This is a genomic window from Variovorax sp. Root434, assembly GCF_001426595.1.
Lineage (GTDB): Bacteria > Pseudomonadota > Gammaproteobacteria > Burkholderiales > Burkholderiaceae_C > Variovorax.
The window spans coordinates 1-110,453 of the sequence record NZ_LMEK01000024.1 but is presented as its reverse complement, the minus strand read 5'-3'; the positions used below and the strand labels follow the sequence as shown (position 1 = coordinate 110,453).

114 protein-coding genes, 1 tRNA gene, 1 pseudogene and 1 riboswitch (1 of these 117 running past the window's edge) are annotated in these 110,453 nt (G+C 64.2%); of the genes and pseudogenes, 48 read left to right on the top strand and 68 right to left on the bottom strand.

Annotation, left to right across the window (positions count from 1 at the left end; all coding sequences use genetic code 11):
* Nucleotides 1–439 carry the final stretch of a xanthine dehydrogenase family protein molybdopterin-binding subunit gene (locus ASD05_RS20190; RefSeq protein ID WP_056596561.1) on the top strand. Its footprint begins 1,808 nt before the window's first position, so only the last 439 of its 2,247 coding nucleotides appear in the window; the start codon falls outside the window, past its left edge; the stop codon is at nt 437–439.
* Nucleotides 440–486: 47 nt separating this feature from the next.
* Here the strand turns inward: ASD05_RS20190 and ASD05_RS20185 are convergent, their stop codons facing one another.
* The gene (locus ASD05_RS20185) at nt 487–1,437 is read right to left on the bottom strand and encodes an alpha/beta hydrolase (protein ID WP_414930057.1); all 951 of its coding nucleotides are present in this window, start codon (nt 1,435–1,437) and stop codon (nt 487–489) included.
* A 190-nt stretch (nt 1,438–1,627) separates the two neighbouring features.
* On the bottom strand, nt 1,628–3,523 hold the full coding sequence (gene mutL / locus ASD05_RS20180; RefSeq protein WP_056596191.1) for a DNA mismatch repair endonuclease MutL: 1,896 nt from the start codon (nt 3,521–3,523) through the stop codon (nt 1,628–1,630).
* A gap of 117 nt (nt 3,524–3,640) precedes the next feature.
* Here mutL and ASD05_RS20175 point away from each other — a divergent pair, with 117 nt between their 5' ends.
* On the top strand, nt 3,641–4,300 hold the full coding sequence (locus ASD05_RS20175; RefSeq protein ID WP_056596189.1) for a DedA family protein: 660 nt from the start codon (nt 3,641–3,643) through the stop codon (nt 4,298–4,300).
* Between the two features lie 61 nt (nt 4,301–4,361).
* Here ASD05_RS20175 and ASD05_RS20170 read toward each other — a convergent pair whose 3' ends face one another.
* The 3 genes from ASD05_RS20170 to tsaE all read right to left on the bottom strand — a co-directional run bounded on the left by ASD05_RS20170 (nt 4,362) and on the right by tsaE (nt 6,791).
* A complete protein-coding gene (locus ASD05_RS20170; RefSeq protein ID WP_082572206.1) occupies nt 4,362–4,649 on the bottom strand; it encodes a glycine zipper domain-containing protein in 288 nt (95 codons plus the stop codon).
* Nucleotides 4,650–4,800: 151 nt separating this feature from the next.
* Nucleotides 4,801–6,288, bottom strand: a complete 1,488-nt coding sequence (locus tag ASD05_RS20165; protein ID WP_056596182.1) for an N-acetylmuramoyl-L-alanine amidase — start codon at nt 6,286–6,288, stop codon at nt 4,801–4,803.
* The gene (tsaE, locus tag ASD05_RS20160) at nt 6,285–6,791 is read right to left on the bottom strand and encodes a tRNA (adenosine(37)-N6)-threonylcarbamoyltransferase complex ATPase subunit type 1 TsaE (RefSeq protein ID WP_007836569.1); all 507 of its coding nucleotides are present in this window, start codon (nt 6,789–6,791) and stop codon (nt 6,285–6,287) included. The genes ASD05_RS20165 and tsaE overlap by 4 nt, the downstream gene beginning before the upstream one ends.
* Here tsaE and queG point away from each other — a divergent pair.
* Entirely contained in the window at nt 6,777–7,850 is a 1,074-nt protein-coding gene (gene queG / locus ASD05_RS20155) for a tRNA epoxyqueuosine(34) reductase QueG (RefSeq protein ID WP_056596560.1), read from the top strand. The two genes, tsaE and queG, sit on opposite strands and share 15 nt — an antisense overlap.
* Before the next feature lie 4 nt (nt 7,851–7,854).
* Here the strand turns inward: queG and arsC are convergent, their stop codons facing one another.
* The 13 genes from arsC to ASD05_RS20090 all read right to left on the bottom strand — a co-directional run bounded on the left by arsC (nt 7,855) and on the right by ASD05_RS20090 (nt 20,498).
* A complete protein-coding gene (gene arsC, locus ASD05_RS20150; RefSeq protein ID WP_056511244.1) occupies nt 7,855–8,235 on the bottom strand; it encodes an arsenate reductase (glutaredoxin) in 381 nt (126 codons plus the stop codon).
* The gene (locus tag ASD05_RS20145) at nt 8,232–8,915 is read right to left on the bottom strand and encodes a glutathione S-transferase family protein (protein WP_056596179.1); all 684 of its coding nucleotides are present in this window, start codon (nt 8,913–8,915) and stop codon (nt 8,232–8,234) included. Before ASD05_RS20145 ends, arsC begins: the two co-directional genes overlap by 4 nt.
* Before the next feature lie 32 nt (nt 8,916–8,947).
* Nucleotides 8,948–9,460, bottom strand: coding sequence for a 6,7-dimethyl-8-ribityllumazine synthase (locus ASD05_RS20140; protein WP_056596176.1), 513 nt, complete (start codon nt 9,458–9,460; stop codon nt 8,948–8,950).
* 95 nt (nt 9,461–9,555) lie between these two features.
* Nucleotides 9,556–9,720, bottom strand: a riboswitch (FMN riboswitch).
* A gap of 104 nt (nt 9,721–9,824) precedes the next feature.
* Nucleotides 9,825–10,916 carry a DNA glycosylase AlkZ-like family protein gene (locus ASD05_RS20135; RefSeq protein ID WP_056596173.1) on the bottom strand — a complete coding sequence of 364 codons (1,092 nt, stop codon included), beginning with the start codon at nt 10,914–10,916 and terminating at the stop codon, nt 9,825–9,827.
* Nucleotides 10,917–11,248: 332 nt separating this feature from the next.
* Nucleotides 11,249–12,127 (bottom strand): sugar phosphate isomerase/epimerase family protein, encoded by an 879-nt coding sequence (locus ASD05_RS20130; RefSeq protein WP_056596558.1) that lies wholly within the window; start codon nt 12,125–12,127, stop codon nt 11,249–11,251.
* 8 nt (nt 12,128–12,135) lie between these two features.
* Nucleotides 12,136–13,323 carry a dihydrodipicolinate synthase family protein gene (locus tag ASD05_RS20125; RefSeq protein ID WP_056596171.1) on the bottom strand — a complete coding sequence of 396 codons (1,188 nt, stop codon included), beginning with the start codon at nt 13,321–13,323 and terminating at the stop codon, nt 12,136–12,138.
* 7 nt (nt 13,324–13,330) lie between these two features.
* A complete protein-coding gene (locus ASD05_RS20120) occupies nt 13,331–14,494 on the bottom strand; it encodes a Gfo/Idh/MocA family protein (RefSeq protein WP_056596169.1) in 1,164 nt (387 codons plus the stop codon).
* Nucleotides 14,495–14,539: 45 nt separating this feature from the next.
* A complete protein-coding gene (locus ASD05_RS20115) occupies nt 14,540–15,970 on the bottom strand; it encodes an enolase C-terminal domain-like protein (RefSeq protein WP_056596167.1) in 1,431 nt (476 codons plus the stop codon).
* Nucleotides 15,971–15,981: 11 nt separating this feature from the next.
* Nucleotides 15,982–16,761: an ABC transporter ATP-binding protein gene (locus ASD05_RS20110; RefSeq protein WP_056596165.1), complete on the bottom strand. Its 780-nt coding sequence runs from the start codon at nt 16,759–16,761 to the stop codon at nt 15,982–15,984.
* A gap of 117 nt (nt 16,762–16,878) precedes the next feature.
* Nucleotides 16,879–17,880, bottom strand: coding sequence for an ABC transporter substrate-binding protein (locus ASD05_RS20105; protein ID WP_056596163.1), 1,002 nt, complete (start codon nt 17,878–17,880; stop codon nt 16,879–16,881).
* Between the two features lie 38 nt (nt 17,881–17,918).
* The gene (locus tag ASD05_RS20100; RefSeq protein WP_056596160.1) at nt 17,919–18,692 is read right to left on the bottom strand and encodes an ABC transporter permease; all 774 of its coding nucleotides are present in this window, start codon (nt 18,690–18,692) and stop codon (nt 17,919–17,921) included.
* 31 nt (nt 18,693–18,723) lie between these two features.
* On the bottom strand, nt 18,724–19,689 hold the full coding sequence (locus ASD05_RS20095; protein WP_056596157.1) for a tripartite tricarboxylate transporter substrate binding protein: 966 nt from the start codon (nt 19,687–19,689) through the stop codon (nt 18,724–18,726).
* A gap of 143 nt (nt 19,690–19,832) precedes the next feature.
* Entirely contained in the window at nt 19,833–20,498 is a 666-nt protein-coding gene (locus ASD05_RS20090; protein WP_056596154.1) for a TetR/AcrR family transcriptional regulator, read from the bottom strand.
* Nucleotides 20,499–20,591: 93 nt separating this feature from the next.
* Between ASD05_RS20090 and ASD05_RS20085 the strand changes: the two genes are divergently transcribed.
* Nucleotides 20,592–22,316: a thiamine pyrophosphate-binding protein gene (locus ASD05_RS20085; protein WP_056596151.1), complete on the top strand. Its 1,725-nt coding sequence runs from the start codon at nt 20,592–20,594 to the stop codon at nt 22,314–22,316.
* Nucleotides 22,317–22,388: 72 nt separating this feature from the next.
* On the opposite strand, the gene ASD05_RS20080 is transcribed toward ASD05_RS20085, so the two are convergent.
* Both ASD05_RS20080 and ASD05_RS20075 read right to left on the bottom strand, forming a co-directional pair.
* Nucleotides 22,389–22,832, bottom strand: coding sequence for an SWIB/MDM2 domain-containing protein (locus ASD05_RS20080; RefSeq protein ID WP_007832487.1), 444 nt, complete (start codon nt 22,830–22,832; stop codon nt 22,389–22,391).
* 155 nt (nt 22,833–22,987) lie between these two features.
* Nucleotides 22,988–23,911, bottom strand: a complete 924-nt coding sequence (locus ASD05_RS20075; protein WP_056596149.1) for a DMT family transporter — start codon at nt 23,909–23,911, stop codon at nt 22,988–22,990.
* A gap of 38 nt (nt 23,912–23,949) precedes the next feature.
* On the opposite strand from ASD05_RS20075, the gene ASD05_RS20070 reads away from it, so the two are divergent.
* From ASD05_RS20070 to ASD05_RS20020, 11 genes are all read left to right on the top strand, one after another.
* Entirely contained in the window at nt 23,950–24,363 is a 414-nt protein-coding gene (locus ASD05_RS20070) for a gamma-glutamylcyclotransferase (RefSeq protein WP_056596146.1), read from the top strand.
* 205 nt (nt 24,364–24,568) lie between these two features.
* Nucleotides 24,569–25,900, top strand: coding sequence for an isocitrate lyase (aceA, locus tag ASD05_RS20065; protein WP_056596143.1), 1,332 nt, complete (start codon nt 24,569–24,571; stop codon nt 25,898–25,900).
* 326 nt (nt 25,901–26,226) lie between these two features.
* Nucleotides 26,227–28,134: a threonine--tRNA ligase gene (gene thrS / locus ASD05_RS20060; protein WP_056596140.1), complete on the top strand. Its 1,908-nt coding sequence runs from the start codon at nt 26,227–26,229 to the stop codon at nt 28,132–28,134.
* A gap of 101 nt (nt 28,135–28,235) precedes the next feature.
* The gene (gene infC, locus ASD05_RS20055) at nt 28,236–28,859 is read left to right on the top strand and encodes a translation initiation factor IF-3 (RefSeq protein WP_082519464.1); all 624 of its coding nucleotides are present in this window, start codon (nt 28,236–28,238) and stop codon (nt 28,857–28,859) included.
* 154 nt (nt 28,860–29,013) lie between these two features.
* Nucleotides 29,014–29,217: a 50S ribosomal protein L35 gene (gene rpmI / locus ASD05_RS20050; protein WP_007832497.1), complete on the top strand. Its 204-nt coding sequence runs from the start codon at nt 29,014–29,016 to the stop codon at nt 29,215–29,217.
* A gap of 24 nt (nt 29,218–29,241) precedes the next feature.
* Nucleotides 29,242–29,601: a 50S ribosomal protein L20 gene (gene rplT, locus ASD05_RS20045; protein WP_007832499.1), complete on the top strand. Its 360-nt coding sequence runs from the start codon at nt 29,242–29,244 to the stop codon at nt 29,599–29,601.
* Between the two features lie 112 nt (nt 29,602–29,713).
* On the top strand, nt 29,714–30,790 hold the full coding sequence (gene pheS, locus ASD05_RS20040) for a phenylalanine--tRNA ligase subunit alpha (protein WP_056596138.1): 1,077 nt from the start codon (nt 29,714–29,716) through the stop codon (nt 30,788–30,790).
* A gap of 40 nt (nt 30,791–30,830) precedes the next feature.
* A complete protein-coding gene (gene pheT / locus ASD05_RS20035; protein WP_056596136.1) occupies nt 30,831–33,272 on the top strand; it encodes a phenylalanine--tRNA ligase subunit beta in 2,442 nt (813 codons plus the stop codon).
* Between the two features lie 5 nt (nt 33,273–33,277).
* Nucleotides 33,278–33,649, top strand: a complete 372-nt coding sequence (locus tag ASD05_RS20030) for an integration host factor subunit alpha (RefSeq protein WP_042673257.1) — start codon at nt 33,278–33,280, stop codon at nt 33,647–33,649.
* 64 nt (nt 33,650–33,713) lie between these two features.
* Entirely contained in the window at nt 33,714–34,172 is a 459-nt protein-coding gene (locus ASD05_RS20025) for a MerR family transcriptional regulator (RefSeq protein WP_007832504.1), read from the top strand.
* Between the two features lie 26 nt (nt 34,173–34,198).
* Nucleotides 34,199–34,275, top strand: a tRNA-Pro gene (locus ASD05_RS20020).
* A 282-nt stretch (nt 34,276–34,557) separates the two neighbouring features.
* Here ASD05_RS20020 and arsH read toward each other — a convergent pair.
* From arsH to ASD05_RS19995, 6 genes are all read right to left on the bottom strand, one after another.
* Nucleotides 34,558–35,271, bottom strand: a complete 714-nt coding sequence (gene arsH / locus ASD05_RS20015) for an arsenical resistance protein ArsH (protein WP_056596133.1) — start codon at nt 35,269–35,271, stop codon at nt 34,558–34,560.
* Nucleotides 35,261–36,319 carry an ACR3 family arsenite efflux transporter gene (gene arsB / locus ASD05_RS20010; RefSeq protein ID WP_056596131.1) on the bottom strand — a complete coding sequence of 353 codons (1,059 nt, stop codon included), beginning with the start codon at nt 36,317–36,319 and terminating at the stop codon, nt 35,261–35,263. Before arsB ends, arsH begins: the two co-directional genes overlap by 11 nt.
* Nucleotides 36,320–36,323: 4 nt before the next feature.
* The gene (locus tag ASD05_RS20005) at nt 36,324–36,812 is read right to left on the bottom strand and encodes an arsenate reductase ArsC (protein WP_056596129.1); all 489 of its coding nucleotides are present in this window, start codon (nt 36,810–36,812) and stop codon (nt 36,324–36,326) included.
* On the bottom strand, nt 36,809–36,943 hold the full coding sequence (locus ASD05_RS30945; RefSeq protein ID WP_268810553.1) for a VOC family protein: 135 nt from the start codon (nt 36,941–36,943) through the stop codon (nt 36,809–36,811). The genes ASD05_RS20005 and ASD05_RS30945 overlap by 4 nt, the downstream gene beginning before the upstream one ends.
* 10 nt (nt 36,944–36,953) lie before the next feature.
* Complete coding sequence (locus tag ASD05_RS20000; protein ID WP_056596126.1) at nt 36,954–37,277, bottom strand: ArsR/SmtB family transcription factor; 324 nt, start codon at nt 37,275–37,277, stop codon at nt 36,954–36,956.
* Between the two features lie 137 nt (nt 37,278–37,414).
* A complete protein-coding gene (locus ASD05_RS19995) occupies nt 37,415–38,383 on the bottom strand; it encodes a tripartite tricarboxylate transporter substrate binding protein (RefSeq protein ID WP_056596123.1) in 969 nt (322 codons plus the stop codon).
* A gap of 106 nt (nt 38,384–38,489) precedes the next feature.
* Here ASD05_RS19995 and ASD05_RS19990 point away from each other — a divergent pair, with 106 nt between their 5' ends.
* Nucleotides 38,490–39,248 (top strand): IclR family transcriptional regulator, encoded by a 759-nt coding sequence (locus ASD05_RS19990; RefSeq protein ID WP_056596120.1) that lies wholly within the window; start codon nt 38,490–38,492, stop codon nt 39,246–39,248.
* On the opposite strand, the gene ASD05_RS19985 is transcribed toward ASD05_RS19990, so the two are convergent.
* The 8 genes from ASD05_RS19985 to ASD05_RS19950 form a co-directional block, all read right to left on the bottom strand.
* Nucleotides 39,245–40,159: an SMP-30/gluconolactonase/LRE family protein gene (locus ASD05_RS19985; protein WP_056596117.1), complete on the bottom strand. Its 915-nt coding sequence runs from the start codon at nt 40,157–40,159 to the stop codon at nt 39,245–39,247. The genes ASD05_RS19990 and ASD05_RS19985 overlap by 4 nt on opposite strands.
* Before the next feature lie 15 nt (nt 40,160–40,174).
* On the bottom strand, nt 40,175–41,065 hold the full coding sequence (locus ASD05_RS19980; protein ID WP_056596114.1) for an amidohydrolase family protein: 891 nt from the start codon (nt 41,063–41,065) through the stop codon (nt 40,175–40,177).
* Between the two features lie 7 nt (nt 41,066–41,072).
* Nucleotides 41,073–42,050 (bottom strand): tripartite tricarboxylate transporter substrate binding protein, encoded by a 978-nt coding sequence (locus ASD05_RS19975; RefSeq protein WP_056596111.1) that lies wholly within the window; start codon nt 42,048–42,050, stop codon nt 41,073–41,075.
* Nucleotides 42,051–42,129: 79 nt separating this feature from the next.
* Nucleotides 42,130–42,537, bottom strand: coding sequence for a tripartite tricarboxylate transporter substrate-binding protein (locus tag ASD05_RS19970; protein WP_235508042.1), 408 nt, complete (start codon nt 42,535–42,537; stop codon nt 42,130–42,132).
* Nucleotides 42,538–42,583: 46 nt separating this feature from the next.
* Nucleotides 42,584–43,498: a hydroxyacid dehydrogenase gene (locus tag ASD05_RS19965; RefSeq protein WP_056596104.1), complete on the bottom strand. Its 915-nt coding sequence runs from the start codon at nt 43,496–43,498 to the stop codon at nt 42,584–42,586.
* A complete protein-coding gene (locus ASD05_RS19960; RefSeq protein WP_056596102.1) occupies nt 43,495–44,181 on the bottom strand; it encodes an RraA family protein in 687 nt (228 codons plus the stop codon). Before ASD05_RS19960 ends, ASD05_RS19965 begins: the two co-directional genes overlap by 4 nt.
* 57 nt (nt 44,182–44,238) lie before the next feature.
* Nucleotides 44,239–45,240 carry a Bug family tripartite tricarboxylate transporter substrate binding protein gene (locus tag ASD05_RS19955; RefSeq protein WP_056596099.1) on the bottom strand — a complete coding sequence of 334 codons (1,002 nt, stop codon included), beginning with the start codon at nt 45,238–45,240 and terminating at the stop codon, nt 44,239–44,241.
* 16 nt (nt 45,241–45,256) lie between these two features.
* On the bottom strand, nt 45,257–46,171 hold the full coding sequence (locus ASD05_RS19950; protein ID WP_082572194.1) for an amidohydrolase family protein: 915 nt from the start codon (nt 46,169–46,171) through the stop codon (nt 45,257–45,259).
* Between the two features lie 4 nt (nt 46,172–46,175).
* On the opposite strand from ASD05_RS19950, the gene ASD05_RS19945 reads away from it, so the two are divergent.
* From ASD05_RS19945 to ASD05_RS19930, 4 genes are all read left to right on the top strand, one after another.
* On the top strand, nt 46,176–47,264 hold the full coding sequence (locus ASD05_RS19945) for a LysR substrate-binding domain-containing protein (protein ID WP_235508040.1): 1,089 nt from the start codon (nt 46,176–46,178) through the stop codon (nt 47,262–47,264).
* A gap of 80 nt (nt 47,265–47,344) precedes the next feature.
* Nucleotides 47,345–49,339 (top strand): aconitase family protein, encoded by a 1,995-nt coding sequence (locus tag ASD05_RS19940; RefSeq protein WP_056596090.1) that lies wholly within the window; start codon nt 47,345–47,347, stop codon nt 49,337–49,339.
* 94 nt (nt 49,340–49,433) lie between these two features.
* Nucleotides 49,434–50,351: a tripartite tricarboxylate transporter substrate binding protein gene (locus tag ASD05_RS19935; protein WP_200955463.1), complete on the top strand. Its 918-nt coding sequence runs from the start codon at nt 49,434–49,436 to the stop codon at nt 50,349–50,351.
* Nucleotides 50,352–50,561: 210 nt separating this feature from the next.
* On the top strand, nt 50,562–51,233 hold the full coding sequence (locus ASD05_RS19930; RefSeq protein ID WP_056596085.1) for a glutathione S-transferase family protein: 672 nt from the start codon (nt 50,562–50,564) through the stop codon (nt 51,231–51,233).
* A 57-nt stretch (nt 51,234–51,290) separates the two neighbouring features.
* On the opposite strand, the gene ASD05_RS19925 is transcribed toward ASD05_RS19930, so the two are convergent.
* The 3 genes from ASD05_RS19925 to ASD05_RS19915 form a co-directional block, all read right to left on the bottom strand.
* The gene (locus tag ASD05_RS19925; RefSeq protein WP_056596083.1) at nt 51,291–51,659 is read right to left on the bottom strand and encodes a winged helix-turn-helix transcriptional regulator; all 369 of its coding nucleotides are present in this window, start codon (nt 51,657–51,659) and stop codon (nt 51,291–51,293) included.
* Nucleotides 51,660–51,899: 240 nt separating this feature from the next.
* Nucleotides 51,900–53,576 (bottom strand): AMP-binding protein, encoded by a 1,677-nt coding sequence (locus ASD05_RS19920; RefSeq protein WP_056596081.1) that lies wholly within the window; start codon nt 53,574–53,576, stop codon nt 51,900–51,902.
* A 29-nt stretch (nt 53,577–53,605) separates the two neighbouring features.
* The gene (locus ASD05_RS19915; RefSeq protein WP_056596078.1) at nt 53,606–54,196 is read right to left on the bottom strand and encodes a 2-hydroxychromene-2-carboxylate isomerase; all 591 of its coding nucleotides are present in this window, start codon (nt 54,194–54,196) and stop codon (nt 53,606–53,608) included.
* Between the two features lie 159 nt (nt 54,197–54,355).
* Between ASD05_RS19915 and ASD05_RS19910 the strand changes: the two genes are divergently transcribed.
* Both ASD05_RS19910 and ASD05_RS19905 read left to right on the top strand, forming a co-directional pair.
* The gene (locus ASD05_RS19910; RefSeq protein ID WP_056596075.1) at nt 54,356–55,096 is read left to right on the top strand and encodes an SDR family oxidoreductase; all 741 of its coding nucleotides are present in this window, start codon (nt 54,356–54,358) and stop codon (nt 55,094–55,096) included.
* A 7-nt stretch (nt 55,097–55,103) separates the two neighbouring features.
* Nucleotides 55,104–56,090, top strand: coding sequence for an NAD(P)H-dependent flavin oxidoreductase (locus ASD05_RS19905; RefSeq protein WP_056519411.1), 987 nt, complete (start codon nt 55,104–55,106; stop codon nt 56,088–56,090).
* Here the strand turns inward: ASD05_RS19905 and ASD05_RS31070 are convergent.
* From ASD05_RS31070 to ASD05_RS19895, 3 genes are read right to left on the bottom strand one after another with little or no spacing between them, the layout of a single operon-like run.
* Nucleotides 56,068–56,391, bottom strand: a complete 324-nt coding sequence (locus ASD05_RS31070; RefSeq protein WP_414930056.1) for an AMP-binding enzyme — start codon at nt 56,389–56,391, stop codon at nt 56,068–56,070. The genes ASD05_RS19905 and ASD05_RS31070 overlap by 23 nt on opposite strands.
* Nucleotides 56,392–56,414: 23 nt before the next feature.
* Nucleotides 56,415–58,193, bottom strand: a complete 1,779-nt coding sequence (locus tag ASD05_RS19900) for an acyl-CoA dehydrogenase C-terminal domain-containing protein (protein WP_056596072.1) — start codon at nt 58,191–58,193, stop codon at nt 56,415–56,417.
* A gap of 16 nt (nt 58,194–58,209) precedes the next feature.
* Nucleotides 58,210–59,394 (bottom strand): acetyl-CoA C-acyltransferase, encoded by a 1,185-nt coding sequence (locus ASD05_RS19895; RefSeq protein WP_056596069.1) that lies wholly within the window; start codon nt 59,392–59,394, stop codon nt 58,210–58,212.
* 357 nt (nt 59,395–59,751) lie between these two features.
* Here ASD05_RS19895 and ASD05_RS19890 point away from each other — a divergent pair, with 357 nt between their 5' ends.
* Both ASD05_RS19890 and ASD05_RS19885 read left to right on the top strand, forming a co-directional pair.
* Nucleotides 59,752–60,342 carry a TetR/AcrR family transcriptional regulator gene (locus ASD05_RS19890; protein ID WP_056596066.1) on the top strand — a complete coding sequence of 197 codons (591 nt, stop codon included), beginning with the start codon at nt 59,752–59,754 and terminating at the stop codon, nt 60,340–60,342.
* A gap of 48 nt (nt 60,343–60,390) precedes the next feature.
* Nucleotides 60,391–60,864: a MarR family winged helix-turn-helix transcriptional regulator gene (locus tag ASD05_RS19885; protein WP_056596063.1), complete on the top strand. Its 474-nt coding sequence runs from the start codon at nt 60,391–60,393 to the stop codon at nt 60,862–60,864.
* Between the two features lie 81 nt (nt 60,865–60,945).
* On the opposite strand, the gene ASD05_RS19880 is transcribed toward ASD05_RS19885, so the two are convergent.
* Entirely contained in the window at nt 60,946–62,061 is a 1,116-nt protein-coding gene (locus tag ASD05_RS19880) for an NADH:flavin oxidoreductase (protein ID WP_056596060.1), read from the bottom strand.
* Nucleotides 62,062–62,300: 239 nt separating this feature from the next.
* Between ASD05_RS19880 and ASD05_RS19875 the strand changes: the two genes are divergently transcribed.
* The 7 genes from ASD05_RS19875 (at nt 62,301) to ASD05_RS19845 (ending at nt 70,348) form a co-directional block, all read left to right on the top strand.
* Complete coding sequence (locus ASD05_RS19875; protein WP_056596057.1) at nt 62,301–63,338, top strand: AraC family transcriptional regulator; 1,038 nt, start codon at nt 62,301–62,303, stop codon at nt 63,336–63,338.
* 119 nt (nt 63,339–63,457) lie between these two features.
* Nucleotides 63,458–64,798: an MFS transporter gene (locus tag ASD05_RS19870; protein WP_056596054.1), complete on the top strand. Its 1,341-nt coding sequence runs from the start codon at nt 63,458–63,460 to the stop codon at nt 64,796–64,798.
* A gap of 159 nt (nt 64,799–64,957) precedes the next feature.
* Nucleotides 64,958–65,725: an SDR family NAD(P)-dependent oxidoreductase gene (locus ASD05_RS19865; protein WP_056596052.1), complete on the top strand. Its 768-nt coding sequence runs from the start codon at nt 64,958–64,960 to the stop codon at nt 65,723–65,725.
* A 64-nt stretch (nt 65,726–65,789) separates the two neighbouring features.
* Nucleotides 65,790–66,530 carry a nitroreductase gene (locus ASD05_RS19860; RefSeq protein ID WP_056596049.1) on the top strand — a complete coding sequence of 247 codons (741 nt, stop codon included), beginning with the start codon at nt 65,790–65,792 and terminating at the stop codon, nt 66,528–66,530.
* The gene (locus ASD05_RS19855; protein ID WP_056596046.1) at nt 66,527–68,179 is read left to right on the top strand and encodes an AMP-binding protein; all 1,653 of its coding nucleotides are present in this window, start codon (nt 66,527–66,529) and stop codon (nt 68,177–68,179) included. Before ASD05_RS19860 ends, ASD05_RS19855 begins: the two co-directional genes overlap by 4 nt.
* Nucleotides 68,172–68,621, top strand: a complete 450-nt coding sequence (locus ASD05_RS19850) for a MaoC family dehydratase (protein ID WP_056596044.1) — start codon at nt 68,172–68,174, stop codon at nt 68,619–68,621. The genes ASD05_RS19855 and ASD05_RS19850 overlap by 8 nt, the downstream gene beginning before the upstream one ends.
* A 305-nt stretch (nt 68,622–68,926) precedes the next feature.
* The gene (locus ASD05_RS19845) at nt 68,927–70,348 is read left to right on the top strand and encodes a tannase/feruloyl esterase family alpha/beta hydrolase (protein ID WP_235508045.1); all 1,422 of its coding nucleotides are present in this window, start codon (nt 68,927–68,929) and stop codon (nt 70,346–70,348) included.
* A 47-nt stretch (nt 70,349–70,395) separates the two neighbouring features.
* Here the strand turns inward: ASD05_RS19845 and ASD05_RS30790 are convergent.
* Nucleotides 70,396–70,611: pseudogene (locus ASD05_RS30790) on the bottom strand (MarR family transcriptional regulator); the annotation flags it as partial.
* Between the two features lie 210 nt (nt 70,612–70,821).
* Between ASD05_RS30790 and ASD05_RS19840 the strand changes: the two are divergent.
* The 5 genes from ASD05_RS19840 to ASD05_RS19820 are packed head-to-tail and all read left to right on the top strand — an operon-like array spanning nt 70,822 to nt 75,460.
* Complete coding sequence (locus tag ASD05_RS19840) at nt 70,822–71,529, top strand: flavin reductase family protein (protein WP_056596038.1); 708 nt, start codon at nt 70,822–70,824, stop codon at nt 71,527–71,529.
* Nucleotides 71,530–71,556: 27 nt separating this feature from the next.
* Entirely contained in the window at nt 71,557–72,744 is a 1,188-nt protein-coding gene (locus tag ASD05_RS29580) for an alpha/beta fold hydrolase (protein ID WP_082572192.1), read from the top strand.
* Nucleotides 72,745–72,772: 28 nt separating this feature from the next.
* Nucleotides 72,773–73,663, top strand: a complete 891-nt coding sequence (locus ASD05_RS19830) for an alpha/beta hydrolase (RefSeq protein ID WP_056596035.1) — start codon at nt 72,773–72,775, stop codon at nt 73,661–73,663.
* Between the two features lie 37 nt (nt 73,664–73,700).
* Nucleotides 73,701–74,489 (top strand): enoyl-CoA hydratase/isomerase family protein, encoded by a 789-nt coding sequence (locus ASD05_RS19825; RefSeq protein WP_056596032.1) that lies wholly within the window; start codon nt 73,701–73,703, stop codon nt 74,487–74,489.
* Between the two features lie 59 nt (nt 74,490–74,548).
* Complete coding sequence (locus ASD05_RS19820; protein WP_056596029.1) at nt 74,549–75,460, top strand: LysR family transcriptional regulator; 912 nt, start codon at nt 74,549–74,551, stop codon at nt 75,458–75,460.
* Between the two features lie 45 nt (nt 75,461–75,505).
* Here ASD05_RS19820 and ASD05_RS19815 read toward each other — a convergent pair whose 3' ends face one another.
* From ASD05_RS19815 to ASD05_RS19785, 6 genes are all read right to left on the bottom strand, one after another.
* On the bottom strand, nt 75,506–75,934 hold the full coding sequence (locus tag ASD05_RS19815; RefSeq protein WP_056596026.1) for a cupin domain-containing protein: 429 nt from the start codon (nt 75,932–75,934) through the stop codon (nt 75,506–75,508).
* Nucleotides 75,935–76,014: 80 nt separating this feature from the next.
* A complete protein-coding gene (locus ASD05_RS19810) occupies nt 76,015–77,034 on the bottom strand; it encodes a Gfo/Idh/MocA family protein (RefSeq protein WP_056596023.1) in 1,020 nt (339 codons plus the stop codon).
* A gap of 77 nt (nt 77,035–77,111) precedes the next feature.
* On the bottom strand, nt 77,112–77,969 hold the full coding sequence (locus ASD05_RS29575) for a shikimate dehydrogenase family protein (RefSeq protein ID WP_082572190.1): 858 nt from the start codon (nt 77,967–77,969) through the stop codon (nt 77,112–77,114).
* Nucleotides 77,966–79,288: an extracellular solute-binding protein gene (locus ASD05_RS19795; protein ID WP_082572188.1), complete on the bottom strand. Its 1,323-nt coding sequence runs from the start codon at nt 79,286–79,288 to the stop codon at nt 77,966–77,968. Before ASD05_RS19795 ends, ASD05_RS29575 begins: the two co-directional genes overlap by 4 nt.
* 33 nt (nt 79,289–79,321) lie before the next feature.
* Nucleotides 79,322–80,155, bottom strand: a complete 834-nt coding sequence (locus ASD05_RS19790) for a carbohydrate ABC transporter permease (RefSeq protein ID WP_082572186.1) — start codon at nt 80,153–80,155, stop codon at nt 79,322–79,324.
* 5 nt (nt 80,156–80,160) lie between these two features.
* Nucleotides 80,161–81,072 (bottom strand): carbohydrate ABC transporter permease, encoded by a 912-nt coding sequence (locus tag ASD05_RS19785; RefSeq protein ID WP_056596008.1) that lies wholly within the window; start codon nt 81,070–81,072, stop codon nt 80,161–80,163.
* A 132-nt stretch (nt 81,073–81,204) separates the two neighbouring features.
* On the opposite strand from ASD05_RS19785, the gene ASD05_RS19780 reads away from it, so the two are divergent.
* The 4 genes from ASD05_RS19780 (at nt 81,205) to ASD05_RS19765 (ending at nt 84,888) form a co-directional block, all read left to right on the top strand.
* Nucleotides 81,205–82,026, top strand: coding sequence for an IclR family transcriptional regulator (locus tag ASD05_RS19780; RefSeq protein WP_200955462.1), 822 nt, complete (start codon nt 81,205–81,207; stop codon nt 82,024–82,026).
* Nucleotides 82,027–82,214: 188 nt separating this feature from the next.
* Nucleotides 82,215–82,892 carry a hypothetical protein gene (locus ASD05_RS19775; RefSeq protein WP_056596006.1) on the top strand — a complete coding sequence of 226 codons (678 nt, stop codon included), beginning with the start codon at nt 82,215–82,217 and terminating at the stop codon, nt 82,890–82,892.
* Nucleotides 82,889–83,809 (top strand): alpha/beta hydrolase, encoded by a 921-nt coding sequence (locus ASD05_RS19770; RefSeq protein ID WP_082572185.1) that lies wholly within the window; start codon nt 82,889–82,891, stop codon nt 83,807–83,809. The genes ASD05_RS19775 and ASD05_RS19770 overlap by 4 nt, the downstream gene beginning before the upstream one ends.
* A 17-nt stretch (nt 83,810–83,826) precedes the next feature.
* A complete protein-coding gene (locus ASD05_RS19765; RefSeq protein ID WP_056596001.1) occupies nt 83,827–84,888 on the top strand; it encodes an ABC transporter ATP-binding protein in 1,062 nt (353 codons plus the stop codon).
* A 381-nt stretch (nt 84,889–85,269) separates the two neighbouring features.
* Here ASD05_RS19765 and ASD05_RS19755 read toward each other — a convergent pair whose 3' ends face one another.
* The 10 genes from ASD05_RS19755 to ASD05_RS19715 form a co-directional block, all read right to left on the bottom strand.
* The gene (locus ASD05_RS19755) at nt 85,270–86,646 is read right to left on the bottom strand and encodes an MFS transporter (RefSeq protein WP_056595995.1); all 1,377 of its coding nucleotides are present in this window, start codon (nt 86,644–86,646) and stop codon (nt 85,270–85,272) included.
* Nucleotides 86,647–86,703: 57 nt separating this feature from the next.
* Complete coding sequence (locus ASD05_RS19750) at nt 86,704–87,471, bottom strand: SDR family NAD(P)-dependent oxidoreductase (protein WP_056595992.1); 768 nt, start codon at nt 87,469–87,471, stop codon at nt 86,704–86,706.
* A 136-nt stretch (nt 87,472–87,607) separates the two neighbouring features.
* On the bottom strand, nt 87,608–88,372 hold the full coding sequence (locus tag ASD05_RS29570; protein ID WP_082572183.1) for an SDR family NAD(P)-dependent oxidoreductase: 765 nt from the start codon (nt 88,370–88,372) through the stop codon (nt 87,608–87,610).
* Nucleotides 88,373–88,539: 167 nt separating this feature from the next.
* A complete protein-coding gene (locus tag ASD05_RS19745; protein WP_056595989.1) occupies nt 88,540–89,328 on the bottom strand; it encodes an enoyl-CoA hydratase/isomerase family protein in 789 nt (262 codons plus the stop codon).
* 30 nt (nt 89,329–89,358) lie between these two features.
* A complete protein-coding gene (locus ASD05_RS19740) occupies nt 89,359–90,255 on the bottom strand; it encodes an alpha/beta hydrolase (protein ID WP_056595986.1) in 897 nt (298 codons plus the stop codon).
* A 157-nt stretch (nt 90,256–90,412) separates the two neighbouring features.
* Nucleotides 90,413–91,033: a flavin reductase family protein gene (locus ASD05_RS19735; RefSeq protein ID WP_056595982.1), complete on the bottom strand. Its 621-nt coding sequence runs from the start codon at nt 91,031–91,033 to the stop codon at nt 90,413–90,415.
* A gap of 231 nt (nt 91,034–91,264) precedes the next feature.
* Entirely contained in the window at nt 91,265–91,678 is a 414-nt protein-coding gene (locus ASD05_RS19730; RefSeq protein ID WP_056595979.1) for a tautomerase family protein, read from the bottom strand.
* A 63-nt stretch (nt 91,679–91,741) separates the two neighbouring features.
* Entirely contained in the window at nt 91,742–92,152 is a 411-nt protein-coding gene (locus tag ASD05_RS19725; RefSeq protein WP_056595977.1) for a hypothetical protein, read from the bottom strand.
* A 61-nt stretch (nt 92,153–92,213) separates the two neighbouring features.
* A complete protein-coding gene (locus ASD05_RS19720) occupies nt 92,214–93,107 on the bottom strand; it encodes an alpha/beta hydrolase (protein WP_056595974.1) in 894 nt (297 codons plus the stop codon).
* An 8-nt stretch (nt 93,108–93,115) separates the two neighbouring features.
* Nucleotides 93,116–94,099 (bottom strand): MBL fold metallo-hydrolase, encoded by a 984-nt coding sequence (locus ASD05_RS19715; RefSeq protein WP_056595972.1) that lies wholly within the window; start codon nt 94,097–94,099, stop codon nt 93,116–93,118.
* Nucleotides 94,100–94,216: 117 nt separating this feature from the next.
* Here ASD05_RS19715 and ASD05_RS29565 point away from each other — a divergent pair, with 117 nt between their 5' ends.
* Nucleotides 94,217–94,792 (top strand): winged helix-turn-helix transcriptional regulator, encoded by a 576-nt coding sequence (locus ASD05_RS29565; RefSeq protein WP_082572181.1) that lies wholly within the window; start codon nt 94,217–94,219, stop codon nt 94,790–94,792.
* A 542-nt stretch (nt 94,793–95,334) separates the two neighbouring features.
* Here ASD05_RS29565 and ASD05_RS19710 read toward each other — a convergent pair.
* Together ASD05_RS19710 and ASD05_RS19705 are read right to left on the bottom strand one after the other, a co-directional pair.
* Entirely contained in the window at nt 95,335–96,885 is a 1,551-nt protein-coding gene (locus ASD05_RS19710) for a UxaA family hydrolase (RefSeq protein ID WP_413747488.1), read from the bottom strand.
* Nucleotides 96,886–96,912: 27 nt separating this feature from the next.
* Entirely contained in the window at nt 96,913–98,085 is a 1,173-nt protein-coding gene (locus ASD05_RS19705; protein WP_056595966.1) for a fumarylacetoacetate hydrolase family protein, read from the bottom strand.
* Between the two features lie 228 nt (nt 98,086–98,313).
* Here ASD05_RS19705 and ASD05_RS19700 point away from each other — a divergent pair, with 228 nt between their 5' ends.
* The 4 genes from ASD05_RS19700 to ASD05_RS19690 all read left to right on the top strand — a co-directional run bounded on the left by ASD05_RS19700 (nt 98,314) and on the right by ASD05_RS19690 (nt 101,034).
* Complete coding sequence (locus tag ASD05_RS19700; protein ID WP_056595963.1) at nt 98,314–99,099, top strand: IclR family transcriptional regulator; 786 nt, start codon at nt 98,314–98,316, stop codon at nt 99,097–99,099.
* A 75-nt stretch (nt 99,100–99,174) separates the two neighbouring features.
* Nucleotides 99,175–99,315, top strand: a complete 141-nt coding sequence (locus tag ASD05_RS30180; protein WP_157610183.1) for a hypothetical protein — start codon at nt 99,175–99,177, stop codon at nt 99,313–99,315.
* Nucleotides 99,312–100,091, top strand: a complete 780-nt coding sequence (locus tag ASD05_RS19695; RefSeq protein WP_056595961.1) for a hypothetical protein — start codon at nt 99,312–99,314, stop codon at nt 100,089–100,091. Before ASD05_RS30180 ends, ASD05_RS19695 begins: the two co-directional genes overlap by 4 nt.
* Nucleotides 100,092–100,143: 52 nt before the next feature.
* Complete coding sequence (locus tag ASD05_RS19690) at nt 100,144–101,034, top strand: fumarylacetoacetate hydrolase family protein (protein WP_056595957.1); 891 nt, start codon at nt 100,144–100,146, stop codon at nt 101,032–101,034.
* A gap of 21 nt (nt 101,035–101,055) precedes the next feature.
* Here ASD05_RS19690 and ASD05_RS19685 read toward each other — a convergent pair whose 3' ends face one another.
* Nucleotides 101,056–101,640, bottom strand: coding sequence for a TetR/AcrR family transcriptional regulator (locus ASD05_RS19685; protein ID WP_056595954.1), 585 nt, complete (start codon nt 101,638–101,640; stop codon nt 101,056–101,058).
* 83 nt (nt 101,641–101,723) lie between these two features.
* Between ASD05_RS19685 and ASD05_RS19680 the strand changes: the two genes are divergently transcribed.
* Complete coding sequence (locus ASD05_RS19680; protein ID WP_056596549.1) at nt 101,724–102,608, top strand: SDR family oxidoreductase; 885 nt, start codon at nt 101,724–101,726, stop codon at nt 102,606–102,608.
* 115 nt (nt 102,609–102,723) lie between these two features.
* Here ASD05_RS19680 and ASD05_RS19675 read toward each other — a convergent pair whose 3' ends face one another.
* From ASD05_RS19675 to ASD05_RS19660, 5 genes are all read right to left on the bottom strand, one after another.
* The gene (locus tag ASD05_RS19675) at nt 102,724–103,593 is read right to left on the bottom strand and encodes an AraC family transcriptional regulator (RefSeq protein ID WP_056596546.1); all 870 of its coding nucleotides are present in this window, start codon (nt 103,591–103,593) and stop codon (nt 102,724–102,726) included.
* 258 nt (nt 103,594–103,851) lie between these two features.
* Entirely contained in the window at nt 103,852–104,775 is a 924-nt protein-coding gene (locus ASD05_RS19670; RefSeq protein WP_056595951.1) for a 3-keto-5-aminohexanoate cleavage protein, read from the bottom strand.
* Between the two features lie 55 nt (nt 104,776–104,830).
* On the bottom strand, nt 104,831–105,583 hold the full coding sequence (locus tag ASD05_RS19665; protein ID WP_056596544.1) for an SDR family oxidoreductase: 753 nt from the start codon (nt 105,581–105,583) through the stop codon (nt 104,831–104,833).
* Between the two features lie 88 nt (nt 105,584–105,671).
* Nucleotides 105,672–105,995 (bottom strand): hypothetical protein, encoded by a 324-nt coding sequence (locus ASD05_RS29560; RefSeq protein WP_082572180.1) that lies wholly within the window; start codon nt 105,993–105,995, stop codon nt 105,672–105,674.
* Nucleotides 105,958–106,329 carry a tautomerase family protein gene (locus ASD05_RS19660; protein ID WP_056595949.1) on the bottom strand — a complete coding sequence of 124 codons (372 nt, stop codon included), beginning with the start codon at nt 106,327–106,329 and terminating at the stop codon, nt 105,958–105,960. The genes ASD05_RS29560 and ASD05_RS19660 overlap by 38 nt, the downstream gene beginning before the upstream one ends.
* 413 nt (nt 106,330–106,742) lie before the next feature.
* Between ASD05_RS19660 and ASD05_RS19655 the strand changes: the two genes are divergently transcribed.
* Entirely contained in the window at nt 106,743–107,735 is a 993-nt protein-coding gene (locus ASD05_RS19655) for a tripartite tricarboxylate transporter substrate binding protein (RefSeq protein ID WP_056595946.1), read from the top strand.
* Between the two features lie 25 nt (nt 107,736–107,760).
* Nucleotides 107,761–108,417 carry a flavin reductase family protein gene (locus ASD05_RS19650; RefSeq protein ID WP_056595943.1) on the top strand — a complete coding sequence of 219 codons (657 nt, stop codon included), beginning with the start codon at nt 107,761–107,763 and terminating at the stop codon, nt 108,415–108,417.
* 85 nt (nt 108,418–108,502) lie between these two features.
* Here ASD05_RS19650 and ASD05_RS30175 read toward each other — a convergent pair whose 3' ends face one another.
* Nucleotides 108,503–108,688: a hypothetical protein gene (locus ASD05_RS30175; protein WP_157610181.1), complete on the bottom strand. Its 186-nt coding sequence runs from the start codon at nt 108,686–108,688 to the stop codon at nt 108,503–108,505.
* A gap of 209 nt (nt 108,689–108,897) precedes the next feature.
* A complete protein-coding gene (locus ASD05_RS19645; RefSeq protein WP_056595941.1) occupies nt 108,898–110,247 on the bottom strand; it encodes an MFS transporter in 1,350 nt (449 codons plus the stop codon).
* Nucleotides 110,248–110,453: the final 206 nt, after the last annotated feature.

The following is a 110,453-nucleotide window of genomic DNA, read 5'->3' as shown; positions in this document are numbered from 1 at the left end:
GCTGCCCGAAGGCCGCGCCTGGGGCGTGGCGGTGCACGAGTCCTTCGAATCGGTGGTGGCCTACGTGGTGGAAGCCTCGGTCAAGGACGGCCAGCCGGTGCTGCACCGCGTGACCAGCGGCGTGCACTGCAACCTCGCCGTCAACCCGCGCAGCGTGGAGGCGCAGGTGCAGGGCGCGGCGGTGATGGGGCTGTCGACCTGCCTGCAAGGCAGCGCGATCACGCTGAAGGACGGTGTCGTGCAGCAGGGCAACTTCGGCGACTTCACCGTGGCCCGCATCACGCAGGTGCCGGAGTTCGACATCCACATCGTGCCCAGCGCCGATGCGCCCAAGGGGATGGGCGAGCCCGGCCTGCCGCCGCTGGCGCCCGCGTTCGCCAATGCCGTCGCGCAGCTGACGGGCAAGCCTTTGCGGCAACTGCCTTTCAACCTGGCTTGATACGGGATTGCGTTCGAAGGGGTTTGTCCTTTCGAACGCAGCCCGGGCTAGATCGCCGCGGGCACGCTGCTCGCGCGCGCCTCACCGTGCACGTCCTGCGGAGCCAGCGAGGGCGGCGACAGCTTCGGCTGGTTGCGCGCCACCATGCCTTCGGGCTTCATGCGGAACAGCTGTGTCAGCGCCGCGCGGTACTGCGCCTCGCCGACCGAGTTGGTGTTGTGGTGCGAGCCGCCTTCGACCAGCACGAACAGCTTGGGCACGGTGGCCGCGTCGTAGAGCTTGCGGCCCAGCGTGGGGTTGATCAGGCTGTCGGCCGTGCCATGCACCACCAGCAGTGGCGCGCCGATGTCCTTGACGGTGTTGATGGCCTCGAAGCGCTGCGTGATGAGGGGGCCGAAGGGCAGCCAGCCCCACTTGAAGCCGCTGACCACGTCGGCGATGGAAGTGAAAGTGCTTTCGACGATGGTGCCGCTCTCGTCGTTCACATGCGCCGCCAGGTCGATGCCGATGGCGCCGCCCAGCGAGTGGCCGAAGATGTAGCGGTGCTGCCTGGGATGGCGCGCGGCCAGCCAGGTCCAGGCGGCGCGGGCGTCCTCGCGGGCCGACTCTTCCGAGGGCAGGCCCTTGGAGCTCTTGCCGAAGCCGCGGTAGTCGATGGCCAGCACCGAGAAGCCCAGCTCGTGCATGCGCTGGATGCGCGGCGCCGAGCCGGCCACGTTGTAGCGGGCGCCGTGCAGGTACAGCAGCACGGGCGTGTCGGTGGTCTCGGGCGCGCCGCCCAGCCACAGGCCGTGCAGGCGGGCAGGCTCGCCGGTGGTGGAGGACTGGAAATCGATCCACACGTCTTCCATGCCCTTGGCCATGGTGGCGGTGTTGCCCCAGCTGCTATCGCTGGGCTGGAAGATCCATTCGCGCTGCCGCTCGTCGAGCGTCGAGCAGCCGGCGGCCAGCAGGGCACACAGCGAGAGGACAGACGCGAGGAGGGTCCAGCGTTTCATCATGGGGTTGAAGGACAGCAGAGCCGGCTGAAAAGTTCATCTGCTTTCACCGAGGTGCGCCGACACTGCACTTTGGTAACCCCCCGAAACAACGCTCGCTGGCGCCTTGACGAACCTATGCAACGTACGTGCCCACAATTCCGATGACGGTGGAAAACCCTAGAAGAAAGGCCTAAAAGCGCCGATCTGCCTATCGGCCGCGCATGAACAGCGAATCGAGCTCGCGGATCGACAGCTGACGCCAGGTCGGCCGGCCGTGGTTGCACTGGTCCGAACGTTCTGTTGCTTCCATCTGGCGTAACAGTGCGTTCATCTCGTCGATGGTGAGCTTTCGGTTGGCCCGCACCGCCCCGTGGCAGGCCATGGTGGACAGCAGTTCGTTCTGGGCGCGTTGCACCACGGTGCTCGCGTCGTGCTGGCCCAGCTCGGCCAGCACGCTGCGCGCCAGCTCCACCGGATCGCCGTCGGCCAGCGTTCCGGGCACGGCACGCACCGCAAGGGTGCGTGCCGAGAAGGGGGTGATTTCCAGGCCCAGCGTCGGCAGTACCTCGGCGCAGGCCTCGGCCGTGGCCACTTCCTGCGGCGTGGCGGCGAAGGTGGCCGGGATCAGCAGCGGCTGGCTGGCGATGGCGGCGCCGTCGAGCTGCGTCTTGAGCCGCTCGTAGACGATGCGCTCGTGCGCCGCGTGCATGTCGACGATCACGAGGCCCTGGCTGTTCTCGGCCAGGATGTAGATGCCCTGCAGCTGGGCCAGCGCGCGGCCCAGCGGCCAGGCTTCCTCGTTGGTGGCGAGAGGGGTGGTGTCGGCGCGGTCGTCCACGGGCAGCCCTGCGGATGGCGGGAACGTCGTCGGCGCCGCACTGACGGAAGGCCAAAGGAGCGAGGCGGTGGGCTCGGCCGTATGCGCCAGCTGCTCGCTGCGCCTGGGCCACATGGCCTCGAAGTCGCCGGCGCCGCGTTCGCGTGCCGTGAAATTGATGGCGGGCTGCGCCCAGCTGGCGTTCGACGGCAGCGGGGCCTGCTTGAAGAACGGCTGCGGCGCGCCCGGGGCCACCACGGCGTCGCCCGCGCGTGGAGCCGCCAACGCGTCCTCGATGGCGTGGCGCACCGCCTGGTGCACCTCGCGCCCGTCGCGAAAGCGCACCTCGATCTTGGTCGGATGCACGTTCACGTCGACGCGCGCCGGATCGATTTCGAGGTACAGCGCATAGATCGGCTGGCGTTGGCCGTGCAGCACGTCTTCGTACGCGCTGCGCACCGCGTGCGACAGCACCTTGTCGCGCACGAAGCGGCCGTTGACGTAGAAGAACTGCTGGTCGCCGCGCGAACGCGCCGCATCGGGAATGCCGGCGCGGCCGATCACGCGCACCGGGCCGCCTTCGCGCTCGACGGCCACGCTCTGCGCCACGAAATCGTCGCTCAGTGCGTCGGCCAGCCGCTGCTCGCGCGTGGTGGCGGCGCGCCACTGCTCGACCAGCTTGCCGTCATGCCAGACCGAAAAGCCCACCTCGGGCCGTGCCAGTGCGTGGCGGCGCACCGCCTCGATGCAATGGGCCAGTTCGGTGGCGTCGGTCTTCAGGAACTTGCGGCGCGCGGGCGTTGCGAAGAACAGCTCGCGCACCTCGACCGTGGTGCCGGTGGAGCGGGCCACGGGCCGCAACTCGCCGGTGCGGCCGTCGAGCGCGAACGCGCCCTCGGAACCGGCGAAGCGCGAAAGGATGCTGAGTTCGGCGATCGCATTGATGGCGGCCAGCGCTTCGCCCCGGAATCCCATGGTGCCGACCGTTTCGAGGTCGTTGAGGCTCGCGATCTTGCTGGTCGCGTGGCGGCGCAGGGCCACCGTGAGTTCCTCGCGCGGGATGCCCAGGCCGTCGTCCTCGACCGAGATCAGCCGCACGCCGCCCGAGGCCAGCCGCACCGTGATCTGGCCGGCGCCCGCATCGAGCGCGTTGTCCAGCAGCTCGCGCACCACCGAGGCGGGGCGCTCGACGACTTCGCCGGCGGCGATCTGGCTGATCAGCTCGTCGGGGAGTTCGCGGATGGGGCGGCGTTCGGCGGGGGAGATGGAAGTGGGGAGGGCGCTCACCGGGGCATTCTAAAAGCGGCGCTCGTTCCAGGCGCTGGCCCGCATCAATGGCGGCGCGCATCTGCAGCATGGGGTGATTGGCAGGGCGCTCAGTGGCAGCAAGGATAATCCGCCCCCATGGAAATCATCAGCTTTCTCGTCGACTTCATCCTTCATGTCGACAAGCACCTCGAAGCCTTCGTCATTGCCTACGGGCCCTGGGTCTATGCGCTGCTGTTCCTCATCGTCTTCGTCGAGACCGGCGCGGTGGTGATGCCGTTCCTGCCCGGGGACTCGCTGCTCTTCATCGTGGGCGCGCTGTGCGGCGTGGGGCTCATGAGCTTTCCGCTGGCCTGCGGGATCCTCATTGCAGCGGCCATCCTGGGCGACCAGTGCAACTATTCGATCGGCCGCTACTTCGGGCCGAAGGTGTTCCAGTGGGAGAACTCGCGCTTCTTCAACCGCAAAGCCTTCGACCAGGCCCACGGCTTCTACGAGCGCTACGGCGGCATCACGATCATCCTTGCGCGCTTCATGCCCTTCATTCGCACCTTCGCGCCGTTCGTGGCCGGCGTGGCCGAGATGAGCCGCGCGAAGTTCACCATGTACAACGTGGTCGGCGGACTCCTCTGGGTGCTGGGCATCGCAACCGCGGGTTACTTCTTCGGCAACCTGCCCTTCGTGCGCCAGCACCTGGACAAAATCATCTGGGCGCTGATCTTCGTGCCCGGCCTGCTCGCGATCTTCGGCGCGTGGCGTGCATCGAAGGCGGAGAAGGAGCGCGCGGCGCGGGCCTGACGACTTGCTCCATCAACGACAAAGCGCGCCAATCGGCGCGCTTTGTCGTTCAGGCTGCGTATCAGTAGTTCGGCCCGTTGCCCGGGTAGTAGCCGCTGCCCCGCGGATAGCGCTGCTGGTTGTAGTAGTTGCGCTCGTCGGCACTGCGGCCGATCTGGTTGCCGATGACGCCGCCGATGGCCGCGCCACCCACCGTGCTTGCGGTGTTGCCGCCGATGGCATTGCCCACCAGCGCGCCGCCTACGGCGCCTACCCCGGTCCCGAGATTCTGGTTAGGGCCGCTCGCGCAACCCGCAATCGCCATGACCGAAGTGGCTGCGGCTGCAGCGATCCAGAGACGTGTGTTCATGATGTCCACCTTTCGAGAAGTGATGATTCATCATGGCCGCAAGGCGGGGCCCCGGTGTAGGAGCCTGCCGCACCTGCCTGTGCGGTGTAGCGGGCCGCGCGGCGTGGGACGGAAGGGCGTGCTTTGGCTTTACAAAAGCCGCAGCGCCAAATCAGAGTTGCCGGCTGCGCGCCAGAGGCGGGTTCTGGGCGAAATAGCGCTGGATGCCGCGCATCAGCGCATCGGCCAGGTTCTCCTGGTAGTCGACACGGCGAAGGTTGGCTTCTTCTTCCGGGTTGCTGATGAAGGCCGTCTCCACCAGCACGCTCGGGATGTCCGGCGCCTTCAGCACCGCGAAGCCGGCCTGTTCGACCTGCCCCTTGTGCAGCCGCGCGCCGATGCCCTTGATCTCGCCGAGCATTGCGCCGCCGAGCTTCAGGCTGTCGTTGATCTGCGCGGTCGTGCTCATGTCGAGCAGCGCGCGCTGTACCTGTGCCTCGTGATTGCCGACGTTCACGCCGCCGACCTTGTCGGCGTCGTTTTCCTTGTTGGCGAGCCAGCGCGCCGCGCTGCTCGACGCGCCGCTCTGGCTCAGCGCGAACACACTGGCGCCGCGCGCGGCGGGCGTGGTGAAGGCATCGGCATGGATGCTCACGAACAGGTCGGCCTGCACGCGCCGCGCCTTCTGCACGCGCACGCCCAGCGGCACGAAGAAGTCGGCGTCGCGCGTGAGAAACGCGCGCATCGGGCTGCCGTTCACGCTGCTCGCGTTGATGCGCTCGCGCAGGCGGTGGGCCACCTGCAGCACGATGTCTTTCTCGCGCGTGCCGTTGGGGCCGATGGCGCCGGGGTCTTCGCCGCCGTGGCCGGGGTCGAGCGCCACGATGATGATGCGGTCGGTGCGGCTCSCCGTGGCGTCGCCGCGTCCGGCGGCTACCGGCGGCGCGACGGGCCTGGCGGGTGCCGCGGCCACCGCAGGCGGCGGGGGAGTCAGGGGCACGGGCAGTCCCGTCGGGCGCTCGCTGCCGGCCGCCACGGGCGGGGGCGGCGCGGGTGGGCCGGGACGCACCGCCTGCTGTGCCATCAGGTCGCCCAGCGGATCGACGGCCGGCGGGGCGGGGCGCGCCGGTGCCGGCGGTGCGCCGGCCACGGCTGCGGAGCTGTTGTTGCTGTTGCCGCCGCGGGGCGCATCGCGCAGGCGCTCCGCGATCAGCGCTTCCATCGGATCGACCGCCTGCTCGGGATACAGGTCGAGCACCAGCCGGTGCTTGTACGCAGCCACGGGCGCGAGCGAGAACACCTGCGGCACCACGGCCTGCTTCAGGTCGAAAACGATGCGCACCACCTTCGGCGCGTTCTGGCCGACGCGCAGGCCGTTGATGTACGGGTCACCCGGCTTGATCTTGCCGACCAGCTCGCGCAGCTCGGGGCTGAGCTCGATGCCTTCGATGTCGACGGCCAGGCGCGGCGGGCTGCCGACCACGAGCTGCTGCGAACTGAGCCGCGCATCGGATTCGATGGTCACGCGCGTGTAGTCGGCGGCCGGCCAGACGCGCACCGCGAGGATGGTGGCGCCGCGCGCGATCTGGTGCACGCCGAGCATCAGCGCGATGCTGCCGCCCTGCAGCAGCACGCGCCGTTTCAGGCCGCGCGCCTTCATGCGGCGGTGCGCGCCAGCAGATCGCTGCCGCGAGGGGTGTTCGCGAGGAGGGTCACGCTGCGTGTGTCGTCGGTCATTGCTTCTATTTTAATAGCGAGGTCGGCAACTGGTGTGCGGCCTGCGGCGTTCTCCGGCCATTCGGCCAGCTTGAGGCCCGGTCCCGCGAAGATGTCGCGGAAGCCGGCGTCGTCCCATTCGCGTGGATCGGCGAAGCGGTAGAAGTCGAAATGGAAGATCTGCAGGCCGTCGGGCGCCTCGTGGGGCTCGACCACCGCGTAAGTGGGGCTCTTGATGCGGCCCGCGATGCCGAGTGCGCGCAGCAGGTGGCGTACGAAAGTGGTCTTGCCGGCGCCGAGGTCGCCTTGCAGCGCGATGAAGGCGTCGCGCAACGCGGGCGAAGCGGCCAGCGATCGCGCGAAGGCGTCGGTGTCGGCTTCGCTACACCAGCGCAGGATGCGGGTGTTCTTGTGCGTTTCTACAATCGGCAAGTGATCGTCAGCCATCCACTCGTTGTTCGTATTCAGGCTTTGGCCCGGGAACTCGGATTCTCCCAAATCGGAATCGCGGGCGTCGATCTATCGAGCGCCGAGGACGGTCTGATGCAATGGCTGGCCCAAGGGTTCCATGGCGAAATGCAATACATGGCAACACACGGCACGCGCCGCGCCCGTCCGGCCGAACTGGTGCCGGGCACGGTGAGCGTGATCACCGCGCGCATGGACTACCTGCCGCGCAGCACCGAGCCCGAGTGGCAGGCCATCGAGTTCGACCGGCTCAAGCGGCCCGGCGAAGCCATCGTCTCGGTCTATGCGCGCGGCCGCGACTACCACAAGGTGCTGCGCAACCGCCTCGCAAAACTGGCCGAGCGCATCGCGGAAGAGGTGGGGCCTTTCGGCCACCGCGCCTTCACCGACTCGGCCCCCGTGCTCGAAGCCGAGCTGGCCTCGCGCAGCGGGCAGGGCTGGCGTGGCAAGCACACGCTGATACTGGACCGCAACGCGGGCTCGATGTTCTTCCTGGGCGAGATCTACGTCGACATGGAACTGCCGCCGAGCGAGCCCGTCACGGCGCACTGCGGCAGCTGCAGCGCCTGCATCGACATCTGCCCCACGCGAGCCATCGTCGCGCCGCAGCGGCTGGATGCGCGGCGCTGCATCTCGTACCTCACCATCGAGCACGGCGGGCCGATTCCGCTGGAGCTGCGGCCGCTGATGGGCAACCGCATCTACGGTTGCGATGACTGCCAGCTGATCTGCCCCTGGAACAAGTTCGCGAAGAAGAGCGAGCTGCCCGACTTCGATGCGCGCGAAGGGCTCACGGGGCGCACGCTGGCCGAGCTTTTTGCGTGGACGGAAGAAGATTTCTTGCGCCGCACCGAGGGCAGTCCCATTCGCCGCATCGGGCATGAGCGCTGGCTGCGCAACATCGCCGTGGCACTGGGCAATGCGGCGAGAGCGGGCGAGGCCGGTGCGCAGGAGGCGCTGGCGACACGTGCCGGGCACCCGAGCGAGCTCGTGCGCGAGCATGTCGCGTGGGGCCTGGCGCAGCAGGCCGCGGGCTGACGCTTCAGGCCGGTAGGATCTCGCGCACGCGCTCCCACGGCCGGCACATCAACGTGCCGCGCGGCGACACCACGATGGGCCGCTGCAGCAGGATCGGATGCTCGACGATGGCGTCGAACAGCTGGTCGTCGGTCCACTTCGGATCGGCCAGCTTCAGTTCTTCGTACGGCGCTTCCTTGGCGCGCAGCAGATCGCGCGCACCCATGTTCATCGCCTTCGCCAGTTCGCGCAGCTTCTTCTTCGATGGCGGCGTCTCCAGGTACAGCACGATCTCGGGCTCCACCCCGCTTTCGCGGATCAGCGACAGCACGTTGCGCGAGGTGCTGCAGTTGGGCTTGTGATAGATCGTCATCGGATAGGCGGTGGTCGGTGTGCGTGCGGTCATGGGGTCGAAGGGGTCGTGGTGAAGGGAAAGCGAGCCGCCCAGAAGTCTGCCAGCCGCGGGTCGGCATCCACGAGGCGAACCACCCGGGCCATGCGCGGCGCCACGCGGTAGAAGCGCGTGCGCCGCGGCGTCCAGCGCGACATCACGGTCACGTACAGGTCGAGCATGCTCGGCTTCTCGCCGAGCAGGTAGGGCGCGGGCTCGTCGATCTGCGTGTCCATCAGGTGCCAGCAGTGCGCGATGCGCTCGGCGGTGCGTTCGAGCATCACGGCCTGCGCGGCCGGGTCGGGCGTGAGGCGCGTGGGTTCGTCGCGCACCCAGAACAGCGAATAGATGGACGCCGAGAGGTAGACCATCCAGCGCAGGTAGCGCGCGCGCAGCGGATCGCCGTGCGCGGGACAAAGCTCGGCCTGCGGATAGCGGTCGCCGAGCCAGATCAGGATGGCCGCGCTCTCGGTCATCAACTCGCCCGAAGGCAGCACGAGGGCGGGCACCTGCCGCATCGGATTGATGCTCGACATGCGTTCGCGCTCGGCCTCGCTTTCCCAAGGGGAGATTTCGACGGTTTCGACCTGCGCGCCGATCAGCGTCAGCGCGGCGTGTATGGGGGTGGCGCCCGAACCGGGCGCGCCGTAGAGGGTGTAGCGGTCTTCTCTGGGGGATGGTGATGAAGAACTCATCCGCCCAGATTACTGCAGGCTTGCGCCTGTTGTCACGCAGCCAGCAGCGCGTCGATCTTCTTCAGCCCTTCGAGCGTCTTGAAGCAGGCCTCGGCCACTTCCGTGCCCTTGACCGCGAAGTGGCGGTGGAAGTACTTGCGGTGCTCCACGTGCTCGTGGAAATGATGCGGCGTGAGCACGGCCGAGAAGATCGGCACGTCGGTCTCCAGCTGCAGCGACATCAGCGTGCTGACCACCGTGTTCGCCACGAACTCGTGGCGGTAGATGCCACCGTCGACCACCAGCGCGCAGCCGATGATGGCCGCGTACTTGCCCGAGTTGGCGAGCCGCTTGGCGTGCAGCGGGATCTCGAAGGCGCCTGGTACGTCGAAGATGTCGATGCGTTCGCGGGCCACGCCAAGGCGCGCCATTTCTTCGAGGAAGGCGTCGCGTGCCTGGTGGACGATGTCCGAATGCCATTGCGCTTCGACGAAGGCGATGCGCTCGCCGCGCGATGCATTCGACGCGGTGATGGCGGAGAGGGGAAGGTCGTTGATCTGACTCATGGTGTGCCTCTGAAAGCAGGTTTCCTGAATCAGGGCGCACGAAACCGCAGGGCAGGCCGCGCGCTCACGGCAGAACGCGCGGGCTCGCCCGCATTTCGCGCTCTCTTTCATCCGGACTGTGACCGTCGGCTTCGGAATCGCACCGAAATCTGCTGACCCCTTGGCCTGCATGCGCAGGACTCGGGCGCTCGCGGGCTTGTGCGGCTTTTTACGCCGCCATCACCGCCGGTGGGGAATTGCACCCCGCCCTGAGAACGCTTGCCGTCCGGCGAACCGGACAACGGCGCGATTCTAGAAGCCCGTTGTCGCGCGGGGTTGTCGCCCGCGCGCCAGACCTTCGGGCGCAAGGGGATTTTGTCCGGGCTCAGCGCCCGGCCAGGAACTGCGTCATGCGGTGCAGTTCGTCGTCGAGCGCCGCGCGGAAGGTCGCGTCGCGTGGCTTCTTGCCGGCGTAGCCGAAAGCCGGCTGCAGCCGGCCCTCGGGCGCCGTCACGTTGGCCCAGCCGATCACTCGGTCGTGATGCAGCATCGGCAGCGCGTAGTAGCCGAACTGGCGCTTGGGCGCCGGCGTGTAGGCCTCGAACTTGTACGTCCAGTCCCAGAGCAGCTCGAAGCGGCGACGGTCCCACACGACGGGATCGAACGGCGCCAGCAGGCGCACCTCGTCGTCGGGGGCGTGCCGGCGCGAGACGGGGTTCTCGTCGGCGGGCCAGTACCACGTGGTGCCGTCGATGCGGCAGCTCGCGAGTTCTTCGCGGGCGATGCGCAGGGCCGCCTGCGTCTGCTGCGACAGGTGCGGCGCGCCATAGCCAAGCAGCCGCACGAGGTACGTCAGGCTCGCGGCCGGCAGCGGCGCGTACTTGCGCACCACCAGTTCGATCAGCGCGGCGGCGCGTTGGGCGCGGCCGGCGGGGCTGTCGTCGGCGGGCTGGTGCGTCACGGCTTCGTAGACGCGCGTGCCGCTGTCGCGCCGTACCACGCGCAGCATGCCGCGGTAGTGCATCTCGTCGAGCAGGTGCGTGGTCGCGTTGCTGGAACCGCCCCAGTAGTTCTTGATGCGGCCGTGTGCAAAGTGCTGTTCCACCTGGCGCGGGTGCACGGGGCCGTGTTCCCGCACGTAGGCGAGCACATCGGCTGCCTTGCGCCGCGTGTCGGCGTCCCATGCGCGCTTGGCTTCGCGCGGATGCATCAGTGCCAGGTGCTCGCGCGGCAGGAAGCCGTAGTTGACGAGGCAGTCTTCCTCGATGGCGAGGCGCGTGTAGCGGTTCTCGAGATCGCCTGCGCGGTAGTCCTTCACGCGGTGGCGCAGCGTGAGGTCCTGCGCGCGCGCCGGGGCGCGGATAGGGTCAGCCTGCACGAAGCCGAGCTGGCGGATCGCGGCGGGCAGCGTCGTGGGCTTGAACAGGGTGCGCGCTATTGCGTATCGGCGCAGGTCATCGAGGGTCGGGGCAGCCATGGGTGAATTGCAGCACAGGTGGCTGCTGTTCGCGAGATGTGCAGGGCACTGTTCAGGGCTCGCTCACGCCGACGGGGTACCTTGCTCCGCGAATGTCCCCCGGCCTGCGGCCTCCTCCTTTATTTCGCTGCGCAAGGCACCCCATCGGCGTGAGCGTTCAGCAGAGCGGTTGAACCGCCGGCACAAGAAGAGCGTCTACTGTGCGCGGGGCATCGGGTGCTCCCCGCAGCGAAATAAAGGAGGAGGCCGAAGGCCGGGGGACATTCGCGGAGGGGAGTACCCGGTGGCCTGTGCACCCCCCGAAGCAATCGACCGCCCCAGAACCCGAACGCCTAAACGGCCCACTTGTGCCGCTCGATGCAAACATCCAGCGTCTCTTCGCCGGCCCGTTGCCACCAGTCGAGGTTCGAAAAGATCTCGACCTCGCTGAACCCCGCGAAGCCCGCGTCCTCGACCCAGCCGCGGATCTTCTTCAGCTCGACGACGCCGTCGCCCATCATCCCGCGGTCGGAGAGCAGGTCGCGCGTGGGCGTGAGCCAGTCGCAGACGTGGTACGCCAGCAGCCGTTCACGGCCCGCGCGGGCGATCTGCTGCTGCAGCTTCGGGTCCCACCAGACGTGATAGATGTCGAGCGCCACGCCGAGCATGCCGGTCTTGCCCGCGTCGAGTTCATCGCAGAGGTCGAGCGCGTGTTCCAGCGTGTTGATGCACGCGCGGTCGGCCGCCTGCATCGGGTGCAGGGGCTCGATGGCCAGCGGCATACCGACCTCGCGGGCATATTCGAGCGAGGCTGCGATGCCGTCGTGAACCTCGCCGCGCGCGCGGGCGATGTCCTTGTAGGCGGCCTTGCCTTCGAGCGCGCCCGGCAGCGCTCCGACCACCAGTACGAGGCAGGGTGCGTCCAGCGCCTTGGCCTCGTCGATGGCGCGGCGGTTGTCGTCGAGCGCGGCCTTCAGGCCCGCAGCGTCGGTTGCGGGAAAGAAGCCGCCCCTGCAGTAGCCCGACAGGCCGATGCCGTGCGCCTTCAGTTGCTTGGCTACCTTGTCGAGCCCGACTGCCGCCACCTGGTCGCGCCAGGGGCTGATGGCGCGGATGCCGCGTTCGGCGCACTGATCAAGGATGCGGTCGAGCAGCACCTCGGCGCCTGACTGCTTGCGGATGGTGGCGGTGTTGATCGACAGCCAGTCGTGGTTCTGCGAGAAATCGCGCATGGCCTTGCTCAACCTTCCACACCGTGCAGTGCCAGCAGCGTCTTCATGCGCCGAACGGCCAGCTCGGGCTGCTCCAGCAGATTGGCCGTATCGGCCAGCCTGAACAGCTCGGCAAAGTGCTGCAGCGAGCGCGTGCTCTGCTGGCCGCCCACCATCGTGAAGTGTTTCTGGTGGCCGTTGAGCCAGGCCATGAACACCACGCCGGTCTTGTAGAAGCGCGTGGGCGCCGCGAAGATGTGGCGCGACAGCGGCACCGTGGGGCCGAGGATGGCGTGGAACTTCTCGGTGTAGCCCTGGGCCAGTGCCCCGAGCGCCGCACTGGCGGCCGGCGCGATGGCGTCGAAGATGCCGAGTAGCGCATCGCTCTTGCCGTGCGTGGGTTCATCGCCGAAGCCGTCGCCCGCAATCAGCTCGGCGTAGTTGAAGTCGTCACCCGTATACATCCGAACGCCTGAAGGCAGGCGCCGGCGCATCGCGATTTCCTTGTCCTTGTCGAGCAGCGAGATCTTGATGCCGTCGACCTTGTCCGGATGCGCCGCGATGATGCCCACGGCGGTGTCCATCGCCGCATCGATATCCTTCGTGCCCCAATAGCCGGCCAGCGCCGGGTCGAACATGTCGCCCAGCCAGTGCAGCACCACCGGCTGCTTCGCCTGGCTCAGGATGCGGTCGTACACGCGCTCGTAGTCGGCCGGGCTCTTCGCCACACGGGCCAGCGCGCGGCTGGCCATCACGATCAGCTTGCCGCCGAGCGCCTCGATGGCGGCCATCTGCTCTTCGTAGCCGCGGATGACGTCGTCGACGCTCTTCACGTCGTCGATGTTCAGGTGGTCGGTGCCGCAGCCTGAGGCGACCAGCGCGCCCGGCACGTCCTTCGCCGCATCGAGCGAGCGTCGGATCAGCTCCAGCGAGGTCGGCCAGTCCAGGCCCATGCCGCGCTGCGCGGTGTCCATGGCCTCGGCCACGCCCAGGCCCAGCGAGAACAGGTGGCGGCGGTAGGCGATGGTGGTGTCCCAGTCGACCGCGCACTGCAGCCATGGGTCGATGGCCGCGAGCGGGTCGGCCACGACGTGTGCGGCCGAGTAGGCGATGCGGTTGAACTTGACGCCCGCATCGGGCTTGATCGGCGCGATGCCGCGCAGCGCGTAGGGCGCGAGCGTGCCGTCGGCGGTGGGGAGGGTGAGCGAAAGCGCCATGGCTGCCTCAGACTTTCAGCGCTGGCACATCGACCCAGCGGCGGTCCTGCCACGACTCGAGCGCGGCCTCGACCAGTTGCACGCCCTTGGCGCCTTCGGGCAGCGTCCACTTGTAGGGCTCGTTCTCGACCACGTGGCGAATGAAGTGTTCCCACTGGATCTTGAAGCCGTTGTCGTAGACCTGCGAGTCCGGAATCTCCTGCCACTGGTCGAAGAAATTCATGGTCTGCTTCTCGTCGGGGTTCCATACCGGGCGCGGCGTGGCGACGCGGCTCTGCGCGCGGCAACTCGACAGGCCCGCGACGGCGGAGCCATCGGTGCCGTCGACATGGAAGGTCACGAGGTCGTCGCGGCGCACGCGCGTGGCCCAGCTCATGTTGATCTGCGCGATCACCGGCTCGCCGTTGTGGCCCGTGAGTTCGCAGGTGGCATAGGCGGCATCGTCGGCGGTGGCTTCATACGGCTTGCCGGCTTCGTCCCAGCGCTTGGGGATGTGCGTCGCCCCGATGCACGACACAGCCTTCACTTCGCCGAACAAGTTGTCCAGCACGTAGCGCCAGTGGCACATCATGTCCAGGATCATCCCGCCGCCGTCTTCCTTGCGGTAGTTCCAGCTCGGGCGCTGGATGGGCTGCAGGTCGCCCTCGAACACCCAGTAGCCGAACTCCAGGCGCACGCTGAGCATGCGGCCGAAGAAGCCGGCGCGACGCAGCATATCGAGCTTGCGCAGGCCGGGCAGGAAGAGCTTGTCCTGCACCGCGCCGTGCTTCAGGCCGGAGCCTTCGGCCAGGCGCGCGATCTCGACGGCCTCGTTGAGGTTGGTGGCGATCGGCTTCTCACAGTACACGTGCTTGCCGGCGCGGATGGCCTTGGCCAGCAGCATCGGGCGCATCTGCGTGGTGCCGGCGTCGAAGAAGATGGTGTCGTCCTTGTTCTCCAGCGCCTTGTCGAGGTCGGTGCCCCAGCGCGCGATGTTGTGGGCCTTGGCGAGTGCTTCCATCTTCTCTGCGTTGCGGCCGATGAGGATCGGGTCGGGCATGACCTTGTCGCCGTTCGACAGCGTGACGCCGCCTTGGGCGCGGATGGCGCAGATGGAGCGGATCAGGTGCTGGTTCATGCCCATGCGGCCGGTGACGCCGTGCATGATGATTCCGAGACGTTGGGTGGCCATCGTTTTGCTCCTTGAGATGCGAGATAGGCAGAGAGAAGCGTTGCTTCAGTAGACGGAACGCATGGCGTCCCAAGAGATGCCGGCACCGGGTCTGCCGGTGGCAAAGCCGGACGCGGTGGTAAGCGAGGACAGGTCGAGCTGGCCCTCGCGGATGGCGAGGCGCACGGCGCCGTCGCTCAGTTCGTAGAGACCCGGGTGGGCGCGCAGCAGGACCTGCTGTTCGGCCTCAGGCGCTGCGGCCAGGCCGTTGACATAGTGGTGGCCGTTGCGCTCGACGTGCGACAGCCCAAGCCATGCGACCAGTGCCAGGTCTTGCTGCACACCGACGCCGGCCTGCATGGTGAGGTCTTCGCCGGAGAGAAAGTAGCGTGCCGTGTCGCCGGCCGCGTTCCACTGCGCGCAGCGTGCCGCGTTGACGACCGACTTGTAGATGCCCTTGCAGCTCTTGCTCGACACGCCGGTGTAGCCGAGCGCGCGGGCCTGCACGAAGGCATCGAGCGTGGCGTCCGATTCGTCGATGAGCAATGGAATGCGCTTGCCGAGCGCGGACACGTCGCGCTGCAGCGCCGCGTCACGGCGGATCGGCTGTTCGACGAAGACCGTCTTCTGCGCGAGCTTCCAAAGCACGGGCGTGGAAAGCATGCGGTCGAGGAAGACGGCGAACTCATCGGCATCGGCGTACTGCTCGTTGCCGTCGAGCGTCACGAGTTGGGCATGGCCTTCGATGACGCGGGCGATGCGTTCGAGGCGTGCGATGTCCAGCGCGGTGTTGCCGCACAGCTTGAGCTTGAAGTGCGTGAGGCCGTAGCGGCGAACGGCGGCTTCGAGAGTCGTCGGAAGGCCGTCGGCGGGGGCGTCGGGCAGGGCGTCGTAGTCGTCGATGGCATCGGCCAGGCCCACCGTGTGGCGCGCCGCGATGCGAGTGCGCGGCGATTGCTTCGCCAGGAAGGCTGGCATGTCGAAGCCCGCGAGGTCATCGACCAGGCCGCTGCCTGTGATGTCGATGCCGCAGAGGTTGCCGCTCATGGCCATCGCGAAGCTCACGCCACTGTGCAGGCACAGCGCGTCGAGCAGGGCGCGGTCGACCAGCGCCGGGCCGTAGCTCGCCACCAGCGGTTGCAGGCCCTTGGCCTTGGCGCGTGACTGCAGCGCGGCGTAGTTGGATGCGAAGTGCGTCCAGGCGGTTTGCGCGTCGGGCTCGGCGATATAGGCCTCGCGCGCATCGCGCAGCACGAAACGCAGTTGCTCGAAGTTCTGTTCGTTGGTGAGCGCGGGGTTCTTGTCGAACCACTTGGGCACCATCATCTCGGCGGCGCAGCCCTCGGCCGTGCGGCCGTTTGAAAAGCGGATGCGGGCTTTCACATAAACCTGCGGGCAGGCCGTGACGGTCGCCGCACCGAAGCGGAACGGCAGCCGCAGCGCCACGTCGCGCTCGGCGAAGCGGATCTCCTCGACGTGAAAACGGATTGCATCCATGGCCGGTGCCTTCAGTGGTCCAGGATGCCTTGCGAGAAGAAATGCGCGCGCACCAGCTTCGTGTACGCGCCGAACTCGGCTGAGCCCATCATGTCGAGCGTGCGCGGGCGCGGCAGGTCGATGTCGTACACAGCGGCAATCGAACCCGGCCGCTCGCTCATCACGATCACGCGGTCCGACAGGAAGATCGCCTCGGGAATGCTGTGGGTGATCAGCATCACCGTCTTCTTCGACGCCATCCAGATGCGCTGCAGCTCGAGGTTCATCTTCTCGCGCGTCATCGCGTCGAGCGCGCCGAAGGGCTCGTCCATCAGCAGCACCGACGGGTCGTGCAGCAGTGCGCGGCAGATCGAGGCGCGCTGCTGCATGCCGCCCGAGAGCTGCCAGGGGTACTTGCCCTCGAAGCCCTTGAGGCCGGCCATTTCCATCAGCTCGCGTGCGCGGGCCTGCGAGGCCGCCTTGGGCAGGTGGCGCATCTCGGCCTGCAGCAGGATGTTGTCTTCCACGCTGCGCCAGGGCAGCAGCACCGCGCTCTGGAACACGATGCCCACGTCCTTCTGCGGCCCCTTGATCGGCTTGCCCGCCAGCGTGAGTTCGCCGCCGCTGATGGGCAGCAGGCCCGCCACCATCTTCAGCAGCGTGCTCTTGCCGCAGCCCGAGGGGCCGACGACCGAGACGAACTCGCCTTCCTTGATGGCGAAGGCTAGAGGCCTGAGCGACTCGACCGGGCCGTCCTTGCTTTGGTAGGTCTTCGAGACGCCGCGCGCTTCGATCAGGACATCAGTGGGCATGGAGCTTTGCATTTTCGGGGAACACCGCGGAACCGGCTTTGCCGGGCCGCAGGTGTTGCCCCCGGGTAGGGGGAAGGCACAGCGACACGAAGTGCGCGCAGCCTGGGGGCGAGTCAATCAGGGCAGGAAATCGAGAGTCACGTAGTCTTCAGGCTTGCCGCGCGTCGACGGGTCCATGCCGCCGTACTGCACCAGCAGGTCGAGCGAGTCGTTCACGTTCTTCATCGCCACGCGGAACGGTCGCTGGTTGGCCGTTTCCTTCGTGTGATAGAGCGCCGCGCTCTGCTTCATGCCCACGATCAGCGTGTCGCGCACGCCGGCTTTAGGGTTGGCCTTGAGCATCGCATCGACCGCGGCCTCGGGGCTCTTCTCGGCGGCTTCGGCGGCCTTGGTCGAGGCGCGCATGAAGCGCTTCACGAGGTCGGGGTTCTCCGTCAGCAGGTTCTTGTTGGTGATGATCCCCGAGCTGATCTGGTTCACGCCGGAGTCGGCGAAGCGGATCGGCGTCACGGGCTTGCCGGTAGCGTCCTGCAGCTTGATCGCCTGGTCCATCACATAGCCCAGCAGCAGGTCGGCCTGACCGTTGGTCACTGCATTGAGCTTGGTCTGGGCGTCCCCCGAGACGATCTTCACCTGATCCGGCGAGATGTTGTTGACCTTGAGGAACAGCGGCCACATCTGAGACATCGAATCGCCGGGCGTGACGGCCACCGTTTTGCCGACGATGTCCTTCGGCGCCCTGATGTTCTTCTCGGTGAAGCCCATGACCGACATCGGGCTCACCTGGAACAGCACGCCGGTCGACTTCAGCGGCGCGCCCTTGGCGGCGGCCTTGATCATGGTCGTGACGTCGATATAGCCGAAGGTGGCCGACTTGGCGGCCACCGCCTGCGCGGTAACGGCGGAGCCGCGGCCTTCCTGGATCTCGAGGTCGATCCCTTCGTCGGCATAGAAGCCCTTTTCCCTGCCGAGGAAGAAGGGCGCGTGCTCGCTGTAGAGGTACCAGTTGAGCATCAGCGTGACCTTGTCCTTGGGCTTGTCGGTCTGCGCGTGGGCAGGAGCGATGGCGAAGGTGACGAGCGCTGCGGCGGCGAGCAGCGAGGGAAGCAGCTTCTTCATGGTCTTGTCTCCGGGAGTTGTTGGCTAGGCGAAGGAACTCACTGGGCGTGGCGCTGCGAGGCGTGCCACGGAATCATCACGCGCTCGATGAGGTCGACCGCGACGAAAAGAATCACGCCGATGCTCGACAGCACGACCAGCGCGGCGAACATCAGCGGCAGGTCGAAGTTGCCGTTGGCCACCTGCAGCACGTAGCCGATGCCCGAGTTGGAGCCGACGAACTCGCCGACCACCGCACCTACGACGGCCAGCGTGACCGACACCTTCAGGCCGCTGAAGATCGCGGGCATGGCTTGCGGCAGGCTGATCTTGAAGAAGGTCTGCAGGCGGCTCGCGCCCATCGATCGGGCCAGGTCGAGCATGTCGGGCTCGACCGACTTGAAGCCCATCACCGTGGACACCACCACAGGGAAGAAGCCCAGCAGGAACGCGCTGATCACCTTCGGGAAGATGCCGAAGCCGAACCACACCACGAACAGCGGCGCGATCGCCACCTTGGGAATGCTCTGGGAGAACACCAGCAGCGGGTACACGTACGACTCGACCACGCGTGAATAGGCGATGACCATCGCGATCGGAATGCCGATCAGGATCGTCAGGCCGAAGCCACCCAGCGTGGCGAGCGTGGTCTTCCAGCTCTCGGCGAGCAGCCGCGGCCATTCGGCGACGAGCTGCTTCACGACCTCCCAAGGCGGCGGGATCAGGTAGGCCGGAATCCTGAAGAGGCGGATCGCCAGGTCCCACAGCACCAGCAGCAACAGGATCAGGATGAACGGACGCAGGGCCGGGGAGAGCAGGAGCTTGCGGAACATGGCTAGGGCCGAGGCTTTCTTGCGTGCCTGATTACTGCTGGACCGACAGGCCGGCGGCCTTCACGAGCTGCGCGTTGCTCGCGATTTCTTCCTTGATGTAGGCGTCGAACTGCTCGGGCTTGAGCGTCCAGGCATCGGCGCCGAGCTTGGCGAAGCGCTCCTTCACATCGGGCGTGGCCAGCGCCTTCGCCACTTCGGCGTTCAGCCGATCGACGATGTCGCGCGGGGTCTTGGCGGGCGCCATCATTCCGATCCAGAAGTTGAACTCCGAGCCGGGCACGCCAGCCTCGGTGGTCGTGGGCACGTCGGGCAGGGCGGCGGCGCGCTTGGGCGAACCGACGGCCAGCGCCAGCAGCTGGCCTTCCTTGATCTGGCCGATGACCGGTGCGATGGGCGAGAAGTAATAGTCGACGCGGCCCGAGAGCACCTCGGTGACGGCCTCGCCCGATCCCTTGAAGGGGATGTTGGTGGCGTCTATCTTCGCGGCCATCTTGAATTTCTCGGCGTTCAGGTGCGTGGCGCTGCCCTGGCCGGCCGATGCGAAGTTCATGCTGCCGGGCTTGGCGCGCGCGGCGGCAAGCAGCTGTGGCAGCGTCTTGATGTTCTTCGTGGGCGAGATGACCAGCGCGTTGGGCAGCGATGAGATGGGCGTGACGCCCGCGAAGTCGTGCAGCGTGTCGAAGGGCAGCTTGGCGAAAGTCGAGGGGCTCACCGTGTGCGACGAGGAATGGATCATCACCGTGTAGCCGTCCGGCGCCGCCGTGGCCACCGCCTGCTGGCCAATGGTGCCGCTCGCGCCGCCGCGGTTGTCGATGACCAGCGTCTGGCCCATGCTGAGACTCATCTTGTCGGCGATGGCACGCGCAATGATGTCGGTGGTGCTGCCGGCCGCGAAGGGCACGACCACACGGATCGGCTTGCTGGGGTAGGCGCCCTGCGCGGAAGCCACGCACGGCAGCAGGGCAAGGACGCAGGTCAGCGAGGCAAGGAACTTCATGGAATGTCTCCGCGCGGTCGGGCCGTCTTCTCGAATCGATCAATTCACCATTGAGTGAATTATTCATTGTAGAAACGGCTGCGCCGCAGCGTCAACGGCCGCTGCCTAGTGAATACCCGGGGTGTGCGAAGGCGCGCTGAGGCTCAGTGCAGGACGTAGCCCAGCACGAGGTCGGTCATGTGCGAGAGGCGTTGCGCCATCGCCTTGGGGGCGCGCAGGTCGCGCCCGAAGATGGCCGACAGCGTGTGGTTGTTCGAGAGATAGAAGTAGCAGAGCGATGCGATGGAGATGTACAGCTGCACCGGGTCGACGCCGGCGCGGAACAGCTTGTCGCGGCGGCCGCGCTCGAGTACGGTGTCGAGCAGCTGCACCAGTGGGGAGTTCATTTCCTGGATGCGTTCGGAGCGCTTCAGGTGCGCCGCACAGTGCAGGTTCTCGCTGTTGAGCAGCGTGATGAACTCGGGGTGCTCGAGGTAGTAGTGCCAGGTGAACGAGACCAACTGGCGAATGGCCTCGACCGGCTCGATCTCGTCGAGGTGCAGGCGCTGCTCGGCCGCGCGGATGTCGGCGTAGACGCGCTCCAGCACCGCGAGGAACAGGTCGTCCTTGCTGCCGAAGTAGTAGTAGATGAGGCGCTTGTTCAGGCCTGCGCGCTCGGCGATGCTGTCCATGCGCGCGCCGGCGAGGCCGCGCTCCGCGAACTCGTCGCGCGCGGACGCGAGGATGGCGAGCTGCGAACGGTCTGCGTCGCGCGAGCGGGGCTCGAGCGCTTCGGGTGCGTCGGGCGTGGGTTCCTTGGAGGCCTTCATGGCGCGAATTTAACCAATTGGTGAATTAACGCAAGGCGTCTGAAGTGGGCGCAGATAATTGCCGAAGACATTGCAGCTGAGGTTCTACTTCTCATGAGTACATCACAACCCGCGGGCCACCTGATCGTCGAGTGCCTGGTCGAGCAAGGCATGGAGATCGCGTTCGGCGTGCCGGGCGAAAGCTTCCTCGCGGTGCTCGACGGCTTCCACACATACCGTGAGCGCGCGCGTTTCATCGTCAACCGGCAGGAGGGCGGCGCGGCCTTCATGGCCGAGGCGCACGGCAAACTCACGGGGCGGCCGGGCGTGTGCTTCGTCACCCGCGGGCCGGGCGCGACCAACGCATCGATCGGCGTGCACAACGCCTTTCAGGACTCGACGCCGATGGTTCTGTTCGTGGGCGACGTCGGCAGCGACTTCCGCGACCGCGAGGCCTTCCAGGAAGTGGACTACGGCAGCTTCTTCGGGCCGAGCACCAAGGGTTTCGCCAAGCGCGTGGAGCGCATCGACGACGCGAACCGCATTCCCGAATACATCGCACGCGCTTTCGCCACCGCGATGAACGGACGGCCGGGGCCGGTGGTGCTCGTGCTGCCGGAAGACATGCTGCGCAGCGAGACGGCGGCACGCCCGCTCAAGCGTGTCGAGGCCGTCGAGCCGTGGAGCGATCCGGGCGCGCTGCGCACCTTGCGCGAGCTGCTGCTGAAGTCGCAGCGCCCGCTGGTGATTGCGGGCGGCGGCGGCTGGACGACGCAGGCCGCGCAGGCGCTGCAGCGCTTCGCCGAGAACTGGCGGCTGCCGGTGACGAATGCCTTCCGCTTCCAGGACACCTTCGACAACCACCATCCGCTGTACGCGGGCGATGTCGGCATCGCCATCAACCCGAGGCTCGCGCAACGCGTGAAGGACGCCGACCTGATCCTGGCCATCGGCCCGCGCCTGGGCGAGATGACCACCGGTGGCTATACGCTGCTCGAAGCGCCGAAGGCAAAGCAGACGCTGGTGCACATCCATGCGAGCGCAGAGGAGCTCAACCGCGTCTACCAGGCCGACCTGGCCATCAACGCCGGCATGAGCGCCGCCGCGCGCAGCCTGGAGGTGCTGAGTGCGCCGCCGACGCTGCCGTGGGAAGAGTGGACGCAGCAGGCCCATGCCGACTACGAGGCCAACCTCGTGCCGCAGGCGCTCGCCGGCATGCCCGCCGAAACGCCGCGCGGTCCGGTCGACATGGCCGAGGTCGTCGCGCTGCTGCAGAAGCACCTGCCGGCGGATGCGGCCATCACCAACGGCGCGGGCAACTTCGCGAGTTGGGTGCACCGCTACTTCCGCTATCACGGGCTCGCGAAAGGCGCCAAGACGCAACTGGCGCCGACCAGCGGTGCGATGGGCTACGGCGTGCCGGCCGGCATTGCGGCCAACCTGGCAACGGGCCGCGTGGCTTTCACGATCGCGGGCGACGGCGATTTCCTGATGACGGGACAGGAACTGGCGACGGCTGCGCAGCACGGCGGCAAGAGCATCGTCGTGCTGCTCAATAACGGCATGTTCGGCACCATCCGCATGCACCAGGAGCGCGAATACCCCGGACGCGCCAGCGGCACTGCGCTGCGCAACCCCGACTTCTGCGGCCTTGCGCGTGCCTACGGCTACGCGGCCGAGCGCGTGACGGAAACGGCGCAGTTCGAGGCCGCGCTGCTGCGCGCGCTGGCGGCCGACACCGGCACGCTGATCGAGATCCCGCTCGACCCCGAGGTGATCACCACGCGCGGCACGCTGGCGTCGATCACGCGCTCGGCGAAGCAGCAGTCGCAGGGCTGAGCGCGGCGCTGCAGGCGAAAAAAAAGCCCGCAGAGCGGGCCTTTTGATTCAGGAGCGCGAGCCCCCGAGCGCTTACTTGACGTGCTTGCCGATCAGCGCGGCCAGCTCGAACATCGACACTTGCGGCTTGCCGAAGATTTCCTTCAGCTTGGCGTCGGCGTTGATGTTGCGCTTGTTGGCCTTGTCTTGCAGGTTGTTCTTCTTGATGTAGTCCCACAGCTTGCTCACCACAGCGGTGCGCGGCAGAGGCGTCGAACCGACCACAGCGGCGAGGGCCGGGCTGGGGGTCAGGGCCTTCATGAACGCAGCGTTGGGGGTGCGCTTCTTGGCGGGAGCGGCCTTCTTTGCAGGAGCCTTCTTCGCCGGAGCAGCCTTCTTTGCAGGAGCAGCCTTCTTGGCGGGTGCCGCTGCCTTCTTGGCGGGAGCGGCCTTCTTTGCAGGAGCCGCAGCCTTCTTCGCGGGAGCGGCCTTCTTTGCCGGAGCTTTCTTGGCCGGAGCCTTCTTTGCAGTTGCCATGGTTGATTTCCTTTTTTGGTTGAACGTTCACCAATGAAAAACTTGCGTCTCCAGTGGCAATGCGGATGCTAAATGAGAAAAAACGCGTTTCCAAGGGAAAAAGCGCTTTTTTCATTGGGAGCTGTTGTTTTTTCAGAGGGGAGAAGCGCGCTTTTTCACGTTCGGCGACCGGGCCACGTCGCAAGCACCACGCCCACGAGCGCGATCACGAAGGCAACCAGCTGTGGTGAAGAGAGGCTTTCACCCAGTACGAGCACGCCCACGAGGGCCGCGCTCAGGGGCAGCATCACGGCGAAAACACCCGCCTGTGCGGCTGGTACGTGGCGAAGTCCGGTCATCCAGAGCCACACCGTCCAGATGCTCGCGGCAAGCGCGTAGGCCACGAGCAGCGCCCAGGTGCCGAAGCGCACCGAGGTGAAGTCGAACTGCAGCGCGAACCAGATGCCGAAGGGCATCGAGAGCACGAAGCCCCAGAGATTGATGAGCGAGGCGATGCGCTTGGGCCCCATGCGTCCCGTGAGCGACTTGCCGATCACCGCATACGCCGTCTCGCAGAGCACCGCGCAGAACACCAGCAGGTTGCCGAGCCAGGGCATGGACGATTGCGTGGAGGCGGGCGATGCCGGCGTGTGCGCTGGCGACAACGCGAGCAGGCCGATGCCGAGCGCGGCGCAGCCGATGGCCAAGCCGATGCGCACGGTGATGCGCTCGCGCAGGAAGAGCCAGCTCGCGATGGCCACGCATGCGGGGATCGACGCCATGATCACGCCCGCGGACACCGCACTCGTCAGGCTCACGCCGAACAGCATGCAGATCGAGAACATGAAGTTGCCGAGGAAGGACTCGAGGAACACCAGCCAGCGCGTGCGCGCCGCCATCGGCGGCTCGTCGGTCGCGCGCTTGAGCCAATGCGGCATGGCCAGCGCGGCGATGCCGAAGCGCAGCCACGCGAGCAGCAGCACCGGAAAGGCCGCAACAAGAGGTTTGGAAAGGGCGACGTAGCCGCCGACGAGCGACATGCTCAAGGCCAGGCAGCCGTAGGCCACGAGACGGCCTGATGCAGGGGGAGCGGAGTTCAATAGACTGAAGCCATGTAGTTGCGGAGAAAGCGATTTCGATGATGCCCCACGTTTTTGTCTACGGCACGCTGCGCCGCGGCGGGCGCAACGACATTGCGCGCTACCGGCCTGCGCCGGTGTGGATCGGCGAGGCGAGCATCGCCGGCACGCTGTACGACCTGGGTGCCTATCCGGGCGTCGTGCTGGGTGGGACGCGGCGTGTGAGGGGCGAGGTCTACGTCGTCGAGCCCGCTGTCGAGGCGGCGCTCGATGTGCTCGAGGAAGTGGCCGCCGACGGCTCGGGTGAGTACATCAAACGACAGGTGCGGGTGGAGGTTGGCGGACAGGGGCTCGATTGTCTGGTCTACGAGATCCATCCAGCGCGTATCGCGGGCCGTCGTGTCATCGAAAGCGGCGACTGGATCGCGCATGCGGCGCGCGGCGATGCCTGGTTTTCACAACCGAAAGACTGATTGCGCATGGCGAAATCCACCGCTGCTGCGCCGCAATATTTTTTCTCAATATGAGAAAAATAATTTTGTATTGAGAAATATCTCCATAAGTTGTTGATTTTGTTTGAGGAAAAATATGTCTTATATAAGACATAAGAGTCCGTGATTCGATTAAAGTAACTCCACGGCCCCAGCGCCAAACTTCAATCAACCTCACGGAGTGACCATGCCCCAGACCCTCACAGAACAACTGAGCCGCGAACAGCAGATCGCCGCCCTCGAAAAAGAATGGGCCACCGACCCCCGCTGGAAGGGTGTCAAGCGCGGCTACAGCGCGGCAGACGTCGTGCGCCTGCGCGGTTCGTTCCCCATCGAGCACACGCTGGCCAAGCGCGGTGCCGAGAAGCTCTGGGACAAGATCAACGGCGGTGCCAAGAAGGGCTACGTGAACGCGTTCGGCGCAATCTCCGCCGGCCAGGCGATGCAGCAGGCCAAGGCCGGCCTGGAAGCCGTGTACCTGTCGGGCTGGCAGGTCGCCGCCGACGGCAACACGTCGGAGACGATGTACCCCGACCAGTCGCTCTATGCGTACGACTCGGTGCCGACGATGGTCCGTCGCATCAACAACACCTTCCGCCGCGCGGACGAAATCCAGTGGGGCCGCGGCATCAACCCCGGCGACAAGGAATTCATCGACTATTTCCTGCCCATCGTTGCCGACGCGGAAGCCGGTTTCGGTGGCGTGCTCAACGCCTTCGAGCTCATGAAGAACATGATTGCCTCGGGCGCGGCCGGCGTGCACTTCGAAGACCAGCTGGCCGCCGTGAAGAAGTGCGGCCACATGGGCGGCAAGGTGCTCGTGCCGACGCAGGAAGCCTGCGAGAAGCTGATCTCGGCACGCTTTGCCGCCGACGTCATGGGCGTGTCCACCATCGTGCTGGCCCGCACCGACGCGGAAGCCGCGAACCTGATCACCTCCGACCACGACGCCAACGACAAGCCCTTCCTGACGGGCGAGCGCACACAGGAAGGCTTCTACCGCGTGAAGAACGGCCTGGAGCAGGCCATCAGCCGCGGCGTGGCCTACGCGCCCTACGCCGACCTGGTGTGGTGCGAAACCGGCGTGCCGGACATCGGCTTCGCCCGCGAATTCGCACAGGCCGTGCACGCTGCCTGCCCCGGCAAGCTGCTGTCGTACAACTGCTCGCCTTCCTTCAACTGGAAGAAGAACCTCGACGACAAGCAGATCGCCTCGTTCCAGGAAGACCTGTCGGAGCTGGGCTACAAGTACCAGTTCATCACGCTGGCCGGCATCCACGTCAACTGGTTCAACACCTTCCAGTTCGCCCACGCCTACGCCCGCGGCGAAGGCATGAAGCACTACGTCAACATGGTGCAGGAACCCGAGTTCGCTGCGCGCGACAAGGGCTACACCTTCGTGTCGCACCAGCAGGAAGTGGGCGCGGGTTACTTCGACGACGTAACCACCGTGATCCAGGGCGGCTCGTCCAGCGTGAAGGCGCTGTCGGGTTCGACCGAGGAAGAGCAGTTCCACTGATCCGCGGACGCGGTTTTCGCTGTCACTCTCGAGCCCGGCCGCGTGCCGGGCTTTTTTGTGGGCAACCCGACGAGGCGCCGGGGCTCCACGACGCCGCGGCCGCGGCTTGAACGGGCAGAAGTTAGAATCGCCGCCTCTGCACTCAACAAGAGCGAGAAAGGCACCTTGGTTATGACACCGCGAACTACTCCGCAAGGATTCAGCGGCTTTTTCTTCTTCGAAGGAAAAGGCCGGTAGCCCCGCGCTCGCTGGTTTCTGCCAGCTCTTCAACCAGGCAAAGCGCGGCATCCACCGCGCTTTTTTTGTTTTTCTCCCGAGGTTTCCACATGATCCAGATCACGCTTCCCGACAACTCGCGCCGCGAGTTCCCCGGCCCGGTTTCGGTGGCCGAAGTCGCCCAGTCCATCGGCCCCGGGCTCGCCAAGATGACGGTGGCCGGCAAGATCGACGGCCGGCTCGTCGATGCCAGCGACGTCATCGACCACGACGCCAGGCTGCAGATCATCACGCCCAAGGACGACGAGGGCCTGGAAATCATCCGCCACTCGACGGCCCACCTGGTCGGCCATGCGGTGAAGCAGCTCTACCCGACGGCCAAGATGGTGATCGGGCCCGTGATCGACGAAGGCTTCTACTACGACATCTCCTACGAGCGCCCCTTCACGCCCGAGGACATGGCCGCCATCGAGGCGCGCATGCGCGAGCTGATCGCGCAGGACTACGACGTGGTCAAGAAGATGACGCCGCGCGCCGAAGTCATCGAGGTCTTCAAGTCGCGCGGCGAGGACTACAAGCTGCGCCTCGTCGAGGACATGCCCGACGAGCAGGCCATGGGCCTGTATTACCACCAGGAATACGTCGACATGTGCCGCGGCCCGCACGTGCCGAACACGCGCTTCCTGAAGGTCTTCAAGCTCACGAAGCTGGCCGGCGCCTACTGGCGCGGCGATGCCAAGAACGAGCAGCTGCAGCGCATCTACGGCACGGCCTGGGCCGACAAGAAGCAGCTCGACCAGTACATCCAGCGCATCGAGGAAGCCGAGAAGCGCGACCACCGCAAGCTCGGCAAGGAACTCGACCTATTCCACATCGACGAAGTGGCGCCGGGCGTGGTGTTCTGGCACCCCAAGGGCTGGGCCGTGTGGCAGCAGGTCGAGCAGTACATGCGCAGCATATACCGCGACACGGGCTACTGGGAAGTGAAGGGCCCGCAGATCCTCGACAAGAGCCTGTGGGAGAAAACGGGTCACTGGCAGAACTACCGCGACAACATGTTCACGACGGAATCGGAGAAGCGCGAATACGCGTTGAAGCCGATGAACTGCCCGGGCCACGTGCTGATCTTCAAGAGCGACCTGCGCAGCTACCGCGACCTGCCGCTGCGCTACGGCGAGTTCGGCCAGTGCCACCGCAACGAACCCAGCGGCGCGCTGCACGGCATCATGCGCGTGCGCGGCTTCACGCAGGACGACGGGCACATCTTCTGCACGGAAGACCAGATCCTCGACGAGTGCATCGCGTACACGGAGCAACTGCAGAAGGTCTATGCCGACTTCGGCTTCACGGACATTCTCTACAAGGTCGCCACGCGGCCCGACAACCGCGTGGGCTCCGACGAGCTGTGGGACAAGGCCGAGCATGCGGTGATGGAGGCGCTGCGCCGTTCGGGCGTCGACTTCATCATTTCTCCGGGCGATGGTGCCTTCTACGGCCCGAAGATCGAATACACGCTGAAGGACGCGCTGGGCCGCCAGTGGCAGTGCGGCACGATGCAGGTGGACTTCAATACGGCCGAGCGTCTGGGCGGCGAGTACGTGACGGAATCGAGCGGCCGCGCACACCCCGTGATGCTGCATCGCGCCATCGTCGGCAGCCTCGAGCGCTTCATCGGCATGCTGATCGAACACCATGCCGGCGCACTGCCCGCATGGCTCGCTCCGGTGCAGGTGGCGGTGCTCAACATCAGCGAAGGGCAGGCCGACTACGCGGCTTCAGTGGCGAAAACGCTGCAGAATCAAGGGCTTAGGGTCCAGCTGGATCTGCACAACGAGAAGATTACGTATAAAATACGGAAGCATTCGTTGCAAAAGCTCCCTTACATCCTCGTCGTGGGTGACAAGGAAAAGGAAGCAGGTGCCGTCGCAGTGCGCGCCCGGGGCAATCAAGACCTCGGAGCAATGTCCCTCGAATCGTTCGTGCAACGGCTCGTCCAGGATGTTGCCGACAAGCGTTGATTTGCCTCTGAAACACCCCATATGTTTCCCAGCCAAATCGTGCCGCTTGTCCGCGAGGACTGACCGGCGTTCGCTACAGATTTTGTAGCAATTTTTGAAGGATCCTGACCATCGCTACTGCATTTCGCGACCGCCGCCACCGCGAGGAACGCCAACACCGCCTGAACCGGGAAATCATGGCCCCGGAAGTCCGCCTTGTAGGCCCGGAAAACGAGCCATTGGGTGTTATGAGTCTCTCGGAGGCCTTGCGCCTTGCTGGCGAGGCCGATGTGGATCTGGTGGAGGTCGTCGCGGCGGCCAACCCGCCGGTATGTCGCCTGATCGAGTACGGCAAGTTCAAGTACCACGAGCAGAAGAAGGCGGCCGAGGCGAAGTCGAAGCAGAAGGTCATCGAGGTCAAGGAAATCAAGTTCCGGCCCGGTACCGACGATGGCGACTACAACATCAAGATGCGCAACATCAAGCGCTTTCTTGAGGACGGCGACAAATGCAAGATCACGCTGCGCTTCCGTGGCCGCGAGATCACGCACCAGGAGCTGGGTCTGGCATTGCTGCAGCGCATTCGCGACGAACTGGGCGACCTGATCATGGTCGAGCAGTTCCCGAAGCTCGAAGGCCGCCAGATGATCATGATGATCGCGCCGGGCCGCAAGAAGGCTGGCGGCGGGGCTCCCAAGCCGGCAGCAGACGCTGCGCCGGCAACGGCGCCGGCTGCAACCGCCTGAGGCGTTTGCAGCAGTCAGGGTTTTGAAGGGATTTCGCCGTTGCCGGCACTTTGAAAGAAGAGCGGGCAGGGGCGAGATAAAGAAGTGTCTCGGGGCCAACAAGTCCGTGGAGCATCCATGGCGCCTCACGAGCACAAACTAAAGGAGCATTCACATGCCCAAAATGAAGACCAAGAGCAGCGCGAAAAAACGTTTCCGCGTTCGTCCCGGTGGCACCGTCAAGCGCGGTCAAGCCTTCAAGCGTCACATCTTGACGAAGAAGACCACCAAGAACAAGCGTCACCTCCGTGGTGCAGTCGCAGTGCATGAGACCAACATGGTTTCTGTCGCCGCCATGCTGCCCGGCCGTGGCATTTAACTCAGACGAACAAGGAGTACACACATGCCTCGCGTCAAACGTGGTGTAACGGCTCGCGCCCGCCACAAGAAAGTTCTCGCACTCGCCAAGGGTTTCCGCGGTCGCCGCGGCAATGTCTTCCGCGTCGCCAAACAGGCGGTGATGAAGGCAGGCCAATACGCCTACCGTGACCGCCGTACCAAGAAGCGCGTGTTCCGTCAGCTGTGGATCGCGCGTATCAACGCCGCCTCGCGTGAACTGGGCCTGACCTACAGCCAGTTCGCCAACGGCATCCGCAAGGCCGGTATCGAGATCGACCGCAAGATGCTTGCGGACATCGCCGTGCACGACAAGGCCGCTTTTGCCGGCATCGTGGAGCAGGTCAAGGCCAAGCTGGCTGCTTGATTTTGCACAGCAGGTTGCCGTCTCCGGACGGCTTCTTGCGCCCACGGCTCAAGGGCTGGCGCTTGAAAAGGCTCCAGCTCTTTTTTATTTCCCCTCGAAGATTTTTGTTGCTATGAACGAGTTGGACTCCCTGGTCGACACCGCCCGCGCCGCTTTTGCCGAAGCGAAGACGCCCGCCGAGCTCGAAAACGCCAAGGCCCAGTTCCTCGGCAAGTCGGGCCGCATCACCGAGCTGATGAAGGGCATGGCCGCGCTGAGTGTCGAAGAGAAGAAGTCCCGCGGCGCCGCGATCAACGTGGGCAAGCAGTCCATCGAGGCCGCGCTGACCGACCGCCGCCAGCAACTGGCCGACGAAGAACTCTCGCTGCAACTGCGCGCCGAAGCGCTCGACGTGAGCCTGCCCGGCCGTCGCCGCATTCCCGGCGGACTGCATCCCGTGAGCCGCACCTTGGAGCGCATCGAGGAGATTTTCTCGAGCATGGGCTTCGACGTGGCCGACGGCCCCGAAATCGAGAGCGACTGGCACAGCTTCACCTCGCTCAACAACCCACCGAATCATCCTGCACGTTCGATGCAGGACACCTTCTACGTCGACCTGAACGGCGACGACGGCATTCCCTACAACCTGCGTCCGCACACCAGCCCGATGCAGGTTCGCTACGCGCATCAGCACACCAAGAAGTACGCGGCCGAATTCGCCGCTGCTGCAGCCGACACCACGGGTACAGTGAAGGCGCCCGAGATCCGCGTGATCGCGCCGGGCCGCACCTATCGCGTCGATAGCGACGCCACCCACTCGCCCATGTTCCACCAGTGCGAAGGCCTGTGGCTCGGCGAGAACGTGAGTTTCAAGGACCTGAAGGTCGTCTTCACCGACTTCTGCCGCACCTTCTTCGAGCGCGACGACCTCGTGCTGCGCTTCCGACCGAGCTTCTTCCCGTTCACCGAGCCCAGCGCCGAAATCGACATCCAGTTCGCGAGCGGCCCGCTGGCCGGCCGCTGGCTCGAGGTGGCGGGCTCGGGCCAGGTGCATCCGAACGTGGTGCGCAACATGGGGCTCGACCCCGAGCGATACATCGGCTTCGCCTTCGGCATGGGCCCTGACCGGCTCACCATGCTGCGCTACGGCGTGAACGACCTGCGCCTCTTCTTCGACGGCGACCTGCGTTTTCTTTCGCAGTTCCAGTGAGCCCCCTCCATAGATAAAAAACCAGATCGAGATCGAAGAGATGCAATTCCCGGAATCCTGGCTGCGCGAGTTCTGCAACCCGCCCCTCGACAGCGCCGCACTGGCCGAAACGCTCACCATGGGCGGCTTCGAGGTCGAGGAGCGCCGACCGGTGGCGCCGCCTTTCACGCGCATCGTGGTCGGCGAGATCAAGGAAGCGGTGCAGCACCCTAACGCCGATCGCCTGCGCGTGTGCCAGGTCGACGCGGGGCAGGGCGCCTTGCTCAACATCGTGTGCGGCGCGCCGAATGCGCGCGTCGGCATCAAGGTGCCGTGCGCGCTGGTCGGTGCCGAACTGCCGCCTGGTGAAGACGGCAAGCCCTTCCTTATCAAACTCGGCAAACTGCGCGGCGTCGAGAGCCAGGGCATGCTGTGCTCGGCGCGCGAATTGAAGCTGAGCGAAGACCACGGCGGCCTGCTCGAACTCGCTACCGATGCGCCCATCGGCGCCGACGTGCGCGATGTACTCAAGCTTGACGACGCGCTGCTCACGCTCAAGCTCACGCCCAATCTGGCGCACGGCCTGAGCGTTTACGGCGTTGCGCGCGAACTTGCAGCGCTCACCGGTGCACCGCTCAAGACCCCGGCTATCGCGCCAGTGGCCACGTCGTTCGCCGATGTGCTGCCAGTCAAGGTCGAGGCGCCTGACCTGTGCGGTCGTTTTTCCGGCCGCATCGTGCGCGGCGTGAATACCAAGGTCGCCACGCCGGCGTGGATGGTCGAGCGCCTCGCGCGCTGCGGCCAACGCAGCGTGACGCCGCTGGTCGACATCTCGAACTACGTGATGTTCGAGTACGGCCAGCCCAGCCACATCTTCGACCTCGACAAGATCCACGGCGGCCTCACGGTGCGCTGGGGCAAGGCGGGCGAACAGCTCAAGCTGCTCAATGGCAACACCATCACCGTCGACGACAAGGTCGGCGTGATCGCCGATGACCGCGAAGTCGAATCGCTCGCCGGCATCATGGGCGGCGACGCCACATCGGTTTCCGACGACACGCGCAACATCTACGTCGAGGCTGCGTTCTGGTGGCCCGAGGCCGTGCAGGGCCGTTCGCGCCGCTTCAACTTCTCGACCGACGCAGGCCATCGCTATGAGCGCGGTGTCGATCCGAGCCGCACGGTGCAGATCATCGAGCGCATTACGCAGCTGATCATTGAAATCTGCGGCGGCGAGGCTGGCAGGATGGACGACCAGACGCTGCGCGTGCCCGAGGCCGTGCCCGTCACGCTGCGCGTGGCGCGCGCCTCGCGCGTGATCGGCATGCCGCTGACGCAGGCGCAATGCACCGATGCGCTGAACCGCCTCGGCTTCGCGATCACCGAAGGCGAAGGCACGCTGACCGTGACCCCGCCGCCGCACCGCTTCGACCTGCTGATCGAAGAAGACCTGATCGAAGAGGTCGCGCGCCTGATCGGCTTCAACAACCTGCCGACCATCGCGCCGCTCGCACCCATCACCGCCCGCGTGCGGCCCGAGGCGCAGCGCAGCCGCTTCGCGGTGCGCCGCAGCGTGGCCGCATTGGGCTACCAGGAAACGATCAACTTCAGCTTCGTCGAGGCGCACTGGGAGCAGGACCTTGCTGGCAATGCCAATCCGGTCAAGCTGCTGAACCCCATTGCCAGCCAGATGAGCGTGATGCGCTCGTCGCTGCTCGGCTCGCTGCTGCAGGTGCTCAAGTTCAACCTCGACCGCAAGGCGCCGCGCGTGCGTGTGTTCGAGTTGGGCCGCGTGTTCATGCGCGACGACAGCGTCGTCACCACCGACAGCACCGTGCGCGGCGTGAATCAGCCGATGCGCGTGGCGGGCCTCGCCTGGGGTGATGCCGACGAGGCGCGCTGGGACGGCAAGCCGAACCGCGTCGACTTCTACGACGTCAAGGGCGACGTCGAGGCACTGCTTGCACCGCTCGTGCCGGTCTTCGAAGTGGCAGAGCATCCTGCGCTGCACCCGGGCCGTTCGGCGCGAGTGCTGGTCGATGGCAAGGCCATCGGCTTCGTCGGTGAACTGCATCCGCGCTGGCGCCAGAAGTGGGACTTCGCCCAGGCGCCGGTGCTGTTCGAACTCGACCTCGACGCGGTCACTGCACGCCCCGTGCCGGTTGCGCAGCCCGTGCCGAAGCACCAGGCCGTGGAGCGCGACCTCGCCGTCGTCGTGGCCGAAGCCGTCACGCACGATGCGCTGGTGCAGGCCATTCGCACGGCAACGGCCGCACAGGGTCTGCTGCGCGACGTGACGCTGTTCGACATCTATCGTCCGCAGCCATTGCGCGATGGTGCCGTGGCCGCGCCCGGAGCACTGGCGCAAGGCGAGAAGAGCATGGCGGTTCGCCTGACCTTCCAGAACGACGGCGCCACCTTGACGGACGAGCAGGTCGAACCCGCGGTCCGCGCAATCGTCGAACAATTGGGCGCCGCGCTCGGCGGCCGCTTGAGGGGATGACGGGAATGAACGCTGCCGAATTCACGCTCGAGGCTCTCGAAACGCCCGCGCTCACCAAGGCGCATCTGGCCGACCTGCTGTTCGAGCAAATCGGCCTGAACAAGCGTGAGTCCAAGGACATGGTCGAGGCGTTCTTCGAACTCGTGGCCAACAGCCTCATCGAGGGCACGGACGTGAAGATCTCGGGCTTCGGCAACTTCCAGATTCGTGTGAAGGCGCCCCGGCCCGGCCGCAATCCGCGTACCGGCGAGGCGATTCCGATCGGGGAGCGCCGCGTGGCCACGTTCCATGCGAGCGCCAAGCTCAAGGAACAGATTCACGGAAGCATCGACCAGAACGGCGCAGCCGAAGTCGAGTGGAGCTTGGGCGCGGAATAGTGCTTGGTGCTGTGCGCCTGGGTGGAGTAATCTCTAAGGTTTCCCGCGCACAGTCTTGATTTCAATGGAGAAAACGCTCCCACCGATTCCCGTCAAACGCTACTTCACCATCGGTGAGGTCGGCGAATTGTGCGGCGTCAAGCCGCACGTGCTTCGCTATTGGGAGCAGGAGTTCACGCAGCTGCGGCCCATGAAGCGGCGCGGCAACCGCCGCTACTACCAGCACCACGAGGTGCTCATGATCCGCCGCATCCGCGATCTGCTCTACGACCAGGGCTTCACGATCAGCGGTGCGCGCAACAAGCTGCAGGAACTGGTGCAGGGCGAGCGCGACCGCCGCAAGGCAGGAGAGGTGCCGCTTGAAGGCGTGGAGGCGATCGAGATCGATCAGGAAGAATTCGACGCTGCGGTGGTGCAGGAGTCCGCTGCACCCGCTGCTGCGCAGACGGTCGATCTGTCGCAGTTGTTGCACCTGCGGCGCGAACTCTTTGAAATTCGTGAGCTGTTGACCATCGGACGCTGAATTTCAACCGCTATAATCGAGAGCTTCGGTGTGTGGCGCAGCCTGGTAGCGCACTTGCATGGGGTGCAAGGGGTCGAAGGTTCGAATCCTTTCACACCGACCAAAATTGACAGGGGTTAGCAGCGTAGTAGTTGCTAACCCCTTTGTCATTTTCGGTGCCCGTGCCCTACATATGCCCTAAATTGCACGGGTTCACTGTTCTCCAAGGGCGCACAGATGCCGCATTGGGCTCAGTTGCCTGCTGGCAATTCCCCGTGGTCTGACCCTCGAAAACATGCGCAACGAGTGTTTTCACGCGAAAGGTAGTACGACGAGGCGCATACCAAGGTCTGGGCAACGCCCAGCATGACGGTCGTTGTTGTCCTGCTCTGCACGCTCGCTTGGCTCAGATGCTGCGCAAGTTGACCCGCTTCGAGAGCGCCTCGGCGCTCTCGCGCCGTTCGCTGTAGCGGTCGACCAGGTAGCTCGCGCAGTCGCGCGTGAGCAGCGTGAACTTCACCAGCTCTTCCATCACGTCGACCACGCGCTCGTAGTACGGCGAGGGCTTCATGCGTCCCGCCTCGTCGAACTCCAGAAAGGCCTTGGCCACCGACGACTGGTTGGGGATCGTGATCATGCGCATCCAACGGCCCAGCACGCGCAGCTGGTTCACGGCATTGAACGATTGCGAGCCGCCCGACACCTCCATCACCGCAAGCGTCTTGCCCTGCGTCGGACGCACCGAACCGACCGACAGCGGTATCCAGTCGATCTGCGCCTTCATGATGCCGGTCATCGCCCCGTGGCGCTCGGGCGACGTCCAGACCATGCCTTCGGCCCATTGGGCAAGCTCGCGCAGTTCCACCACCTTGGGGTGGTCGTCCGGCTCCGAGTCCGGCAGCGGCAGGCCACGGGGGTCGAAGATCCGCGTTTCCGCGCCCAACGCTCGCAGCAGGCGGGCGGCTTCTTCCGTCAGCAGGCGACTGTAGGAGCGCTCGCGCACCGAGCCATACAGCAGCAGGATGCGCGGCGCGTGCGTGGAGCGTTGCGCCGGCAGCAGCAGATCCGGGTCGGCCTTTGCGAACAAGGCCGGATCGATGTTCGGCAGCTCACGACTCATACCAGCCTCGCGACGAGTTCACGACCTTGACCACGGCCAGCATGATTGGCACCTCGATCAGCACGCCGACCACGGTGGCCAGCGCCGCGCCCGAGTGGAAGCCGAACAGGCTGATGGCTGCGGCCACCGCCAGCTCGAAGAAGTTGGACGCGCCGATCAGCGCCGATGGGCACGCGATGTTGTGCTTCTCGCCGAGCTTCCGATTGAGCCAGTAGGCAAGGCCCGAATTCAGTACCACCTGAATCAGGATCGGCACTGCGAGCATCGCGATCACCAGCGGCTGCTTGATGATGGCCTCGCCCTGAAACGCGAACAGCAGCACGAGGGTCAGCAGGAGCGCCGCGATCGACCACGGGCCGATGCGGTGCATCGCCTGTTCGAAGGCCGCGGGCCCCGCCTTCAGCAGCCGCTTGCGCAGCAGCTGCGCGAAGATCACAGGCAGCACGATGTAGAGGCCCACGGAGGTGATGAGCGTGTCCCAAGGCACGGTGATGGCCGACAGGCCCAGCAGCAGGCCGACGATCGGCGCGAAGGCGAACACCATGATGGCGTCGTTCAGTGCGACCTGCGAGAGCGTGAACGTCGGGTCACCGCCGGTCAGCCGGCTCCAGACGAAAACCATCGCCGTGCAGGGCGCTGCCGCCAGCAGAATCAGGCCGGCCACATAGCTGTCGAGCTGCTCGGCCGGCAGAAAGCTTGCGAAGACCTGGCGTACGAAAAGCCATGCCAGGAAGGCCATCGAGAACGGCTTCACCGCCCAGTTGATGAACAGCGTCACGCCGATGCCGCGCCAATGGTTCTTCACCTGCGCGAGGGCCGCGAAATCGACCCGCAAGAGCATCGGGATGATCATCACCCAGATCAACACGCCTACCGGAATGTTGACCTTCGCGACCTCCAGACGGCCTACCGCCTGGAACGCCGCCGGGAAGAGCTGCCCCAGCGCGATGCCGGCGACGATGCAGAGGAACACCCAAACCGTGAGGTAGCGCTCGAACACGCTCATGGGGGCTACCGCGCTGCGCGGGCTTTCAATCACTGCACTCATGGGGTCAGCTCGCAGAGATGCGGCGCAGTCGCTCTTGCAGCTCGGCGTCGCTCATCGCTTCGGGATTGTCCAGCGCCAGCAGCTGGAGCATGCGGTAAGAGATCGCCTGGCGCGTCAGCTCGAAGGCCTGGCGCTTTGCCTCGTCGCCGCCCTCGGTGTTGGACGGGTCCGGATAGCCCCAGTGGATCTTCACGCGCGTGCCGGGCCAGTACGGGCAAGCCTCCTGCGCAGCGCTGTCGCAGACCGTGATGACGACCTGCATGACGGGCGTGGTGAACTCGTCCCAACTCTTGCTGCGAAAGCCCTCGGTGTTCACGCCGGCGGCCTGCAGCACGTCGATGGCGAACGGGTTGATCTTTCCGCTGGGCGCGCTGCCGGCGCTGAACGCCTTCACGTCCTTGCCGAGCTTCTGGGCCCAGTGGTTGAGCATGCCCTCGGCCAGCACGCTGCGAGCCGAGTTGTGGGTGCAGAGGATGAGAACGTTGAGCGTCATTGCGCAGCCTTTTGAATCTTGCCGATGTCGAGCTCGGACTCGTTTTCGGCCTGAATGCCCAGGTCGTCCGAGTAGAAGGCGATGCTCTTCGCCAGGTCATCGACGTGCAGATGGACATGAAAGCGCTTCATGGGTTCTCCTTCAGCATTCGCAGGCTGTGACGCTGGCAGGCAGGCACGCCTCGCCCTGGCAGCAGTTCTCCGTGAGATAGCCGAGCAGCGCATTCATCTGCTCGAACACCGCGCGGTAGATGAGGTTGCGACCGTCCCGCGTCTGGCTGACCAAGTTGGCGTGTGTCAGCTCTTTGAGGTGGAACGACAGGCTCGTCGAAGGCACCCCGAGCTGATCCGCGAGCACACCGGGCGTCAGGCCGTCAGGTCCGGCGACGACCAGTGCTCGAAAGACCTGCAGGCGTACCGGTTGGGCCAGCGCGGCCAAGGCTTGGATGACGTGTTTTTCTTCCATTATCCAATAATAGTTGAATTATTGGATAGATTCAATGAGCTTGCTCGGCTCCAACCCGCAGGTTCCTACGCTTCGATCCGCCCATGCCGCGCGCTTCTCTGGCGCATGGTCGACCTCCCAACCCAGCTTTGCTGCGGTCAATCGATTTTTGCGCCGGAGTCCTTCACCAGCTTGCCCCATCGAACAATGTCGTCTCGGATCAGCTTCGAAAACTGCTCCGCGCTGCCTCCGCTCACATCGGCGCCCTGAGCGATCAGTTTTTGGCGCAAGTCGGGCTCTTTGAGCGCCTTGTTGATGTCGGCATTGAGCTTGGCGACGACTTCCTTCGGCAGGTTCGCCGGGCCCAGGATGCCGAACCACGTGACGGACTCGAAGCCGCTGAAGCCCGATTCGGCCACGGTGGGCACTTGGGCCAGGTCCTGCACGCGCTGCAGCGAAGTCACGGCGAGCGGGCGCATCTTTCCGCTCTTGATGTGGCCCATCAGCGTCGGGACTGTCGAGATGTAGAGCTGCACCTGACCGCCGATGACGTCCGTGGCGCCCTGGCTCGCGCCCTTGTACGGAATGTGCGTGAGCTTGATGCCCGCCGTTTTCTGGAAAGACTCGCCCGCGAGATGGGACACGGTGCCGTTGCCCGACGATGCGTAGTTGATGAAGCCAGGCTTTTCCTTCGCAGCCTTCACCACGTCGCCGAGCGTCTTGTAGGGAGTGCTCGATCCCGCGACGATGACCAACGGCGAACTCGCCACCAGGCTCACCGGCGTGAGGTCCTTGACCGGGTCGTAGGGCAGCTTGGGGTACAGCGTCGGATTGATTGCGAGGTTACTGGTCTGGCCGAGCACCAGCGTGTAGCCGTCAGGTGCCGCCTTGGCGGCTGCATCGACACCCAGGTTGCCGCCAGATCCGGGCTTGTTGTCGATCACGAAGTTGTAGCCCGAGCTGGTCAGCTTGTTTGCCAGTTCGCGCGCAATGATGTCGGTGCCGCCACCAGCGGGGAACGGCACGATCAGGCGGATCGGCTTCGTGGGCCAGGCTTCAGCGTGTACGGCCGTGACCAGAAGGGATGCTGCGGCCAATGCCAGCACAGCGCGGCGTGAGGGATGCATGAACTTGTCTCCGATAGGCAGCGCCTGAGGGTGGCGCTTTCGGAGGACTTTATTTGCGAGTTGCAATACGTACAATGCCGTTGCATACAGCGAACCAAGGTCCAATATGCGCAACGCCAGCAAGAGTGAGCCTGCCACCGAACGCGCCAGCGGGGTGATCGCCGTCACACGGGCACTGTCCCTGATGGAAGCCTTCGAGGTGGGAGAGTCGAGTCTCCCGCTCGCGGAACTGAGCCGTCGCTGCGGCATGCACAAGACCACTGTGCTGCGCCTTGCCCGCACGCTCGCGCAATCCAACTACATGGTGCAGACCGACGACGGCCAATGGCGGCTCGGACCGGCGGCCGGCTGGCTCGGGGCGCGCTATCAGGCCGGGTTCGACGTCAATAACGTCGTCGAGCCCGCCCTGTACGAACTGGTCAAGCTCACTGGCGAGAGCGCGTCCTTCTATGTGCGCGAAGGCGACATCCGGTCTTGCGTCGCCCGCGTCGAAGGGCCGCAGTCGGTGCGGCACAGCGTCCGCATCGGAGAGCGGCTGCCGCTGAATCTCGGCGCACCGGGGCGGGTGATCCTCGCGTTCAGCGGTGCCAAGGGGGAACCCTACGAGTCCATTCGTTCGCGCGGCTTCCACATCTCGATGGGCGAACGCGAGACCGAGGTATCGAGCGTTGCAGCCCCCGTGTTTCGCACCAACTGGAACCTGCTCGGCTCGATGTGCATCTCGGGGCCCAGTTCACGACTCACGAAGACGAAGCTCGAGAAGTACGCGAAGAGCGTCGTGCAGGCCGCCAACAAGCTCTCCTACGCATTGGCGGGCCAACGCTCAGCTGCGACGCCGCCGGTTGTTTCGAAGTGGCATCCCTAGCGCCTTGCCAAGGGTAATCCACCCGCATCCATGTCGGCCATCAGGATGTGGCCGTGCGTCGAATCGGTGACGTACAACGTGCGACCTTCGTGTCCGCCGAAGACGAGATTGGTGGTTGACGCGCCGCTCGGCCCTCGCAGCACTTCCACAGGCTCTGCACGACTGTTGAGTACCCACACGTAACCCAGTCCGGGGTTGGCGACCAGCAGCCGCCCTTGCGCATCGACCGCAAGGCCGTCCGGTCCACTGGGCCCGTACGACGTGAAGAACTGGCCGACCTTTGACACGCTGCCGTCGGGCAGAAGGGGCACGCGCCAGACGCAATTGCCGCGCGTCACCGCGAGATACAGGACCCTGCCGTCCGGTGACAGCGCGACGCCGTTCGGGCTCGGGATGTTGTCCAGCAGCAGATCGAGCCTGCCGTCGCGCCCGAGGCGGTAGAGCCTCCCAGTCGGATCGTGAAGGCCCGTCTGGCCCTGGTCGGTGAAGTACAAATTGCCGGCACCGTCGAACACCAGGTCGTTGACGCCCTTGAAGCGTTCGCTGTTGCGACGTTCGAGGAAAGGTGTGACGCGACCGCTCGCAACCTCGACTTGCATCAACCCGTTCTTGTAGTCGGTGATGAGCAGGGTTCGCGCATCGAGGAACTTCATTCCGTTGGGCTCTCCGTCGTACTCGGCGACGAGCGACCACTGTCCTTGCGGATCGATGCGGAAGATGCGACCCCAGGGAATGTCGGTGACAAAGAGGTTTCCGGCGTCGTCGAAGACGGGCCCTTCGAGGAACGAATCGGTCGGCGTGCCGCCGCGATTCGCGTCTGCCCATGCGCTGCGTTCGGGGCGACGAAATTGATCGGGCATCGCACTGAAGAGCTTCAGTTCGCGCACCTGGGGTGGTTGGATGAGGAACATGGTCTGTAATGCTGCTCAGGTCGCAAAGCCATAGAGCTTTGCGGGGTTGTCGACGAGGATGCGGTCCATCAGCGAGGCGTCGTCGCCGCACCATGCCTGGAGGAGATCGACCAGCGCGGCATCGTTCACGGTGCCGGCGGCTTCGGTCGTATGGGGCCAATCGCTTCCCCAGAGGATGCGATGTGGCGCGGCTCGCACGAGGGCCTGGCCGAGCGGCACGGTGTCCGCGTAGGAAGGTCCGCCGACCGATGAGCGCATGTAGGCACCCGAGAGCTTGATCCAGGTGCTCCCGGCCTCCAGCAGTGGCATCAGGAGCCGGAAGGCTTGCGCCGATGATCCTTCAGTTGGGTCGATGCGTCCGAGGTGATCGACCACCAGCGGTGCTGGAAGCTTCTCAAGCACGGGTGCAAGCTCGACCAACTGGTCCGGATGCAGCAGGAGCTGGATGTGCCATCCGAGGCGGCTCGCCTTGGAGGCCAGCGTGATCAGCAGGTCCGGCGTTGTGACGCCCCACGATTGCGGAGTGACGAAGTTGAGGCGCAGGCCTCGAATGCCGCGCGACGCGAGTTCGTCAAGCTCCGCTTCTGAGACATAGGGGTCCACCACTGCGACGCCTCGCGCGTCAGGGCCAAGCTGCGCGAGTGCATCGAGCGTGCATCGGTTGTCGGTGCCGTAGGTCGATGGCGTCACCACAATGGCCCGCGTGGTTCCGAGGCGCTCCTGCAGACGCCTGTAGGCGGCCACCGGCGCCAGAGGCGGCTGCCGCGTCCAGTGCGGCGAAGGTTTGAACCGAGGATCGAAGATGTGCATGTGGCAGTCGCACGCCATCGGCGGCAACCGGCGCGCAGGCCGATCGAGGCCCAGAGAATGCGGCACCGGCTGCGAAAGCGTGGACCAGGAATTCATCGGATGCTCAGTCCAGCTTGATGTCGCCCTTGCGGACCACATCGCCCCACTTTGCGTCTTCCTTCTTGAGGAAGGTTGCGAACTCCTCAGGCGTCGATCCAACGGCTTGGGCACCGAGATCGGCCAGGCGCTTCTGCACCTCGTCTTCCTTCAGGACTTCGACCACTGCGCGTTGCAGCTTGTCAGCGATGTCCTTTGGCGTCTTGGCGGGAAGGAACATGCCGTTCCACTCGAAGGCCTCATAGCCCGGAACCACGGTCTCGGCGACCGTCGGCACCTCAGGCATCCGCGGCGAGCGTTGCGGCGAGGACACCGCGAGCGCCCGCAGCTTGCCCGAACTCACGAAGGGATAGCTCGCGGCCACGGTGGCGAACATGAAGTCGACCTGACCGCCCATCACGTCCGTGATGGCCGGGCCGCCGCTCTTGTAGGGCACATGGACCATGTCGAGGCTCAGCTTCTGGCGCAGCAGTTCCGATGCGAGGCGCTGCACAGTGCCGCTGCCGCCGGAGGCGTAGTTCACCTTGCCGGGTTGCGCCTTGGCCTTGGCGACCAGATCGTTGACCGACTTGATTGGCGAATCGGCCTTGACGATCAGCGCATTGGGCGCCAGCAGCACCAGGGAGAGTGGCTGCAGAGCGCTTGCGGCAAACGGCATCTTGGGAAAGAGATGCGGATTGATCGAGTAGGGTGTCGCGTCGTACAGCACGGTGTAGCCGTCCGCCGGGGCCTTGGCGACGAAGCCGGCACCGATGGTGCCGCTGGCGCCGGCACGGTTGTCGACGATCACGGTGGCGCCAAGCTTCGTACTCATGCGCGCCGCGACCACGCGGGCCACGGCGTCGGCGGCGCCACCTGGCGCGTACGGCACGACGATGGTGATGGTGCGGTCGGGATAGGCCGCGTTGGCGGCGCCGGCGGCAAGAGCGCAAAGGGCGCATGCGACGAGTGCAGCGCGCTGGGTGAAAGTAAGTCTGGAGAACATGAAAGCAATTCCTGTTTGTCGATGAGTTGCCGGACGTGTCGGCATCTCACTCGGCCTTGATGTCGAGTTCGCGTGCGAGCTACTTGTAGCTCTGCACTTCGTGCTGAAGCTGCTCACCGAATGCGCTGCCGCAAACGCTCTGCGCTTCCATCCCCAAGCCTTTGAGCCTCTCCTGAGTGGAAGCTGCCTGCGCGAAAGCCTGTGCAGTCTTCTGCAGCGTCGCGACCACGGCGGGCGGCGTGCCTGCGGGTGCGAGCAGTCCGTACCAGGCGTCGGCGCGGTAGTCCTTCACGCCGGCCTCTTCGAAGGTCGGCACCTGGGGCAGCAATGCGGAGCGCTTCGGCGCGGCCACTGCGAGGGCAGTGAGCTTGCCCGATTGAATCTGCGGCAGGACCGAGCCGAGCGTCGCGAACGAGCTGCCCACCTGGGTCATCGCGCAGATGGATCGGGCTGCGTGGAATCGCTTGAAGTTGTTGACGCGGCGCATGGTTTGTCTCCTTGGAATCGCGGCGCTGATGGCGTGCGTCGGGGCTTCAGCCGCGGGCGAGCACAGCCAGCAGGTTGCTGGCGGCACCAACGCCCATGTTGACGTAAGCATCGCTGGTGACGCCCCCGATGTGAGGACTCATCACGATGCGATCCTGCTTGCGGAAGGGGTGATCGGCGACCAGCGGCTCGACCGCGAAGGAGTCCAGACCCGCGCCCGCGACTTGGCCGGACTCGATCGCGACCAGCAGAGCCTGTTCGTCGATCAGGCCACCGCGAGCGGTGTTGACGATGATCACGCCCCGCTTGCACTTCGCGAGTGCGGCTGCGTTCATCACACCGCGGTTGTCATCGGTCAGCGGGCAGTGAAGCGAGATCACATCCGAATCGCGCCAGATCGTTTCCAGATCGACGACCTTGATGTAGCCCGGGACGTCCTTGTCATAAGGATCGAAGCCGATCACGTGCATGCCCATCGCATCCGCCATCTTGGCGAATCGCTGGCCAATGGCACCCAGACCGATCAGGCCGACGGTCCGGCCTCCCAGCTCGAGAGACTTGTGTGTCGCTTTATCCCAGTGGCCGGAGTGCATGCGCCTGTCGAGTTGGACGACCGACTTCGCGCACGCCAGCATGAGTGCGAGGGATTGTTCCGCCACGGCGGCTGCATTGGCCCCGACCGCGACGACGACCTCGATGCCTCGCGCCTTGGCTGCGATCTTGTCGATCGTGTCCGTACCGGTACCGTGCTTGGCGATGACCTTGAGCGCCGGCGCGGCATCCATCATTTGCGCGGTGACCTTGCCGTAGCGGACGATGATGGCCACAGGGTTGTGTTCCTTGCAAAGGGCCCCGACATCTTCCTCGGTCGGCGTCTTGCCTGCATAGACCATCTCAAAGCCCGCGAGCAAGTCGAGGGCCTGCGGCGCGAGGTCGGCGCCAGTGACGAGTACGGCGCTCACAGCGATTCCCCTTCCTTCAGGACGCCGGCGGCGCGCAGTGCTGCAGGCAGCCACTTGGAGGCGGTGTCGCCGCGGTTGATGGCTTCCTGGCGTGCGGCTTCGTCGGCGACCTTCTTGTCGGCCAGCGCCAGCATCGCGGTCGCTTTCTCGCGTTCGATCACCACCACGCCATCGGCATCGCCCACGATCAGGTCGCCGGGATTCACCATGGTGCCGCCGGCCGAGATAGTGTGATTGATGCGGCCCGGGACGAACTTCGTCGGTCCTGCCGGGTTGAAGCCTGCGCTGAACACCGGAAAGCCGAGTTCCAGCAGGTCGAGCCTGTCGCGAATCGCGCCATCGACGATCACGCCCGCCAGCCCCTGCTTCTTGCAGGCGCTGAGCATCAGGGTGCCCATGAGGGCGGCCGTCTGATCGCCCTTGCCATCGATCACGAGCACGTCGCCCGGCTTGGCCAGCGCGATCGCGGCGTGGACCATCAGGTTGTCCCCGGGGCGCACCTCGACGGTGAAGGCGGGGCCCGCCACCGACATGCTGTGGTGGACCGGTGCCACGCGGGCATTCATCGTGCCGCGACGGCCTGCGACATCTGCAAGGATGGCGGCCTGGAAGGCGGCCGCCTTGGCGACGATATCGGCGGATACGCGTTCGATCTCGCGAACGATTTCAGGAAGTTGGCTCATGGTGATGGTTCTCTCGGTTTGAATGAGTGGGAGGGAAGAAGGGTTTGAGCGAGCGGCTTACTCGGCCTTGATGTTTCCTTTGCGGATAACGTCGGCCCATTTGGCGAAGTCCGCTTTCTGCAACTCGCCCAGCTGTTGCGGCGTGCCGCCGATGAGCGTGACGCCCAGCTTGTCCGCGAGCGCGGTGATGGATGGGTCCTTCAGCGCGGCATTGATCTCGCGGTTGAGTCGCTCGATGACAGGCGCTGGCGTTCCGGCAGGCGCGAAGACCGCCTGCCACTGCTCGACCACGAAGTTCTTCATGTCGGCCTCGCCCATCGTGGGGATGTCCGGCAGTGCCTTGAGACGCGCCGCCGACGTGACCGCGAGCGCGCGCAGCTTTCCGGACAGCACGTGCGGAAGCGCTGCCGCCGCGGGAGCGAACATGAAGTTCACCTGTTCGCCGAGCGTGTCCTGCAGCGCAGGGGTGTCGCCCTTGTAGGGCACATGGATGAATTGCACGCCGGCCTGCTGCTTGAGCAGTTCGCCTTGCATCTGCAGGATCGTGCCGGTGCCACCGGACGCGAATGCCAGCTTGCCCGGCTGCGCCTTGCCCGCAGCGACAAGGTCCGCAACGGTCTTGAACGGCTGGTCGACGCCGACGACCAGGATGTGCGGGATCGTGCCGATCGTCACCACCGGCGCAAAGCTCCGGATCGGGTCGTAGGGCAGCTTCCCCATCAGATGCGGCGCAATGGCTTGCGGGCCGATGGAAGTGCCCAGAAGCGTGTAGCCGTCAGGTGCGGCCTTTGCAACAAATGCGGCTCCGATGGTGCCCGTGGCGCCAGCCCGGTTGTCGACGATCACGTTGGTGGCCAGTGATCCGGCAAGCTTCTGCGCAATGCTTCGACCCAACACATCGGTGCTGCCGCCGGGCGGATACGGAACGACCCACGTGATGACGCGGCCGGTCGGCCAATTGCCCTGCGCCCACGCACCGAACGAGGCCGTGAGCGCAAGACCGCTCAAGAGGATGCCTCTGCGCAGTGCAGAGGGCGGCGTGTGGATGCTTTTCGTCATGTCGCTGTCTCTCTTCTCAGTCGGAATGGGCGGGGGATGCGAAGCCGTAAAGGGCAGCCGGGTTGTCGACGAGCACGCGACGAAACAGGTCGACATCGGAAGTCCAGTCCGCCAGTCGATCCATCTGCCGTGCGTCATCGGGCATGGGATGGAGGCCGGCCGATGCAGTCGCATGAGGCCAGTCGCTTCCCCAGACGATGCGATCAGGGTTGGCATCGAGATAGCTGCGCGCGAGATCGGTCAGCGCTGGGTCGTCCGTAGTCACGTGGGCGCTCACGAGGTAGCCGCCGGACAACTTGAGCCATGCACGGTCTTCGCGGAGCAACGCGAGCACGAGTGCATGCGCAGGGTGAGCGCCCGACTGCGCCGGCGAAATGCGAGCGAAGTGATCGAAGACCACTTGCACTGGCAATCGCCGCAGGGTGTCGCCCAAGGCCGCTAGAGCATCCGGCGACATCAGCAGTTGAAGATGCCAGCCCAGAGCGGCAATGCGCTGTGCGAGAGGCTCCAACATCTCGACCGAACCCGCCACGCCCAACGACAGGTTGAGGCGAACGCCACGTACACCCTGCGCGTGAAGCGCCCCGAGCTGCTCGTTGCTCTCCGCTCCGTCGATGACCGCGACGCCGCGGGCATCCGCACCGAGTGCTTCCAGCGCCCTCAGCATGACCCGGTTGTCGGTGCCGTAGGTCGAGGGGGTGACGAGCACCGCGCGGCGCGTTCCCAGACGCCGTTGCAGAAGTCGATAGTCGGAGACAGAGGCGTTCGGTGGACGCAGCCGCGCGGCGGATGCTGCCGGGAAGTCGCTGTCGTAGACGTGCAGATGGCAGTCGCACGCGTCTGCCGGCACTGCGATGCCGGGTCCCTGCGTGCCAGCCGAGTAGGACATCTCGGCCGGACTTTGGCTGTGATCTCTGCGCGTAGCGGACATCTGTTTGTCTCCTGATCTCCTCAGCGCCTTCGCGTTGGGTTGGAGGCAACTTTATTTGTCCGTTGCGCAGATCACAATGGCATTGCATTGTGTGGAACGCGTTGTGCGGCGCGAAACGTTAAAGTCGCCTTTAGCCCGGCGCAAAGATGCGCTGTGTCAGCCGTCTCCATGTCACACTTTGTGGTTCCACCAACCGACGAAGCCTGTGACCCGTCGAATCGATTCCTACAGCATCAGGTTGTTCGTGGCAGCGGCCCGCGCCGGTTCCATCGTGCGTGCCGCTGCCGCGGAGAACATCGCACCTTCGGCCTTGAGCCGGAGGATCGCGGACCTGGAACATGCATTCGAGACGCCGCTGCTCGTGCGCTCGCCGCGCGGCATTGCACTCACCGATGCAGGCAGGCTGGTGCTGGCGCGAGGCGAGCGCTTCGACGACGAACTGCAAGCCTTGTTGCGCGAAGTGCAGAGCGAAGGCGGCGAAGTGCGGGGCAGGGTGCGCCTTCATGCCAACATGTCCTCCGTCATCGGTTTCCTGCCCGAGCGCTTGCACCGCTTCATGGAGGCATACCCGGGCGTGGAGGTCACCCTGCACGAGGAAGACACGCGCGACGTGCTGCGCGCCTGTCTGGACGATCGCGCCGATGTCGGCGTAGGCGTGGACGTTGCTGTGCCGGCGGGCATGGATGCATGGCGTTTTGCCTCCGACCCCTTGCTCGTGGTGCTTCCCTCGGGACATGAACTGGCGGAACTGCAAGCCATCACGTTCGCGCGTGCGCTCGAATATCCCTTGGTCGGCATCCATCAGGGCGGTGCGATGGACCGGTCCCTGAACGAACGCGCCACGGCATTGGGCAGGCGCTTCAACCCGAAGGTGACAGTCAGCAGCTTCGACGCTGTCTGCCGCATGGTGGAGGCAGGCCTCGGCATCGCGGTGGTGCCTCGAAGTGCCATGACGGCTTATGCGGGGTCCGACCGCTTTGCCAGGCGTCCGCTGGCGGAAGAGTGGGCCGACCGCGTCCTGAACATCTACGCCCTGCGCAAGACCCCGCAGCCTCGCGCAGTTGCAGCGCTCATCGAGAGTCTGCAAGGGTAATCACCGATCTCGCGGATGGCGAGATCCCCTGTGCCGAGCGAGCGCTTTATGGCGCTGCCACGGACCGCGAACATCGGAGCATGACAGCCTCCACGCCAGCCGCCGCCAGCGCCGAAAGCATCCGGTTCGACCGGCGCGTTCTCTTCCTGAGCTGTTCCGCACGCATGGTCGAGTTGAGCTTGAAGGGGGAACGCCTCGAACTTGCCGACGCGTCGCCATTGCGTGACGATATTTCGACGGACGAGATCACGCCGCTTCCGATCCTCACGCACTACGACGACAAGCTGGGCCGCTACCCGTACTCGGGCTTCAAGGCGGGCGAGGCATTCCCGATCAGCACCGATGCCATCCGCGCGTCGGGCATCGAGGTCGTGGTCGCGGGCAGGCGCTATGGCAAGGGCTCCTCGCGCGAGCACAGCCCGACCGCCGAGAAGGCGGCCGGCGTGCGGCTGGTCATCGCCGAAAGCTTCGAGCGCCTGTACCGGCAGAACGCCGACAACATCGGCTTGTTCACCTCGACCGACTTCGGCCTGGTCGCGTCCATCCAGGCGGGCAAGGCGATTCCGATCGACGACCTCGTGGCCGGCCGCGACGCGCTGGCCGCGGCAATCCTCAAGAGCGGCGGGCTGCTGCGCTTCGGCCGGCAATTCATGCGCGACATCGCGGTGCCGCCCGAGGCTCAGGACGCGCGTCCGCGCACGCTGTTCGAGAAGATCGTGGCGCGCCACGCGCTCGCCACCGAGCTGACGCAGGCACATTCCGCGCCGGGCGACGGTGCCTTCGTGCGCGCCGACCTTCGCTTCATCCACGAGTACTACACCGGCATGGCCGCGCACATGCTGCACGCCACCTTCGGCCGGCCGCTGGTGCTGCACGACGCCGATTCCATCGTGGCCTTCGAAGACCACACGTCCTACGTCACGGAAAGCCCCGCGCACGTGCATGGCGGCCTGGTGCCGAATGTGCGTCGCATGGTCGAGGCGCAGCGCGAATTCGCGGCCGCCTACGGCTTGCGCTCGCACCGCACACTGACCGAGGAACAGGCCGCCAAGGACGACGGCACCAACGTGGCCGGCATCTCGCACGCCATGGTGGCGGAACACTATGCGCTGCCGGGCCAACTGGTGGTGGGCACGGATTCACACACGCCGCACAGCGGCGCGCTGGGTTGCGTGGCCTTCGGCGTGGGAACCACGGACATGGCGAATGCCTTCGTGACGGGAGCGGTGCGGCTGACGGTGCCGCAGTCCCTGAAGATCGTGCTCGATGGGTCGCTCGCCCCTGGAGTGACCGCCAAGGACGTCGTGCTGCATCTGCTCGCGCTGCCCTTCGTGCGCGACGGCGGCGGGGTGGGCAAGGTGTTCGAGTTCACGGGCGACGTGGTACGGCGCATGACCACCGACGAGCGCGCCACGCTCACCAACATGACGGCGGAACTCGGCGGCTTCACCGGCCTCGTCGCTCCCGATGCCGAGACCGTGCGCTTCCTGCGCGAGCGCCGCGGCATCGATTTCGAAGTCGAGCCCTGGATGCGCAGCGACGACGGCGCGATCTACGCCAGGACGCTCCACGTCGATTGCACGCAGCTTTCCCCCATGGTCGCCGCACCGGGCGACCCCGGCAACGGCCTGCCGCTGGCGGCGGTCGGCGAGCGGGTGCGCATCGACATCGCCTACGGTGGCTCGTGCACGGCCGGCAAGCGCGAAGACTTCGACCACTACCACGCGGTGCTCAGGTGGGCGGCGGACCGCGGGCTCAAGGTCGCGCCCGGGGTGGCCCTGTATCTCCAGTTCGGGACCACCGCGGTGCGCGACCACTGCATTGCGGCGGGGTACATGGACGCGTTCGAACGCGTCGGCGCGCGCATTCTTCAGCCCTCCTGCGGCGCTTGCGGCAACTGCGGGCCGGGTGGTTCGGTGCGGGCCGACCAGGTCACCGTGAGCGCCATCAACCGCAACTTCCCCGGCCGGGGCGGACCCGGAAAGGTCTGGCTCGCCAGCCCGCCCACGGTGGCGGCAAGCGCGATTGCGGGCGAACTCGTTTCGTTTGCCGAGCTCCAGGCGCGCCATCCATGAATTCCAACAAAGCGAGAGAGACAAACCCATGCGTGCATATTCCCTCCGGAAAGCCATTTCCGTTTCTTTAGCGACGGCGTTGCTTGCCACGTCATTGTTCGCCGCCGCGCAATCCTCGAGCGCCGACCGGCCGATACGGCTCGTCGTTCCACTGGCCGCCGGTTCGACGGTCGATGCGGTCGCCCGCGCAGTCGCGCCGGCCTTCGGACGCGCGACCGGCCATCCGATCGTGGTGGAAAACGTCGTCGGCGCCGGTGGCATTCCGGGCACCGCACAGATCGTGAAGGCCCCCAAGGACGGGCTCACGCTCGGCATGGTGTCGTCCAACCATGTCATCAATCCAGGCATCTACAAGTCCATTCCCTACGACAGCATGAAGGACATCACGCCCATTGCGGTACTGGCCACGGTGCCGGTCGTGCTGGTGGTGAACAACGCGCTTCCGGTGAAGAGCGTGAAGGAGCTGCTGGCTTACGCGAAGGCCAATCCCGGCAAGCTCAACTACGGCTCCGCCGGCAACGGGAGCGTTCTCCACCTGGCAGGGGAATTGATGGTGAGTGAGACCGGCATCGACATGAAGCACGTGCCCTATCGCGGCACCGGACCGCTCGTCACCGACCTGATCGGCGGGCAGGTGCAACTCGCGTTCGTTTCGATCTCGCAGGTCGCCCCGCAGATCAAGGCCGGAGCGCTGCGTGCGTTGGCCGTGAGCACTCCCGCGCGCTCCGCGGCCTTGCCCGACGTGCCGACGATGATGGAGTCGGGCGTGCCCAAGTACAGCTTCGACGCCTGGATCGCGTTGATCGGTCCGGCCGGACTGCCCAAGCCGGTGGTCGACAGCTATGCCGCGGCGATGCAAGAGGCCTTGGTATCGCCGGGAGCAAGAAACGTCATCGCCGGCCAGGGCCTCACGGTGCTGAACACAGGGCCTGGATTGGCGCCAGCCTTCTTCGAGTCCGAGTTGGCGAAGCATCAAAAGCTGGTGAAGCAGTCTGGCGCGACCCTGGACTGAGGCCGCGCCCGCATTCAGGATCGCGGTGCTCCCAGGCGAGAGCATCGGTAGTCATCGAGGTTGCGATACGCTCGGTGCTGGGCCAGGGATACCGTACCGCGGACATCCAATGCAGCAGCACTCGGCTGGTTGGAACGGCGCGCATGGGTGTCCTCATTGCCAACGCTGTAAAAAGCGGACCGACCCCCGTCATTTCCGAGCACTGAAGCCATGATTACCCTGCACCATTGCGTGAGCGCACGTTCGTTTCGTCCCTTGTGGATGCTTGAGGAAATCGGGGTTCCGTACGAACTGAAGATGATGCCGTTCCCGCCTCGCGCGCTTGCCCGGTCGTACCTGGAGATCAACCCCCTGGGGACGGTGCCGGCCATGGTCGACGGGACTGTTCGCATGACGGAGTCGTCCGCCATCTGTCAGTACCTGGCGGCGCGCTTCTCACCGGGAAAGCTCGATGTGAGTGTCGATGAGCCGGCCTTCGGCGCCTACCTGAATTACCTGCATTTCGGCGAAGCGACCTTGACGTTCCCGCAGACACTGGTGCTGCGCTATCTGCACTTCGAAACGGGCGAACGGCGTCAGCCCCAGGTGGCCCATGACTACGGCAAGTGGTTCCTCGCAAGGTTGCGGACGCTGGAAACTCTCTTGGCGGAGCAGGAGTTCCTCTGTGCGCATCGTTTCACCGCCGCCGATGTTTCGGTCGGCTACGCGCTGCTGCTGGCTAAGCATCTCGGCCTCGACCAGCAGTTCACGCCTTCGGTTCGCGCCTACTGGGAACGCCTTCAAGCGAGGCCCGCTTATCGGCGCGCGATGGTGGCCCAGAACGACGCGGCCATCTCGCAAGGCGTGCCCACGATTCCGTCGCCCGACATCAGGGCCGAATAGCTGGGTTGCATGCCAGTGTTCGGGCGGGCGCGAACAATGCAGTCACTCACGAGCAGATCAAAGCCCTCGTTGGTCAAATGCTTGGCGCGCCCTCTGGACCAATGGCAGCTTGACCATCGTCCAATCGTGCAATGCACGCAACGGCTGCTGCAAGGTGCGCCCAAGCGGCGTGATGTCGTACTCAACTGCAACGGGTGAAACCGGAATGACGCGACGGGAGACCAAGCCGTTGCGTTCGAGGCGGCGAAGGCTCTGGGTCAGCGCCTTCTGGGTGACGCCTTCCAGGCGACGCTTGATGGCGTTGAACCGGTGCGGCTCGTCATCCAGCACGGCCAAAATCATCATTGACCACTTGTCCGCGATTTGGTCGAACAAAGCTCGACTTGGACACTCTGAGGAAAAGCATTCCGGCGTGATCTTTGGCATTGGGCGGTTTCCTTCGTGATACCTGGGCGATCCTAAGTATCCGGTTGGTGCCAAGTTTACTTGGTGTACCTTAATCGATTCCTTGCTCGCGCCAAACTCTGTCCCGACCTCTGGGTGTTGGGCGATCCGCAGCCAAACGACCTCGCCGACGGATCAAAATCCGATGCTTCGAAAGTGAGCGTGTCGCTTCCGCTCGCTGCGGTTTGCTGCAAGCTGAAGGGCTGCATGCGATCCAGCTACTCAACCGCCGGCTTCCACCTTGGGTACAGCGTCCGTGGCACCGGTGGAAATTGGCCTCAGTTCTTTGCGCAGAATTTTTCCCACTGCTGATTTGGGCAGCGACTCGAGGAACGTGATGTAGCGAGGCACCTTGTATGCGGCAAGGAGCTTGCGGCAATGCGCTTCCAACTCGTCCGCCCTCAGCCCAGGTACGCGGCGGACGACGAAGAGATGAGGGGCCTCTGCCGAGCGCTCGTCAGGCACCCCGACGCACGCGCATTCGAGCACGTCCGGGTGCATGGCGACCACGCCTTCGATTTCGTTCGGGTAGACATTGAAGCCGGAGACCAGGATCATGTCCTTCTTCCGGTCGACGATGTACATCAAACCTTGTGCATCCATGGTGACGATGTCTCCGGTGCGGAACCAGCCGTCCTGCGTGAAAGACCTGCGCGTCTCGTCTGCGCGGTTCCAGTAGCCCGCGAAGACCTGCGGCCCCTTGATCAGCAACTCGCCGGGCGTGCCGAGCGGCACCGGTTCGCCCGCTTCGTCGACGATAAGAACGTCGGTCGACGGCACAGGCGCGCCGATGGTGCCGTTGCGCCCCGGTGCATTGAAGGTAACGCTGGGCGACGTTTCAGTAAGCCCATAGGCCTCGGTGATGGGTGGGCCGCCGGCCGCAACCCACTTGGCTGCAACGGCCGCCTGGATCGAGGCGCCGGCGCCGATGACTACGTTGCAGCGGGAGAAGTCGATGCCGGGCAGCTCGTGCAACGTCACCAAGGCATTGAACATTGTGTTGACGCCGATCAGCATGTCGAAGGGCGCCCGCTCGAGTTCGGTGCAAAGCGCCTGGGCGTCGCGCGGATTGACGACCAGGCGGTTGTGAGCGCCGCTGGCAAGGGCCGTCAAAGCCACCCCGAGCGGAAAGATGTGATACAGCGGCAACGGCGTCACGATCTCGAAGTTGTCGATGTCCAGTGCCAATTCCAGCCACGACCGCATCTGCAGCGAGCTGGCAAGCACGCTACGGTGCGTCAGGCAAGCACCCTTGGAAACACCTGTCGTGCCGCCGGTGTACTGCAGAAAAGCCAGGTCGGAGGGGCGCACGTGCTCGCTGGTGAATTCGGCGTCCGGTAGCGCGGCGGTCGCGTCGCGCAAACCGATGACGCGAGGCCCATCGTTCGCAGCGGACGCACCTGCATCGCCGCCCGTCGCGAACAATGCCTGCTTCACCTGTTGCATCGGCGCGGTCATGACATACCGAAGCTGTGTCTGGCCGAGGACCTCGGCGACCACACCCATGAACGGCTCGGCAGCCACCAGTGCGGACGCGCCCGAATCGGCCAGCTGGTACGCCAGCTCGCGTGCCGTGTAGAGCGGGTTCATGGTCACCCCCACCATGCCCGCGCGCAGGATGGCGGCCAAAGCCACGGGGTAAACGAGGTTGTTGTGCAGCAGAAGGGCGACCCTGTCACCGCGCTTGAGTCCTGCCGCTTGCAGGGACCGGGCGAGCAGCGCCGACGCATGCTCGACCTGCGCGAAGGTCAGCGATTCTCCGGCGCAGGTGACGGCCGTCCTGGCACTGTGCCTCGTGAACGCACGTTCGAGCAATGTGACGAGGGTTTCACTGTCGTCGAGGACGATCTCGCGGGGAAGCCCTGCGGGGTAGGAGGCATGCCAGGGTCGGTGTTCCATGTGTTTTCCTTCGTGCGGTTGGCGGCGGTTCAGGACAGGGCTTCGCGAACGAAGTCCATGCGGTCCTGTCCGAAGAACATCTGGTCGCCAACGAAGAGCGTGGGTGCACCGAACACGCCGCGCTCGATCGCTTCCTGCGTCGTGGCCTTCAGCGCGGCCTTGGTCTCGGCGTCCTGCGCCAGGCGCTCGATGTCGGCGGGATCGAATCCGCCCTCGGCCAGGATGCGGGCCGTGAGCTGCGCATCGTTCAGGTTCAGCGCGTCGATCCACAGCGCCTTGAACACGCAGCCCAGCAGCTGCTGCAGCTGTTCCGGACGGCGCAACTGGATCCCGGTGACCGCGCGCATGAGGAACAGCGTGATGACCGGAAAGTGCGGATTGCCCTGGAAGGGAACGCCATAGCGGCGCGCGTGGCGCTCGTAGTCCATCTGCGTGTAGCGCCCTTTGACAGGAATGTTGGCAGGTGAGGCGTTGCCCGTGGCCTGGTAGACGCCGCCCAGCAGCATCGGCCGGTACACGAGGTCGGCGCCATGTCTGGCGCACAGGGCCGGCAGCTGCGTCCACGCGAGGTAGGAAGACGGGCTGCCGACATCGAAGAAAAAATCAACCGACTTGCGCATTCATGGCTCCTTTAATTAAACGTACGTTTGGTTAACGGAAGCTATGTGATTAATGCGGCTGCGTCAACGGGGTTTCACTGGACTTCTTTCTTGATTGACAAACGATGGTTCAGTGATTAACGTTCAATGACTTAACGGACGTTTTTTAAAGGAGACTGTATGGACCCATCAGCCAACCACCGCGGTGTGGCTCTCGTCGTCGGCGCCGGTGACGCCACAGGCAGCGCCATTGGCGCACGCTTTGCCCGCGAGGGCTACGCCGCGTGCCTGACGCGGCGCTCGGCCGACAAGCTCGAGCCGGCCGTGGAGCGCATCCGCGCGGCCGGAGGTCAGGCGTTCGGCTACGGCAGCGATGCGCGCAAGGAGGAAGATGTCGTGGCCCTCATCGAGCAGATCGAGAAGGAGCGCGGGCCCATCGAGGTGATGGTGTTCAACATCGGCGCCAATGTGCCCAGCAGCATCCTGGAGGAGACAGGGCGCAAGTACATGAAGATCTGGGAGATGGCCACCTTCAGCGCATTCCTGAATGCGCGCGAGGTCGCCCGCAAGATGGTTGCGAGAGGGCGCGGCACGATTCTCTTCACCGGCGCGACGGCCGGCATCCGGGGCTCCGCGAATTTCGCGGCCTTTGCGGGCGCCAAGCACGCGCTGCGCGCGCTGGCCCAGAGCATGGCGCGCGAACTCGGTCCGCGCGGCATTCATGTGGCCCACATCGTGGTCGACGGCGCGATCGACACGGAGTTCATCCGCAGCAACTTTCCCGAACGCTATGCGCTCAAGGCGCAGGACGGCATCCTGAACCCCGAGCACATCGCGGAGAACTACTGGTACCTGCACACCCAGCCTCGAGATGCCTGGACCTTCGAGATGGACCTGCGCCCCTATATGGAAACCTGGTGAAAGACACATGAAAACACGCATCACTGAACTCTTCGGCATCCGCCACCCGATCATCCAGGGCGGCATGCACTACGTCGGCTTCGCGGAACTTGCCGCGGCGGTCTCCAATGCCGGCGGGCTCGGACTCATCACCGGGCTGACGCAGAAAACGCCCGAGCTGCTGGCCAAGGAAATCGCCCGCTGCCGCGAGATGACGGACCAGCCCTTCGGCGTGAACCTCACGTTCCTGCCGACCCTGTCTTCGCCGCCGTACCCCGAATACATCGCTGCGATCGCGGAAGGCGGCGTTCGCATCGTGGAGACGGCGGGGCGCAGTCCCGAGGCCTACATGCCCGCGCTCAAGAAGGCCGGCATCAAGGTCATCCACAAGTGCACCTCCGTGCGACACGCACTCAAGGCCGAAGCGATCGGCTGCGACGCCGTGAGCGTGGACGGCTTCGAGTGCGGCGGCCACCCCGGCGAGGACGACCTACCGAACATGATCCTGCTGCCCCGCGCCGCCGAGGAGCTGAAGATTCCGTTCGTCGCGTCCGGCGGTATGGCCGACGCGCGCAGCCTGGTGGCGGCGCTGGCGCTGGGCGCCGAAGGCATGAACATGGGCACGCGCTTCGTGGCGACGCAGGAAGCGCCGATCCACCAGAACGTGAAGGACGCCATCGTGGCCGCCACCGAGCTCGACACGCGGCTCGTGATGCGAGGGCTGCGCAACACCGAGCGCGTGCTGACCAATTCGTCCGTGGAGCAGCTGATCAGGATCGAGAAGGAAAAGGGCGCCGACCTCAAGTTTGAAGACATCATCGACCAGGTGGCCGGCGTCTACCCGCGCGTAATGCTGGAAGGCGAGATGGATGCGGGCGCCTGGAGCTGCGGCATGGTGGTCGGGCTGATCAACGACATTCCGACGGTGCAGGAGCTGATCGATCGCATCATGGACGAGGCCGAGCAGCTGATCGTGCAGCGGCTCGCCGGGTTCATGGAGCCTGCGCTGGCCTAGCCTTGGACATCCGCCGGCTCGCTGCGAAGCGGGCCGGCGACTCGCACCCTTCAGGCCAGGTAGCGATCACGCAGCAATTTCTCGTAGAGCTTGCCGGTCGCGTGCCGGGGAAAGTCGGACTCGAAATCGATGCTCCTGGGAGCCTTGGGCGGACCGAGTAAGCCTTCAGCGCCTCGGCGGCCGCCGGGCCCGTGAAATCCGGATGCGCCGGCTGGATGACCGCCTTGATCTCTTCGCCGTACTCGTCGTTCGGCACGCCGAAAACCGCGGCGTCCGCGACGCGGGGGGCCTGCAGCAGCACCTCCTCGGGTACTGCCGCCACGGTCAGAACAGCTCGACGGCCGGCTCCATCAACGCCGACGACCCGGCCCGGATCTCGCCGCACAGCGCCGCCGTCTGCGGCAGCAGCCGTTGGAAGTAGAAGCGGGCCGTGGCGATCTTCGATGCATAGATCGGGTCGGTGGATTCCGCATTCCTCAATGCGACCTCGGCCATCCGCGCCCAGGTCCAGGCGAGGGCCAGGTGCCCGATCAGCCGCAGGTAGGGCACGGCTGCGGCGCCTGCTGCATGCGGGTCGTGCGCCGACGTGGCCACGAGCCTGCCGGTGAGCTGCCTGATGTCGGCAGCCAGTGCGGCGAGCGGCTCCGCGAATTCGCGCATCGCCTCGCGCGGACCGCAGGTTTCGGCGAATGCGCCGGCCATGTCCAGGAAGGCACCCATCTGCCGGCCCTGGTCGGCGAGCACCTTGCGCCCGAGCAGGTCCATGGCCTGCACGCCGTTGGTGCCCTCGTAGAGTCCCACGATGCGAACGTCCCTCAGGTGCTGCTCGACGCCGTTCTCTCGGATGTAGCCGTGCCCGCCGAACACCTGCATGGCGAGCAGCGTGCTCTCCACCGCGAGATCGCTCGACAGCGCCTTCACGAGCGGGGTCAAAAGGCTGAGCAATTCGGCCGTCTCGTTGCGCCTGGCGGGGTCGGGATGAAGACGCTGGAGATCGCTCAGCTGCGCGGTCCACAGCGCCAGTGCGCGTGCGCCCTCGATGTTCGCTTTCTGCGTGAGCAGCATGCGGCGCACGTCGGCGTGTCCGATGATCGGGTCGGCCGCTTCGCCGGACGATCTTGCACCGCTGGTGCGGCCCTGCAGGCGATCCTTTGCATAGGCCAGGGCCTTCTGGTAGGCCGCTTCCATCAGGCCGATGGCGATGATGCCGACGAGCACGCGCATGTGGTTCATCTGCACGAACATGCCCGCCAGCCCCTTGTTGGGCGCGCCCAGCAGCCAGCCTGTCGCACCGTCGAAGTTGATGGTGCAGGTCGAGTTTCCGTGGATGCCCAGCTTGTGCTCGATGGAACCGCAGACCACCCCGTTGCGTGCGCCGGCCGCGCCGTTCGCATCGGGAATGAATTTCGGCACGATGAAAAGAGAAATGCCCTTCACGCCGGGTGGCGCATCGGCGATGCGCGCGAGCACCAGGTGCATGATGTTGCCGGTCAGGTCCTGCTCGCCGCCCGAGATGAAGATCTTGCTGCCGGTGATGCTGTAGCTGCCGTCGGGCTGCGCCACGGCGCGGGTGCGCATCAGGCCGAGGTCGGTGCCCGCATTGGGCTCGGTCAGGCACATGGTGCCGGCCCACTCGCCCGAGGCGATCTTCGGCAGGTAGAGCGCCTTCTGTTCCTCCGATCCGTTGGCCGACACGTTCACATAGGTGGCATGCGACATGCCGGGGTAGGAGGCCCACGCCATGTTCGCGCCGCCGAAGACTTCGTAGACCGCGTTGGCCACGACCGAAGGAAAGCCCTGGCCGCCGAACTCGGGGCTGCACCCCAATCCGGCCCAGCCGTTCTTCGTGAACTCGTCATAGGCCTTCTTGAAGCCCGGCGGCGTCTGCACCACGCCGGGCGAGGGCATGCTGCAACCGTGCGCGTCCCCCGGTGCGTTAAGCGGGGCGATCACCTCGGACGCGAACTGGCCGGCCGCGGTGAGCACCTGGTCGATGGTCTCGCCGTCGAGCTCCGGCTGGCCGCAGGCTTCCAGCATGGCCGGCACCTGGAGCAGCTCGTGCAAGACGAATTGAATGTCGCGCAGCGGGATCTGGTAGGTCATGGTGCTGCTCCTGGCGTCAGGCCACTTCGAACAGGCCCGCGGCACCCATGCCGCCACCGACGCACATCGTCACCACGACGAAGCGCGCGCCGCGCCGCTTGCCTTCGATCAGTGCATGCCCCACCAGCCGCGAGCCGGTCATGCCGTAGGGGTGTCCGATGGTGATGCCGCCGCCGTTGACGTTCAGCTTGTCGGGATCGATGCCCAGCCGGTCACGCGAGTACAGCACCTGGCAGGCAAAGGCCTCGTTCAATTCCCACAGCCCGATGTCGCTCACCTTGAGCCCGTGGGTCTTCAGCAGCTTGGGCACCGCCAGGACGGGGCCGATGCCCATCTCCTCGGGCGCGAGGCCGGCGACCGCGATGCCGCGGTAGATGCCCAGCGGCTTGAGCCCGCGGCGCTCGGCGACCGTGCGCTCCACCAGCACGCAGGCCGATGCGCCATCCGACAGCTGGCTCGAGTTGCCGGCCGTGATGACACCGCCTTCGATGACCGGCTTGAGCTTGGAAAGGCCTTCGAGCGTCGTATCGGGGCGATTGCCTTCGTCGCGATCCAGGGTCACGTCGCGCAAGCTGACCGCGCCCGTCTCCTTGTCGGCCACGGCCATGCGCGCGGTGATCGGCACGATCTCGTCGTCGAACAGGTGGCGCTCCTGCGCCAGCGCGGTGCGGCGTTGGGCCTCCGCGGAATATTCGTCCTGCGCCTGGCGTGAGATGCCGTACTTCTTCGCCACGATCTCGGCCGTGTTCAGCATCGGGATGTAGGCGTGCTGCACGCGCGCAACGAGCAGCGGGTCGGCCTCTTCGCCCACCCACTTGACGAAAGGATTCTGCACGGCGGAGATGTTCTCCTGGCCCCCGCCCACGGTCACGTCCATGCCGTCGACGACGATCTGCTTGGCCGCCGTCGCGATGGCCATCAGCCCCGAGGCGCATTGCCGGTCCATCGTCTGCCCCGGCACCGACTGCGGCAGTCCCGCCGCGAGCGCCGCGAGGCGTCCGATGTTCATGCCCGCGGTGCCGGCGGCCATTGCGCTACCGATGACCACGTCTTCCACTTCCCCGGGGTTGATGCCCGCGCGCTGCACGGCATGCTGGATCGCGTGGCCCATCAGCGTGGGCGACTTGATGTTGTTCAACGCGCCGCGGAACGCGCGGCCGATGCCCGTGCGTGCGGTGGAAACAATGACGGCTTCTCTCATGAATCAGACTCCAAGGGGTTCGGTGAAAAGGTTGGCGTAGCGGCTGGCCACGACGTTGCGGTTCAGGCGCAGAACGAGGCGAGCGCGACGAGTCCGTAGATGGCACCGCTGGAGATGCCTTGCACGATCAGCTGGGTCGGTTGGGTCATCGGATCATCCGTTTGGATTTGAATAACGATCGTTTGGTAAACGTTGGTGAACTATAGATTTGCAATCACTGCAGCGTCAACACGCTGGGGTAGGTTTGCAGCAGGTAGAAACCCTCGCCCGGCAGATCGATGAACCGATGGAGCCATGACCGTTTACCAAACGGTCGGCATGCTATGATGGTGCTCCAAGATCTGTAGAGGCTCATTCATGCGCTATCCGGCAAACCACAAAGAGGAAACCCGCAAGAAACTGCTCGCGAATGCCCGTGCCATCGCGAAGAAGGGCGGCTTCGGAACCACCGGCGTCGATGAATTGATGGCGAGCATCGGCCTGAGCGGGGGAGCGTTCTATGGCCATTTCCCGTCCAAGGAGGCGCTGTTCGCCGAGCTGCTCGAGCACGAGATCTCGAACAGCACCGACATGCTGGCCGGAGACCGCGATTCGCCGCCCGACCACGTCGCCAAGCGCCTGCGCAGCTACCTGAGTTCGTACCACGCGCTGCATCCCGAAACCGGCTGCGTCCTGCCGGCCCTCGGGCCCGAGATCGCCCGGGCCGGCCCCGAAGTGCGTGCGGCCGTCGAGGGGGGACTGAAGCGCCTGCAGAAGAGCTGGAGCTCGCGCATCGGCGACCCGGATGCGGCATGGGCGTTGATTGCCCAGTGCGTCGGTGCACTGGTCCTGTCGCGCGCGGTCGAATCCGAGCGCACCCGCAAAGAGATCCTCGCCTCCAGCCGCCGCTTCATCGACCAGACGCACGCGCTGGATGAGGCTCCCGCAAAGCCGTCCAAGGTGTCCTGACAGTCGAAGCCGATGTTGTCCAGGCGCGCCACTCCCGCACGTGCGCCAATGCAAACGCTCTCTGCACCGCAAACGCACGCGATCGCTGCCGCGGGCCTTCAGCGGTCAGCCTGTACCGACGCCAAGGCGCATCAGCTCGCCCGCGTGATCAGGCAGCAATATGACGCGGAACTCGGCAAGGTCGGTCTCAGAATCACGCAGTACCGGCTGTTGATGGAGGTCCTGGCGCACGGGCCGGTGCGCCCCTGCGATCTGGCCGAGACGATGTCGCTCTCTCCATCAACGCTGACACGCACTCTCAGGCCACTCATCTCGGCAGGTTGGGTGGATCTTGGACCGGGTTCTGACGGGCGCACTCGGAGCGTGCGTATCACCGCTGCGGGCCGCGGCAAGTGTGCCGAGGGCATGCCTCACTGGAGCGTGGCCCAAGCCAAGGTGCACCGATTGATCGGGAGCCGAAATGTCAGCGCACTGCATGCGCTCATCGGAGAGTGCGTGACGCGCATTTCAGCAGTGGAATGAATGACATCAAGCCATGAAGAAGGCTTCGGCCGCTATTTGAAAGCGGCCGACCAGCGATCTGTGATCAGCGTTGCAGTTGCATCAGACGAGCGCACCCAGTGCGGCGGCATCAAAGCCCTTCAGGTTCTTGTGATCCCCCGATTGAATTTTCGAAACCCAGTGCGGGTCGCCGAGCAATGCACGGCCGACGGCAATCAAGTCGAACTCATTGCGTTCCATGCGCTCGACCAATTGCTGCACGCTCGCCGCTTTCGATCCCTTGCCGGCAAAGGCGTTAAGGACGTCGCCGTCCAGGCCCACAGAGCCCACGCTGATCGTGGTCGCACCGGTCAGCTTCTTGGCCCAGCCTGCGCAGTTCAGGCCGTTTTCGCCGTCGATCTCCGGAAATTCCGGCTCCCAGAAACGCCGCTGCGAGCAATGCAACACGTCCACGCCAGCTTCCACGAGCGGCAGCAGCCAATCCGTCATCTCCTTTGGCGTGGGTGCGAGACGCACGGTCAGGTCCTGCTGCTTCCACTGGCTGACGCGCATGATGATCGGAAAGTCGGGACCCACCGCCTTGCGGGTGGCGGCCACGATCTCGCTGGCGAACCGCGAACGCTCCTTGAGCGTGGCGCCGCCATACCCATCAGTGCGCCTGTTGGTACCGGACCAGAAGAACTGGTCGATGAGATAGCCGTGTGCACCATGAATTTCCACGGTATCGAAGCCCAGGCGCTTGGCATCTGCCGCAGCTGCAGCGAACGCCGCCACGGTGTCCGCGATCGCTTCCTCGGTCATGGCTTCACCGCGCGGCTTGTCCGGTGCGTCCAGGCCCGACGGGCTTTCCACCGGCGAATCGGGTTCCCACTCGGTGTAGAGCGCCGAACCGGTATGCCAGAGTTGCGGACCCATGCGGCCGCCGGCTGCGTGCACGGCATCGATCACTCCCTTCCAGCCGGCCAGCGCGGCTTCGCCGTGGAAGAACGGGATGTTGGGATCGTTGCGGGAGGCAGGGCGATCGACGACCGTACCCTCCGAAAGAATCAACCCGACCTGGCCTTCTGCACGGCGCCGGTAGTAGGCCGCATTGGCCTCGACGGGGACACCGTTGGGCGAGAAGGTGCGGGTCATCGGCGCCATGACAAGCCGATTCTTGAGTTGGAGGTTCTTGAGGGTGAGTGGCTGGAACAGCGCGCTGGTGTCGACGGATGACATGGATAGCTCTCGGTTGTAAGACCTGGCGAATGGTATACACCGTAAACCTAGTGTCAATTAGGCACTTTGAAGTGCCCAGGTATATCCGAGGAAACCGAACATGATTGATCGCCCACTTCAATGCTTCGCCCCCGATTTCGCGCCTCATGCCTCGCACGGCAAGCGACTGGATTTTTCAAGGCCGCCCAGGCACATTGATGGCACACGCACCTGATCAAAGCCATTCGCCGGAGACGAGCATGAAGTCCGCAGGACTGAAGGGAACCATCGCGATCGAACTCGTGCATGAAGCGCTTCATGCCGCGCAGCTTCGCAACATGGACATCACCCATGTCCTCGAGCTCGCCAAGCTGGATCGCGAGTTGCTGAACTCTCCTCGCGCGCGCATCTCCGCCGCGGCGTATTCGCGCATGTGGGTCGCGCTTGCGGATCTGATGGACGACGAGTTCTTCGGTCTGGACAGCCACGGGCTGCGGCGCGGAAGCTATGCGCTCATGACCCGTGCCGCTGTCAGCTCGGACAACCTCGAGCACGCCCTGCGCCGCATTCTCAGATTCCTTCGATCGACGCTGGACGATTTTCGTGGCGAGTTGATCCGGACGGAAAGCGAAGCTCGCGTGATCCTGCACGACGGCGGCGTGCTGCGCCGGTTGTTCGGCTACGGCACCTGGTTCATCCTCGTGCACGGCCTGGCATGCTGGCTGGTGCATCGGCGCATTCCCTTGAGCGAGATGCAGTTTCGGTGTGCGCCGCCCGTCGACGATAGTCACTACCGCACACGGTTCTGCGACAACGTGACCTTCAATGCCGAGACCACGCACATCGTGTTCGCGAGCGACCTGCTGGACCTGAAGATCGCAGAGACGCCCGAGACGGTCGATAGCTTTCTCCGCGCGGCTCCCGCGAACTTGCTTGTCAAGTATCACAACGACGCCAGTACAAGCGCTCAGATTCGAAAGAGTTTGCGCAGCCGGATGCCGGACGAGTGGCCGGAGCTGGAAAAAATCGCTCGGGAGTTGCGCCTTTCCAGCACCACGCTCCAGCGCAGGTTGCAGCAGGAAGGTTTGAGCTATCAACGGTTGAAGGACGACCTGCGCCGCGACATCGCCATTGACCTGCTGTCGAGTGCGTCGTTGACCGTGGCGGAGGTTGCCGCACAGACTGGATTTCAAGAAACGAGTGCGTTCCATCGCGCCTTCAAGAAGTGGACCGGCGTCAGCCCCGGCGCCTATCGCTCCGCCAGCAACCCGACGCAGGAGCGCTCATCGCGCCCGTAGCTCCCGTGTCCTGACGCCCCGCTCATATCGAGGTCCTTGGGCATGGGCATCGAACAGTTGCAGAAATAACCTCCGGTCGACGCCGCGCAAAGCGGCCAACACCAACGACAGGAGACAACATGCAACAAGTCGATGTGCACGCCTTGGCGGGTCAGTCGCGTTTCAATGGATTCCACGGGCTCGTCCTTTTCTGGTGCGTGCTGATCCTCATCATCGACGGCTATGACCTGGCTGTCGTCGGGGCAGCGCTCCCGTCGATCATGAAAGACATGGGGGTCGATGCAACAAGCGCCGGCGTCATGGCCGGGTCCGCGTTGCTTGGCACGATGCTGGGGGCCATCTTTCTTGGCACCTTGGCGGATCGAATCGGGCGTCCGCGCATGATCGCGGTGTGCGTTGCGTTCTTCAGTCTTTTCACCGCTGCGGCCGGTTTGACCCATGACCCGATCAGCTTCAGCGTCGCCCGCTTCATCGCCGGCCTGGGCATCGGAGGCGTGCTCCCCATCGTGACGGCGCAGATGGGCGAGTTCGCTCCATCGAATCTGCGCACACGCTTGGTGACGCTGGTGTTTGCCGGCTATTCAGTGGGCGGCATTCTTGTCGCCCTGACCGCCAAGCAACTGATCGAAGGCTACGGGTGGCAGTGGGTGTTCTACGTGGCGGGACTTCCTGTGCTTCTGATCCCGCTCATCCTCAAGACGATGCCGGAGTCGCCGTCGTTCCTCGTCAAGAAGGGTGACCAGCGGCAGCTCCGGGCGATGGCGGCAAGGATTGCGCCCGAGCAGGTGCATGCGATGGACGTCGTCTACATTGGATCGCCCACCGACAAGGTGCGCGCAGCACCCATACGCAGCCTGTTCGAGGAGGGCCGTGGGCTCAGCACCGTGATGATCTGGGTCGCATTCATGACGGGCCTTTTCATGGTCTATGCGCTGAACTCGTGGCTCACCAAGCTGATGGCCATGGCAGGGTACAGCCTCGGCTCCGCCCTGAACTTCGTGATCGTCTTCAACGTCGGCGCCATTGTCGGCGCGATCGGCGGAGGACTGCTGAGCGACAAGTTCAACATCAAACACGTTCTGATCGGCTTCTATGCAGCAGGTGCCATATCCCTGACCGCACTCGCGTATACGAAGTCGACTGAACTGCTGTTCCTGGCCGTGTTCATCGTTGGTGCTTCCACGTTGGGCACGCAACTCCTGGCCTATGCATACGCCGGTGATTTCTATTCGCCTGCGACACGGTCAACGGGTGTGGGCTTCGCCTCCGGTGTTGGCCGCATTGGCGCCATCGTCGCACCGGTTCTGATCGGTTGGCTTGTCTCCTTGAAGCTTCCCATGGAGCAGAACTTCATGGCGATCGCGGTTGCCGGGCTTCTCGGGGCTGTCGCCGTCACGTTCGTGAACCAATCGCGAGCCGATTCGACGCGCACCAGAGCCGTGAACGCACTGGCCAGCTAGCAAGCAAAGCCCGCATCGAAGGAGGCGGTATCGCCTGGCCCCGACGGGTGTCCGTACGCCCCACGTTACTGACGTGATCGGACATGGCCGCGAAGGGGCTCGGTGGATAGAGTGAATCGACAAGGCACTTGCGGGTGAGCAGGTGCGAAGGAGACAAGAATGCAAGCAAGAGATCGTGGTTTTGTCATCACGGGCGCAGGTTCCGGCCTGGGCGCGGCGACGGCTCGGCGCCTGGTGAGGGCGGGCGCTTCCGTCCTTCTGCTGGACCGGGACATTGCCGCAGCGCAGGCCCTTTGCGATGAGCTGGGAGACCGGTCCATTGCAGTCCGGGCCGACGTCACGTCCGCGGCCGATGTCGAGAATGCGCTGCGGCTTTTCCGCGAAGCCTTGGGCGACCTCCACGGTGCCGTCAACTGTGCAGGGGTTGCGCCCGCGGAGAAGGTGTTGGGGCGCGAACGTCCGCATGATCTGGATGCCTTCGCGCGCACGATCCAGATCAATCTGGTCGGTACCTTCAATGTGCTGCGGCTCGCGGCCGCGCAGATCGCGAAGTACAGCGCCACGGAAGACGGCGAGCGCGGCGTGATCGTCAACACGGCGTCGGTTGCCGCCTTCGATGGGCAGATTGGCCAGGCGGGATACGCCGCCTCCAAGGGAGGGATCGCCGCCATGACGCTGCCTGTTGCAAGGGAGCTCTCGCGCGTGGGAATCCGGGTGGTGGCCGTGGCACCGGGAATCATGGAAACGCCAATGCTTTCGGCCATGCCGGCCGAGGTGCAGCAAGCGCTGGGACAGATGGTGCCTTTCCCTCCGCGATTGGGTCGTCCGGACGAGTTCGCGAGCCTGGTGTTGCACATCATCGAAAACCAGTACCTCAACGGCGAAGTGATTCGTCTGGACGGTGCGATCCGCATGGCTCCCAAGTGACCACCGAGTACCTCTTGCCCCTGACGCGCGGCACCAAAGATATGAGAAGAGAAGGATTTTTCGAATGAACCGAGTGACCGCGCCCGCATTGAGCGCAGAAGCCCTGCGAGAGGCCGTGGATTGGGCCATCTCCAGCCGACGCAGCGTGCGAGCTTTCCTGCCCACGCCCGTGCCTTGCGAGGAAGTCGAAGCCATTCTTTCGACGGCGCGCTACAGCGCCTCCGGCATGAACATGCAGCCGTGGCGCGTGCATGTATTGACCGGCGAGGCGAAGGCGAAGCTGTCTGCAGTGCTGGCCGAGCTCGATGACGACCCGGAAGGTTCGCAGGACCTTCAGGAGCCCTACGACTACTACCCGCGCGAATGGTTTTCTCCGTATCTCGAACGGCGCCGAAAAGTTGGGTGGGACCTGTATGGCCTGCTAGGGATAGCCAAGGGCGACAAGGAGCGCATGCACAAGCAGCATGGGCGCAACTATCGTTTCTTTGACGCTCCCGTCGGGCTCTTCTTCACCGTGAATCGCGAACTCGCGGAAGGAAGCCTGCTGGACTACGGCATGTTCCTGCAGAGCGTGATGATTGCTGCGAGGGCTCGGAATTTTCACACCTGCCCCCAGGCAGCCTTCCTCAAGTTTCACCGCCAGATCGCCGACTTCCTGGAGATTCCCGTCGGGCAGATGCTCGTGTGCGGCATGAGCCTTGGCTATGCCGACCCAGCTTCCATCGAGAACTCGCTCGTCACCGAGCGTGAGCCGGTGTCGACATTCACGACGTTTCACCATACAGCCAAGGAGACAAGACCATGAGTGCGAAGTCCTATGGAACGGGCCTTGACCGCTGCGAAGCGAACCATGTGCCACTGACGCCGCTTGGCTTCCTGGATCGGGCCGCCCTCGTGCATCCGAAGCGCGTGGCGGTGGTGCACGGCGATCTGACGCGGACGTGGGAGCAGACACGCGAGCGCTGCTATCGCCTTGCGTCGGCACTCGTCGCGCGGGGCATCGAGCCGGGCGACACCGTCTCCGTTCTCGCACCCAACACACCGGCCATGCTGGAAGCGCATTTCGGCGTGCCGCTGGCCGGCGCAGTCCTCAACGCCATCAATCACCGATTGGACGCGGAGGGAATCGCGTTCATCCTGCGGCACGGCGAGTGCAGGCTGCTGCTGGTCGATCGCGAGTTCTCCGCAGTCGTCGCCGCGGCGCTGAAGAAGCTCGACCATCCGCCTTCGGTGATCGACATCGAAGATCATCTGGCACCGCCTGGCGAGCGCATCGGCGAGGCCGACTACGAATCTCTGCTCGCAAGTGGCGATCCGGATTTCGCGGGCCGCTGGCCGTCTGACGAGTGGCAGCCCATCGCCCTGAACTACACCTCCGGCACGACGGGCGATCCCAAAGGCGTGGTCGTCAGCCACCGCGGCACTTACCTGATGAGCCTGCTCCAGAACACGAACTGGGCCGTTCCGCGGGCACCGAGGTATCTGTGGACGCTGCCCATGTTCCATGCGAACGGCTGGTGCTTCACATGGGCGATCACGGCCGCAGCGGGTACGCATGTCTGCCTGCGCCGGGTGTCCGCCGAAGCGGTGCTGCAGGCGATCGACGTGCACCAAGTCGATCATCTCTGTGCCGCTCCGATCGTCATGGCCATGTTGGCGGACTCTTCGCGGCACATCAGGTTGAACCGGCCGGTGCGCGTACTGACCGCCGGATCGCCTCCGCCGATCGCCGTGCTGGACGCGGTGCTGGCCATGGGCTTCGACGTGGAGCATGTCTTCGGCATCACCGAGGTGTCCGGCACGCCGGTGAGCTGCGTCTGGCAGGACGGGTGGGACGATCTCCCGCCGTCCGATCAAGGCAAGCTCAGGGTGAGGCAGGGCGCGAGGGCCGCCATGTTCGAAGGCCTCATGGTCGGCGACGCGGACACGCTCGATCCTGTTCCTCGGGACGGCAAGACCGTCGGTGAACTGATGCTGCGCGGAAATACGGTGATGATGGGCTACTTCAAGAACGAAGCAGCCACGCGCAAGGCACTCGCGGGCGGTTGGTTCCGTACCGGCGACGTCGCGGTGCTCCATGAGAACGGCTATGCCCAGATCACCGACCGTTCGAAGGACGTGATCATCTCGGGCGGAGAGAACATCTCATCCGTCGAAGTCGAGGACGCAATCCATGGGCATCCGGCAGTGCTGCACGCTGCCGTTGTCGCTCAGCCAGACCCGAAGTGGGGCGAAGTTCCCTGCGTCTTCATTGAACTGCGAGCCGGCGTTGCAGCACCGACCGAAGAGGAGATATTGAAGTTCTGCCGGGAACGCTTGGCCCACTTCAAATGTCCGCGCCGCGTGGTGTTCACAAGCCTCCCCAAGACCGCCACCGGAAAAATCCAGAAGTTCCGTTTGCGCCAGGAAGCGGGAAGCACGGAAGCCATCACCAGGTTGGCAACTCATGATTGAGTGCATGCCGGCGGTGGGCCCCGCGATCGAGGCTGGGTACTGCTTCTCGCGCGTCCATCGCTTCGATGACGAGCAGGTTCGCACGTTTGCACGAGCCGCAGGGGACGAGAACCCGCTGCACCACGACGCAGACTTCGCACGCAGCACGCGATTCGGTGGACTGATCGCGAGCGGGGCGCATACGACGTCACTTCTGATGGGCCTGGTCGGGTCTCACTTCGCCAAGAGGGGCCATGTCCTGGGCACGAGCTTTTCGGTCGATCTGCTGTATCCCGTATTGGCGACCGAGACCGTGACCCTGGCGTGGGTCGTGACATCCACATCGGCCGCCGCCCGCCGGAAGAACGGGAGCGTTCTCGAACTGGAGGGTTCGATGAAGGACGCCAATGGGCGGGTCAGCGTGCTCGCGTACGGCAGGGTCTTGTTCGATCCGGAACTCTAAGTCGAGGTCACGCCCCGAGGGGTGACCCGTTTCGCTCGGGCAAGCAGGCGCCTGCCCATTCCTAAAACGAGCTATTGGAGACAGAAATGATCAATCTAGATAGGCCCTCTCGCGTTTGGCCAGGGGCCGCCGCCGCCACGGCACATCGTGCAAGCAACTCGGTGCCTGGACGCCCTCTGAGGAAGGCAGCCGCGCTCGTGCTGGCGGCACCCCTTTTGTTGGTTGGTTGCGGCGGCGGTTCTTCGGGAGCAGCGCCCGCGGTGTTCACAGCGCCAGTGGCGGCCAAGTCGGCCGAAGCTGCATGCATGGAATTGCAGGGCCAGACTTTCGAAGGTGCTGTCGTCGCCAAGGCGCAATTTTTTCCGACCGCGGGAGCAGTTCCCGAGAACTGCCTCGTACGCGGGGAGATGCCCAAGGATCTGGCCTTCGAAGTCAGGATACCGACGGTGTGGAACCATCGAACCGTCTTCATGGGGGGCGGCGGATTCGATGGCGTGATCACCGCCAGCGCGTTGAGCCCGGGCGTGGCCGAAGGGGGTTACGCCACGATCGCGACGAACCACGGGCACACCGGGTCGAGCCTTGGGGGAAGTTTCGCCCTGGATTCCGACATGCTCAACGACTACGCGTACCTGGCGGTGGCACGGGTGCTTCCTCCGGCAAAGGCGATCATGAAGGCCCGGCTGGGCAGCGCAGAAGTCGCCAGCGCGAAGATGGTGTACGAAGGTTGCTCCGGCGGTGGACGCCAAGGCCTGATCCAGGCGCAGCGATATCCAGACGCATTCGACGGTGTCATTTCGCGCGCACCTGCGAATGCCTACACGCCGCAGTTCCTCTACTACCAAAAGCAGATGAAGCAATTGGCCAAGCCCGGCGCAGCCCTGAGCAAGGCGAAGGTCCAGGCCATTGCCAATGCCGTGATGGGCCAGTGCGACGGACTCGATGGGCTCAAAGACAATGTCATCGGTCGGCCCGATCTTTGCACGTTCAACCTGTCCGCGCTCAAGTGCACTGGCGCCGAGTCGGATTCGTGCCTGACGGATACCCAGCTGGAATCGGCCAGGACGATGTACGAGCCCACCAGCGTGGCAGGAGGCCGCTACACATGGCCGGGATTTCCCTTGGGAGGAGAAACGGCCGACCCGGCGCTTCTGCAAGCCTGGGGTGGACTCGGCCCGACGCTGCTAGGCGGCGACTTCATGAAGTACTTCGTTGCGCAGAGCGCTACCGCGGATCCACTGCAGATCGACCCGGCGCAGTACACATCGCGTCTCGACTATCTCGTCGGCTTGATCGATGCGGTGAATCCGGACCTCTCGCAGTTCAGGGCGCACGGGGGCAAGCTCCTGCTTTGGCATGGCCTGACGGATTGGTTGATCACGCCGCATAACACCACGGACTACTACAACAAGGTGATTGCGTCAGCGGGCAGCCAAGCCACAGCGGACCAGTTTGTCGAGTACTACCAGGCGCCTGGCGTGGATCACTGCGCCAACGGGCTCGGTGTCGGACAAGGCGCTGACAAGGTCGACCTGGTCGGGCCCATGTTCGACTGGATCGAAAAGGACGTGAAGCCTTCGAGCAAGAAAATCGTGGCGACCAATAGCTTGGCGGCCCCCGGGACAAAGGCGATGCAACGCCCGCTTTGCAAGTACCCGCAGTACGCAAAGTACAACGGAAGCGGCGATCCGGACGCCGAATCAAGTTTCACGTGCACGGCTCCATAGTCGTCCGGCATGGTTGGAGCAACCTTGCGCTGAGTGTGTGAGCACTTGTGTTGCCCCGACTTGGTCATCGTGACCAGCCGTGAGCGCCGATCGCGACTGTCGGGCGCGGTCTTTACGTGCCCGTCGCGCTCCATGCGGCTGACCTTCAGGTAGCGCGCGAGGTCGCCCACGCTCATTCCCCCTATGGCCTCGTCGTGCGACAGGGCACCGAGCACCGCCCATTGCTGCGTTGTCAGTCCTTCGGCTTCGACGGCCCGGCCGCCTGCAATCGGTCGCGTGCCCCGATCTTTGACCGAATTGAAATAGTGCTTTTGCCCCCGTCGTCTTACTCGCAGGACAGGTGCCTCGTAGAGTAGTCCCACGGTCCGCAAGACGAATAAGTCCCACGAGTTCGCCGGGCTCACCGCATGGCCGAGGGTGGCGCGTCGCGCCGCTGAACGTTCACCGCATCCCATTGCAAAAAAGATCGCATCATGATCATCGACTCCTCGACACTCGACTCCACCTCGGCCTACAAGCTGCTGATCGGCTCCATCCTTCCCCGCCCGATCGGCTGGGTCAGCACGCAATCCGGCAACGGGGTGGCGAACCTCGCACCGATCTCGTTCTTCACGGCCGTCGGGCGCAAGCCGCCAATGGTGTCGCTCTCGCTGCAGCCGCGCGCCGACGGCGTGACCCTGAAGGACACCTTCGTGAACATTCGCGACACCGAAGAGTTCGTCGTCAACCTGGCCACGCTGCCTCTGGCACACGCACTGCACCGTACGGCCTTCGAGTTCGCCTCCGACGTCGATGAGTTCACCGCTGTCGGGGTGGAGAAGGAAGCTTCGGCAGCAGTCCGCCCTCCGCGCATCAAGGGCGTCCCCATCTCGCTCGAATGCAAGCTCGATCGGATCATCCCCATGGCCGTGGGTGAGAACGTGGTATTCGGCCGGGTGGTCTGCTTCAACATCCGCGACGACGTCTACCTGGAGGGCGGCCGCATCGACACGGGTGCGCTGCAAGCCGTCGGCCGCCTGGCCGCCGAGTACACCCTCGTGCACAACACCTTCACGACGCCGCTGGCCGAAGAGCTCCTTGCCGCGCTGGACGGCCAACGAGCCGGGCGGCTGGATGGCAAACCCGACGGCTACTCGCCGATCGACACCAAGGAATGGTCCGCCTCCGGCTCGACCCGCTGAATCTCGATCCACCTACAGGAGACTCCAATGACTTCGCACAACCCGTCCACTGCACACGAAAGCGCGCACGCGCCGTCCACCTTCGTCTTCATCCACGGCTTCCTCGACGGCTCCGCCGCCTGGGACGCGGTCGTGGCTGGTCTTGGTGACCGCGCCGCGGATGCGCTGCGCGTCGATCTTCCAGGAATGGGCAAGCGCGCCGGCGAGCCCGGACCGCACAGCCTCGACCACTTCGCCGAAGATGTCGCCGCGCAGGTTCGTGCTTTGGCTCGCCCCATCATTCTCGTGGGCCAGAGCATGGGCGCGCAGATTGCGGAGCTGGTTGCGGGTCGGCTCAATGAACAGGTCCGAGCCCTGGTGCTGCTGACCCCCGTGCCGTTGGCCGGCACCGAACTGCCCGACGAAGTGATGAAGACCTTTCATGCACTGGGTGGCAACCCCAGCGCGCAACGCGAACTGCGTCGCAATTTTTCGACCAGCCTCGACGACGAGCAGCTGGAAACGCTCAGCCAGCTCGGCGACGGCGTCGAGGCCGCCGCAGTCGGCGTCTTCGCCGACATGTGGAACCGGGGCCATGCGCTCGGCGCACAGCACAGCCGATACAAAGGGCCCGCTCTCATCGTGCGCGGCGAGGCCGATCCCTTCGTCACCGCCGAGGTCATCTCGAGCGCCGTTGCACCGCGCTTCGACGAGCCTGTCGTCGCGTCGGTGGGCTATGCGGGCCATTGGCCGCACGTCGAGCAGCCCGATGCCTTTGTCAGGGTCCTCAGCGAGTTCCTGGCGACCGTGGACCGTGCCCGAAGCACCGCGGTGGGCCGGCAAGATTGGACTCGCGCGTTCGAACAGAAGTCGGCGACCGCATTTGCTGACGCATTCGCGGCAGACATCGTTCTCGAGGCCAGTGCGCTCGCAAAGCCAGTGATCGGTGCCGAGCAGGTCACAGCGGTGATGGCGGCAGCCAGCACGATCTACGAAGCGCTCGCCTTCACCCGCGAGGCGAAGAGCGGGCTGCGCACGTACCTTGAGTGGGAGGCCCAGGCCTTCGGTGGCGACAAGCTGTTCGGCGTCACGATCCTCTCGAAGAACGAACAAGGAGAGGTCGTACACGCGGCCATCCACCACCGTCCGCTGGGCGGTGCGTTGAAGTTTTCGGCCGAACTGGGCCGTCGCGTCGAGGGCAAGGTCGCCGCGGCGCACTTCTTCAGCGTGGACTGATACACCGCCGTCACAGGAGATCGAGAAGATGAATCGCACCGATGTCGAATTCGAAGTCGATGGCGGCGTCAAGCTTCGCGGCTGGCTCTTCGTGCCGGCCGGCGAGGGGCGCCGGCCCGCCATCACGATGGCGCATGGCTACGCCGGCGTCAAGGAGCATGGCATCGAGCGGTTCGCGAAGGCCTTCGCCGACGCCGGTTTCGTCGTATTGCTCCATGACCACCGCGGCTTCGGCGCAAGCGATGGCATGCCGCGCTACGACGTCGACCCGTGGCGCCAGATCGCCGACTGGCGACGCGCCATCAGCTACCTCGAGAGCTTGGACGTCGTCGACCCGAAGCGCATTGGCCTGTGGGGGACGAGCTACGCCGGTGGCCATGCGCTGGTGCTCGGCGCGACCGACCGTCGACTGCGCTGCGTCGTCGCGCAGGTTCCGACCATCAGCGGCTACGAGCAGGGCCTGCGTCGCATCCCGCCTGAAAGCGTCGCCGCGTTCGAAGAGGCGCTCGCAGAGGATGACCGCGCGCAGCTTCGTGGGGAGCCGCCGCGCCGCCAAGCCATCGTCAGCGCCGATGCCGGCGTTCCCGCCTCCTATCGCGCCCGGGACGCCATCGATTTCTACCTGCAGCCGGTGCCCGCCGGTGCCTGGGAGAACAACGTGACGGTCCGATCCACGCGCGCCGCACGCATGTACGAGCCCGGGCAATGGATCACTCGCGTTTCACCTACGCCCCTGCTGATGGTGGTGGCCACGCGAGACACCGTCACCCTGACCGACCTCGAGTTCGCGGCGTTCGAACGTGCGCTGCAGCCCAAGCGCCTGGTGACCATCGAAGGCGGCCACTTCGATCCTTACTTGTCGCAGTTCAAAGAGTCCAGCACGGCCGCCGTCGAGTGGTTCAAGCTGCACCTGGGCTGACGGCTCCCATTCAACGACACCACCACAGGACTGTTCCATGCCTCATCTGACCATCAGCTTCGACGAGGGCGTTGCCACGCTCACCCTCGACCGCCCGCCGCAAAATCGCATCGACGACCAGATGGTCGACGAGCTGGCTGCGGCAATCACAACCATCGCGGACAGTGACGCGCGCGCCGTGCTCGTGTGCGGCACGGGAGAAAACTTCTCCTTCGGCGGCGACATCATGAGCTGGCCGGGCGCGGTCACCCAGGAATTGCGCGCGCGCTTCGAGCACTACATGTCGGTGTTCAACCGCTTCGAGCGCATCCCGATGCCGGTTATCGCTGCGGTGCAGGGTCTGTGCTTCGGCGGAGGCTTCGAGCTCGCCCTGCGTGCCGACATGATCTTTGCCGGCGAGTCGGCCGCGTTCGGGCATCCCGAACAGAGCTTGGGCATCGTCACGGTCCTGGGTGGTGCGTACCGGGTCGCCGAGCGGGCCGGCCGTTCACGCGCTTCCGAGTGGGCCATGACCTCCGAGAAAGTACCGGCGGCCACGATGGAGCGCTTCGGCGTTGTCAACCGCGTCGTCGCTGACGCCGACCTGCTGAACGAAGCTCGTGCCTTCGCGCAGAAAGTCGCCCAGGGCCCGACCCGGGCCTACGCCGCTCACAAGGCGCTGCTGCGGGCCTGGGCCGTAGGCGGTGTGTCGTCCGCCGACGATGTCATGTTCGACATCGCGATGCCGCTGTTCGAGACCGAGGACGTTCAGCGCGGCCTGAAGTCGGCTGTGGACGCATTGACGGCCGGCCGGCCCCGCCCGACCCTCGACTTCAAGGGCCGATAAAAGCAAGCGCGGCCGGAGGCAGTGTAATGATCGCCTGCACGTCAATTGGAGCAGGCATCATGGACCGCATCACTGCAATGAACGCCTTTGTCCGGGTGGTCGAAGCCGGAACATTCACGAAAGCGGCGGACACACTCGATGTGCCCAACGCGACGATAACCCGGCTCATTCAGCAGTTGGAGCAGGAACTGAGAGTGCGCCTGCTGCATCGCACCACCCGGTCGGTCACCGTCACGCCAGAAGGGGCGATCTACTACGAGCGTGTGGTGCGGCTGCTCGCCGATCTTGCGGACATCGAATCGTCGGCCACGCAATCCCTGGCCAAGCCCTCGGGAAAGGTGCGGGTGGAGACGGCGGCGGCGATCGCTGCAGGGGTCATCGTCCCCGCGCTCCCGGAGTTCTATCAGAGCTATCCCGACGTCGAGGTCGAACTCGGCGTCGCCAGCAAGTACACCGACCTGGTGAGCGACGGCATTGACTGCGCCATTCGCCCCGGTGAAGTGAGCGAGCGGATGATGGTCACGCGGCGGATCGGCGAGTTCCACTTCGTCACCTGTGCAACGCCTGACTTTCTCCAGCGCCACGGAACGCCGAGGACCCCTGCCGATCTGAGCACAAGACCCAGCATCGGCATGATCTACGGGCGCTCCGCCCGTGCGCTGCCATTCCAGTTCTCCGACGGTTCTACGGAGACCGAACTCGCGCTGAGCCATCGGCTGGTCGTGAGCGACACCACCTCGTACCTGGCAGCAGGCTTAGCGGGTCTGGGAGTCATCCAGGCGCCCTCGTACGCGGCGCATGAGGCTATTTCGGCGGGGAGACTCGTCGCGCTGCTGAAAGATTGGCGTACGCCCACGATCCCCGTCCACGTGATCTATGCGCCAAACCGCTACCTCAGTGCGAAGGTGCGTGTCTTCATCGACTGGGCAGTGACGCTCTTCGAGCGCCACGAAGACTTGCGACGCAGCTGATCTTTCCGAACTCCGAGAGTGGAGGCGAGGGTGCGCCGCGGCTGCTCAGGGAGAACATTCGACCGTCACATAGTCCGCGGGCGTGTTGATCTCTATCAGCTCGAGGTCGTCGGACTGGCGAATGACGTTGTGCGCCACTCCGGCGGGCTGGCTGAGGCAGGAGCCGGCAACGACAGTCACCGGTTCCGGCATGCCGTCAAACCTGAATTCGACCCAGCCTTTCAGCACGTACACGAAGTGCGCCGTCATGTCGTGCCAATGCCAACCGGTCTCCTTGCCGAACGGCTGGACAGCGCGGATGTGCTTGGCGCTGATGCGCCCCCCCGAAGCATCCGCCATTCCGAGATCCCGGTACTCAACATTGGCGCGGGGACCATCCCGATGGAAGCGGTTGTCCTCGAGAGGGGTGAGAACAAATTTGGATTTCGCCTGGTCAAGCGGCAATGGACCTTGGTATCGCGCAGTCTTGCTCATCGGATTCCCTTTCAGTTGATTGGTCAGCGAGTGCTGTCGAGATGCGCGGCGCTGACGGTGGCGATGGGTGGTTGGCCGGATCACCCGGCAATCGGCGCAAGAGTCTGGAGCGCACCCCCTTGCCGAGCCGAAGCGTAGGCCGCGTCCATGATTTGCATCATTGCCTCGGCATCGCGCAATGACGCGATCGGTTTTGCACCCGTGCGGCATTCAGAAAGCACCCGCTTGACGAACAGCGGATAGTAGGCGTCGGTTTCCAGCTCGAGACGTAAGCTCCGAGTGCCGGCGGCAAGATTGGTTCGGTCGCGGAACTCGATCCGATCGGGGCCCGACCTCGCGTACATGCCATCGGACGAAAGGGTGAACGAGAATTCGCGCTGTTCGTCTGAAGTGCTGGGGAAGCTGTATCCGGTCTCCACGAGTCCGATCACGCCATCCTCGGTTTGCATCGTCAGCAACGAGTAGTCCTCAACCGCGCCCCGGTGCGTCCGGGAGTTCATGGTCGCTGAGACGCGCGCGACTTCCTTGCCGGTCAGCAATCTGAAGAGGTCAATGAAGTGCGTTGCGACGTTGATCGTGGACCCGCCACCTGAAAACGCGGGATCGAGCGCCCAGCCTGCGCCCGCGGCTTCATAACGGCCGGGCGGACCTACGATGAAACGAAAGGACATGAAGTTGAAGTCCGACGGGACACGGCCCTCGGCACTGTGGACTGCGCTGAGCAGGTCGCTCATGCGAAAAATGAGCGGTACCGCGCAATAAAGATCGGCTTCCTCGGTCAGTCTCCGCAGCCGGGTAACCTGCGACATGTTGACACCGCAGGGCTTCTCCAGCGCAAATGGAATTCGCCGCGCGACCACCGCTTCTGCGAGCTTCGGCATTTCGGAATGCCTACCGAACACAAATGCGAAATCGACTTCCTCGCGCTCGAGCAGTTCATAGGCCGACGAATACAGCGTACTGCCGAATCGCGCGGCAATAGCCTCTCCTTTGACATGCTCCGCATCCGAGACGGCGACCACCTGAATCCCGGGCACCTCGAGTGCATCAAGATAGAGCGGGACATGCCAATGGCTGGCCTCCAGCAATGCAACTTTCATGCGTGTTCTCCCCTCGCGCAGTCAGCCGCACGGAATGCTGCGGCAACCCTGGAAATCCCATTCATGACATCTTCCTTTCATTCAGATGGCGACAACTGCGTGGTTTCGGGTCCGTCCGGTAGTGACTTGCCGTCAGGCCGGTAATCGAATCCAAGAAAACGAAGGGCATGCAGTGCCTGCCCTTCATGCATCGGGCGTCCGCCTTGGGTGCGACAACCGCGTGCATCGGCGGCGCGGCAAAGCGGCGTGGGCTCGGATGCATTGATGATGTCTACAACGATACTGCCGGGATCCAGCCGCTCGGGATCCACCGGCATGGGATCGTTCGCATGCATACCCAGCGGCGTGGCATTGATGACGATCTCGAATCCGCGTGGATCGGCTGAGCCGGAGTTTGTGGTGCAACCGGTTGCGGCGGCGACGGAGGCGGCGAGGTCGTCGGCGCGGCGCTCGTCGACATCGAAGATGGTCAACGTCCGGGCGCCCGCGGAAGCGACTGCAAATGCAATGGCTCTTCCCGCACCTCCGGCGCCGACCAGAAGAACGGACTTGTTCGCCGGATGGTTACCCTCCCACTGCATGCCAAGCACACAACCGAGCCCGTCGAATATGGCACCGACCCAGCGCCCATCCTTATCGCAACGGATGACGTTGAGTGCGCCGACCTGCCGGGCCGTCGGATCCAGTTCGTCGACAAAGGCCAGCATCCGTTGCTTATGAGGCATCGTGACCAGCACGCCGGAGAGATTCCCCAGCGCTCGTGCGCCGGTGACGAAGGCAGGGAGGTCATCGTCTTTGACCACAAACGGGATGCATACCGCGTCTGCGCGCTGTTCGAAAAAGAGCCGGTTCAATAGTTCGGGCGACTTGGCTGTCGTCAGCGGGTTGCCCACCAACCCGTAGAGCCGGGTTGTTCCTGTGACACGCGGCATCATGCTTTGGCCAGCGCTTCGGTGTAGCGGGTGCGCACCTCGAGCGCCACGGCGGCAGGCGCCAGGTCCTTGAGGATCATGCGCTGGAAGGCTTCGCCGCAGATCTGGTTGAAGGTCGACTGGATGATCGAGTAGTTCACCATGCGGCCGCGTTTTTCCACCAGCGCCTTCCAGCCCAGCTGGTCCTCGGCTTCCGGCGTCTTGAAGTAGGCGTCCTTGTAGGCGCTGGCCCGCGCCACCACTTCGCCGCCTCGCGCAGCGATCGCCTGAGCGGCCGGGCTGGCCATGAACTTGACGAACTCCCACGCGCCGCCCTGGCGTGGCGAATTGCGGTTGATGCACATCTGGAAGCCGTACACCGCGTGCTTGTCGCCGGGCTCCACCGAAGGGGCCGGCGCCCAGGCCAGGTCGTCGGCCACGGCGGCCTTCAAGCCACGGTAGCGGTACAGCCCGAAGGTGGCGGATGCGACGGTGCCGGCACGCATTCCATCCTGCAATTCGTTATAGGCGAACTGCAGGCTGACGGGAGTCGCAGCCTTCTTCTGGAACAGGTCCTTGACGATGCTGGCTGCCAGCAGCAGCCGCTTGTCGCTGAAGCCGATCTCTCGGCCGTTGGGCGCGAAGAAAGGGTCGCTGTTGCCCGCAACGATGGAGCTCACGATGAACTCCACGAAGGCCTGCGCGCCGCCGATCCCGCCGCTCAGGCCGATGGGCACGCCGTAGGCCATCTGGTTCTGCCTGGTCAGCAGCGGGCCGAGCGCGCTCACTTCTGCGTACGTGCGCGGCGGCGTGGCAATTTTCCCCTCGTCGAACTTGCTCTTGCGGTAGACGTAAATCGGGATGCGATAGTCCTGCTGCAACCCCCAGATCTTGCCGGCGACGCGGGTCTGGTCCAGGCCGATCAGCCAGTCCGTGGTGTCCACCTTGTCTCGCGCGATCAGTTCGTCGATGGCCAGCACCGAGCCGGTGGACACGAACTCGGGCATCTGGAGAGTGGACACGCGGATGACGTCAGGGCTGTCCGACTTGGCGCGTGCCGCGCGTACGCCGTTTTGCCCGGCGGGGTCCACCACCACACGTACCTTCACCCGCGCCTGGCTGGCCTCGAAAGCCGCAATCATCTGCGTCTGCGCCACCGCGCGCGGGTCTTTGGTGTTGGCCGGGTCGAGAAAAGTGTTGTAGGCGATGGTCTCGGTGGTCTGCGCCAAGGCCCGGCCCGCGGGTGCGCCCAGCATGGCAGCCATGCCACCCAGGAAGATGCGCCGGCTCGTACGCGGCGCCGATTTCTGTTCATTCATGCTTGCTGGTTTTTGCTCGTTCATGTTTGTCTCCTGGTTAAGTGCGCATGTTGTGGACTAGCCTTTGACGGCGCCGGCGGTCAGGCCGCTGATGAACCATCGCTGCGCGAGCACGAAGATGGCGACGATGGGAAGCGAGGACACCACGGCGTAGGCCATGACGTACGACCAGGTGATGCCGATGCTGTCGAACACCTGGTTGACCAGGGCCACTTGCAGCGTGCGGTGCGCGACCTCGGGCGCGAACGCGGCCACGGTGATGTAGTCGTTCCAGGTCGTGACCATGCCGATGACGGCGCTTGCGGCGATGCCGGGCCGCACCAGCGGCAGGATGACCTTGGTGAAGGTTTGCCAGTGATTGGCGCCGTCCACCTGGGTGGCCTCGTCCAGCTCGCGCGGTACGGCGTCCACGAAGTTCTGCATGAACCAGACCGTCTGTGGCACCAGGCGCGCGGCCTGCACCACGATGATGACTGCGGCATTGTTCAAGAGCCCCAGCGCGTCCAGCAGAAAGTAGGTTGGCACCAGCAACGCAACGCCGGGGATCATGGACGTGGACAGGATCAGCAGCATCACGGTGCGCTTGCCGCGGAACTCGAAGCGTGAAGCCGCGTAGCCGGCGGGCGCGGACAGCAGTACTGCGAGCGCGACCGCACCGACCGCATACAGCACCGAGTTGAATAGGTCGGTGCCGAAGGTCTCGTTGCGGAACACCGCCTTGTACGCCGAGAGGCTCGGCTCGGTAGGGAAGAAGGTAGGCGGGTAGGCCATGACGTTGGCCTCGCTCTTGAGCGAGGTGAGCACCGCCCAGGACAGCGGGATCAGAACGACCAGTACCAAGGCCGTCAGCACGGCCCAGGACAGCATTTTTTCGGAACGACGGATGTGCATGATGTTCAGCCCGAGACGCGGCCGGTGAGCCGTGTGTAAAGGTACCCAAGGAAGAGATTGACCACGAGCACCACGACGGAGATGACCGACGAGGGCGACAGGTCCACGGAGCGGAAAGCGCTGGAGAACACCTCGAAGCTCCAGGTGGCGGTCGAGCCCAGCGGCCCGCCGCCGGTGAGCACCAGGATCAGCGTGATGAGCGTGAGGTAGAGGATGCCCAGCGCCAGCGCGGTGCTGCCCAGCGTGGGCGCGATGTGCGGCCACACCGCGTGGCGCAGGCGCGCGCGCAAGCCACCTCCGTCGATGTCGATCGCCTCATACAACTCTGCCGGGATGCTTTGCAGCGAGGCGCTCATCATCACCATCACGTAGGGGAAAGACCACCACGCGGTGACCAGGATGACGAGAACGAGCGCCAGCGAAGGATCGCCCAGCATCAGGCCGGGCTCCATGCCCAGGGACCGCATCAGATAGCTCATGGGCCCGTACGAGGGATTGAGCAGCCACAGCCAGAAGCAGCCCACCACGCCCATGGACAGCGTCCAGGGCAGCAATAGCAGGGTGCGCACATACGCAGCGCCGCGCGCAATGTTCTGCAGTGCAAGGGCGCTGGCCAGCCCCAGAGGCAGCACCACTGCCAGCGCGCCGAACACGTACAGCAGGGAGTTGAGGCTGAGTTCGAGGAAGGCCGGAGAAGTGATCACCGAGACATAGTTCGCCAAGCCCACGCCTTCCACCACTTCATAGAGGCGCGTGCGGTGGACGCTCAGCCACAGCACCACGGCCGTGGGATAGAGCGTGACGGCGAGCAGCACGGCGACAGCTGGCGCAAACCAGGTGAAACGCGCCCAGAAGCCCGGCGGTCGGGGATCCGCCTGCGCCACAGTCGCGGCCTCCGCGTAGGGAACGGCATTCATAAAAACTACCTCTCATAGAACATTGTTCCAATGTAGTTGCTTGAATATGCCTCGTCATGCGGGATATCCCTCGATAATGGGTCGGATGCCGGTGCTACATTGGAACCCTGTTCTAAATACATGGAGATTTTCGTGGCCACTGGCGACATGATCGAGCGCGTGCTGGACATCCTCACGCTGCTGGCCGACTACCCCCAAGGGCTGCCGATCAGCGAGGTCGCACGGCGACTGGAACTGCCAAAGAGCGCCGTGCACCGGTTGCTTTCCATCTTGGTGAGGCGGGGGCTGGCGGTGCAGGATGAGTACAGCCAGCGCTATCGCATGACGGTGAAACTGGCAGCCATCGGCTTTCGCTTTCTCGCGGCCTCCGGAATCACGGACATTTGCCAGCCTTCCCTGGACCGACTGGCCGCGCGCACCGGCGAACTGGTGCGCCTCGCGTTGGTGGAAGACGATGCGCTGATCTGGATCGCCAAGGCCCAGGGCTCGCTCTCCGGCCTGCGTTACGACCCCGATATGGGCCAACCCGTGGTGCTGCACGCCACGTCGACCGGCAAGGCGTGGCTCGCAACCCTGGACGACGCGCAGGCCGTGGCCCTGGTGAAGGCGCGCGGCTTCGTCGTGCCTTCCCGGTTTGGCCGGCCAGTCGTGCGCGACGAGGCCAGCCTGCTTGCCGAACTTGCGCTGACGCGCGAGCGCGGCTATGGCACGTCCATCGAGGAGGGGGAGCCAGGCACGTGCGCGGTGGGCTGCGCCATCGTGGATCCGCAAAGCCGCCGCGCCATCGGCACAGTCAGTGTGGCCGGTCCCGTGGCGCGACTCCCACCGGAGCGCATCGCAGCCATCGCGCCCGACGTGCAGGCCACCGCGGCGGAGATCGCCGACCTGTGGCCCAGCCGCAAGGTGATGGAAGCCATGATGGGGATTACGCCGCTGAAAGTCTCCAATGGATAAAGGCCTTCTCCATCGGAAGCTCGCCGGAGCAGAGGTGTCCTGCGCGCGCGCCGTTCAAGGTGTCGTTCTCATTTATATGCGTCCATCGTGCGCGGCCCGGCGAGCGGCTGCGCTGTGTTTTCGAAGGGTCGGCCAAGTCGCACTCAATCTGCGCGAGGCCTTGCCCACCACATTCAAGGAGCAAAACCATGCTGGCAGGTGAAGGCGCAGTGGCTATCTGGAACGACATCGCCGAGGCCGGGCGCGCAGAGTTTTACGCTTGGCATCTGCATGAGCACATGCCCGAGCGCGTGGGCATTCCCGGCTTTGTGCGGGGGCGCCGCTATCGCGCTGCCGATGCAGCGACGCAGCCGGAGTTCTTCACCCTGTATGAAACCGCGAGCTTCCAGGTCATCCAGGGCAGCGACTATCTGTCGCGCTTGAACGAGCCTACGGAGTGGACGCGTGCGACCACCGCACATTTCCAGACGACCACGCGATCACTCACGCGCGTGGTGGCCAGCCACGGCGTGGGCTCGGGTGGCGCGATGCTGACCATGCGCTTCGACATCGCGGACGACACGGTGCGCGACGTTGTGCCGCGTCTGAGCTCGGCGCTGGAAGCCATTGCGCGGCTGCCGCGCATCAGCGGTGCGCACCTGCTGGGCTCGGACGTCGGCATGTCGGGCCAGCGCACCGCCGAAAGCAAGGACCGCAAGGATTTGCAGGCCCCGGCTCGCTGGGTGCTGTTGCTGGAAGCCTGTGATCCCGGCGCCTTTGACGCGGCCCTTGCGCTGTTGCAACAGTCGACCGAACTGGGAGACGCGTCAGTGGGCCGCTACCTGCATGAACACACGCGGCTGAAGACCGCTTGGCAAGCGGGATGAGCGAGCTCAACTCCCCTTTGGACCCAGAGGTGCGTGCGGCTTGGTCCGAGCTCGCTCGACTGGGCCTGCCAGAGCGCAGCCGCCTGAACCTTGCGCAGCTGCGCGAGCACTTCGCGGCCGAAAACCGTTTCTGGAGCCAGCCCGGCACGCACGGCGTCCCGAGCGAACTGCAATCGAAGCAGCTGCTCGGGCGCATGGTGAGCATGCGGCGTTTTGTGCCCGCCTCCGCGCAGCCCGGCACCGTGCTGTATTGCCACGGCGGCGGATGGTGCATCGGCGATCACGAGACCAATGAAGGCCTTGCAGGGGCGCTGGCGTTGGCCTGCAAGCGAGAAGTGCTGACCATCGACTACGCTCTTGCGCCGGAGCATCCCTTTCCGCGCGCACTGAACGAGATCGTTGCCGCCTGCAAGAGCCTCGCTTTCCCCGGGCCGCTGTGGCTTGCGGGCGACTCGGCCGGCGCCACCCTGGCGCTGGCAGCGGCGTTGAGCCTCCGCGGCCAGGTGGTGGCCCAGCCAGAACTCCTGTTGCTGTTCTACGGCGCATTCGATGCAAGCTTGGCTACCGCTTCGCACTGGGAGAACGGCGACGGCAGCTGGGGTCTCACCACTGAGGAGATGCGCGGTTACTGGGACGCTTACGCGCCTGGAGCATCGCGCAACGATCCGCTGGTCTGCCCATTGCGGGCGGATCTGCGGGGGCTGCCGCCCACCTTCGTTCTGGGCGCGGCACTCGACTGCCTGCGCGACGACAGCCGCGCTCTGGCGGAGCGTCTGGCCGATGCGCGCGTGCCCAGCGAATACCTAGAGGTGCCGGGCGTGCCGCACGGCTTCATGAAGATGCAAAGCCGTGTGCGTGCGGCTGCGGCGGCATTGCAGCGGGCGGCCGACTTCGCGCGACGACACCATCCCTTTTGAACGAGGAGTTTCTTATCATGGCAACAGTTGAGATTCAGGACGTAGCCAAGTCCTTCGGTAGCACGCAGATCATCCGCGGCGTGAGCATCGACATCCGCGACGGTGAATTCGTCGTGCTGGTCGGCCCGTCGGGGTGCGGCAAGTCCACGCTATTGCGCATGGTCGCAGGCCTGGAAGGCATTGACGGCGGCGAGATCCGCATCGGCGGGCGCCGCGTGAACGGCCTGCTGCCCAAGGATCGCGACATCGCCATGGTGTTTCAGAACTATGCGCTGTACCCGCATCTCACGGTGGCGGACAACCTCGCGTTCTCGCTGAAGCTGCGCCATGCGCCGCAGCAGGAGACCGAAGAGCGCGTGGCCCGGGCCGCCAAGATCCTGGGGCTGGAGCCACTGCTCACGCGGCTGCCCAAGCAGCTCTCCGGCGGCCAGCGCCAGCGCGTCGCAATGGGCCGAGCCATCGTGCGCGACCCGCAGGTCTTCCTGTTCGACGAGCCGCTGTCCAACCTGGACGCCAAGCTGCGTGTGGCAATGCGCGCCGAGATTCGCGAGCTGCACCAGCGCCTGAAGGCCACCACCGTCTATGTCACGCACGACCAGATCGAGGCCATGACGATGGCAGACAAGATCGTGGCCATGCACGATGGCGTCGTGGAACAGGTAGGCACGCCGCTCGACCTGTTCGACCGGCCGCGAAACGTCTTCGTCGCGGCCTTCATCGGCTCGCCGTCGATGAACCTGCTGCCCGTCAAGGTGAACGGCAAGGGCGTTGTGGACAACGCGGGCAACCACTGGACCGTGCCTGGCGTGCCGGCCACAAGCGGGCAGGCCCTCACGCTGGGCGTGCGGCCCGAGCACCTGCGGCTGGACGCCGAGGGCGTGGAGGCGCGGGTGCTGGTGGTGGAGTCCACCGGCTCGGAGACGCACCTCATCGTCGATGCGGGCGGCACCAAGCTCACCTGCGTGCTGCGCGAACGGGTCAGTGTGCGCCCCGGCGACCAGGTGCGCCTGGGTGCGGACAGCGCGCATGTTCATCTTTTCCGCGCGGACTCCGGCGAACGGCTCGAGTCGTTGCACTGATCCCTGCAAGGATCGCAAGAGGAATGTCGCTCGTCCGATTCAGTGCTCGCGGCAGCGAGAAACTTCGGATGACCGGCGTTCAAGGGAGCGTGCGCGAGATCAATGCAGCCACGATTGGGATGTCGAGGAACCCCACGGACGACGGAATGGTCGCGAAGGCGACACCGCCCCTCGGCCCGCGCGGCCGTGCTACGTCGACTGGCAACGCTTCCCCTGTCGACCTCAACGCGTCAAAGCCGATGTTTTTCGACCAGCCGGCGCAGGCCGTCATCCGATGCTGATGTCGTACGGCCCGTACGGCCGCATCGCCATGCTGCACGGGCCGCTGGTCGTAATAAGACTCCCCAACCATACCGAACGACCAGAAGGACCATTCGAGGGTCAGGTTCGCAAACTGAGTGCCTGTGAGCTACCTATTTCACTATGCTCAATACGCGTACGCTCATTGCGCATGCCCAAAAGGGCGACGGCGCAGGCTGCGACGACCATCGGCACCGCCAGCGCCAGGAAAATCTGTCCGAGTCCCCATCCCCAGCCCATCATGGTTGCGCCGATAAAGCCGCTGGCAATAGCGCCCAAGCGGCCGAAGCCATGCATCCAGCTGATTCCTGTCGAGCGAGCCGCAGTTGGGAATGACATGGCCGAGAGCGCCTGCAAGCCAGTCATTGATCCGTGGAAGAAGCACCCCAAGGCAAACATCAATACGCACAAGGCAGCAAAATTTCTTGGTGCGACGCTGAGGGAGGCGAGGAATGCGCCAGCGATCAGAAACGTCGGTACCAGTACCCAGTGCGGACGTACGCGATCCATGATCGCACCGATACAGATCGATCCGATCGGACCGCCGAGCGTGATCAGGGACGTAATGACCACGCCCTGCCCGAGGGTGAAACCGGCGTCCTTGGCAATGACTGGCAGCCAGTTGACCATGACGTACGTGGCGCACACGCCCATGAAATACGCTAGGCACAACAAAAAAGTCCCCATGGCATAGGCTTTTGTGAACAAGATGGCGACAGATCCCTTTGATTGATCAACGGGCGTCGGAATCCAAAACGTGGCATCCGAGAGAATGCTGAAGCCTTTGTCGATTTTGCGGAGAATTTTAGGGATGACCGCAAGGCGTTTTCCTTTCAGCGTGAGAAACGCGACCGATTCAGGCAGCCACATGGCTAGGACGAGGGCCAATGCGATCGGGAGCAGCCCCCCGCTTGCGACCATGACTCGCCATCCAAATGCCGGAAGTAGCCATGCCGCAATCAGGCCGGCAACGGCAGCCCCGCCAGTAAAGCCGCTGTAGACGATCGTGACGATCAGAGATCGTTTTCTCATTGGCGCATACTCGGAAATCAGAGTAACAGCGTTTGGCAATGCCGCGCCGAGGCCGAGGCCTGTCAATATCCGCAGCGTGATCAAGGTATTGACATCTGCCGCCTGAGAGGAAACCAAGGTCAGCACGCCGAACCAGAACACGCTCGCGGTCAGAATGAGCTTGCGACCGTAGCGGTCGCCGATGGGGCCTGCAATGAGGGCGCCGGCTGCTACGCCGAAGAAAACTGCCCCCAAGATCGAGCCCATTTGCGACTTTGTAATGCCCCAGGTCCGAATGATTTCCGGCGCAGCGAAACCCATGATCGCGACATCCATGCCATCAAATGCAACGACCAGAAAAACCAAGATAATAATAAAGATTTGATAGCGTCCGACCGGCCGCTCATCGATGAACGAACGGACATTAATTTTTTGATTCTCCGACATGGTTTGTCTCGGTATTTTGTTTGTGTGAGTGCAGCGCGAATCGCGACGTAGTACGGGTTAAATGATTGAACGACCGCCGTCGATGAGCAGGGTTTGGCCGGAAATGTACGATCCGGCTGGCGACGCCAGCAAAATCGCGGCGCCGACGATATCGTCTGGTTCGGCGATGCGATTAGAGGGCGATCTTGCGGCCATCGCTTTTACAGCGTCTGGGGTGCTCAACATGATTTGCGAGAACGCCGTGCGCACCATCGACGGGGCTAAGGCGTTGGCGCGAATGTTCCATTGCCCCCATTCGGCCGCGATGCTGCGTACCACGCCGTTCAGCGCAGCCTTGGCGGCACCATAGGCGCCGAGAGCCGGACTGGCGCGTTCCGATGCGATACTGGACGTCATAAGAATGCTCCCGTAGCGGCGTTCGGCCATCTCCGCCAAGAATTGACGGACCAACACCAGGTTATTTCGCACTGTTGTGAGGAGCAAAGCGTCCAGCAAATCAACGTCGGTGTCGGCAATCGGCCCGACCGGGACCGGGCCGGCCGCGTGGCAAACGACAATATCGACGCGGCCGAAAGCGCGTTTGGATTCTTCGGCAAAGCTTTTGACATCGTCAAGATCGGTGATGTCGCAGCGGATACCTTTGACGTCGAAACCCTCGCTTGCCAATAACGACGCTGCCGCATCGGTGTCCGACTGGAGGTGGCTTGATACGATGACTTGCGCACCGCATTGGGCGAAGCCACGAGCAACGGCCAGCCCAATTCCGGAAGTTGAGCCGGTTACTATTGCGACTCTTCCGGCAAGGTCAAACCCCTTGTAATTCATAGTGTTTTCTCCGTGTCTCAGTTAATTAATTAAGAAATTGCAGGGCGGAGCCGGCAAATTTTTGTGGCGTACTGAACAGGAAACCCGTGGCTCAAATCTGGATCGACGATCTGTTGGGACCGGTTGGGTTCAACTGTTATTGCGCCAACACGCCGCCATCGACGGGAAGGATATGGCCGGTAACCATGCTCGATGCGGCAGTAGCAAGAAACAATACTGGCCCGGTCATGTCCGCAGGTTCGCACAGTCGTCCTAGCGGTGTCAGCGCTTCGAATTTCGCAACCACATCCGGTTGACTTGTGAGCGCTTCGGTCATTGGAGTGCGAATAATGCTCGGCGCTACAGCGTTGACGCGGACGTTATAGGGCGCCCATTCGACAGCCCACGAACGGGTCATATTGACCACCGCGCCTTTAGTAGCCTGGTAGACAATATTCGGATACCAACCGCCGGAAATACCAAGTATCGATGCGGTGTTTACGATTCGCCCGCCGCCGCCATCGCGCATGTGCCGCGCGGCGGCCCTGGCGCAAAGAAACATGCCGGTCATGTTTACTGCTACAACCGCATTCCAATCCGCGATCGTCAAATCAAACGAGGTGTTGCGCCGATTGATACCTGCGTTGTTGAATAGCACGTCGATTCGACCGTGTTGGCGCGCGACGTCCTCCATGACGCTTTCGATCGCGTCTTCATTGGACACGTCCGCAACCGCATGTTGTGCCATCGAGCCTATCTCGTTGGCCACCTGCTCTGCCGCCGCGCCGTTTGTATCTAGTACAACGACCCGGGCACCCGCGCCAGCAAACGTGTGTGCCAGGGCCCTGCCAATACCGCTACCGCCACCGGTAACGACGGTGACCTGGCCAGTAAGGCGAAAATCGGGGAATGGATGAGGCATGTGAATTCCTTCTGTTAATCAAGTGAGGTACTGGGGCAGGTCAACCCGTCACGATCGTGGCGCTGAGCGCTTCATCCCGCTTCTAGCGCGCCAATCCCCCGTGCGCCTCGACCACCCGCTCCAGCAACTCGTGCATGTGCCGCTCCTTGCAGGGCTTGCGTGGCGTATCAACTGCCCTTGAATTCGAGCGGCGGGCGCGGTGTGCCGGCCTTCAGGGCCTTGATGGCCGAAGCAAGCCCGTCCTTCACGTCTTCTGTCTCGAACAAGGGCATGGCAACGTTGAACATCACATCGTCGGCCGCCTGGACACCGCCGTTGGCCCAGGCGCGCAGCAAGGCCTTGTGGACGGCGTGGGCGCGTGTAGGGCCGTGCACGAACTTCGCGGCGAACGCGTGCGCCTCTGCAAGCAGCCCGGCATCGGCGACGGCGCGGTTGATCACGCCGAAGCGCTCCATCGTTGCGGCGGGGACGCGCTCGGAAGTCAGTGCCCATTCCATGGCACGTGCGCGTCCTGCGCGTTCGGCGACGCGGTAGATGCCGCCCAGCAGGGTCACCAAAGCAAGCGACTGTTCCGGATGGCAGAACGTTGCGCTTTCGGCGGCAAAGATGACATCGGCGCGCAACGCCAGCTCGAAACCACCTCCGGCGCACAAGCCGTGCACCACCGCGATGACAGGCAAGGGCAGGCGTTCGAAGCGATTGAAGACGTCCATGTAACCCTCGAAGCGCGCACGCAACTGGCGGGGAGGGGCGTCGGGCCACGGCAAGATGTCGCCGCCAAAGCTGAAGTTCTCGCCTTCGGCGCGCACCAGCACGACGCGCGCGTCACTGCGTTCAATCGCGTTGATCGCCGCGGCCAGTTCGTCAACCATCTGGTCGCCGATGCGATTTTGCGGTGAGCGATCGAGAATGATCGTGGCAATGCCGTGCTCGATGGTATGGGTGAGATGAGACATGTCGGGCTCCTGCGTTGTCGCAAGTTGGGGTTACGCGAGGTGTTCCTTGAACCAGTCCAGCGCGGCAGCACTGGATTGATCAAATCTGGTGATGTACGGATCGAAGTGGCCGCCGGGGATCGTCACGAGGCGCTTCGGCTCAAGGGCGCGCTCGTAGGCGGCCAGCTCGAGATCGGTCAGCGTGATCGTGTCCTGCAGCGCGACGACCATCAGCAACGGCGTGGGAGACACGCGTGCAATCCACGCGCCCGGTTCGTACATGCGCGCGGCACGCGTCGAGCGCACCGTGACGCTGTTCTCCCAGGCGCCGTCGGGCACGGGCTGCAGATAGAACTCGATGGCGTCCTTGGCGCGGTACGAAGCAGGGACGGCCGGATCGGCGCTGACGATCGTCTGCCGGCGCGGCGGCTCGCCGCGCGCCTGCGCGCGTTCGTCCGCCGAGAAGGCCTCCTCGATGGCGGCGACGGCATCGGGCGGAATGCGGCGCAGTCCTTGCTCGAAGCCGCTGATCGTCGGCACCTGCGTGACGACCGCGCGCAAGCGGCGTTCGGTTGCGCCAAGCACGAGTGCGTGGCCGCCGGAATAGCTCGTGCCCCACAAGCCGATGCGCTTCGCATCGACGACGTCCTGGTGTTCGAGGAAGCTGATCGCGCGCCGCCAATCGGCGATCTGACGCCATGGGTCGATATCCTGGCGCGGCGTGCCGTCGCTGGCGCCGAAGTTGCGGTGATCGTGCAGGAGGACGACAAAGCCGTTGGAGGCGAATTTCTCGGCGAATCGCTCCAAGCCGTGCTCCTTCACGCCTGCGTAGCCATGCGCCATGGTGATGGCGGGATGGGGCCCGGTGCCGCCGGTGGGCACATAGAGCCAGCCGCGCAGCGTGACGCCGCCCTCGGCTTCGAATGCGATATCGGTACGTTGAAACATGAGAGTTCTCCTTGTAGAAAGATGTCAGGCGACGCCGTAAAAGTGACTCGCATCGACCTTGCCTTGCAGGCGGCGACCGAGTTCCGCGGAAAGTTTCCGGCCGCCATCAAGCGGCCGGCGATGAATCGCTGCGTGCACGATCTCGCTCGACGCCAAGTCAATCACCCGGTCGCTCAAGCGTGAAGAGCTGTCCCGCGCCGATTTCGAAGTAGTCGGCCGGCCCACCGCCGCGCAGGATCGGGCGCGCCTGCGCAGTCTGGTAAACGCCGTTCGTGATCAGCTGCCGGTCAATGTGGATCGCTACTGCTTCGCCTAACACCAGCCACGCCGCGAGCGCCGCGCCGCCCTGCGCCTCAAGCTGCACGATCTGGGTGACCACGCACTCGAACTGCACCGGGCTAGCCGCAACGCGCGCTGGCCGCACCTTGGCGGAGGGCAGCGTCTCCAGCTTGGCCAACTCGAACTCATCGACGTGCGCGGGCGCCATTGCCGCGGAGGCGTTCATCGCCTCGGCGAGCTCTCGCGTCGCCAGATTCCATACGAACTCGCCGGTGTCACGCGCGTTGGCGAGCGAGTCCTTCGCACCAAGCGAGCAAAAGCCGACGATCGGCGGCTTGTAGCTGAACAGGTTGAAGAAGCTGTAGGGCGCAAGGTTGCGCACGCCGTCGTTAGAGACTGTGCTGATCCAGCCAATCGGTCGCGGAGCGACGATCGCGTTGAGCGGATCGTGACGCAGGGAATGCCCTTGTGCCGGTTCGTAGAAATGCCAGTCGGTCATAGCTTTACTTCTTTTGGGGCGGGAGCAAGGAATGCAGCCTCCAACGCTTCCGGCTCGGTGCGCGTCCGCGGCACCAGGGCCGGGGTGGTGGCTGGATTCATTTCGATACCCGTCCAGAGAATGGTGTCGGATCAAAGCCAGATAAGGCCCACGCCTGAGAAACGAACGAGACATCCGTTTCAAGTCAATTTCGCTGCCCCGTTTCCAAGGAACAGGGCAGCTTCGTCCCTCTTACTTGTTTACCCAAGGCATAGAGAGGTCGATGTCAGAGACCAGCTTTCCACCGCCGAAGCTCATGTTCTCCAACGGAATGGCATACATCGTCAGGCTGATATCGTCTTTGCTGACGCCAACCTTTTCTACTGCGTATCGGGTAACCAACTCCGCGAGCTTGCGTTTCTGCTCCACCGTCCTGCTCGTACCGAACGTCACCGTTACGACCATGCGCTTGTCGGATCTCTCCATGGCAGGAAAGGTCGGATGGATGAAGAATTCATCGTCCTTGTGCTCACTGATGATGACGAAACGGTCATCCATAGGCGTATCCATGGCTTCATGAAGAGCGAGATTCAAGGCATCCGCCAGGGCCCGCTTCTCTTCGCTGGAGAACTTTTGAGCCGGAATGTGGGCGTGAAATGTTGGCACGAGTGTTTCCTCGGTTGTGTTGTTCAGGTTAAATGAGGCGATGAAGTTGGATGTTTTCCCGGCTTAGCTAAAGAAGTCCTGACCGAGTGTTCCCGCGAGCCGCTCCTGGAGGCCAGATGAGAATTCACGAACGACGGGAAACGGGCTCTGAAAGAGCTTGATGTTGTTGATGAGGCCAGATTCATTCCGAGTGATGATGGTGGTGCCGGCGACCGGCTTACCACCGTGGGTGGCATCCCACTCAAGGTAAGTCTTCGCACCGTCGACCGTCTCCGCAGTGAACACGAAGTCTTCGTACATCGTGCTCGTCGCGGTAAAGAACGCCCCGATGAGTGCCGGGCCGACCACGGCCTCGCTGAGGGCTGAGGTCTGAAGGCTGGCGTCAGCGGTGAACGACGCTGCGAAGTCGCTCGTCCCCTTCTTCTTGACGATTTGCATCCATGCCGTTCCCGGCGCGTTGGTGTCAGTAGTCATTGCAATCTCCTAGGTTGATCTCGGTAGTCGTTGCGATATTCCCATCGCATGTCTACGACTTCTATTTGTCGAGGTGCCCGACGAGAAACTCGCCGGCTCTCTGCAGCGCGTCGTGGGCCTGAGGCAAAGAGCCTGTCTGAATGTGCCAAACGTGCAGCATCTCCGGCCAGACCTCAAGGTGCGACTCGCCGCCGGCCGCGCGCACCTTTCGGTCAATTTCAATGGCGTCGTCGAGAAGTACTTCGTCGCTTCCGACATGGACGAGCAGGGGAGGAAAACCGTGCATGTCGGCGAACATGGGTGAGATGCGTGGATCCTTCAAATCGTGGTTGCCAGCGTAAGCCGCGACCATCTCCCGCATCGCGCTCGCGTTGGCCATTGGGTCGCGATCGGCCAACTGAGTTAACGAAGGCAGCGTCAGCGTTAAGTCTGCCAATGGGCTGATCAGTAGCGCTGCTCGCGCGTCCTTGTGGCCCTTCGAGGATGCGTAGGCGAGAACGTTGAGAGCCATGCCACCGCCACTGGAATCTCCTGTCACGGCGAATGGCTTGCCAAGCGCACGCACCGCTTCGTAGCCGCGGATGGACTCGTCGTAGGATGCCGGAAATGGGTGCTCGGGTGCCTTGGAGTGGTCCAGAACGATGACCTGGGACTTTGCCGCTCGAGACAGCTCTCCCAGCATGCCCAGATGCGAGGCAGGCGAGCCAGCCACCCAGCCACCACCGTGGAAATGGTAGATGACTCGGTCTTTGGACGCGCCGGGAGCCGTAATCGCCACCGCGGCCACGCCACCGAGCTTCGTCGGCTCGATGGTCAGGTCAGCCGCCGGCGGGTTTGCCTGTGGAATTGCCTCCATGCCAACGCGGAGCGTCTCGATGGTTTGTTTGGGATGCGCAATGTTGAAGGCGAACATCGCATCGCGGAGCTTGCGGATGGAAGATGAATCGTAGGTCATGGTGCAGCTCACTTCAGGCCGAGGAAGGTCGCCGGGACCCAGTCGTAGCCAGCGCCGGTGTCGGCCTTGCGAACACGGCCCAGGCCAGGGAACGGCATGTGGGCGGCGGCAATCATCGTCTTGTCCGCGGCGAGTTTCACCAGAAGCTCTTCACGCGTTTTGATGGCCGTCGGGCCGTCTGAGTCGAAGGCGATGCCGATTTCCGGGTGCGGCATCTGGACGGCGAGGACGTGAGCGGTGTCACCCCAGACCAGCAGCGACTGACCCTTTGAGGAAATCATGTAGCCGGTGTGACCGGGCGTATGGCCGGGAATGGCATACGGTGCGATGCCGGGGACGATTTCGTCCATGCCTTCGTACGGCTTCCACTTGCCGGCAGCGATGTAAGGCGCGGCGGCATCCTGTGCCACCTTGAAGAAGATTTTTGCGTCTTCCGGGGCCTTGGCCATGATTTCCTTCGACAGCCAGAAGTCGGCGTCGGCCTTCTTCATCATCACGGTCGCATTCGGGAAGACGCGTTTCCCGTTTTTGTAGATTCCGCCAGCATGGTCGGCGTGAAGATGGGTCAGCAGCACCAGGTCAACCTGCTCCGGCTTGTAGCCGGAGGCTTTCAAGTTCTGCACGAGCTTGCCCAGCTCGGGTGGGCCCCAGTGGCCGCCTGCACCCGTATCGATGAGAACGAGCTTGGAGCCGGTGTTGACGAGGAAGCCTTGGACGGTGGCCGAGACATTTTTGGGATCGTTTTGGAAGGAGCGCGCCAGGAGAGACTGGATAAGCGCCGGATCGCCATGCAGGAGGCTGGAGTCGATGCCGGCGCTGCCGTCATGGAGCGCGGTGACTTCATAGTCGCCAATCAGCGCGCGATAGAAGCCCGGAACCTGCTTGTGCTGCATCGGCGCTGCAGCTTGGGCCGGTGCTACCGCAACGAAGGTGCCAGCGAATGCCAGCGATACCGCGAGCACGGCACGCGAAGTGATGGTGGAGAATTTCATAGTGTTTCCTAACGATCTGCCAAGATCTCTACGGCACTTGCATTGTGCAAGTGGTTGAATGATATGCCTGCAACTTGCATAATGCAAGTAGAAATTTAGGAGAGGACTTTGTCGCAAATGAGACGATCGGGCTGCCCGATCAACCTGACGCTTGAGCAGATCGGCGACCGCTGGAGCCTGATCGTTATCCGCGATGTCATGTTCGAGAACAGGCGCAGCTATGGCGCTCTGCTGGAGCAAAACAAGGAAGGCATCGCCTCGAACATCCTTGCAAGCCGGCTGAAGCACTTGACCGCGTCTGGCCTGCTGACACGATCTCCGGATCCGAATCATCAGCAGAAAGGCATCTACAGCCTCACGGAAGCGGCCATACAGCTTGTACCTCTGCTCGCATATATGGCTGCCTGGGGCCTTCGGCATACGCATCCGGAGGCGTCTTTGCGCTCGGAACTGCTGGAAAAGGGCGGCCCTTCACTTTGGAATGCCTTGATGGATGAACTACGTTATTTGCACCTCGGTGCACCGCGTCCGGCGCGCTCAGTATTGGCCGAGTTCCGGGCCGACACGAGAGTTGAACAAGGGCGAGGGCCGCAATGCGCGGGCCCGCGCACCAAGCCCAACGCACAGGCGTTGGTCGATGCGGAATCGATGCCGGCCGCATCGCTACCTAGCCGAAGGACTAAGCCAGCCTGACCAGCTACTGGGTCGGGTGCTGAAAAAGCGGGTTGCAGGTTGGCACGTACGTTGACTGAGGTCCCGGTTGCGTGCGCAGATCTTCTCGCGGTCGTGTCTCGTGCCGCAGCGCGTCTCTCTGTGTGCTGACGTAGGTGGCTTGCAGTGCCGAAAAAGTTGGTGATCCTAGGGTTCGGGGATCAACCAGTGGCTTGCTCCGCAATGGCACCACTTTCGACTATCCGCATTCGGTGACCGGAAACGGGGCAAGCGTGCCGAATAGATGTTGTTGAAGCGCCTTGCAACTCGAGCACCGGAAAGCCAAGAGCGTTGCCAGAACCTTGAGCAATTGCGCGAAGCCATGTCAGCCTGCATGCGACATCGTCACACCAAGGCGATGCGACGCCGATGCTGACGGTGCTTTCTATCGCATGATGCACGACGAGGCCCCCTCATTCAATGCAGCCACGCTGCCTGGCGCGGTGCCCGCGAAAAACGCGATGCAGCTATCAACGGCATCGCAGCGGCGGCGCACTTGAGGCAATGCGCGGCCAAGGCAAAGACTACATCACCGCACCAAGTTGCCACGGCACGAATTCATCGGTGCCTATGCCGAGTGCTTCGCTTTTGGTCTTGCCGCCGGAGGCCGTCTCCAGCATCAGCGCGAACAGCCGCGCACCGGCATCCTCAACGCTGGCCGTACCGTCGAGCACTTCGCCAGCGTTGAAATCCATGTCTTCATTCATGCGCCGGTAGAGGCCTGAATTGGTGGCGATCTTCAGCGAAGGCGAAGGCTTGCAGCCATAGACCGAGCCTCGTCCGGTGGTAAAGCAGAGCAGGGTGGCGCCGCCGGCAACTTGGCCGGTTGCAGAGACCGGGTCATAGCCGGGCGTGTCCATGAACACCAGCCCATGGGCTTGAACAGGCCTGGCATATTCGACAACCGCCATCAAGCCGCTGCTGCCGCCCTTGGCCACCGCACCGAGAGACTTTTCAAGAATGGTCGTCAAGCCGCCCGCCTTGTTGCCCGGCGATGGGTTGTTGTTCATCTCGCCGTGGTTGCGCGAGGTGTAGTCCTCCCACCAGCGCAGGCGCTCTTCAAGCTTTTCGGCCACTGCCGGCAGGACGGCGCGGGCCGTCAGCAAATGCTCTGCGCCATAGATCTCTGGTGTTTCCGACAGGATCGCGGTTCCGCCATGACACACGAGCAAGTCCACCGCGGCGCCCAGCACCGGATTGGCCGAGATGCCCGAATAGCCGTCAGAGCCGCCGCATTGCAGGCCGACAACCAGGTGTTTGGCAGCCACCGGCTGTCGCAGTACTTTGTTCGCCTCAGGCAACATCGACTCGATGGCCGCCACTCCGGCATCGATCGCCGCGCGCGTGCCACCGCTGGACTGAATGCCCAGGGTGCGCAGCATCGGGCCTTCAGAAAGTTCACCGGCCACTTTCAAAGCATCAAGCTGGTTGGACTCGCAGCCCAATCCAACGATCAGCACTCCAGCAAAGTTGGCGTGCCGCGCATAGCCTGCCAGCGTGCGGCGCAGCAAGGCCAGTCCTTCGCCATCGGGGTCCATCGCACAGCCGCTGCCGTGTGTGAGCGGTACTACGCCATCGACATTCGGATAGGCGGAGAGGGCCGCACCCTTGAAGCGCTCGGCAATCGCGTGCGACACATTGGCGGAGCAATTGACAGTTGACAGAATTCCGATGTAGTTGCGCGTTGCGATGCGGCCGTCGGCACGGACTATGCCCATGAAGGTTGCGGCGGGATTGATGAAACTGGTTGGCCGATAGGCCTCGCCCACACTGGAGCTGCGCGTGAACTCACCCATGCCGAGGTTGTGCACATGCACATGCTCGCCGGCGCTGATGGGCTGCGTCGCCATGCCGATGACCTGGCCATAACGGCGCACAGCCGCACCTTTCGCGATGTCATGCAGGGCAACCTTGTGGCCGGCGGGAACGGGGCCGGCACATGCTGGCCCAAGCGGGTCGAGCGATTCACCAGCGGCCAGGTCGCGCCGGGCAATACCGACGTCGTCTTGCGCGGCCAGCCTGATCAGCGGTGCCACATCATTCGCAGCTTTGGATACAACAGTTGATTGATTCATGGAACCTTGGTATCGCCTTGGTGTTGATCAGAGCAGCCCGCGCTGCGCCAGATTTCCCATCAGCGCAGTGATGCCGAAGCTCCAGGGCGCGATGCTGCTGCAGTGGTTGACGCGGTTGACCAGCGTGCCGAGCCGTGGCGTGGCCACGCGGACCACATCGCCCACTTCATGGGTAAAGCCAAGGCCGGGGCCGTGGCGGTCTTGCGTCGGCGCAAACATCGTGCCCAGAAACAGCATGAAGCCGTCGGGGTACTGGTGGTTCGGGCCGATCACCTGCGCCACGATGTCGAGCGGATCGCGACTGATCTGGGCCAGCGAACTGGCGCCGTGCATGGTGAAGCCTTCCGGGCCGTCGATCCGCATCGCGAGATCGGCGCGGCGTACATCGTCGATCGTGAACCCCGCATCGAACAACCGAATGAAGGGGCCGATCGCGCACGAGGCGTTGTTGTCCTTGGCCTTGCCGAGCAGCAGCGCGCTGCGCCCTTCAAAATCGCGCAGGTTCACATCGTTGCCAAGTGCTGCGCCGACGGCCGCGCCGCTGCTGTTGATTGCAAGCACCACCTCGGGCTCGGGGTTGTTCCACTTCGACTCCGCATGAATGCCGACCTGCGCGCCGGTGCCCACCGCCGACAGCACCGGCGCCTTGGTGAAGATTTCGGCATCCGGGCCAATGCCGACTTCGAGGTATTGCGACCAGACCCCCTGCTCAATCAAGATCTGTTTGACACGCGCAGCCTCATGCGAGCCGGGCACGATGCCGGCCAGGTTGTCGCCCAGGATGCCCGACAGCGCCGTGCGGATCGCCTGAGCACGCGAAGCATCGCCGCGCGCCTGCTCTTCGATCACGCGCTCCAGCAGGCTGGCGACAAAGGTCACGCCGCTGGCCTTGACGACTTGCAGATCGCACGGGGCCAGCAGCCACGGATGCGACTCGTCCCGCAGGGCCTCGTCGGAGTTGGCCAGCACCCCGGCGAGCGGCGCCAGCGGGGTTGCCGTCGGCAGGGCGGCGCGCACGGCACTCACCACATCGGGCAATTCCAGCAATTGACTGACGGTGGCTCCCAGCCCCGACAAATCGAGCAGCATGCCGTCATGGCAAGCGACCACCGTCGGGCCGATGCCGGGCTGCCAGAGCCTGCCAATCAGCAGCGCATCGGTGGCGTCGTCCGGCAGGGTGCAGGAAAGATCGAGGGACATGGAAACTCTCTGCCTTATTGTTTCGTGAGCTGCGGCTGCCCGACATGCACCAGGTACATCGCACCTTCAATGCGCCGCGAAAAGCAATGCACGGGTGATCGGCACGCGTGTTGTTTCCTTCGATGAATGGACTTCGGTTTTCAGGCCGATGTCTTTTGCGAAAGGATTGACACTTGTCTTGCGTGTCGTTAAAGTAACTTTGTTCCAACAAGAATTCTGTTTCTTCAAATGCGGCTTGTCAAGGGTTTATTGGAGAGGTGTCTCGAAGTCATCGAACTGCTGGCGGTAGAAGGTCAATGGCGCCGCCTGTCTGACATTGCGACTGCACTGGACCTGCAAAAAGGCCCGGCGCATCGGCTGCTGGCGGAAATGGCCACGCTCGGATGGATTGAGCAGGATGCCGAAACCGACCGCTATCGCCTGACGCTGAAGCTCGCCTTGCTGGGCCAGCAATATCTGCGCGGCACTGGCTTGCCTGGCATCGTGCAGCCCGTGCTCGATGAGGCGGCCAGGCGCTGCGGCGAGCTGGTGCGGCTGACCGTTGTGCAGGGCGACGCGCTGCACTGGTTCGCATCGGCCCAAGGCGCGCCGCCCGGCCTGATGTACCAGCCGGCACTCAATGGCCGGCCAGTGCTGCACACCACCGCCAATGGCAAGGCGTGGCTGGCCACGATGAGCAACGAAGCGGCGACCCGGCTGGCATTGCAAAACGGCTTGGGCCAGCCGGCCGCTCCCGGCAAACTCGCCGGTCCCCGTGCGATGCAAACCATTGATGAGCTGCTGCGCGAACTGGACGCGACCCGCGCCCGCGGTTACGGACTGGCAGTTGAAGAGGCGGAGCCCGGCGTGAAAGCGATTGCGGCAGCAGTGCGCGAGCCCGAAAGTCAGCGCGTGCTGGGCACGATCAGCATCGCCGGCCCGCTGCTGCGCATGGGCACCGAGCGCGACGCGGAGTTTCACGCCCTGCTGCAGCAGGCCAGCGGAACGCTGGGCTTGGTCTGGCCCCAGGGATGACAGCGCGGCGGAAAAACGCCGAATGAGGCTTGCAGACCCGACAGGCAATTTCAGTCGACACAAGGAAACAGACAGATGAACGGTATCCAGATCGAGAGCGTCAAAAGCGCGACCGGCTCTTATTCGACTTGCGACAAGATCAACGAAATTTTTTTCAGCCAAGGTGTGCTGCGCCGCTCTGACAAAGGGGCAGCGCCCGTGAGGCTGGCCGCATGACCAACATGGAGCCGAGCGCCATCGAGGCCGCCGCGCGCTACCTGCACGCACTTCAGTCGTCGGGTCGCTTCGGTGCGAGGCTGGGAGCCGGCTTGCGCCCTGCCACGCCGGAAGACGGTTGGCGCATCCAGCGGCGGATCAGCGAACTGCGCGGCAGCCCCGTCATCGGCTGGAAATGCGGGTTGCCCCCGGGCGATCGCTGGGTCGCCGCCGCGCTGCACGATGCAAAGCCATCGGGCGGCATGGCTGCCGCACCTGCCGGACCGACAGGCACAGCGCGCATCGAACCCGAACTGGCATTCGATCTCAAGCAAAGCCTGCCGCCAAGGGCCAGCCCCTACACCCGCGCCGATGTCAACGCCGCCATCGGCAGCGTGCGGTTGGCGGTCGAGGTGCTCGGTTGTCGCTATGACGATGCTGCAGACGCCAGTGGCCCTGAACTGATGGCCGACAGCCTGTGGCACCAAAGCGTGGTGCTGGGGCCGGCCATCGCTGTGGACTCTGCGCAGGAGCCATTTCCTGGTCCCTTCGAGATTGCGCTCTCGGTACAAGGCCATGACGACACCACATTTGCCGCGAGCCATCCCAACGGCGACCCGCGCTTGCCTCTTTACTGGCTTGCCGAGTTTCTGCGCAGCCAGGGCACGGGTCTAGAGGTCGGGCAGGCAGTTATCACCGGCTCATTTGCGGGGGCGATTGACCTACCGTTCAAGCGTCCCGCCGTGCTTCGCTATGGCAACTTCGGTGAGCTTGCGCTGACGCTCGAGCAGCTTTGACAACGCGGCCTCAAACCTGAATACATATTCTTGAAACCCAAAAGGATTCCCCATGCGTCTCGTTCGATTCGGCCCCCGTGGCTCTGAAAAACCCGGCCTCATTGATGCACAAGGCACCTTGCGCGATTTGTCTTCCGTCGTGAGCGACATTCACGGGCCAACACTTTCGCCCGAGAGCCTTGCGAGGCTGCGCGCCCTCGATACGTCGAGCTTGCCCGCGATGCCCGCCGATACACGGCTCGGCCCCTGCGTGGGCCAGGTTCCGAATGTGGTTTGCATCGGCCTCAACTATTCCGACCATGCGGCGGAAACCAACACGCCGATTCCCACACAGCCGATTGTCTTCAACAAGCACACAAGCGCGCTGGCTGGGCCCAACGATCCAGTCGTCGTCGCACCCGGCTCAGGCAAGCTTGATTGGGAGGTCGAACTCGCCATCGTGATCGGTCGTCCGGCCTGGCATGTCAGCGAAGCAGAAGCGCTGCAATATGTGGCCGGCTACTGCCTTTGCAACGACGTGTCAGAGCGTGCCTGGCAGATCGAAATGGAAGGCCAGTGGACCAAAGGCAAAAGCTACCTCGGCTATGCGCCGATAGGCCCCTGGCTGCTGACGGCCGACGAAGTGCCGGACCCGCAGAATATCGACCTCTGGCTCGACGTGAACGGAACTCGCCGGCAGACCGGCAACACCCGCACGCAGATTTTCGGCGTTGCAACCATCGTGTCTTATCTCAGCCGCTTTATGGCGCTTCAGCCCGGCGACGTGATTCCAACCGGTACGCCGCCGGGTGTCGGTCTCGGCCAGAAACCGCCTGTGTTCCTGAAGGACGGTGATGTAATGACCTTGGGCAGTGACCTGCTCGGCACGCAGCGCCAGCAAACCGTTGCCTACAGCGATGCCATGGGCGCCGCCTGGCGCGCTGGTCAGTTGCCTGAGCTTTAAGGCGACGGCAAAAGGCGAGTTCTACGAGTGCGTAGCCGCCGGCCACGCCAACATTGCAACAGCGATCATCCGGTCCAATTCGCTCCTGGTAGCACCCGCCTGCGGTAAATCCAAAATCGCTTGCATCACCCCGAGAAAATACCAAGCCAGCGCGGCGACATCTGCCCCACGGGGCAGTTCCCCAACTGCAATTGCTTCCCGAAGCAGACCTTCGAGCAGATTGCACTGCTGGCTCATCCCCGAGATTGCTGCTTTCCGTCCTTCCGGTGGCAGATCGACCAGCTCGGCACAACTTCTTGCGAGCAGGCAACCCGGCGGTCGGCGGGACCCCATGGGCAGTAGCCCGTGCAGCAGTGCCTCGAGCCGTGCACGCGCACTGCCGCTCTCGTATGACCTCATCCTGCGCAGCACCCGATCCGTATAGGTTGCAAGTACGATCTGGAACAGGCCATCCTTGTCCTGAAAACGCTGGTAAAGGCTTGAACGCGACAGTCCGGTCGCCTCCGTCAGCACATTGATCGTCGTAGCCGCGTATCCATGACGCCAGAAGGCATCCACGGCGGCATCGATGACGGCACCTTCGTCGTACTGTGGCTTTCCGCTCATGTGAAAAAACCTTTGACAAGTTGGAATAATCGTTCCAGGATATTTGGATCGTTCGTTCCATGATACTTCTAGCAGGCGCAGACATGCTCGACCACTCGAACTCCAACCCCAAAAGACCCCGGATTGCCATTGCGGGTGCAACAGGACGCGTTGGCGTCAGATTGACGGCGTTGCTCGCCGACGACCCGATCGATCTCGTCGTACTAACGCGCCAATCCAGCCCGACGCAACTGCCTGAAGGGGTGGCCACGTTCGAGGTTGACTTCAAACGCGCGGAGACGCTCGACAGGGCCCTGCGCGGCGTCGACCGGCTCTTCATCGCGCATGGCACCTCCCTCGAACAGGTCGCCAACGAAATCGCTTTGATCGATGCAGCAGTCGCAGCAGGCGTTCGGCACATCGTCAAGCTGTCTGCCCTCGGTCCTGCGACCCGACTTCTTCCCCTCGCTTGGCATATGCAGATCGAGGCGCATCTGGCACAGCAGCCGATCGCATCTACGGTCTTGCGGCCGACGACGTTCACCGATGTGCTCAAGCGCGCGGGGCCACACATCGCCACCGGTTCCTGGGCTGGCGCAGCGGGGAACGGCCGGGTGAATTTCATCGATACCCGCGATGTTGCCGAGGTGGCCCGTATCGCATTGCTTGAGGAGATCGAGCCAACGTCGCAACGTGCGTACCACCTATCTGGTCCACGCGCATGGACCATGAAGCAGGTGGCAGAGGAGTTGGCCCGCCTGCTCGGGCATTCGGTTACCTATGTCGACCGCTCGCCTGCCGAGCAGCGAGAGGCGCTGCTCGGCGCCGGACTTTCTCCATTGGTAGCCGATCTTCTGGTCGGCCTCGACCAGATGTTCCGCGAGTCAACGATCGCCGAAACAACGTCGACCGTCGAGGAGCTGACCGGAAAGGCTCCTCGCTCGTTGACCGAGTGGTTGACCGACAACCTCAGCGAATTTCGAGCCTGAGCTCACCGCTCCTCCGCCGCCAAGAATCGAAGCATCGTTCGCGGGCGCGCCGGCTCCCGAGCTGGCCAACTGGCGTGGTTTCCCGAAACGGCCCTGGGTCGGTCCGTGCGACGCATCAGCGGATTGCGGCCCTGCGGAAATCGGACGGCGTCACGCCAGTCGCCTTCTTGAAAGCAGTGCTGAAGTGCTGAGCATGGCTGAAGCCGCATTCCAGCGCGACTTCAGTTGCGGTGCGGCGGGGATCCAAAAGGAATTCCTTGGCCCGCTGGAGACGCAGGCCGTACACAAAGCGCAATGGCGTTTGCCCGGAACTTTCCCGAAATGACCGCATGAAATGCCGGGGACTGACGCCGGCGATCTCCGCCAGGCCATCGATCGTGAACGGTCTCGACAAGTCGGCCTCGATGTAGTCGATGACGCGCCGCAAACTGCCTGGTGCGAGGCCCCCGGACGGGCGAACGGTGGCTGCCGGGCGGCCGTTGACGCGCCCGAGCAGGGCTAGTGCCTGCATTGCCCAACCCTCGGCGAACAGCCCGTAAAGGCTGTCTGCATTGCGCGCCTCACGGCATAGAACCGAAAGGCCACGTTGCAGATCTTCGTTGCCGAAGGCAATCAGCGGTCTATCGAAGTGGCAGCCGGCGCCGGACGCAACGGTCGGGTCGAGGAAGACCACCGTGTAGTCGAAGTGCGGGGCGACGTCGAACTCGCCTTCGACGGAAGTCGAGGCCGGGAACAGCGCAAGGCTTGTTCCTTGTTTTATTCCGGAGTGGATGCGGCGGCCGTCGAGCTCCAGATTCAACTCTTTGAGGCCGTTGCGAAACCAGAACAGCGCGAGCCGCGGTTGGCGAAAGCGCCAGGAAATCGGGCCGGTCGCTCGGCGCGCGAGGACTTCAAGGTGCGTGCTGCGCGAATCAACAATGGTGCCAGATACGAATTCGCCCCCAACCTCGCGATATTCAGTTTGTGCGTCTAGGTGGCCATGCATTGCTTGCCTCCGCTTCGGCCTTGCGTCCGTCATTGTGCGGCGCGTCCTCTCCCTTGACCTCGCAAGCGAATCAGTTGCTGGTGAGTTCCCCTTGAAGGGAGAGCCGCCGACAGATAGACAGACGTCAGATCAACCGTATCGCTTGCGTCTCTATCCTACACCTTGACTCCTTGTGCTGCTCTATAGCAACGGCGATGCGATGAGCCGAGGGCAATGCCCCGCCGTTTGCTTTGGCGAGCACGTCAGCCCTGTTCCCTCTCAGAATTTGACTTTCCCGATTCCCTTCAACTGGAGGATTTCCCGAGCTTCGTCTGGGCTGGCGATTTCGAGACCAAGCCCTTCGATAATCTGGCGCGCTTGCAGCACCTGCGCCGCATTGCTCTGGGCCAGCGAGCCGCGTCCAAGCCATAGGCTGTCTTCCAATCCGACTCGCACATTGCCGCCCATGCTGGCAGACATTGCTGCAAGGCGAAGCTGATCCTTGCCTGTCCCCAGCACCGACCAGCGATAGTCATCGCCGAACAGGCGATCGGCCGTCCGCTTCATGTGCAACACGTCTTCAGGATGCGATCCGATACCGCCCAAGATCCCGAATACAGTCTGAACAAAGAATGGCGCCTTGACCAGACCGCGCTCGACGAAGTGCGCCAGGTTGTAAAGATGGCTCACGTCGTAGCACTCGAATTCGAAGCGCGTGTCGTTGGAAGCACATTGCGCCAGGGCGTATTCGATATCCCTGAAGGTGTTGCGGAAGATCAGGTCACGACTGGCCTCGAGCGCCTCGCGCTCCCAGGCATGTTTGAACTCCTTGAAACGCCCCAGCATCGGGAACAGTGCGAAGTTCATGGAACCCATGTTGAGTGAAGCCACCTCGGGCGCGAAGCGCATTGACGGCTGGATGCGCTCCTCAATCGTCATGTAGGGCGAGCCACCGCTGGTGACATTCAACACTGCATCGGTGCGTGCCTTGATCTGCGGCAAGAATTGGGCGAATGCATCGGGGCTTTGATCCGGCTTGCCCGTGACAGGATCACGCGCATGCAGGTGAATGATTGCGGCGCCAGCTTGGGCCGCGTCGACCGAGGCTTCGATGATCTCTTCCGGCGTAACCGGTAGATACCGTGACATTGAGGGTGTGTGGATCGCGCCGGTGACAGCACATGTGATGATGACTTTGCTCATATTGCGAAAGGGAAACCCGCGTTGGATGGCCGGGTTCGTCCTACCGTCGCCATCTTCAGATCTGGGCCTTGCCACCGTCGACGAACAGTTCGATACCGTTGACGAAGCTTGAATCATCGGAAGCAAGGAAGACCGCCGCCTTGGCGACTTCGTCCGGATCGCCGACGCGGCCCATTGGGATCCGCGAGGCGAGGGCGTCCAGTACTCCTTGCTGCCGTTCCGCATCGGGGCCGGCTAGATTAAACAAGCCTGGCGTCTTGGTGGGGCCGGGGCTGAGCGTGTTGATCCGGATGCCGCGGCCCTTGAGATCCAGAATCCAATTGCGGGCGAATGAGCGTACGGCGGCCTTTGAGGCGGCATAGACACTGAATGCATTGGCGCCACCGCTGGCAGCGGTAGAGCCAGTCAAGATGACCGATGCGCCATCCGCCAGCAATGGCAGCGCCTTCTGTACAGTAAACAGTACGCCTTTGACGTTACGGCCAAAGGTGTCGTCATACTGTTCCTCGGTGATATTCCCGAGCGGCAGCAGCGAGCCGCCGCCCGCGTTGACGAACAATACGTCGATCCGGCCCTTTTCCGATTTCACCCGATCAAAGAGCGCGTCTAACTCGGCCATGTTCGATGAGTCGATCCGGATGCCGGTAGCGTTACCGATCTCGGACGCCGCGGCGTCGAGCTCGGCCTGCCGACGGCCGGTGACGATGACATGCGCTCCTTCGCTGGCGAACCGCTTGGCGGTGGCAAGCCCGATTCCCGTAGATCCACCGGTAACGACTGCGATCTTGCCGTCGAGTTTGCGTGACATGAAAGTTTCCTTGATTGCTTGTGAGTCGGAGTTGGCCTGGAGGCTGTGAAGATCGGCTGCGTGCTGAAGCGCGCAGGCTGCCCCACCCTCAAACGCGAGGGGCTTCGGGCAGTCGTTCACCGCCACGCACGACGTATTTGGCGGGATAAAGTGCGACGAGAACCTCGACTTCGCCCTCTGAAGCCCCGGTGCACGCGCTCCAGATCGAGCTCACCCTTTTGGCCAGCGACAGCACGGCGCCATCGCTGCGCCCATCACGTATGTGGCAGAAGATCAGCGTTTCGGAAGTGGCCTCTCCCGAACGGTAGGTGTTCTCGGGAGTGGCTTCATGGAAGACGACGCTGATCAGGTCGAGCGCGCAGGCTGCCCCACCCTCAAACGCGAGGGGCTTCGGGCAGTCGTTCACCGCCACGCACGACGTATTTGGCGGGATAAAGTGCGACGAGAACCTCGACTTCGTCCTCTGAAGCTCCGGTGCACGTGCTCCAGATCGAGCTCACCCTTTTGGCCAGCGACAGCACGGCGCCATCGCTGCGCCCATCRCGTATGTGGCAGAAGATCAGCGTTTCGGAAGTGGCCTCTCCCGAACGGTAGGTGTTCTCGGGAGTGGCTTCATGGAAGACGACGCTGATCAGGTCGAGCGGCGAGAGGATGATTTCCCTGATCGCGCTCGTGAACTCGGCGGCCATCTTGGCCTTGACGCCAGCTGTGATTCCGGCCTTGCATTCGCAAACAATGACGGGCATTTCGTGTCTCCGTGGAGGTGGGCTATTGAGGCCCCCAGTCTCTCGGAACAAAGCCGTTGCCGATTGCAGCGCGGCGCCANTCGCAAACAATGACGGGCATTTCGTGTCTCCGTGGAGGTGGGCTATTGAGGCCCCCAGTCTCTCGGAACAAAGCCGTTGCCGATTGCAGCGCGGCGCCACCACTTGCTTGGAAGTGCCACGAATCGGGTTCCAGACCGACACGGGTGTGCGGGCCGATGCAGTACCCCGCGCATGCGCCCAGCGCTCCATCGATCCCATGGAGGAAATCCTTGTTGACGCAAACCGGGTGATGACATAGCCTTCGTTCAGTAAACGATCGTTATGTTTCGGCATCCATGACATGACTGATCACAACACTTGCCGGCCTTTTCGACTGACGCACGGAGACAAACATGAAAACACTGATTCGCAGACTCTTTGATACCGCCTTTGTTGCGGTCGCGCTTTGTGGTGCCGCAGGCACCGCCAACGCGCAGTCCTATCCGAACAAGCCCATCCTGATCAAGGTTGCCTATCCTGCCGGGTTCGGCGTTGACGCCTCGGTGCGGCCATCCGTACCCGTGCTGCAGCGCGCCCTTGGACAGCCTCTTCTGGTTGACAACATGCCTGGCGCAAACGGCTCCATCGCGGCGATGAATGTGCTGAACGCGTCGCCCGACGGATACACCTTGCTCGCAACCGCCGGTCCGGACTTCGTGGTGGCGCCGCTCACGGTCGCTTCGGCCAAGTACACGTTCGAAAGCTTCAAGCTCATTGGTTCGTTCGGGATTGCGGACATGGTCCTCGTCAGCCATCCCGACCGACCTTTCAACACCCTCAACGCACTCGTCGACCAGTTGCAAAAGGCAGGCGCGAAGGAGCTTTCCGTTGCGCATTGGGGTCAAGGCACGCTCGCTCATCTCGCGGCCGCTGAATTTCAGGGACGTGTCGGCGCCAAGTTGCTGGAGGTGCCGTACAAAGGCATCGCTCCAATCGCCACGGCCGTCGGCGGCGGCGAGGTGGACCTTGCCTTTGTCCCTCTCGCGGGGCCAATTCTGGGAATGATTCAGACCGGGCGAATCAAGGCCATCGCCATCGCGAGCCCCAAGCGGCATCCGCTCCTGCCGAACCTGGCGACGCTGAGCGAGGACGCTCGGTTCAAGAACTTCGAGTTCGGCATCTGGACCGGCCTGTTCGCGCCCGCACGCACACCCGACTCCATCGCCGCACGCCTGAGCACGGCTTTTCGAGAATGGAATGACAGTCCGGAATTCCTGGCGCTCGCCACCGCGCAGGGTTTGCGCAAACTGGACTCAATGACACCCCTGCAGGCAGCGACCTTCTTGCGTGCAGAGAACGAAAAGTTCATCAACATCGCCAAGACTCTTCATCTGGTGGCGCAATAACGCCGTCACAGAAAAGGCACCTTAGATGACCGTTCGAGAATTTCACTACTACGAGCCCGCCAAGGGTCACGGGCTGAGCCACAACCCGCTCAATGCGCTGGTGGCGCCGCGGCCCATCGGCTGGATCTCGTCACGCGACGCCCAGGGGCGGGTCAATCTCGCACCCTACAGTTTCTTCAACGCGTTCAACTACGATCCACCGATCATCGGATTTTCTTCGATCGCCTGGAAAGACAGCGTTCAGAACGCATCGGAAACGGGCGAGTTCACCTGGAACCTGGTCACGCGGGAACTCGGCGATCAGATGAACCAGACCTCGGCACCGCTTCCGCGTGGAGAGGACGAATTCCCATTCGCCGGCCTCACAGCGGTGGCGGGCCGCATGGTCAACGTCCCGCGGGTGGGCGAAAGCCGCGCAGCCATGGAATGCAAGGTGATCGATATCGTGCAATTCCGAAACACCGCAGGCGAAAAGGTAGGTGGCTGGCTGGTGCTGGGCGAAGTGGTGGGCGTGTACATAGACATGGCACTTCTGAAAGACGGCGTTTATCAGACGGCAGAGGCGTATCCGATCATGCGTTCCGGGGGGCTGAATGACTATGTTCAGGTTTCGCCAGAGAGTGTTTTCCAGATCGCGCGGCTCGCGGGCGCCAGCAGTCCGTCGTCGCATGGCAAGGGATAGCAACATCCGCCAGATATCAGGAGTTAGAAGCAAGCGCAGCGTGTGTCGCGCCTGCTTTGGGCCGCGCAGCCCCATTTCCCGCGGCTCATTGGCCTCGTATCAAGGCCCGGCAGTACGACACGCTATGTCCGCTCCAAGCGCCGACAGGGACGAACTGCTGGGCAGGTGCGTTGCCATTGGTCGCATGCACCGCATCGCCCATGCGCTTGAGGCCGCGACCCGCGAGCCACTTGCGCACGACGTTGGTGTTGAGGCTACGCGTGATGGCCACGGCCGGGACCGACGCGCCGGGCTGCCGGCACTTGCCCGGCTTGGCGCGCACGCGGCGGCCTCAGAGTGACTGTCCATTTCGTAGTCGCTGCCGAAGTGCGACAGCGGACGTAAGTCATCGGCGCCAGTCCGTCGCCGCGCTGCTTCTCAGAGGGGAGGCCATTGAGTAGGGTTCGCCCATCAGATTGCCCGCCCTCAACAGGTCGAGCATCAAGGCCGCTGGCCGACGGCGCTCGTGTCGTGGCTGTGTGAAGAGATCGACGGCCTTTGCTTGATCAGAGCTACCGCGACACCGCCGATGACCGCGGCAATTGCAATGGCGAGGAAGTTCTGCACCAGCGGCAGCTTCATCGAGACCAGCAGTCCAATCATGATGGGCGCCGCGATTGCGCCGATGCGCCCGACCCCCGAAGCAAAGCCGAGTCCCGTCGAGCGGATCGACGTCGGGTAAAACTGCCCGGCATACGCGTACAGCAGGATCTGGGTGCCCAGCGTCGACGCGCCGACGATGGCAATGATCAGGAACAGCGGCTGAGTGCCGTAGCCGAGCAGCGTCAGCGAGATGGCGGCGACCGCGAAAAAACCGCTCGTCACCCACTTGATGTTGAGCTTGTCGGCGAGCCATCCACCACCGACGGCGCCCACGACTGCACCGGCGTTGTAGGCGAGCAGGAAGTTCAGCGCGGAACCGAGGCTGTATCCGGCCATGCCCATCAGCTTGACCAGCCACGAACTGAGCGCATAGAGCATGAACAGGCAGGTCATGAAGGCGACCCAGAACATCACCGAGCTGAAGCCGCGGCCGTCAAGAAACAGCCTGCCTACGGTCGGACCTTCGGCCTTGTCCTCAGCCGGAATGAGGAACTCCTCGTGCGGCTCGAGCCGCATGTCGGGTCGCATCTTCCGGATCACTTCGCGCAGACGCGTGTCGTCGTGCTGCTTGACCAGGAACGGCAGCGACTCGGGCATGTACTTCAGGATGAACGGGATTAGCACCACCGGGGTGCCCGCGGCAATGAACACCGATTGCCAGCCGTAGGTCTCGATGAACTGCTTGCCGAGCAGCGCGGCGAGGATACTGCCGGCCGCGTAGCCGCAGCACATCAGCGTGACCATCAAGCTGCGCACCTTTTTGGGTGAGTATTCGGTCATCTGTGCGGCCGCGGTCGGGATCGCGCCGCCAATGCCGAGCCCGGCGAGAAAGCGCATCGCGCTGAAGGTCATCGGATCGTTGGTGAACCCGGCCGCCGCGGTGAAGACGCTGAACATGAATACGCAGATCGAGATCGCCCAGCGGCGGCCGATCCTGTCGGCCAGCGCGCCGAGAACGATCGCACCGAACATCATGCCGAATAGCGCCGAACTGGCCATGAACCCCGCGGTCGCGGCTTCGATATTCATCGCCTTCATGATCGACGGAAGCGCGATGCCAGCGACCGCCAGGTCGTAGCCGTCGAGCACCAGGACCACGAAACACCAGAGCAGCACGGGCCAGTGAAAGCTGTTGAACTTGGCCTCGTCAGCCAGCTTGTGAACATCTATGGGGCGGGTTGGGTTCATTGACTTGTCTCCTTTTTTTAGTACGAGGTTCAGGATGCAGCGCAGGCTGCCCCACCCTCAAACGCGAGGGGCTTCGGGCAGTCGTTCACCGCCACGCACGACGTATTTGGCGGGATAAAGTGCGACGAGAACCTCGACTTCGTCCTCTGAAGCTCCGGTGCACGTGCTCCAGATCGAGCTCACCCTTTTGGCCAGCGACAGCACGG

Bases quoted from the DNA above. Each gene is read 5' to 3' on its own strand.
- ASD05_RS20130 (WP_056596558.1), bottom strand. From the start codon at position 12,127: ATGCGCGATTTCTCGCAGAACCACGACTGGCTGTCGATCAACACCGCC.
- ASD05_RS19950 (WP_082572194.1), bottom strand. From the start codon at position 46,171: ATGTCCGCTACGCGCAGAGATCACAGCCAAAGTCCGGCCGAGATGTCC.
- ASD05_RS20105 (WP_056596163.1), bottom strand. From the start codon at position 17,880: ATGAAGAAGCTGCTTCCCTCGCTGCTCGCCGCCGCAGCGCTCGTCACC.
- ASD05_RS19915 (WP_056596078.1), bottom strand. From the start codon at position 54,196: ATGCGCAAGTCGGTTGATTTTTTCTTCGATGTCGGCAGCCCGTCTTCC.
- ASD05_RS20110 (WP_056596165.1), bottom strand. From the start codon at position 16,761: ATGCCCACTGATGTCCTGATCGAAGCGCGCGGCGTCTCGAAGACCTAC.
- ASD05_RS19665 (WP_056596544.1), bottom strand. From the start codon at position 105,583: ATGTCACGCAAACTCGACGGCAAGATCGCAGTCGTTACCGGTGGATCT.
- ASD05_RS20080 (WP_007832487.1), bottom strand. From the start codon at position 22,832: ATGGCAACTGCAAAGAAGGCTCCGGCCAAGAAAGCTCCGGCAAAGAAG.
- ASD05_RS19905 (WP_056519411.1), top strand. From the start codon at position 55,104: ATGAAAACACGCATCACTGAACTCTTCGGCATCCGCCACCCGATCATC.
- ASD05_RS19735 (WP_056595982.1), bottom strand. From the start codon at position 91,033: ATGACCGACTGGCATTTCTACGAACCGGCACAAGGGCATTCCCTGCGT.
- ASD05_RS19765 (WP_056596001.1), top strand. From the start codon at position 83,827: ATGGCAACAGTTGAGATTCAGGACGTAGCCAAGTCCTTCGGTAGCACG.
- ASD05_RS29580 (WP_082572192.1), top strand. From the start codon at position 71,557: ATGACTTCGCACAACCCGTCCACTGCACACGAAAGCGCGCACGCGCCG.
- ASD05_RS19975 (WP_056596111.1), bottom strand. From the start codon at position 42,050: ATGTTCTCCAGACTTACTTTCACCCAGCGCGCTGCACTCGTCGCATGC.
- ASD05_RS29575 (WP_082572190.1), bottom strand. From the start codon at position 77,969: ATGATGCCGCGTGTCACAGGAACAACCCGGCTCTACGGGTTGGTGGGC.
- ASD05_RS29565 (WP_082572181.1), top strand. From the start codon at position 94,217: ATGAGACGATCGGGCTGCCCGATCAACCTGACGCTTGAGCAGATCGGC.
- ASD05_RS29570 (WP_082572183.1), bottom strand. From the start codon at position 88,372: ATGCCTCATCCATTCCCCGATTTTCGCCTTACTGGCCAGGTCACCGTC.
- ASD05_RS19940 (WP_056596090.1), top strand. From the start codon at position 47,345: ATGACAGCCTCCACGCCAGCCGCCGCCAGCGCCGAAAGCATCCGGTTC.
- ASD05_RS19740 (WP_056595986.1), bottom strand. From the start codon at position 90,255: ATGTTTCAACGTACCGATATCGCATTCGAAGCCGAGGGCGGCGTCACG.
- ASD05_RS19785 (WP_056596008.1), bottom strand. From the start codon at position 81,072: ATGAATGCCGTTCCCTACGCGGAGGCCGCGACTGTGGCGCAGGCGGAT.
- ASD05_RS19650 (WP_056595943.1), top strand. From the start codon at position 107,761: ATGACCGTTCGAGAATTTCACTACTACGAGCCCGCCAAGGGTCACGGG.
- ASD05_RS20005 (WP_056596129.1), bottom strand. From the start codon at position 36,812: ATGACGCTCAACGTTCTCATCCTCTGCACCCACAACTCGGCTCGCAGC.
- ASD05_RS19680 (WP_056596549.1), top strand. From the start codon at position 101,724: ATGCTCGACCACTCGAACTCCAACCCCAAAAGACCCCGGATTGCCATT.
- ASD05_RS19745 (WP_056595989.1), bottom strand. From the start codon at position 89,328: ATGTCTCATCTCACCCATACCATCGAGCACGGCATTGCCACGATCATT.
- aceA (WP_056596143.1), top strand. From the start codon at position 24,569: ATGCCCCAGACCCTCACAGAACAACTGAGCCGCGAACAGCAGATCGCC.
- ASD05_RS19710 (WP_413747488.1), bottom strand. From the start codon at position 96,885: ATGAATCAATCAACTGTTGTATCCAAAGCTGCGAATGATGTGGCACCG.
- ASD05_RS19790 (WP_082572186.1), bottom strand. From the start codon at position 80,155: ATGCACATCCGTCGTTCCGAAAAAATGCTGTCCTGGGCCGTGCTGACG.
- ASD05_RS19855 (WP_056596046.1), top strand. From the start codon at position 66,527: ATGAGTGCGAAGTCCTATGGAACGGGCCTTGACCGCTGCGAAGCGAAC.
- ASD05_RS19725 (WP_056595977.1), bottom strand. From the start codon at position 92,152: ATGACTACTGACACCAACGCGCCGGGAACGGCATGGATGCAAATCGTC.
- ASD05_RS19705 (WP_056595966.1), bottom strand. From the start codon at position 98,085: ATGTCCCTCGATCTTTCCTGCACCCTGCCGGACGACGCCACCGATGCG.
- ASD05_RS19980 (WP_056596114.1), bottom strand. From the start codon at position 41,065: ATGAATTCCTGGTCCACGCTTTCGCAGCCGGTGCCGCATTCTCTGGGC.
- ASD05_RS19985 (WP_056596117.1), bottom strand. From the start codon at position 40,159: ATGTTCCTCATCCAACCACCCCAGGTGCGCGAACTGAAGCTCTTCAGT.
- rpmI (WP_007832497.1), top strand. From the start codon at position 29,014: ATGCCCAAAATGAAGACCAAGAGCAGCGCGAAAAAACGTTTCCGCGTT.
- ASD05_RS20120 (WP_056596169.1), bottom strand. From the start codon at position 14,494: ATGGCCACCCAACGTCTCGGAATCATCATGCACGGCGTCACCGGCCGC.
- ASD05_RS19655 (WP_056595946.1), top strand. From the start codon at position 106,743: ATGAAAACACTGATTCGCAGACTCTTTGATACCGCCTTTGTTGCGGTC.
- pheS (WP_056596138.1), top strand. From the start codon at position 29,714: ATGAACGAGTTGGACTCCCTGGTCGACACCGCCCGCGCCGCTTTTGCC.
- thrS (WP_056596140.1), top strand. From the start codon at position 26,227: ATGATCCAGATCACGCTTCCCGACAACTCGCGCCGCGAGTTCCCCGGC.
- ASD05_RS19820 (WP_056596029.1), top strand. From the start codon at position 74,549: ATGGACCGCATCACTGCAATGAACGCCTTTGTCCGGGTGGTCGAAGCC.
- ASD05_RS20175 (WP_056596189.1), top strand. From the start codon at position 3,641: ATGGAAATCATCAGCTTTCTCGTCGACTTCATCCTTCATGTCGACAAG.
- ASD05_RS19845 (WP_235508045.1), top strand. From the start codon at position 68,927: ATGGAATTGCAGGGCCAGACTTTCGAAGGTGCTGTCGTCGCCAAGGCG.
- ASD05_RS19890 (WP_056596066.1), top strand. From the start codon at position 59,752: ATGCGCTATCCGGCAAACCACAAAGAGGAAACCCGCAAGAAACTGCTC.
- ASD05_RS19750 (WP_056595992.1), bottom strand. From the start codon at position 87,471: ATGAATTACAAGGGGTTTGACCTTGCCGGAAGAGTCGCAATAGTAACC.
- ASD05_RS20100 (WP_056596160.1), bottom strand. From the start codon at position 18,692: ATGTTCCGCAAGCTCCTGCTCTCCCCGGCCCTGCGTCCGTTCATCCTG.
- ASD05_RS19830 (WP_056596035.1), top strand. From the start codon at position 72,773: ATGAATCGCACCGATGTCGAATTCGAAGTCGATGGCGGCGTCAAGCTT.
- pheT (WP_056596136.1), top strand. From the start codon at position 30,831: ATGCAATTCCCGGAATCCTGGCTGCGCGAGTTCTGCAACCCGCCCCTC.
- ASD05_RS19960 (WP_056596102.1), bottom strand. From the start codon at position 44,181: ATGAGCCAACTTCCTGAAATCGTTCGCGAGATCGAACGCGTATCCGCC.
- ASD05_RS19920 (WP_056596081.1), bottom strand. From the start codon at position 53,576: ATGGAACACCGACCCTGGCATGCCTCCTACCCCGCAGGGCTTCCCCGC.
- arsH (WP_056596133.1), bottom strand. From the start codon at position 35,271: ATGAGTCGTGAGCTGCCGAACATCGATCCGGCCTTGTTCGCAAAGGCC.
- ASD05_RS20085 (WP_056596151.1), top strand. From the start codon at position 20,592: ATGAGTACATCACAACCCGCGGGCCACCTGATCGTCGAGTGCCTGGTC.
- ASD05_RS19770 (WP_082572185.1), top strand. From the start codon at position 82,889: ATGAGCGAGCTCAACTCCCCTTTGGACCCAGAGGTGCGTGCGGCTTGG.
- ASD05_RS19795 (WP_082572188.1), bottom strand. From the start codon at position 79,288: ATGAACGAGCAAAAACCAGCAAGCATGAATGAACAGAAATCGGCGCCG.
- ASD05_RS19850 (WP_056596044.1), top strand. From the start codon at position 68,172: ATGATTGAGTGCATGCCGGCGGTGGGCCCCGCGATCGAGGCTGGGTAC.
- ASD05_RS19860 (WP_056596049.1), top strand. From the start codon at position 65,790: ATGAACCGAGTGACCGCGCCCGCATTGAGCGCAGAAGCCCTGCGAGAG.
- ASD05_RS19885 (WP_056596063.1), top strand. From the start codon at position 60,391: ATGCAAACGCTCTCTGCACCGCAAACGCACGCGATCGCTGCCGCGGGC.
- ASD05_RS19645 (WP_056595941.1), bottom strand. From the start codon at position 110,247: ATGAACCCAACCCGCCCCATAGATGTTCACAAGCTGGCTGACGAGGCC.
- ASD05_RS19900 (WP_056596072.1), bottom strand. From the start codon at position 58,193: ATGACCTACCAGATCCCGCTGCGCGACATTCAATTCGTCTTGCACGAG.
- ASD05_RS19675 (WP_056596546.1), bottom strand. From the start codon at position 103,593: ATGCATGGCCACCTAGACGCACAAACTGAATATCGCGAGGTTGGGGGC.
- ASD05_RS19955 (WP_056596099.1), bottom strand. From the start codon at position 45,240: ATGACGAAAAGCATCCACACGCCGCCCTCTGCACTGCGCAGAGGCATC.
- ASD05_RS20115 (WP_056596167.1), bottom strand. From the start codon at position 15,970: ATGGATGCAATCCGTTTTCACGTCGAGGAGATCCGCTTCGCCGAGCGC.
- arsB (WP_056596131.1), bottom strand. From the start codon at position 36,319: ATGAGTGCAGTGATTGAAAGCCCGCGCAGCGCGGTAGCCCCCATGAGC.
- ASD05_RS19930 (WP_056596085.1), top strand. From the start codon at position 50,562: ATGATTACCCTGCACCATTGCGTGAGCGCACGTTCGTTTCGTCCCTTG.
- ASD05_RS19670 (WP_056595951.1), bottom strand. From the start codon at position 104,775: ATGAGCAAAGTCATCATCACATGTGCTGTCACCGGCGCGATCCACACA.
- ASD05_RS19825 (WP_056596032.1), top strand. From the start codon at position 73,701: ATGCCTCATCTGACCATCAGCTTCGACGAGGGCGTTGCCACGCTCACC.
- arsC (WP_056511244.1), bottom strand. From the start codon at position 8,235: ATGACCGCACGCACACCGACCACCGCCTATCCGATGACGATCTATCAC.
- ASD05_RS19990 (WP_056596120.1), top strand. From the start codon at position 38,490: ATGCGCAACGCCAGCAAGAGTGAGCCTGCCACCGAACGCGCCAGCGGG.
- ASD05_RS19895 (WP_056596069.1), bottom strand. From the start codon at position 59,394: ATGAGAGAAGCCGTCATTGTTTCCACCGCACGCACGGGCATCGGCCGC.
- ASD05_RS20030 (WP_042673257.1), top strand. From the start codon at position 33,278: ATGAACGCTGCCGAATTCACGCTCGAGGCTCTCGAAACGCCCGCGCTC.
- ASD05_RS20070 (WP_056596146.1), top strand. From the start codon at position 23,950: ATGATGCCCCACGTTTTTGTCTACGGCACGCTGCGCCGCGGCGGGCGC.
- ASD05_RS20125 (WP_056596171.1), bottom strand. From the start codon at position 13,323: ATGGCGCTTTCGCTCACCCTCCCCACCGCCGACGGCACGCTCGCGCCC.
- rplT (WP_007832499.1), top strand. From the start codon at position 29,242: ATGCCTCGCGTCAAACGTGGTGTAACGGCTCGCGCCCGCCACAAGAAA.
- ASD05_RS19875 (WP_056596057.1), top strand. From the start codon at position 62,301: ATGAAGTCCGCAGGACTGAAGGGAACCATCGCGATCGAACTCGTGCAT.
- ASD05_RS19815 (WP_056596026.1), bottom strand. From the start codon at position 75,934: ATGAGCAAGACTGCGCGATACCAAGGTCCATTGCCGCTTGACCAGGCG.
- ASD05_RS19870 (WP_056596054.1), top strand. From the start codon at position 63,458: ATGCAACAAGTCGATGTGCACGCCTTGGCGGGTCAGTCGCGTTTCAAT.
- ASD05_RS20090 (WP_056596154.1), bottom strand. From the start codon at position 20,498: ATGAAGGCCTCCAAGGAACCCACGCCCGACGCACCCGAAGCGCTCGAG.
- ASD05_RS20135 (WP_056596173.1), bottom strand. From the start codon at position 10,916: ATGGCTGCCCCGACCCTCGATGACCTGCGCCGATACGCAATAGCGCGC.
- ASD05_RS20140 (WP_056596176.1), bottom strand. From the start codon at position 9,460: ATGAGTCAGATCAACGACCTTCCCCTCTCCGCCATCACCGCGTCGAAT.
- ASD05_RS19880 (WP_056596060.1), bottom strand. From the start codon at position 62,061: ATGTCATCCGTCGACACCAGCGCGCTGTTCCAGCCACTCACCCTCAAG.
- ASD05_RS20170 (WP_082572206.1), bottom strand. From the start codon at position 4,649: ATGAACACACGTCTCTGGATCGCTGCAGCCGCAGCCACTTCGGTCATG.
- ASD05_RS20000 (WP_056596126.1), bottom strand. From the start codon at position 37,277: ATGGAAGAAAAACACGTCATCCAAGCCTTGGCCGCGCTGGCCCAACCG.
- ASD05_RS19970 (WP_235508042.1), bottom strand. From the start codon at position 42,537: ATGCGCCGCGTCAACAACTTCAAGCGATTCCACGCAGCCCGATCCATC.
- ASD05_RS19700 (WP_056595963.1), top strand. From the start codon at position 98,314: ATGCGGCTTGTCAAGGGTTTATTGGAGAGGTGTCTCGAAGTCATCGAA.
- ASD05_RS20095 (WP_056596157.1), bottom strand. From the start codon at position 19,689: ATGAAGTTCCTTGCCTCGCTGACCTGCGTCCTTGCCCTGCTGCCGTGC.
- ASD05_RS19840 (WP_056596038.1), top strand. From the start codon at position 70,822: ATGATCATCGACTCCTCGACACTCGACTCCACCTCGGCCTACAAGCTG.
- ASD05_RS19925 (WP_056596083.1), bottom strand. From the start codon at position 51,659: ATGCCAAAGATCACGCCGGAATGCTTTTCCTCAGAGTGTCCAAGTCGA.
- ASD05_RS19690 (WP_056595957.1), top strand. From the start codon at position 100,144: ATGCGTCTCGTTCGATTCGGCCCCCGTGGCTCTGAAAAACCCGGCCTC.
- ASD05_RS19995 (WP_056596123.1), bottom strand. From the start codon at position 38,383: ATGCATCCCTCACGCCGCGCTGTGCTGGCATTGGCCGCAGCATCCCTT.
- ASD05_RS19685 (WP_056595954.1), bottom strand. From the start codon at position 101,640: ATGAGCGGAAAGCCACAGTACGACGAAGGTGCCGTCATCGATGCCGCC.
- ASD05_RS19755 (WP_056595995.1), bottom strand. From the start codon at position 86,646: ATGTCGGAGAATCAAAAAATTAATGTCCGTTCGTTCATCGATGAGCGG.
- ASD05_RS20145 (WP_056596179.1), bottom strand. From the start codon at position 8,915: ATGAGTTCTTCATCACCATCCCCCAGAGAAGACCGCTACACCCTCTAC.
- ASD05_RS19910 (WP_056596075.1), top strand. From the start codon at position 54,356: ATGGACCCATCAGCCAACCACCGCGGTGTGGCTCTCGTCGTCGGCGCC.
- ASD05_RS20025 (WP_007832504.1), top strand. From the start codon at position 33,714: ATGGAGAAAACGCTCCCACCGATTCCCGTCAAACGCTACTTCACCATC.
- ASD05_RS19775 (WP_056596006.1), top strand. From the start codon at position 82,215: ATGCTGGCAGGTGAAGGCGCAGTGGCTATCTGGAACGACATCGCCGAG.
- ASD05_RS19720 (WP_056595974.1), bottom strand. From the start codon at position 93,107: ATGACCTACGATTCATCTTCCATCCGCAAGCTCCGCGATGCGATGTTC.
- ASD05_RS19865 (WP_056596052.1), top strand. From the start codon at position 64,958: ATGCAAGCAAGAGATCGTGGTTTTGTCATCACGGGCGCAGGTTCCGGC.
- tsaE (WP_007836569.1), bottom strand. From the start codon at position 6,791: ATGGCTGACGATCACTTGCCGATTGTAGAAACGCACAAGAACACCCGC.
- ASD05_RS19715 (WP_056595972.1), bottom strand. From the start codon at position 94,099: ATGAAATTCTCCACCATCACTTCGCGTGCCGTGCTCGCGGTATCGCTG.
- ASD05_RS20185 (WP_414930057.1), bottom strand. From the start codon at position 1,437: ATGAAACGCTGGACCCTCCTCGCGTCTGTCCTCTCGCTGTGTGCCCTG.
- ASD05_RS19810 (WP_056596023.1), bottom strand. From the start codon at position 77,034: ATGAAAGTTGCATTGCTGGAGGCCAGCCATTGGCATGTCCCGCTCTAT.
- ASD05_RS30180 (WP_157610183.1), top strand. From the start codon at position 99,175: ATGAACGGTATCCAGATCGAGAGCGTCAAAAGCGCGACCGGCTCTTAT.
- ASD05_RS30945 (WP_268810553.1), bottom strand. From the start codon at position 36,943: ATGAAGCGCTTTCATGTCCATCTGCACGTCGATGACCTGGCGAAGAGC.
- ASD05_RS19695 (WP_056595961.1), top strand. From the start codon at position 99,312: ATGACCAACATGGAGCCGAGCGCCATCGAGGCCGCCGCGCGCTACCTG.